The organism is Lachnoclostridium sp. An118 (assembly GCF_002160985.1).
GTDB classification, from domain to species: Bacteria; Bacillota; Clostridia; order Lachnospirales; family Lachnospiraceae; genus Claveliimonas; species Claveliimonas stercoravium.
The window spans coordinates 115,343-229,826 of record NZ_NFLQ01000003.1 but is presented as its reverse complement, the minus strand read 5'-3'; the positions used below and the strand labels follow the sequence as shown (position 1 = coordinate 229,826).

Sequence of the window (114,484 nt, the reverse complement as noted above, 5' to 3'; positions counted from 1 at the left end):
GGAAGCAGGCGTAAAAGTCATCCCTGTTGTCGCATCCGTTGCACTTGCAAAACGTATGGAGCGCTGCGGCGCTGACGCGGTTGTCGCAGAAGGGACAGAAGCCGGCGGACACATCGGAGAAAATACGACCATGGTCCTGGTACCCCAGGTGGTGGATGCGGTAAATATTCCGGTCATCGCCGCAGGCGGTATCGCTGACGGAAGAGGCATTGCCGCAGCGTTCATGCTGGGCGCAAAGGGCGTGCAGATGGGCACACACTTTGTTGTCACAGATGAGTCCCAGGTACATGAAAATTACAAAGAACGCATCATCAAGGCAAAAGATATCGACTCCCGTGTCACAGGCCGCACCACAGGACATCCGGTACGCGCGCTGAGAAACGACATGACAAAGAAATATCTGGAGCTGGAAAATAAAGGCGCAGGCTTTGAGGAGCTGGAGCTTCTGACACTGGGCGGTCTTCGCAAGGCAGTTGTGGAGGGCGACGTGAAGAACGGAAGCGTCATGGCAGGACAGATCGCCGGCATGGTGAAAGAGAGAATGTCCTGCAAGGAGCTGATCGATAAACTGGTAAGCGAGACAGATGCACTGATCAAAGGAGCGGGCTTTTATGAGTAAGATTGCATTTATTTATCCCGGCCAGGGCGCGCAGAAATGCGGCATGGGCCAGGATTTCTACGAGAACAGCGCTTCCGCGCAGGCTGTGTACGACATGGCTTCAGAGGTGCTGAAAGATAACATGGACATTGACATGAAAGACCTGTGCTTTCATGAGAACGATAAATTGGACCTTACAGAGTACACACAGGCAGCCCTTGTGACCACCTGCCTGGCCATGACAAAGCCGCTTGTGGAGGCGGGGATCCGCCCGGATGTGACAGCGGGCTTAAGTCTTGGCGAGTACTGTGCCATTGCGGCGGCAGGCGGCATGAAGGACGAGGATGCCATCCGCCTTGTGAGAAAAAGAGGCCTTCTCATGCAGAACACGGTTCCTGCAGGGGAGGGTGCCATGTGCGCCATCATGGGCATGACCGGCGAAGAGATCGAGGCAGTCACTGACGGCATGGAAGGCGTGTCTGTTGCCAACTACAACTGCCCGGGGCAGATCGTCATTACCGGGGAGACAAAGGCAGTGGAGGCTGCGGCAGAAAAGCTGAAAGAAGCCGGAGCAAAAAGAGCGGTCATGCTGAATGTCAGCGGACCTTTCCACTCCCCCATGCTGAAGAAGGCCGGGGAGGAGCTGGCGCAGGTGCTGGAAAGCGTGGAGCTGTCCCCTCTTGACGTGCCCTATGTGACAAACGTGACAGCGCAGCAGGTGACAGACATCAGCCAGACAAAAGAGCTTCTGGCAGAGCAGGTAAGCTCCTCCGTGCGCTGGCAGCAGAGCATGGAAAATCTCATCGCGGACGGCGTGGACACCTTCATTGAGATCGGGCCGGGCAGGACCCTTGCCGGTTTCATGAGAAAGATCAGCCGCGATGTGACGGTCTATAACGTAGGCACATGGGCCGACGTGGAGAAAGTGGCGGAAAGTCTGAAATAAAGTCGAAAAGCAAAAAGGAGGCAGGGGCGGTCAACCGTCCTGTACGAGAAAATGTTAGATGGAAAGATTGCAGTAGTAACAGGAGCTTCCCGCGGGATCGGAAGGGCCATCGCCCTGGAACTGGCTTCCCAGGGAGCCTTCGTGGTAGTCAACTACAACGGTTCAAAGGACCGGGCGGAGGAAGTGAAAAAAGAGATCGAGGCAGCCGGAGGAAAAGCGGAAGTCTATCAGTGCAATGTATCTGATTTTGAGAAATGCCAGGCTTTTATCCAGGATGTTATCAAAACATACGGAAGACTGGATATTCTTGTCAACAATGCAGGCATCACAAGAGACGGACTTCTGATGAAGATGTCCGAGGCGGATTTTGACAGCGTCATCGAGACCAACCTTAAGGGTACCTTCAACACTATCCGCTTCGCGTCCAGACAGATGCTGAAGCAGAGAAGCGGCCGTATCATCAATATGTCCTCTGTTGTGGGCATTGCAGGCAATGCGGGACAGGCCAATTACGCCTCCTCCAAGGCGGGCGTCATCGGCCTTACAAAGGCTGTGGCAAGAGAGCTGGCTTCCAGGGGCATCACGGTGAACGCCATCGCTCCCGGATTTATCGAGACAGAGATGACGGAGGTCCTCTCTGACGCAGTGAAAGAGGCGTCTGTGGCCCAGATCCCTCTTGGAAGATTTGGAAAGCCGGAGGATATCGCAAAGACAGCGGCCTTCCTGGCTTCTGACGATGCAGGCTATATTACAGGACAGGTGATCCAGGTAGACGGAGGAATGGCGATATGATGAAGAGAAGAGTAGTTGTGACAGGGCTTGGGGCCATCACCCCCCTGGGAAATACAGTTCCCGAGTTCTGGGCGGGAGTAAAGGAAGGAAAGGTGGGCATCGCGCCTATCACGAAGTTTGATACCACTGAATATAAAGTAAAACTGGCGGCAGAAGTCAAAGATTTTGTGGCAAAGGACCGGATGGATTTCAAGGCTGCAAGAAGGATGGAGGCTTTCTCACAGTACGCTGTGGCGGCTGCAAAGGAAGCTTTCGACGACGCAGGTATTGACATGGAGAAAGAGGACTCCTTCCGGGCCGGCGTCATCATCGGCTCCGGTATCGGAAGCCTGCAGCAGGTGGAGTCCAGCTACGAGAAGATCAAGACAAAAGGCCCTAACAAGGTAAACCCGCTGATGGTGCCCCTTATGATCTGCAACATGGCGGCAGGAAATGTTTCCATCCAGCTTGGCCTGCGGGGAAAATGCTCCAATGTGGTGACAGCCTGTGCCACAGGAACCCACTGTATCGGAGACGCCTTCCGGGCTATCCAGTATGGTGACGCGGACATTATGCTTGCAGGGGGAACAGAGAGCGCTATCTGCCCCACAGGAGTGGCAGGATTTACCGCCCTCACCGCCCTTTCCACCAACCCGGATCCGGCCACGGCATCCCGCCCCTTTGACAAAGACAGAGACGGCTTCGTCATGGGTGAAGGAGCAGGCGTGGTTGTTCTGGAGGAACTGGAACACGCAAAGGCAAGAGGAGCGAAGATCTATGCGGAGGTCGTGGGATACGGCGCCACAGGAGACGCTTACCACATCACTTCACCGGCAGAGGACGGCGCAGGTGCTGCCAAGGCCATGGAGCTTGCCATGGAGGAGGCGGAAGTTTCACCTTCCCAGGTAGAGTACATCAATGCCCACGGCACAAGTACACACCACAATGACCTCTTCGAGACAAGAGCCATCAAGAAGGCTTTCGGCGACGCGGCAAAAGACGTAGTCATCAACTCCACAAAATCCATGATCGGCCATCTCTTAGGTGCAGCCGGCGGCGTGGAGTTCATCACTCTTGTGAAATCCGTGGAGGAAGGGTTTATCCACCAGACCATGGGAACCGTGGAGACAGACGAGGACTGTGACCTTAACTATGCGGTAGGCGCTCCGGTGGAGAAGGAGATCCACTACGCCATGACCAACTCTCTTGGCTTTGGCGGACACAACGCAACCGTGCTGATCAAGAAATACGAAGAATAAAAAGAGGTGCGAGATCATGGAATTTGAGAACCTGTTAAAACTCATCCAGGCAGTCTCCGACTCAGAGCTGACCGGACTGAAATACGAAGAAAAGGGCGTAAAGCTCCATCTGACAAAAGAAAAAGAGACCATCGTCACAGCTCTGCAGGCGGCTGAGAGTACTGTGGCGGTTCCGACCGTGCAGGCAGCAGCTCCCGCAGCGGCTGCACAGGCTGACAAGGCAGCAGAAGAGAAGACATCTGCAGAGCCCTCCGGCAAGATCGTGAAGAGCCCCCTGGTGGGAACATTCTACGCAGCTCCGGCAGAGGATGCGGATCCCTATGTGTCTGTCGGAACGACAGTAAAGAAAGGACAGGTCATGGCCATCGTGGAAGCCATGAAGCTGATGAACGAGATTGAGAGCGACTTTGACGGGACAGTGGAGGAGATCTACGTGGAAAACGGTCAGGCCGTGGAGTACGGACAGCCTCTGTTCCGCCTTTCATAGGAAATACAGGAAGGAGACAAAGAGCATGAACCATTTGGATATCAACCAGATCAAGGAGATCATTCCCCACCGCCATCCCTTCCTCCTTGTGGACTACATCGAGGACTATGAGCCGGGACAGTTTGCGGTAGGTTATAAATGCGTCACATACAGAGAAGATTTCTTCAAGGGACATTTTCCCCAGGAGCCGGTAATGCCCGGTGTGCTGACGGTGGAGGCGCTGGCCCAGGTAGGGGCTGTGGCCATCCTGAGCAAAGAGGAGAACAAAGGAAAGATCGCCTACTTCGGCGGCATCAATAAATGCAAGTTCAAAGGCAAGATCGTGCCGGGAGATAAAGTAAAGCTGGAGACAAGGATCATCAAGGCCAAAGGGCCTATGGGGATCGGAGAGGCCACTGCCAGCGTGGACGGCAAGGTGGTAGTCAGCGCGGAACTGACCTTTATGGTAGGATAGACTGACGGGAGGATGAAAGAGAAATGAGCCAGATGATCAAAAAAGTACTGATCGCCAACCGGGGCGAGATCGCGGTCCGCATTATCCGGGCCTGCCGGGAGATGGGGATTGAGACCGTGGCCGTCTACTCGGAGGCAGACAGGGAGGCCCTCCACACACAGCTTGCGGACGAGGCCATCTGCATTGGCCCGGCGCCCTCCACGGAGAGCTATCTGAGCATGGACCGGATCATCAGCGCCACCATCATTTCCGGCGCCGATGCCATCCATCCGGGATTTGGCTTTCTCTCTGAGAACAGCCGGTTTGCGGAGCTGTGCGAGCAGTGCAACATCACCTTTATCGGCCCCGGATCGGACGTCATTGCCCGGCTGGGAAACAAGCAGGAGGCCAGGAACACCATGGTGGCTGCCGGAGTACCGGTGATCCCGGGCAGCAAAGAGCCTGTGTACGACGCAAAAGAGGGAGCGAAGATCGCGGAGGAGATCGGCTACCCGGTGATCGTGAAGGCAGCTCTTGGAGGCGGCGGAAAGGGCATGCGCGTGGCGCAGACGCCGGAGGAGTTTGAGAGCAGCTTCCAGACAGCCCAGAAAGAGACGCAGATGGCGTTCGGCGACAATACCATGTACATCGAGCACTTTGTACAGCATCCCCGCCATATTGAGTTCCAGATCCTGGCGGACAGCCATGGCCATGTGATCCATTTAGGAGAGAGGGACTGTTCCATCCAGAGAAACCACCAGAAGATGATCGAGGAGTCCCCTTCCGTGGCTATTTCAGAGGAGCTCCGCCGGAAAATGGGGGAGGCTGCCGTGAAGGCGGCAAAAGCAGCCGGGTATGTGAATGCGGGAACCATTGAGTTCCTCCTGGAGAAGAACGGGAACTTCTACTTTATGGAGATGAACACCCGTATCCAGGTGGAGCACCCGGTGACCGAGTGGGTGACAGGCATCGACCTTATCAAGGAGCAGATCCGCATCGCCTCCGGCAGGGAGCTCTCCTACCGGCAGGAGGATGTACATCTTACCGGTCATGCCATCGAGTGCAGGATCAATGCGGAGAACCCGGAAAAAGGCTTCCGGCCTTCACCGGGAACCATCACCGACATGTATCTGCCGGGAGGCAAGGGCATCCGGATCGACTCCGCCATCTACAGCGGTTACACTATACCGCCCTACTATGACTCCATGATCGCCAAGCTGATCGTCTGGGCGAAGAACAGGGACGAGGCCATCCGCAAGATGAGAAGCGCCCTGGGAGAAGTCATCATTGAGGGCATTGACACCAACGTGGACTACCAGTACGGGATACTGGAAAACCCGGACTACATTGCCGGAAACATAGACATCGAATTCATCGAAGAGCTTGAAAGAGCCCGGAAAGAAGCGTAAAAATGAAGTTAGAAAATATGTTTAAAAAGACAAGAGCTGTCTCGGGGAGAAAGGGATACATCTCCCTGCGGGAGAGGCGGCCGGAGGTGCCGGAGGGCCTGCTGCGCAAGTGCAACAAATGCGGCAGCGCCATCATTGCCGAGGACGTAAAGAGAGGCTACTATATCTGCCCGAAGTGCGGCGGCTATTTCCGTGTCCACGCCTACAGACGCATTGAGATGATCACCGACGACGGTACATTTGAGGAGTGGGACAAGGAGCTTGTGGGCGGAAATCCCATGGACTATAAAGGCTATCCGGAGAAGCTGGCAGCCGTGCAGGAGAAGACAAAGCTTACCGAGGCGGTTGTGACAGGAAAGGCGGAGATCAACGGTCTGGAGACAGTGATAGGCGTCTGTGACGGCCGGTTCCTCATGTCCAGCATGGGGGAGGCCGTGGGAGAGAAGATAGCCCGGGCTGTGGAGCGGGCCACAAAGGAAAGGCTTCCGGTCATCCTCTTTGCCTGCTCCGGGGGCGCCAGGATGCAGGAGGGCATTATCTCCCTCATGCAGATGGCCAAGACAGCTGCGGCCCTGAAGCGCCATAGTGATGCGGGGCTTCTCTATATCTCCGTCCTGACGGACCCTACTACCGGAGGGGTTACGGCCAGCTTTGCCATGCTGGGAGATGTCATTTTGGCAGAGCCCAAGGCCCTCATCGGCTTTGCAGGTCCCAGGGTCATTGAGCAGACCATCGGACAGAAACTGCCCAAGGGCTTCCAGAGGTCCGAGTTCCTGCTGGAGCACGGCTTCATCGACCGCATCGTGGCGAGGGAGGAGCAGAAGACGGTCCTCTCCGAGATCCTGCAGATGCACCAGAAGGCAGACAGGCCCCGCAGGGAGCAGACCGCTCCCTGTCCGGAGAAGAGGATGGAGACACCTGCTCCCGACAAAGAGGGCGGGCTATCCGCCTGGGAGAGAGTCCAGATTTCCCGCATGAAGGACCGGCCGGTAGGATCTGACTACATCCAGTCGCTCTTTACAGATTTTATGGAGTTCCACGGCGACCGGTATTTTGCGGACGACAAAGCCATCATCGGCGGCATCGCCAGATTTCACGGCCAGCCGGTGACTGTCATTGCCCAGGCCAAGGGGACCACTACGAAGGAAAATATCGAGCGCAACTTCGGAATGCCGTCTCCGGACGGGTATCGCAAGGCCCTCCGCCTCATGAAGCAGGCGGAGAAGTTCGGCCGCCCGGTCATCTGCTTTGTGGACACACCGGGAGCCTTCTGCGGCCTGGAAGCCGAGGAGAGAGGGCAGGGAGAGGCCATTGCCAAAAATATTTATGAGATGTCCGGCCTGAAGGTGCCGGTGCTCTCCATCATCATCGGAGAGGGAGGCAGCGGCGGTGCCCTTGCCATGGCTACGGCGGATGAGGTGTGGATGCTGGAGAATTCCATTTACTCCATCCTGTCCCCGGAGGGCTTTGCCAGCATCCTCTGGAAGGACAGCACAAAGGCGAAGGAGGCGGCGGGTGTCATGAAGCTGACGGCCCGCGACCTGTACAAGGCAGGTGTCGTGGAGAAGGTATTCTCCGAGCCCTCCCACTATACGGTCCTGAACCTGGAGGAGGTGACAGGCAGGATTTCAGAGGGCATAGAGGAATTCCTGGAGAAATATGAAAATGTGCCGGTGGAGGAGCTGACCCAGAGGCGGTATGAGCGCTTCCGACGGATGTAGGAGATTTATATGGAAATAAAACCTTTGAAACTGGGAACCAGGGAGGCCAGGCTTCCTCTGATCCAGGGCGGCATGGGTGTGGGCATCAGTCTGGGCCGCCTGGCAGGAGCCGTGGCCGGCGAGGGAGGCGTGGGCATTATCTCCACCGCCCAGATAGGATTCCGGGAGCCGGACTTTGACCGCGACTCCCTGGGAGCAAACCTGCGCGCTGTGAAGAAGGAATTTGACAAGGCAAGGTCCCTCTCTCCGGAGGGGGTCATCGGCTTTAACATCATGGTGGCCAGCAGGTGCTATGAGGAGTACGTGAGGGCTGCCGTGAAGGCGGGAGCGGACATCATCATTTCCGGTGCCGGACTTCCCATGGATCTGCCCAGGGATGTGTCGGAGGCGGCCCGGGAAGCTGGAAGGGAGACAGAGCCTGCGCTGGCGCCCATTGTCTCCACAGAGAAAGCGGCCCGTGTGGTCCTCCGGTACTGGGATAGAAAGTACAGGAGGCTGCCGGACCTTCTCGTTGTGGAAGGCCCCCTTGCAGGGGGACACCTGGGCTTCACCGGGGAACAGTTGGAACAGTTTGCGGCGCCTGGGCAGGCGGATATTTCTCACGCTTACGAGGAGGAGATAAGGGCCATCCTTCAGACGGTCCGCTCCTTTGAGGAGAAATACGGGCGGAAGATCCCGGTGGCTCTTGCAGGGGGCATCGACAACCGGGAGAAGGCACAGAAAGCTTTCCAGCTGGGGGCGGACGCCATCCAGGTGGCCAGCCGTTTTGTCACCACAGAGGAATGCGACGCAGACATCCGGTACAAGGAGGCATACATCCGTGCCGGCAAAGAGGACATCGTGATCGTGAAGAGCCCGGTGGGCATGCCGGGGCGGGCCATCCGGAACCGTTTTATGGAGCGGGTCATGGGAGGGGAGCAGATCCCTCACAGCCCCTGTCACAAATGTCTTCACACCTGCAATCCGGCAAAAATCCCCTACTGCATCACAGACGCCCTTATCTGTGCTGCCAAAGGAGAGGTGGAGGACGCCCTTCTCTTCTGCGGCGCAAACGCCTGGAAGACAGACAGGATAGAGACAGTGAGGGAAGTCATAGAGTCACTTCTGTAAGATCATAGAAAGGAAAATGTTCATGGAGGATGCATACAGGGCCATCAACGATATTCTTGTCAATCTGTTCCACGAGATATGGGAACTGGAGGAGAAGGCCATCATCACAGAGGAATTTAAAGATCTGACAAACAATGATATGCACGTCATTGAGGCCATCGGCCTGGGCGAGGGGAACAATATGTCCTCCATCGCCAGAAAACTGAATATCACCGTGGGCTCTCTTACGACAGCCATGAACAGCCTTGTGAACAAAGCCTACGTGGAGCGCCGCCGCAGCGAGAAGGACCGGCGGGTGGTCTACGTCAGACTGACAGAGAAGGGGATCAAAGCCTTCCATCACCACGAGGACTATCACCGGCAGATGACCCAGGCGATCCTGGACAAACTGACGGAGGATGAGATCCCTGTTCTTGTAAAGACACTGGAAGGACTGTCCGAATTTTTTAAAGGGTACAGTCAGAAAGTAAGATAGAGGAACACAGCGGGAGAAAGAGTATCGAGGGGTACTCTTTCTCCTTTTTGCATGATACAATGGATGTAGTGAAAGTGAAAGGAGGGCTCACTGTGGAATACAGGAGATTTGACAATACGATTGTTGCAAGAATTGACAAGGGAGAGGAAATCCTGGACCAGGTAAAAGAGATTGCTCTGAAAGAGGAGATAAAGCTGGCCTCCATCCAGGCGCTCGGGGCTATCAGCCAGTTTACAGCAGGTGTTTTTAAGACGGAGGAAAAGAAATACCTGGCCAATGAATTTGAGGGCAGCTTTGAGATCGTGTCACTGACAGGCACCATCAGCACCATGGACGGGGAATTTTACGCGCATCTGCATATAAGCGCCGGAAATGAAAAAGGGGAAGTCTTTGGGGGACATCTGAATCGGGCGGTGGTCAGCGCCACCTGCGAGATGGTCATCACGGTGATACCGGGCGTGGTGGACCGGCGCTACAGCGAGGAGATCGGATTAAATTTATTTCAGTTTTAAGAAGGTGACAGTATGTACCAGGAGGAAGTAAGAAAACTGCAGGAGATCATAGACGACAGCCGGCGGATCGTCTTTTTCGGAGGGGCCGGCGTCTCCACGGAGAGCGGGATACCGGACTTCCGGAGCGCGGACGGCATTTACCATCAGCACTACAAATACGCGCCGGAGCAGGTGGTGAGCCACAGCTTCTTTAAAGCCCACCCGGATGTTTTCTATGAATTCTATAAAGAAAAGATGATGTGTCTGGAGGCGGAGCCAAATGCGGCTCACAGGAAGCTGGCCCAGCTGGAGGAGGCAGGGCGCCTCACAGCGGTCATCACCCAGAATATCGACGGACTGCATCAGAAGGCGGGAAGTAAGAAGGTGTATGAGCTTCACGGCAGCATCCACAGGAACTACTGCCAGAAGTGCGGCCGGTTCTACGATGCGGCCTATGTAAAGGCGTCCCCGGGCATTCCCAGGTGCGAGTGCGGCGGCATCATCAAGCCGGACGTGGTCCTCTATGAGGAGAGCCTGGACTCCATGACAATAGAAAAGAGCATCCGTGCCATTGCGGAGGCAGATACGCTCATCATCGGGGGCACCTCCCTTGTGGTGTATCCGGCGGCCGGGTTTATTGATTATTTCCGCGGGAAGCATCTGGTGGTCATCAATAAAAGCGCCACAGCCAGGGAAGTGGGAGCGCAGCTTTCCATATCGGCGCCCATCGGGGAGATCCTGGGACAGATCAAAGCGAAGTGATCCCCGGTCCCATGTTGGGGGAGAGGAAGGAGCGCACCAGGTCTGCGGCAAAGAGAGCGCACAGGATCACACACAGCAGCCTTTTTCGGTAGACGGACAGGCGGCTGAACTGCCCATCCAGCGCAGGGGCAGCGATGTAGATGATAAAGAGGCCGCCTGTGCCGAAAAGCAGCAGTCCTTCCAGGCAGACTCTGCCCTGGATCTGGAAGAGCATGTCGCTGTAGTTCCACCAGCGGACACCGAACATGGTCTCCAGGAAGAGCCCGGCGAAATACTCCACCGTGCCGCACAGAAGCACAATGAGGCCAAAAGACAGGAGCGGGCGGCTGCGCCATTTTTTCAGAAGCACCAGGATCAGCACGCCCCCTGTCCCGTAGATGGGAAGCCAGGGGCCGGCCATGAAGCCCCGGTTGAAGAACATGCCGTCCACCACCAGGTGAAGGCCCACCTCCCAGAGCCAGCCAATGCCGGAAAAGGTAAAGAACATAAGGACAAGGGAGGACACAGAGTAGTCCTGCCGGCAGGACAGCGCGGGCCTGTGTGTGACCAGTATATTTTCTACGTAAGTAACGGCAGCTCTCATAAAAATCCCCTCCTGTAAAGTATATATAGAGTAAGTTTTCTTTTGTTGTATCCAGTATAATGAAAAGATATAAAGATAAATGGCAGGAAATTATGAAGAATTTCAAAAGATTATGACAGAAAAAATGAAGGGAAGATACATCTATGGAAAGACATCTGGATTATTTTGAGATTGAAGGCGCCTACGGCGGAAGCCAGGACTGGTTTACCAATATCGTCATGCACGTGGGCGGCTGCGGGGCGGCCACAGCCTGTGACACCTGCATCTATCTGGCTCTGCGAAAGGGAATGAAGGGGCTGTATCCCGGTGACGCGGGTTGTCTCACAAAACAGGCTTACAAGGAGTTCAGCATGAAGATGAAGCCCTATCTGAAGCCCAGGGCAGGAGGCATCGACAGGCTGGAAACTTATATAGAAGGGTATGCCCGCTATCTTGCGGATCTGGGAAATGAGGACGGCAGAAGCCTTCACATGGAGCCCCTTCACGGGGAGACGGATGTGGAGGAGGCCAAAGCGGCGGTCAGAAGGCAGATTGACAAGGGGCTCCCCGTGCCGTATCTTCTGCTCTACCACAAGGATAAAAAGCAGTTCGGAGATTTTACCTGGCACTGGTTTCTTCTCACCGGCTACCAGGAGAGGGAGGGCCGGTTCTATGTGACGGCGGCCACCTACGGAGCTGCCACCAGGCTGGATTTTGAGGAAATGTGGGATACCGGGTATGAGAAAAAGGGCGGGATGGTTCTCTACGTCCTGGAAGATGGGAAATAAAAAAGGACCGGACGGTCCTTTTTTATTTTGCCCTGTATCTGATCGACAGCTTAGTCTACAAATTCAAATCCAACCTTTTCCAGGGTCTCATCTACCCATGGACGGGGCCACTCGCCGCGGGTGTGGATGCCTTCCAGCTGTTTTTCCTCACCTGCGTGGTAGGCTCTTGCCTTCTCGGCCAGCTCTTTGGCGAACTCGGGTCTGATGGCGATCAGTCCGTCAGAGTCTCCCACGATGATATCCCCTGGATTGATGATGATGCCTGCAAAGGATACGGGGAAGTTCATTTCCCCCGGTCCGTTCTTGTAGGGTCCGTTGGGAGTCACGCCTTTTGCGTATACCGGGAAATCCATCTGGCTGAGAGCGTAGCTGTCACGCACGCATCCGTCGATGATAATGCCTGCCAGACCTCTGGATTTTGCGTAGCTGCTCATGATCTCCCCGCATAAGGAGCGGCTCATGCTGCCCTTGTTTGCCAGGACGATGACATCCCCCGGCTGAGCCATATCCAGCGCCTTGTGGAACAGAAGATTGTCTCCTGCCGGTGCATTTACAGTAAAGGCGGTTCCCAGAAGGCGGGCCTTGGGATTTAAGGGATAAATGCTGGCGTCTACCGCAGCGATCCTGCCGCACTGGTCATCAATGTTGGCTACCGGAATTCCGCGGAAAGCTTCCACCAGTTCCTTGTCCGGTCTCTCAAAGTTTCTTTTAATTCTGCATCCTACTGCCATTTCTCTAACCTCTTTCTTTTTGTAGCTTTATTTTTTCAGTTTCTCTACCGCGTCCTTTATCCTGCGGATAGCTTCCTGGAGATCCTCGTAGCTGCAGGCGTAGGACAGTCTCAGATATCCTTCGCCTTCGGATCCGAAAGCGGAGCCGGGAACCATGGCTACCTTTGCCTCCTCAAGGAAGTACTCGGCCACCTCCATGGAGGACATGCCCAGACTCTTGACATTTACAAAGATGTAGAACGCGCCCTGGGGATCATTGCAGCTGATGCCGTTGATCTCATTGAGGGCTTTCACCGCGTAATCCTTCCGTCTCTGATACTCCTGGCGCATAGCTTCCACATCGTCCGAGCAGTCACGAAGAGCGGTCACAGCGGCCTCCTGTACAAAGGAGGAAGCGCAGGTGATGGTATACTGGTGTACTCTGACGCAGGCGGCGATAATGCCCCTGGGAGCGCACATGTATCCAAGACGCCAGCCGGTCATGGAATAAGCCTTGGAAAAGCCGCCCAGTGTGATGGTCCTCTCCTTCATGCCGGGAAGGGAGGCAATGCTGACATGTTTTGTATCGTCATAGACAAGCTGGCTGTAGATCTCGTCTGCCACCACCAGAAGGTCATTCTTGATGGCAAGCTGGCTGAGCTTTTCCAGGGTCTCTCTGGAGAGAACGCCTCCTGTGGGGTTGCTGGGGTTGACGATGACGATCATCTTTGTCTTATCTGTGATCTTGGATGCCAGCTCTTCCATGTCAATCTGGTAGTTGTTCTCCTCTTTCAGATTGTATGTCACAGGGACAGCTCCCAGAGAGGACGGAACGTGAATGTAGTTCAGCCATACCGGATTGGGCACGAGAACTTCGTCTCCGTCTTCCAGGAAGGCTGCCATGGAAGCGTAGGTGGCTTCGCCGACACCTACTGTCACAAGAACCTCATCGGCATCATACTGTACACCGTGATGCTCTGTTTCCCATTTGGCGATCTCTTTTCTCAGAGCCGGTATTCCGTAGTTGGAGGTGTAAAATACATGCCCCGCCTTCAGACTCTCATAAGCGGCTTCCTTGATCTTTTCCGGCGTGTCAAAATCCGGACGTCCGATTTCCAGATGAATGACGTTTTCTCCCGCCTGCTGCATCTTTGTGGCCTTTTCCATCACTGCACGGATCTCGGAAAAAGGCAGGCTTTCCATTCGTTTTGCTGTCTTGTACTCCATAGCATCTCCTCCAAAGTAAATTGCAAAGTGTATTGTGAATTTATTACTATGGAAAAATCGTAGCATCAGAAGAATACAAAGTCAATTTAATAATTTGTATCTATAATATTAATAAAATTTATATTTAATGGACATAAATGAAAGCGAAGAGCAGAGAGGATCTGCCCGGATTGCAGTATTTTTTCCTCTGTGCTACAATACCCAGGAAAGACAATTTCTGAAAAAACAGAAGAAATGAGGTAGACAAAAAATGGCAAATCCAGTCGTTACATTTGAAATGGAAAACGGAGATATCATGAAGGCGGAGCTCTATCCCGAGATCGCTCCCAACACAGTGGACAACTTTATCTCGCTGGTGAACAAAGGCTTCTACGACGGCCTTATTTTCCACCGGGTCATCAGCGGTTTTATGATCCAGGGCGGATGCCCCGACGGAACAGGCATGGGCGGCCCGGGCTACACCATCAAAGGCGAGTTCAGCCAGAACGGCTTTGCAAATGATCTGAAGCACACAGAGGGCGTGCTGTCCATGGCAAGAGCCATGCATCCGGACTCGGCAGGAAGCCAGTTCTTTATCATGCACAAGAACTCTCCCCATCTGGACGGCGCTTACGCGGCTTTCGGAAAGATCACAGAGGGCATGGATATTGTAAATAAGATTGCCCAGACTCCTACAGACTACAGCGACAGACCGCTGGAAGTGCAGAGGATGAAAAAGGTGACTGTGGATACCATGGGAGTGGAGTACCAGGAGCCGCAGAAGGCGTAGAGGTGACGTGGGCAGAATTTAAAAGAAATGTGATGACCGGCAGGTAGAGGAGGAAATGAAAAGGAAAGTCCCAGACCTTGCAAAATAGAGCATAATCACTTAAAATAAGACACAGCATGTAAGCGCTGTGTCTTATTTTAACGGGAAGATCATTAGGATTTTCCCCATGGAGATGGAAAAACTGATATGAAACATAATATGATCCAGACAGAAAAGCTCATATTTGAATATGAAAAAAGAGATGAAGAAGGAAATGTCATCGGCACCTCCCGGGCCATCGATGAGGTGGATCTTGGCATAGAGGAAGGCCAGTTTATTGCCATTCTGGGCCACAACGGCTCCGGCAAGTCTACCCTGGCCAAACACATGAACGCTATTCTCGTTCCCACAGGAGGCACCATGTGGGTGGACGGCCGGAATACGAAAGATCCCCAGGAATTGTGGAATGTGCGCCAGAGTGCGGGCATGGTGTTCCAGAACCCGGACAACCAGATTATCGGCACCGTAGTGGAGGAGGACGTGGGCTTTGGCCCGGAGAACTTAGGCGTCCCCACAGACGAGATCTGGAAGCGGGTGGAGGACAGCCTTAAGTCCGTGGGCATGATCGAGTACCGGCACCACTCGCCAAACAAGCTGTCCGGCGGGCAGAAGCAGAGGGTGGCCATTGCCGGCGTCATTGCCATGGAGCCAAAGTGCATTGTGCTGGACGAGCCCACCGCCATGCTGGACCCGGACGGACGGAAGGAAGTCCTGCGGACGGTGCGTGAGCTGCGCCACAGGAAGCATGTGACGGTCATTCTCATCACCCACTATATGGAGGAAGTGATCTACGCGGACCGGATCTTTGTCATGGACCACGGCCATATTGTCATGCAGGGAACGCCCCGGGAGATCTTCTCCCAGGTGGATACGTTAAAATCCTACCGGCTGGACGTCCCCCAGGTGACCATGCTGGCAGATGAACTGAGAAAGCGGGGACTTGCTATCCCTGCCGGAATATTGAAAAAGGAAGAGCTGGTGGAAGCGCTATGTCGATTAAATTAGAACACGTCAATTATATATACAGCCCGGGCACAGCCTACGAGAAGAAGGCGCTCTCTGACATCTGCCTTGAGATCCCTCACGGGGAGTTTGTGGGCATCATCGGCCACACCGGGTCCGGGAAATCCACACTGACCCAGCATCTGAACGGTCTCATACGGGCCACCAGCGGCACGGTCTTTTACAACGGAGAAAACATTTACGCGGAAGGGTACGATATGCGGAAGCTCCGCAGCCAGGTGGGGCTTGTCTTCCAGTACCCGGAGCATCAGCTTTTCGAGGTGGATGTGCTGACGGATGTGTGCTTTGGCCCGAAGAACCAGGGGCTTACTCCGGAGGAATGTGAAAAGAGAGCCACAGAGGCGCTGCGCCTTGTGGGGCTGAAGGAAAAATACTGGAAATCCTCCCCCTTTGAGCTGTCCGGCGGACAGAAGAGGCGGGCGGCCATTGCAGGCGTCCTGGCCATGCGCCCCGGCGTCCTTGTGCTGGACGAGCCCACTGCCGGCCTGGATCCCAAGGGCCGGGACGAGATACTGGACCAGATCGCATACCTGCACAGGCAGAGCGATATGACGGTGATCCTTGTGTCCCACAGTATGGAGGACATTGCAAAATACGCGGACCGGATCATTGTCATGAACAAAGGCAGGATCCTGTACAACGACACACCGAAACAGGTATTTTCCCATTACCAGGAGCTGGAGAAGATCGGTCTTGCAGCCCCCCAGGTCACTTACATCATGCACGATATAAGAGAGGCCGGGTTCGACGTGGGGGTGACGGCCACCACAGTGGAGGAGGCTGCGGACGAGATCATGGAGGCTGTGAAGAAAAGGCGGGGGAGTGTATAGATGATAAGAGACATTACAATAGGACAATATTATCCGGCCCAGAGCATCCTGCACCGCCTGGACCCGAGGGTGAAGCTGGTGGGGACGCTGCTCTATCTGATTTCCCTGTTTCTCTTCAACAGTATTCCCGGATATCTGGTGGCCACCATTTTTCTTGTGTCCATCATACGCATGTCAAAGGTACCTTTTTCCTATATCATGAAGGGCATGAAGCCCATTATCATGCTGCTGATGATCACGGTTCTCTTCAACCTCTTTCTCACAAGAGGCGGAGAGACGCTGTTCCACGCCTGGATCTTTACCATTACGGAGGAGGGCCTGCGGACCGCGGTATTTATGGCGATCCGTCTGATCTATCTGATCGCCGGCTCATCGCTGATGACCTTTACCACGACGCCCAACGCGCTGACAGACGGCATCGAGAGCCTTCTGCATCCCCTTAATAAGATCCATGTTCCGGTGCATGAGGTGGCCATGATGATGTCCATCGCCCTCCGTTTTATCCCTATCCTTCTGGAGGAGACGGATAAGATCATGAAAGCCCAGATCGCAAGAGGAGCAGATCTGGAAAGCGGCAATATCATCCAGCGGGTGAAAAGCATGATCCCCATTCTGGTGCCTCTCTTTGTATCTGCTTTCCGCCGGGCCAACGACCTTGCCATGGCCATGGAGGCCAGGTGCTACCGGGGAGGGGAAGGGCGCACAAAAATGAAGCCTCTGCGGTACAAGAGCAGGGACCGGATGGCTTACATTGTCATGGCCGTGTATGTGGTGGCAGTGGTGGTCATCGGACGGTATGTTCCCTTCCACATATGGATCTTTTAGGATGGATTTTCCGGGGCATGTATGAATGTCCCGGTATGTTTTAGAGAGGAAAAGAAACTTGAGACGGATAAAGCTGACAGTGGCCTACGACGGTACAAACTACTGTGGCTGGCAGGTCCAGCCAAACGGGATCACGATAGAGGAGGTCCTCAATAAAAAACTCAGTACACTCACAAAGGAGGACATCCGGGTCATTGGCGCCAGCCGCACCGACTCCGGTGTCCATGCCCTGGGAAATGTGGCGGTCTTTGACACGGAGAGCACCATTCCGCCGGAGCGGATGGCACTGGCTCTGAACCAGAAGCTGCCGGAGGACATTGTGATCGTAAAGTCCCAGGAGGTGCCCCTCTCCTGGCATCCCAGATACCAGGACAACATCACCAAAACATACGAGTACCACATTTACAATGCCAGGACGGCCAATCCCATGAAAAAGCACACCAGCACCTTTGTGTACGTGCCTCTGGATGTGGAGAAGATGAGGAAGGGCGCAGCTTATCTCGTGGGAGAGCACGATTTTGCCAGTTTCTGCTGTATCCGCACCAACACAGAGGACACGGTGCGGCGCATCGACAGCCTGGAGGTGGAGGAGCGCCCCTGCACGGAAGGAAATTTCTCCTACAGGGAGGCGGAGGCAAAGGAGATCGTCATCCGCGTCAGCGGCAACGGCTTTCTCTACAACATGGTCCGCATCATCGCCGGCACCCTGATCCGGGTGGGGCGGGGCTTTTACGAGCCGGAAAAAGTAAAAGAGATACTGGAAGCGCGGGTCCGCACCGAGGCCGGTGTGACGGCGCCGCCCCAGGGACTGGTTCTTATGGAGATCCGGTACGGGGAGGAGAGCTAATTTCGGGAGCATTTCTCCGCATCGATAGCAAGCGTCAGCATGAGGGCACACAGGGCGTCCCCGGGATCATCCACATCGATCACATAGGTGTCTGTCAGGTTGAGGAGCTGTTTGGAAATCCGGGCAATGCAGGCATCTGTCCCGTCCAGGATACTGTAATCCCACTCCAGAAAATCTCCTTCTACATGCCAGCCGTTGCAGTCGATGTTGTATCTTGGCTTCAGGAAGGAGAGCTCCTTGCTGATGCAGCCGATACAGGTGTCTCCCCTGTACAGCTCGAACCTGGGCAGCAGGGAGAACACCTGCTCCTTTACTGTACCTATCTCACAGCCCGAGGCGTCGAAAATCTTCAGACAGTGGCCCCAGGAAAGCTGTCCCTGTACCTCATAGACTGTATTCCCTGCCTCGTCATAGATGTCATAGCTGTCAAACCACGAAAAGAACCTCTGTTTAAAAAGCAGCTTCATAGATTTACCCTCCTGTCATCTGTCATGTCTGATTTTCTCCCATTATATTTATATGTCCTGTATATGACAAGAAAAAAATCCCACAAAGATGTCGCTCATATTTTGTGCACTATCCTGGCTTGCCAGTTATCATGATCCTGTGTATAATGTAAACCACTCACAGAGAAGGTCATTTCTCTGAGGCTGCCCGGCAGCCATTCTTATTTACTATCATCCGGCGTTTGTCCGGGGCGTTTTCTGCCGCCGGGTGGCTGTTTGGCAGTGGGAGCGGCTTTGTGACATCGGTTTTTACATTCATCGGCTTTGCCCTGCTGTTTGCAGCGACGGCAAAGGGCTGGTTCGGCAGGGAGGTGCGCCTCCTGCTGATGCGCCTGGGAACAGCCGTGGCAGCCGCCCTCCTGCTGGTCTGCGCAGCCAGCTGGGCCAGCGGTGCACCGGGGGAGAGGGACGGCTACCGAGCGGACCGGACAGCGGCCTATATGCCCTTCTACACGCTGGGAGGCTCCAATCTCTGCGTGACCTGCCTGTACGCCGGCATCCTTCTCAGTGTGTACAGGAACAGCAGCGTGGTCAGGTGTTGACAGACAGAGCAGGCTGTGGTATTTTGGACGGGAAAGAAAAGACAAAGGGGTGAAAGGATGAAGAATTTCTGCAGATAATATATGAAATCCATATAGGCGTAAAATGTCCCGGCTGCAAAATGCCTGCGGCGGGAGAGATTTTGTGCGCATGCAGAAATGAAAATCCTTGTATCCATGTAAAATATGATCCGAAAAATACTGCTGGGACACGGGAATTTTCCCGTGTCCCTTTTGTATGCCGGGAAGGAGCTGTCTGCGTGCGCCCTGAGAGGAGGAATGACGCTATGTCAATGATACAGGTGGAACATCTGAGCTTCTGCTACGACAGAGGGATCGAGCCGGTCTTTGAGGACGTGTCCTTCGTGGTAGACACAGACTGGAAGCTGGGGCTCACAGGGAGGAACGGCCGGGGGAAGACCACCCTTCTCAAGCTTCTCGCGGGAGAGTATGAGTATGGGGGCAGTATCCGGGCCAGTGTGGAGATGGAGTATTTCCCATTCTCCGTGCAGCATATGCAGGCCAATGTGATAGAGGTGATAGGGGAGGCGGCCCCGTCTTATGAGCTGTGGAAGGTGTGCAGGGAGCTGACCTGCCTGGACATGGACCCGGAAATCCTGTACCGGCCCTTTGACACCTTAAGCGGAGGCGAGCAGACGAGAGTCATGCTGGCGGCTCTGTTTGCCAGGGAAAATGCGTTCCTTCTCATCGACGAGCCCACCAACCATCTGGACATGGAGGCCAGGGAGAGCCTGATGAGATATCTGCGGGGAAAGAAGGGATTTATCCTCGTGTCCCATGACCGGTATTTCCTGGACGGGTGTGTGGACCACATCCTGGCCATCAACCGGAGGGATATGGAAGTGGTCCGGGGAGATTTCACCACCTGGGAGGCGGAGAAGGCGAAGAAGGATGCCTTTGAGCAGGGGGAAAATGAGAGGCTGAAAAAGGATATCCGTCGCCTGGAGGCGGCGGCCGCCCGCACGGAGCGCTGGTCGGCGGCTGTGGAAAAGACAAAGAAGGGCGCAGGGGCCGGGGGACTGAAGCCGGACAGGGGGTTTGTGGGCCACAGGGCGGCCAAGATGATGAAGCGCTCCAAAAATATAGAGAGCCGGATGCAGTCAGCAGCGGAGGAAAAGAGAAGGCTTTTGAAAAATGTGGAGACGGCGGAGGAGCTGAAGATATGCCCTCTTATCCACCACAAAAGGCGGCTGGTGCAGATGGAGGATGTGGCGCTCTCCTACGGAGAGCGGACTGTGCTTGAAAAATGGAGCATGCACATAGACCAGGGGGAGCGTGTGCTCCTTGCCGGGGGGAACGGCTCCGGGAAATCCACGGTGCTCCGGGCCATACTGGGAGCTGTCTCGGGGGAGGATACCTGCCTTGCCGGAGGGCGTATCGACCTGGCGCCGGGCCTTGTCCTGTCCTACGTGCCCCAGGATCCGGGAGGACTGTCGGGAAATCTGCGTGACCTTGCCAGGGAGCGGGGGATGGACCTGACGCTCTTTATGGCCCTGCTGCGGAAGATGGACTTTTCCAGAACGCAGTTTGAAAAGCCGATGGAGGACTACAGCCTGGGGCAGAAGAAAAAAGTGCTACTGGCGGCCAGCCTGAGCCAGCAGGCACATCTGTACATCTGGGATGAGCCCATGAATTATATTGATATTTTTTCCAGAGGACAGATTGCCGGGCTGATACAAAAATATAGCCCCACCATGCTCCTGGTGGAGCATGACAGGGCTTTTGCCGAGAGTGTGTCTACAAGGAGGATATATCTGTCTTCCCGAGCATCAGATTGAGGATTTCGATGTCGGTCTGACGCATGCCCTCCCGGCCCATGTAGCCGATGGCCTTCACGGTATCTTCGGCGGTGTCCATGGCAAGGCCCTCGCCGGCCTCGAAGCGAAAGCCACGCATGGCCAGGCTGTGGCCGAGGAAGGCGGCCTGGAGGGAGGAGAATATCTTGGCGGCGCAGCTTGGCTTGGCGCCGTCACAGGTAATGCCCCCGGCGTTGACAATGGTGTTCACCACTGTGTTCTCGATCTGCCCGGCTGTGCCGCCGCACAGGAAGGTGATGCCGGCGCCGGCCCCGGCGGCAGCGCAGACAGCCCCGCAGTAAGCGGAGAGAGGGCCGATGTAGCGCTTCTGGTCCTGGGCGGTGAGGTTGGAGACACACAGGGCCCGCAGGAGCTCCTCCTGGGATTTCCCTGTGGAGCGGGCGTACTCGATGACCGGCAGGGAGCAGGTCATGCCCTGATTGCCGGAGCCGGAGATGATGATGACCGGCAGGGAGCAGCCGCTCATGCGGGCGTCTGACCCTGCGGCAGCTCTGGCGATGGCCTTCCAGCGCGTGTCGTGCCCGAATTCCTCCAGCACCATCTGCCCTACGCCGGCGCCCCACTCATGCTGCAGTCCCTCCTCGGAGATGGCCATGTTGTACTGGATCTGGCGTTCCAGGTACTCTCTTACATCGGCCAGGTCCACCTCCCTTGCGAAGGTGACGATGTCCTGCAGACTGAGGAGGGATTTGTCCGCCTGGTGCTCCTGGCGGGAAGTCTCCTTCTCAAACAGAGTGCGGCCGTTGCGTGCCATATAGGTGATGCTGGTGTGCTTCTGCTCAATCCTCACTACGGAGCTGTCCGCTCCCCTGTAGGCGCGGATCTCAATGAAGAGGTTGGGCACTCCCTCTTTGAGGAGGCAGGTGCAGAAGTGCTCCTTCAGCAGCGCATTTGTGCGTGCCCGGTCCTCCTCCCGCACGCTCTCCAGAACCTCCAGCTCCCGGGAGGCGTCTCCCCCGACAGCCCCCAGGATGACGGCAGCCTCCACGCCCTTGAGACCGCCGGAGCAGGGGACTTTGACGCCCTTCACATTTTTGATGATATTCCCGCTGCACAGGGCCTCCATGCGCTCCGGGAAAGCTTCCAGCAGCTCCACGGATTTTGCTGAGGCATAGGCCAGCGCAATGGGCTCTGTGCAGCCCAGAGCCGGCACAAGCTCTCTCTTTAGTATTTCCACATAACTGTCATAGATTTTCTGATCCATACTTTTCCCCTTTGTACAAAATAGATATTCCTACACGTAACTATAGCAAAAAAGCGGGGAGGGGACAACGAGTCTGCCGGCATTTTTTTGGAAAAAGATTGAGAAGGCAGGGCGGCTGTGATACATTCTAGGTAAGACAGATGCAAGGTCATGGAGAGGGAGGTTTTTATGGACGGAAAGGCTAAAATACTTGTGGCGGACGATGAAAAGGAGATACGACAGATCCTGGGGATGGTGCTGGGTGAAGAGGGCTATGAGGCAGTGATGGCCAGGGACGGGCAGGAGGCGGTACAGCTTGCCTCCGAGGATATCGACCTGTATATCCTGGATGTGAACATGCCGGGAATGTCCGGGTTTGCAGCTGGGATGGAGATCCGGAAGACCTGCTACGCCCCCATCATGTTTCTCACTGCCTACTCCGGAGAGGCGGATAAGAAAATGGGATTTGAGGCAGGGGCGGACGATTATCTTGTGAAGCCCTTCTCCAACGGAGAGCTCCTTCTGCGGGTGAAAGCTCTCCTGCGGAGGAGCAGGGAATATGCCAGGATGCAGTGCCGGACTTCCGGCAGAGAGGAGGGGGACGAGCTGGCCTACAAGGACCTGAGGCTGGACACGGACCGGCAGTCTGTGTGGAAGGGGGGAGAGCTCATTGTCCTGACCTACACGGAGTACAGGATACTGGAGCTGCTCATCCGGCACAGAAAGAAAATTTACTCGCTGGACAATATTTACCAGAGCATATGGGAGGACGAGGCTGTGGGAGACACCACCATCATGGTGCATATCAAAAACATACGGAAAAAGCTGGGGGATGACTCCAGAAATCCCAGGTATATCAAGACTGCATGGGGAAAGGGGTACTATGTGGAATAGAAGAAAGCAAAAATCTGAGAGGGCGAGAAGGCTGTCCGGGGAAATTTTTGAGTATCTGGTGCTGGCAGCGATCGTCTCGGCCTTTGCGTTTCTCTTTTTATACACTACCTCGGAGTCTCTTGCGCACATTTATCTGGACCGGAGGCAGATCCATCTGGAGGAGGCCATGTACGGCGCTCTGGAGGTATGGCTCAGAGGCCTTTGTATCGGAGCGGCGGGGACGGTCTTTGTGGTCCTGTTCCTCCTCCTTCTGGGGCAGAGGCTGTCTTACCTGATACAGATCATGAAGGGCGTGGAGAAAATGCAGAGACAGGAGGAGGGACAGATACCCCTGGAGGGGGAGGACGAGCTGACCCGGCTGGCGGAGAGCATCAACTACCTGGCGGCTGCCCAGAGGGAGCTGAGGAGAAGGGAGCAGGAGATGAAGGAGGCAAGGGAGGCCTTTATCCGCTCCCTGTCCCATGATATCCGGACCCCTCTCACATCCATGCTGTCCTACACAGAGCTGCTGGAGAAAAGAGGGACTGTCACGGAGGAGGAGATGCAGGGCTATATGGAGCTGGTCCGGACCAGAACGATCCAGGTGAAAGAGCTGATGGACCAGCTCCTGGAAGGGAAGACCGGGACCTGGGAGAAGGTGGAGGACATCCGTTTCCTCGTGGAACAGTTCGCGGGACAGTGGGAGGAGCTGCTTGAGGAGCGCTTTTCCTGCAGAACGGACATTTCCGGGTGCGCCTCCTTCTCCGGGCAGGCAGATATAACGGCCCTTCAGCGGATGATGGACAACCTGGTATCCAACGTGGAGAAATATGCGGACCCGTCAGGGGCGGTGGAGCTGACTGTGGAGAGCAGCGGGAACACGCTGGTCATTTTCCAGAAAAACCGTGTGCGCAGGGAGCCTGAGCCCGGGACACAGAGCAGCCTGATCGGGCTGAAAAATATACAGGTGACGGCAGAGGCATATGGGGGCGGAGCGGAAATCCGCTGCGGCGGGGGTGTCTATGAGATTCGGATCACTCTTCACATTCCACCCTGTCTTTAGGATTCTTCAGAAACACATGCCGGGTTTCTTTAGAATGTCCTGGTATTCTATGTGACAGAAAGGGAGATGACCTCCCGTTCTGAGAGAAAAAATAAAGTAGTATCAGGAGGAATAAAAAATGGCATTAGGATTTTTAGTGAGTTTTTATCTGGTGATCTGTGTGATCAGTATTGCAGGCTTTCTTGCTCTCTATCTGGTAAAGAGTGAAAAGGCAAAAAAGGTGATCTTTTACAGTATGTCTGTATGGGGGATTGCCCTTGCGGCTCTCCAGGCCGTGTCCATGCCGATGAACTGGACCGGGCAGCGGGTGGTGACGATGGGACTCGGAGCTCTGTGCATTGCATCGCTTGTCCTGTATCTGAAAGCAAAAAGCAAAGGACAGAGGATGGCAGCCTGCCTGCTCCTCACCGCTGCTACAGCAGTGATGATCCTGAAATTCGTATTCTGAAAGACCAGTGTTTCAAATGTGGAGCGGAGACCGAAATTTTCGGTCTCCGTGTTGTTCTTGAGGGAAGAGTATACTATAATGTTTTTAGCAAAGGCTGCCCAGGCAGGCGGCGGAAGGAGAATAGGATATGCATATCAGAAATGTAAGAATATACAAAGAAGACAAGCGCTTTGAAGAGGGGGAGATCTGGATCGAAAACGGGCTTTTTGCAGACAGCGGGGCAGCCGGGGAGCCGGAGGAGACCCTGGACGGCGAGGGATGCTATGCCATTCCCGGGCTCATTGATATCCATTTCCACGGATGCATGGGCTATGATTTCTGCGATGGCACAGAGGAGGCTATCGCGGGGATCGCGGAGTATGAGGCATCTGTGGGTGTCACAGGGATCAACCCGGCTACCATGACCCTGCCGGTGGAGGAGCTGGAGGATATCCTTGCCACAGGAGCGTCCTACGGCAGGAAGCAGAAGGACCGGCCAGACCAGGGGAGAGCGGATTTCCTGGGAGTGAACATGGAAGGACCCTTTATCAGTGAAGCCAAGAAGGGGGCCCAGGATGCCAGAAATATCCTCCTCTGTGACGTGGATGTCTTCCGCCGTTTCCAAAAGGCGGCAGAGGGAACAGTGAACTATATAGGCGTGGCCCCGGAGAGGGAGGGGGCGCTGGAATTTGTGGAGGCGGTGAAGGATGAGGTCCATGTATCGCTGGCCCACACCAATGCGGACTATGATTCGGCAAAGGCTGCCTATGACAGGGGTGCCTGCCATGCGGTGCATCTGTACAACGCCATGCCCGCCTTTACCCACCGGGCTCCCGGCGTGGTGGGGGCGGTGGCGGACAGCCCCCATGTGATGGCGGAGCTGATCTGTGACGGCGTCCACATCCATCCGGCTGCTGTGCGGACAACCTTTAAGATGCTGGGAGAGGACAGGATCATTTTCATCAGTGACAGCATGCGGGCCACGGGTATGCCGGATGGCAGGTATACGCTGGGCGGACTGGACGTAGATGTAGTGGGCAATCACGCCACCCTTGTGTCTGACGGGGCTCTGGCAGGCTCTGTCACGAATCTGATGGACTGTGTGCGCACGGCGGTGAAGGAGATGGGCATTCCCCTTGAGACGGCTGTGGCCTGTGCCACCATGAACCCGGCAAAGAGTCTTGGCGTGTATGAGAGCCGGGGGTCCATCACTTCGGGGAAGAAGGCGGATCTGGTGCTCCTGGATCAGGAACTCAACCTGAAGGCGGTCATCAAGGATGGAAAAATGCTGACCGGGAAAGGCAGATAGGGACCGTGGAGAAAGAGAACAGAAAAACAGGAAGAGGAGGCTGCCTGCTCTGCGGGCAGGAGCTGGTGTATCATAAAGAGGCAGTGGAGATGACCTGTGCCCTTTGCGGAAGGAAGGAGAAGAGCCACGCCGCCTGCCAGGCGGGCCACTATGTCTGTGACACCTGCCATGAGAAGAAAGGGCTGGAGACGATCCGCCGGATCTGCATGGAGACCTCCCTTAGGGACCCTATCGCCATCATGCAGGCTGTTATGGAGGACCCGTTTATCTATATGCACGGCCCGGAGCACCATGTGATGGCGGGAGCGGCCCTCCTTGCAGCTTACCACAACTGCGGGGGACAGATCTGTCTGGAGGAGGCCCTTGGACAGATGGAGGAGAGAGGCAGCCAGATCCCGGGCGGTGTCTGCGGCTTTTGGGGCTGCTGCGGCGCCGGGGTGAGCACGGGCATCTTCATGAGCATTGTCACAGGGGCCACACCCCTTGCGGGGAAATCCTGGGGACTTTCCAACCGGATGACAGCCAGGGCGCTGGAGGCCATCGGAGAGATCGGAGGGCCCAGGTGCTGCAAGAGAGATACCTTCACAGCCGTGCGGGAGGCGGTCCGCATGGCGGGGGAGGAGCTGGGAGTGGGGATGGAGCTGCCGGAGAGGATCGTCTGTACCTTCTCCGGGGAAAACCGGCAGTGCCTGAGGGGGAAATGCCCCTACTATCAGGGATAAATATTTGCAGAGAAGAGGAGGAGCTCCGGCATGAGTCCGCAGCTCCTCCTCTTTCATATCAGAGCCCGGCGGCTCTTCGCATCAGCTCGTGACAGCCATCTCTCTGGATGAGGAGATAGTCCCGGAGCACCTGCCCCTCCAGTCCCGGAAGCTTTGTCAGGTCCAGCCCCCAGAAGGCGGAGCTGGATAGGGCGGCATGTATGTATGCTGCCGGAGCGTCATCCCTGTGTGCTTCATAAAACTGCAGGATAGTCCGGTCGTCATGGATCAGGTAGGTATCCCCGGTTTCCCTGGAGGAGGAGAGGCCCTGATCGGTCAGCTCCCGGCCGTGATAAAAGGAGAGCAGGAGGGACAGGGAGGCGCAAAGACAGGGAGGGATGCGGCCCTCAAATTTTTCCATGTACCTGGTCAGAGAGGGAAGGATCCGTGCTTTCCACTTCGAGGTGGAGTTCAGGGAGATGGAGAGCAGGGAGTGGTCTATATAAGGATTGCTAAACCGATCTGTGACAGAGACGGCGAAATTTTTCAGCTCCTCCTCGGGCAGTGTCAGGGTGGGAATGATCTCCCGGAAGACGACAGCATTCATGAAGGTGCGGATCACCGGGTCTTCCATACAGTCCCGCACAATATCCCGGCCTGACAGATAAGCCCCCAGAGCCATGGCAGTGTGCGCACCGTTCAGTATGCGCACCTTCCTCTCCCGGTAGGGTCTGCAGTCGTCTGTGATAAGAATGGGGAGACCAGCCTCCTCGCAGGGGAATTCTTCCTTTAGAGAATCAGGGGCCTCGATGACCCATGATCCAAAGAGCTCTCCCGCATCCATTGCCTGATCCTCAAAGCTGTTTTCTGAGTTCAGACGTTCTGCTTCTGACCGGGGATAACCGGTTACGATCCGGTCTACCAGAGTGGAGCAGAACAGATTCTCTTCCAGGATCCACCTTGTAAAAGCTTCTCCCAGATTCCAGTCCCGGGCGTGTCTGAGGACACAGCTTTCCAGTTCCCTGCCGTTGTCCTCTATGAGTTCGCAGGGGAGGATGATCAGCCCTTTGCCGGGTATATTTTTGAAAATCTGAAAACGGTGGTAGAGAAGCTGCGTCAGCTTTGCGGGAAAGCTTGCTGCGGGGCTGTCCTCAAAACGGCAGTCGGGGTCATAGACAATTCCTGCTTCTGTGGTGTTGCTGATGACAAAGAGAAGCTCGGGATTCCCGGCACATTCCAGAACTTTTTCGTATTCACTGTAGGCGTTGAGACAGCGGCTCACACAGGAGATGACTCTTTTTTCCTCCACTGCCTGCCCGTTTTCTGTCCCTCTCAGATATAAGGTGTAAAGTCCTTCCTGCTCATTGATGAAATCCTGAAGGTTGGGGGAGGAGTGGTGGGGGATGGGCTGCACCAGTACCACCTTGGAGTGGAAATCAGCCTTCTCGTTCATCCGGTCAATAAAGTCCTCTGCAAATGCTCTCAGAAAGCCTCCTGTTCCGAACTGGATCACTCTTTCCGGTGCTGTTCTGAGGAGATACCCCTTGTATCCGTTGTCCTTCAATGTCTGATAGCTTATTTTTTTCATGTGTTTAACCTCCCTTGCGGTCTGTTGTCAGAGGGTTACTCCCTGCTTGAAGATGGCCATGTCATGAAAACCGGCCTCCTCTGACCTTACATACCGGCCGGATGCCACCTCCAGGACATGATCAAACAGGGCGGCGCCTGTCTCTTCCACAGTTCCTCCCTCGGCCAGAGTACCGCAGTTGAAGTCGATCCAGCCGGGCTTGGACTCAAAGAGGGCCGAGTTGCTGGAAATCTTTACCGTAGGTACGGGGGAAGCAAAAGGGGTCCCCCGGCCGGTAGTAAAGAGAATGATTTGGGCTCCGGCCGCAGCCAGGGCAGTGGAGGCCACAAGGTCATTTCCCGGAGCACTCAGAAGGTTGAGACCGCGCTTTTTTATGGCCTGACCATATCGCAGAACATCCTCAACAGGGGCGGAGCCGGACTTCTGAGTACAGCCAAGAGACTTGTCCTCCAGAGTGGATATACCGCCTTTTTTGTTGCCGGGAGATGGGTTCTCGTAGATTGTCTGGCCATGGCTTTGGAAATAATTTTTAAAGGAATTGATGAGGTCCACTGTTTTTCGAAAGACGGCTTCGTCTCTGCAGCGGTTCAACAGGAGGGCTTCTGCGCCGAACATTTCCGGCACCTCAGTCAGGATGGTTGTCCCCCCTCTTGCGATCAGAAGATTAGAGAAAACCCCCACCGTCGGGTTGGCGGTGATGCCGGAGAGACCGTCAGAACCGCCGCATTTCAGGCCCACGATCAGCTCCCGGCAGGAGATGGGCTCCCGTTGAAAAGAGGAGGCATAGTCGCACAGCTCCCTCTCGATTTTCAGCCCTTCCGCTATTTCGTCAACGCACTCCTGTGTGACCAGAAAACGCACCCTCTGCGGATCATATTCTCCGATATATGATTTCAACACTTCGATGCTGCTGTTTTCACAGCCAAGTCCCAGCACCAGGACACCACCGGCCTTTCCGCCGCTGCGCCTGTATCCGGAAAAAAAGCGTTCCTCTCTCGGTGCGGGCTCGATGATATGGCCTTTATAGGAATAGGTAAGCTGGCCGTCCAGATCCGTTTTCAGGTTATGGGTATGCACCCAGGAGCCCTTTTGAATGTAGGAGGAGGCGGTGCCAATAGGGGAGCCGTACTTGACGACAGAGGTGCCTGAAGGAATGTCTCTCAGAGCAAGCTTATGTCCCTGAGGGATATCCTCCTCCAGGATAAAGCTCTCTGCGCCTGTGTTCAGCTCCATCCCCTTTTTGAGAAATGAGAGGGCGACTGCTACATTGTCATTCGGATGGATCTTTAAAATGGTTGATTTCATATTCAAGTGCTTTTTCCCTTTCTGCAGATTGTAAGCGTTTACATTTAAAATACAGCCTGTAGGAAAAAAAGTCAATAAAATTTCTGCGCAGGTTGTACAATAGAATTGTCTAAAGTTAAAAAATAGCCTGTGGAAAGTGATTGAATTTTGGTGTGAAAAACTCACTAAATTTCTGATTATCTTTTCATAAGCTGGTAAATGTCGGTATAGCCTGTATTTTAGGGCTTTATCGGCATTTTCCTTTTGGAAGATACTCTGCATAAGCTGGCATTTACCAGCATGAAAATGCAACCAAAAGTAGTAAATGAGTAGTACAATCACCGATTTAAGAAGCAAGAGCCAGTCTTTCAATTTCTGCTTTTGCTGAATTGAAAGTACCGTGTGCGTAGTACCCTAATGTCATGGTGATGTTTGAATGTCCCATGATGTATTGCAGGGTGTTCGGGTTCATTCCTTTGTTTGCCATGTTCGTGCAGTAGGTATGTCTGAATGAGTGCGGTGTGATGTTTGGTAGCTGGTCTTTATGTGTCTTGTTGTATTTCTTCACAAGCCCACGCAACATACTTTCGTAGTTGCCAGCCACTTTAGGGAAGCCCTTTTGGTTTAGGAACAGGAAATTGCTGTAACCATTGATAACGATAGGCTCTGCCTTTCCTCTGTTCTGTAACACTCGCTTAAAGGCTTGATAGGCTCTTTCTGTCATTGGAAGCTGGCGTTCTCCTTTTTTGGTCTTAGGTGTTTCAATGTAGTAGCCGATTTCGCTGTCTTTCAATAGCTGATGGTCTACATTGATGATACGGTTCGCCATATCAATATGGACTGTCAGACCGCAAAATTCAGAGATACGAAGCCCCGTTTCCAGAAGAATAACCACTTCATCATAATACTTGCTGTACGTCTTGTCCTGTTCCATAAAGGCAAGCAATTTTTCTTCCTGCTCTGGCGTGAGAATGACTTTGGGTTCTGAATTATCTTCCAGAACGTCGCTCAATTTGAAGTTAAAAGGATTTTTTCTGATACAGTCGTCCTCAATCGCCATATAGAATGACGCTTTCAGAGAACGCTTGTAGTTGCTAATCGTCTTGTAGGAAAAGCCATTCTCATACATTCGCATAGCCCATTCCTTACCGTCCGATAGCTTCACCGTATCAATGCTCCTTGCACCCAGAGGGTCGTTTTCCAGAATTTTCATAAGATACTGGCGACCTTTTTCTGTGTTGCGTTTCACATTTTTTCTCTGGCTGTTCTTCTTTGCGTAGAGCTGGCAGACTGTCATTTTCCCACCTATGGTATTGATACCGTCGTCGAGGTCTTTCTTAATCTTTTTCTGCTTTTCCCTCAATGACAAATCTTCACGTTTCCCAGCGGGTGTCTTGTCTGTCGGAACAAGTTTCCAAGCATAGACAAACTGTGGTTGCCCGTACATATCGGTATATTTGTAAACGTATCTTCCGTCTTTTCTCTGGCTCTCTCCAAGTCGTAAATTGCGTCCCTTGCTGTCTTTTCTCTTTACATTAGACATAGTGCGAAGCTCCTTTCCGTCAAGGAATGAGCCGTTGATACGCTATACTTTATTATACCATACCTACGGCTCGCTGACATTAGATTTCGTCTAATGTATCAATGATTTTTTCAAACTGTTTTCGCTTAATCTGCACACGGTTTCCATTCACAATCACCCAGCCAGCGTCGAGGTTTTCCTCTGCCAGCTTACGCAATTTCTTTTCCCCGATACGGAAGTATTTTGACGCTTCCTCAATCGTCAGCGTGTACTTCTCCCAGATAGGCACATCAGTATTGTTCATAAGTATGCACCCCCTTTACTGTGTGTCTTATGGAAGCAGACAGACGGCTTTGGCAAGCTCCACTGGCATTTCAGCCATTCCCATTCCTGTGGGCAGAACCGCACCATGCGGATGTATCATTATTCTGTGAATACAGGTCGTGGCAAAGCGACTTTTCCAACGGTCACTCTCGGATCACTGCATGGGTCGCTCGCTTCCCCTTATGGAAAAGGTCGTGGCGTACAGTCCCCGTGGCTCGCTGTATCACAAACGTATCTGTCTGCTTTATTCACTTGTCAAAGAACAGTGGCGAAAGCCATAGGCTCTCATGTGTAAAAGCAGAGGGCAGGACAGGAAAGAGGGGATTTCAACAAATCATGCCCTGCCATAATTGCTTTATTCTTCTGTTGGAACAGTACCGATATCGAAGTCTAAAATCATTTTGATAATAGCTTCTCTGATACGCCCTTTAAGCTCCATATCTACTACGATATAAACATTACCGTATTCATCATATAGAGGACGCAAACAGCATTTTGATATGTACGGGTCATAAAATGCCAGTATTCTTTCAATAGACTGTTCATTTCCGTCCACAGCAGATGAAATAAGTCGATAGGGTGGAAGTTTGTACCCTTTTTTCATGTTTTATTCACGCTCCTTTGTCAGTGTTTTCTTCAAATTTTGTAAAGCTCTGTAACGGTTTTTAAAAACTCCTGCTCTGGAAATTTTCTGTGCTTTTGCAATTTCTGTATCGCTCATTTCCAGAAAGTAGTACATCAGAAGATTTTCACGGTTGCGTTCCGATAATTGCTTTAACGCTTCTGAAAGTTCTTCATCAAGCACTCGGATTTCAACGCCGCATACTTCAAACACGGTATAGTCACTCATGTACTCGTCCCATACAGCCAGCTTTTCAACAACGATTTCTGGAAGTTCACAGAAAGGAATTTCTTTATCTTTACGACGTTTTAATTCCTTTTTATAATTCCAGATAACGCCCTTAACAGTACGTTTGAGCTTACAGTCAAACTGACACTGGATTGTCTTTTGGAAGTCAGACGGTTTCATCATCTCACCCCCTCTCTGTCCAGACGTAAAAGGTATCTATCCCTCTTTCCGCCCCACATCGGTACAGGAGTGGGTGATTTGCTAACCTGTATAAGAAAGAAATTCAAAAAAATATTGAACTTCTCATAAATAACAAAAACAGTCAATCAGCACATGAATGTACCAACAGACTGTTTTTGCTATGTTTGCGATATGAATTTTTAACTCATGTTTAGGGTGTGCTGACTGGATAACCATTGTAAGGCGGTTATTCAGTTGTGAATACTGGCGTGTTCGCTGATACGCAATCATAGCACACCCCCCCCTTATCCAGAGCTGTGCCGTGAGTGCAGAAGAAAAGGACAGCTCTGGTTATCCAAAACCGTCCTAATCAGATTGAAAGACATGGAAAAAGATATTACCTTAGAACGGTTTTTTTTATTTACCGTCAAGGTAATATTGATACGAATTACTAACGCATAATATATGCGCTTTTAACACATTCTAATCATGTGCCATGAAGTATAAACTCATGACAGGTGATTTGAAATGAGGAAAAAGAAAGACACGCACAGCTTTGATTTCCGTCCGTTAGGACTGGCAATCAGAGAAGCGAGAGAAAAAGCTGGGCTTTCCCGTAATGATTTAGGCGATAAGGTCTTTTACGGAGAACGTCATATCGCAGATATTGAGAATATAGGGAAACACCCCAGCTTCCAGTTATTTCATGATTTAGTGACAATGTTCCATATCTCTGTTGATGAATACTTCTATCCGCAGGAGAAAGCGGAAAAATCTACAATCCGCAGGCAGATAGACGTATCGCTTGATGAACTGACAGATGAAGAACTCAAAATCATTCAAGGAACAATCGACGGTATCATGAAATACAAGGGGACGGGAAGCAAATAGGCTTCTCGTTTTCTTTTTCCTCGCATAAGCTATCCTGCTGATCTGCTTTGCAGGAAGCAGGATAAGCACCTAAATCTTAGTTTTCTTTGTAATTGTGTAAATGTATTCTTCTGGTGTAGGTATCTTATTACCAAAATACTTTTTAAATCGTTTCTGTACCACTGGGTCTTGACTATTCATAGAGTTGTCAATATTCTCCTGTATTTCAGCCCTAAACTCTGGTAGCGACAATCCTCTGGCTTTTGCCCCAGCTTTTAAAATAGTTCTCATATCTCGTTTTTTAAGACCAATCATTTTGTCACCTCATTACCGATTAGATTAGAAAAGAATTTATAATCGCTATAACAGATTTATCAAATACGCTAACTTTATGCCTTGTTACTAAATTGATAGTATCGTTAATTGAAGTCAAGTTACCATTTTCCAAAAAAGCTAGGCAATTACATTCTAATGCAATGATAACTTTGTCTAATGTCCAGCAAGAGGATAAAGCTATCCTATGAAAGATTGCACATTCTTGTAGTTCACTTAAAATAATATCTTTATCAGCGTCCATATCTAAAATTGCAATATTCTCTAAAGAGCCGTTATTTATCGGGAGTAAATAATTCTGTATCTGTTGAAAAATCGCTAACCCTTGATAATCTGTAATATATTCAACGTTTAAATTTGTAAGAGAGAATACCTTAATCATTATTAGCCTTTCATTCTGCGTTTAAAGATAATAACAGACGGAATGATAAGTACCAGAGCGTATCCTAAAACCCATACAAGCTGTAATGGTATATCTGAAAAATTACCGTTTATTGCATAATTTACCGCATTTACTGCATGACTGAATGGTAGTAAATCGCAGACCGTTTTGAATGTACCACCAATCATATCCAATGATAAGACAGCACCACTTAAAAACACTGTTGCATTCACTAAGATTGTTCCAAATCCATTGACCGCATTATTTGTTGAAAGTACACTACCAATAAATAAGCCAAAACTGATAAATAATATCGCCACTGGAATTAAGGTCAAAATAGCTATAAAAATATTTATATTTAATTCTAATCCGAAGAACAGAGCTACACCAAAACAGCAAACAGCCTGTAAAATTGCAAGCGGAATTATAGGTATAGAATATCCTAAGATGTAATCAATTCCCTTCATAGGTGACGCAAATAATCGGGTTAGGAAAGAACTATTCCTATCGGTGGACATCAACGTACCTACAAAGGTACTTAGAAACGCCATTCCTAAAATCGTCATACTCGGTGCAAAATTTTGGACTTCAAATACATCAGCCATTCCACCGATACTTTCTTTCATCAAAGCTAACGCAATAATCAGCAAAACAGGAAATCCGAGACACATGAGAATACTCATGGGATCTCGCACAATTTCTTTAAAATTACGTCCTGTAAAAATAGTAAATCTCATAATTCAGTACCCCTTTCTGTATACATCAAAAATGCTTCTTCAAAATTTCTAGCACCAGATACCTTGATAATTTCATCAGCCGTACCAAGAACCTGCACAACACCCTTATCCATAATACAGATACGGTCAGCTAATTCCTCTGCTTCTTCAAGATAATGTGTTGTTAAAATCAAAGTTAATTTTCCTTTCAATTTTTCCATTGTTCCCCATAATTCTCGTCTTGCTCTTACGTCAAGCCCGATTGTCGGTTCATCAAGGAAAAGAATTTTAGGATTACTTATCAAAGCCATTGCGATACTTAATTTTCTCTGCCAGCCACCCGATAACTGTTTTGCTCTGTCATTTTTTCGGTCAGTTAGTTCAAAAGTTTCCATGATTTTGTCGGCTTTTTCCCTTGCTTCCTGTTTAGAACTACCATGTAAGCGGGCAATCATCATCAGATTTTCTTTAACTGTCAGCTTTGGTGCAACGGCTGTTTCCTGTGGAGAAAGGTTGATAATATCTTTTACTTTATCTGCCTGTTTTCTCAAACTGTTTCCTAACATAAGGGCATCACCACTTGTTGGCTCTGTCAGACAGCTCAACATTTTAATAGTTGTTGTTTTTCCTGCACCATTTGAACCAAGCATTGCGAAAAATTCTCCTTGTTTGATATTAAGCGAAAGAGAATTAACTGCTGTTAAATTTCCATATCGCTTTGTTAAATCTCTAATTTCTATTGCATTCATTCTTTGTCCTCCTTTTGAAATGCCATTTGAAACGCTTCGTTACAACCGTCCATTTTCTGTAAGGCAATTCCTTTGTCTTTATCAGCAAGTAACACTAATAGCTCGCCGATATGAATACCAAAGAAATCCCTTACCTCTTTTGGAATAAGAATTTGTCCTTTTGTTCCCACTTTTAAGGTGCCTAAATATCGTCCATTGTGGGAATAGTGTTCTGTAACATCTCTATTCACTATATCTCCTCCTTTTGGTATAACAAGTATTACTTGTTATACCAATATTAACACCAGCAGAGTAAAACGTCAATAGAAAAGTATTACTTTTCCTACTTTTTGCTAAAAGTTATAAAAAAGACGGTGCCATAAAAGCACCGTCTTAATAATTTAATTTATTCTGACTTCGTAGGTGATTGCCCAGAGTTAAACACTTGTTCAAAAAAATCTTTGTAAACCTCATATTTTTGAACAGCGATACCTTGTTTTGCGTCTGCTAATAAGACCAAAGTATCACCTGTACTGATATTTAGCATTTCTCTTGCTTCTTTGGGTATAACAATCTGTCCCTTTGGACCTACTTTCACAGAGCCGACAAATTTATCATTCTTTGTTTTTTTGTTTTCATCAGACATGAACTCGCTCCTCTCTAAAATCGTATAACATTTCCTACTTATTATACAACTCGAACAATAAAAAAACAAGTACTGGTTTTACTCTATTATCTTCCAGTTACTATCCTTATGAAGCGTCAACTCATACTGTGATACCTGTGTTGCCTTTGTCTGGTTATCAATGAACTTCACAGATACCTTGACATTCACATTATCTCCGTCCTTTGTAAATACTGGGTTTACTAGCTCGGAAAAGAGATAGTCCCCGTTTATCGGTTCAAGAGCGTTTCCCTCTACATAGTAGGCAAGCTCCTTATCCGTTGCGGTCGGGTACAGCTTAAAGAATGTTTCCAGAAACGCCGTAGCGTCATTTACCGTATCAGCGTCCACGCTGTTGTCTGCTTCCTGTGCCTTTGGTTCATAGCTGGATTTTTCCATAGCGGGGGCAAGGGTAGGGTTCTGTATGATAACCATATCCCCGTCAGCGTCCACATGAACGGTCACGGTATAGGTTTCTGATACGTTCCTTGTCTGGTCGCCCTCTTTTATCTGCTGATCTACTTCGTAGGTAACAGAAAAAGCGTTCTCCCCAAACTGTTCCACGTCCCAGATAAGTACATCCGTGACCGTGGAGCTGGTCGGTATATCCGTCCTTACCGTATCAACATTCAAATCCTGCAATTCCTGTGTCAGATAGGCACTGATAGCCTGTGTCCTTGCTTCGATTGCTTCCTTGCTGTTGCTCCATGTGTAGTAGGATTTACAGAAATTCTTCACGAAATTTTCTATCCCGTTGGTGTCATTCAAGCGGAGCTGTATGGTTTCTATCTCATGCGTGGTGTGCTGGTCGATAGCAGTAAAATTCTTATACACACCAAAGCTCACGCTTGCGATAAGCACCACCCAAAGGGCAATGACGGACTTCTTATGCGTCCCCACTTTCATAGTACGGACTTTCTTTTCCTTTATCGGTTTTTCTTTCTTCTTGAACATGATTTCCATTCCTTTCTATTGCTTAATTCTGCCAGCTCCAATAAGGTGCTGTTGCCAGTAACTATTGTTCAAATCAGTGTAGCCTATCGGGTCGCCAGCGTGGTACATCTGGTTATTTCCCACATAGATACCGACGTGGGTTACATACGTCCCCGCATTGTAGGTACTGTGAAAGAACACCAAATCCCCAGCCTGTGCCTGTGAAAGGGGGATATGCTGGGTAGCGTCATACTGTGCCTGTGCCGTTCTCGGCAGACTGATACCAGCCTTGCCATAGCACCATTGAACCAGCCCCGAACAGTCAAAAGAAGTGTTAGGATTGCTCCCGCCGTACACATAGTCCCAGCCTTGATATTTCAGTGCTTCGTCCATGATTTTTTGAACGGTCGCATTATCGAATTTTGTAATCGTTAAATATTGGTTGACTATCTCTACATAGAACATATTCCCGTAAGCATATCGCCAGCCACCGTTGCGGGCGACAGCAATAGGGTTCGTGTAGGTGACTTTCTTCCCGCCAGACTTGTCACGGGCGAAATTCTCTGCCAGCGTGAAGCTGTGCTTTTTTCCATTGGAAGCTACATAGCCGATATAGCCACCGCCATAGTTATAGGACTGTATCACCACGTTTATATCCTCTATGCCTTGATTTTCTGCTGAAGAAAGCAGGGACGCAAAATATTTGCACCCCTGCTTGATTGAACTTTCCGTATCAAGGGAATTAGGCGGTAAGCCCATGCTCTCGGAACTCTGCATAACGTCCTCGGCTGTCCCGCCACTTTCCACCTGTATGATTGCCAGCAGATAGGGGACGTACTCGGATATGCCGTACTCTTTAGCGTATTTCTCTACCATAGGCTGATGTTTCAAGACCTCTGCGGACAGGTTCATGCCCGTTACCCATGAGGAAGAACCACCGCCCCCGTCGTCGTCCTCGGCACTGATAAGCACACCAAAGAAAAGCACTATCGCAAGAAGAAAGGGAAACAGACTGCCGATAAGGGCGATATGTCTTAGCTTCATTTCTTATGTCCTTTCTTTCCTGTCATGTTTAGGGTCGCTTTCTTGATGGTTCGCTCTTTTCTGGTGGTCTGCTGGTTCAGCTCTACACCATTGAGCCTTGTTCCGTGTTTCTGCAATACAGGTTCAGCAGATTTTGAAGCAAGCGGACGCTCCTTGACAGGTTGTGCTTTCGTCGGCTCGGTATGTACCCTGTCCGTAGTGACAGGACGCTTGATTTCCTGTGCTTTTCCTGTATCTGTCTTTGACGCAGGAGAAGCAGTCACAGGTCTGTCATGGGGACGGGTAGCTCCTGTTGTCGCTGATCCGTCCGTCGCTTTGCCAGACTGCTTTGCTTCCTGTGCCTTTTGAAGTTCTATACGCTTGTCAGCGATATTCTGTCTGTGTTGCTCACGCTTATCGGCACGCTGGCTCTGTCTAGTTTCCTGTCCCTGCACAATGCCACGCTTGAAGTCGGACACATTTTCCTTTGCCTTTTCCTTAGCGGAGTGCAGGGCATAGGCGGTCTGTGTCGGCATATCCTTGATATTCTCCTTGACAGCCGTTGCCTTGTCCTTGACCTTGTTTTTTGTATCAAGCACCGCACCTATGGCTGAACCCGCTCGGCTTCCAAAAGAAGTATTTTCTCGGCGTTCTTTTCTGCCCGTACCAGCTCTAGTAGATTTCCCAGAACCGTCATTCATGGTTGTTCCTGCTACTGTACCAGCCACCGCACCAGCAACGCTTCCAGCACCGACAGCCCTTGCGATACGGTGTTCCATACGCCTAGCCCTGTGTCGCATGAACATGTACGGGCGACGGAATATCCTGCGTCCCATGCTCTGGCTGTCCCCAGCGTTTAAGCTGAACATACTCATAAGGTCGCCCAGCTTCATGTAGATACCTGCAAAGCACACTATCTGTAAGAACGCAATCATAAAGAACGGGTAATCGGTAGAGATGTTGTAGAACATACTGGAAATGGAAAAAGCCACCGTGACAATAAGGGTAATGCCTGCCCTTGTCATAATCGTATTGAACACTCGCACGATTGCCTGTTTCGCCATGTTCTCATAGCTGGGTATCATAGAAAGTAAAAAACTGATAGGCAGGAACATAGCGAAGATGATAAATAATATCTGGGAGAATATCATCATGCCTGTAAGCAGGAAAACGAATATCGTTATCCCCAGATTGAAGATGAGCAGGAAGAACACCATTCCCAGACGGTTGATGACCTGCGGTATCGTCAGATTGTCATTGTCGTTATCCTCGATTTCCGTTTTCACCACGTCCTCACGGGTCGCCCCGTCGTCGGCAGAGGGACTAACCGATACCAGAGCTTCCACACGGTCAGCCCCGATTTCCTCTATATCGCTGTTCCCAAACTGCAAAAGTAGCCACGGCTGTTGTACCTGTATGGAAAACAGGCTGTCCCTTATCAAGTCCACGCTGTCTTTTCCCGCACTGTCGCTGTCGGGAAGCATGATTTTTGTCCCCAAATCCAGCGAAGCCGTGGAAATGTCCGAAGAAAAGTCATTGATTTTCTTGATATAGTCGGGAGCGTAGGCAATAAAGGAAGCGGACAGCACGAACACCACAATGAAATTGATAACGGCGTGTAATGCCTTGCTGGTTTCTCGCTTTATCAGTCCCGTGTAGGCTACATAGATACCCACGATAAGGATAATGAGAAGCAGGAAGCCCACATAGAAGCCCGTACTTCCAAAGCCGTTTTCCGTCACGCCCGCTAGGGTCTGTATGCTCTTGCCGATACTGTCTGCCATGTCGTTGATGAAGTCCAGCTTATACGCCTGCTGGACGACGTACCCTGTGGCGTTACTTAGATACAGGCTGATAGTCCAGATAAAATTGGTGATACAGTAAAGCCCGTATTGTACAGATTTCCCGATACCGTCCAGCCAGTTCCACGGAAGCCAGCCCCAGCTATTGTCCACATAGAAATCAAGCTGGTAGTTTTCCAAAGGGTACTGCGAATACAGGTTGTCCGCATTGACGGTATCATCTACCAGCCCAGAAGCGTGTGCCACTGTCCCCAATAGGGAGAGCAGAGCAATGGTTGTCAGTACCACAATCACAGCTATCTTGAAAAAACGAAAGAGCTTCTTTTTTGTCAGAAGCCCCTTTATCCTATCTTTCATCACTCCACCTCGCTTTTCACGGGCGGTCTGGTATCAAAGGCGTGCAGTAATTCTTCAAAGACAGGGTGTATCTGCACCACGCCCACACGCCCGTACAAATCTTGAAGTAGGCATTGTCCGTTCTCCAAGTCACGAAGTCGTTTCTGGTTGTTCTCGTCGTCCTTGTCGATACCGAAAAATTCAAGGGTCTGCTTTATCTCATTGATGTCGGTACTTCTAAAGGCAAACTTCAAGCCGATATTGTTCTTTAGGCTCTCTTTGGACACGTCCCCAGAGGATTGCGTGACGAAGTACACGCCTGCCTGCATAGCACGTCCCGCACGCACCAGCTTGTTTGAGAGGGTTTCTCCCTGCGCCACATTGAGGAACGCCCACGCTTCATCTAAATCCACTATTTTAAAGATACTGCGGTCTGAATGAATGAAGTCTAAGGCAAAGGTACTAATGACAATCAGCATAGCCACGGACAGCAGTTCAATGGTGGTGTATTCCTCAAAGGTCGTGTCCTTGTCGGGCAGTACCAAATCTGCCACCTGTATGATATTGAGCTGGTTGTCCAAGCTGATAGCGTTAGATACCGAACCGTCAGAGAACAGCAGATGTGCAAAGTCATAGTCCGTAAAGCTGTCGATATGGTCGGCAATATTGCGGGCTATCGCCGTGTCCTCTCTGCGTAGCTCGTCTATCACATGGAGTAGTCCTCGCTGATCGCTCTGGGTCACGGCTCGCACCGCTTTTCTAAGGACAGGGAACTTCTCACCGTCCCTAGAGGAAATCCCCGTAAGGAATGTGAGAATATCTATCGCCAGACTTTCAGCGTCCTTTACATTCTTCATAATCACGAACGGGTCAAGAAGCCCAGCGTTTTCCTTATCGCTGGTAAGGTTGACGATATTGATTTCATGGGCTATCTCTGGGAGCGTTTCTTTCCAGTTGCCACGCTCTGATTTAGGGTCAAGGATAACCGCCTGTCCCCCAAAGAGAACAGAATAGTAAACGATAAGGTTATTGCAGAACGATTTTCCACCGCCCAGCGAACCGACAAAAGCAGAAGCCAGAGCGTTGGTGACTGTCCCTTTCACGCCTTGACTGGCAAGAGAGGGCTGTAAATAGACGTTTCTTCCTGTATCTACGGAATAGCCGATATAGATACCTGTATTCTCTCCAAGCTGTTGTGTCGCCCCGAAGCCAAGACCAGCCAAGAAGTCGGATTTCACATACTGAACATAGTCATTGATGTAACGCTTGCTGGCGGGAAGAAATTCAGAGTGAAGCCCCAGCATATCCCCAGCAGGTCGGACTAATTTTACATTGAGGTCGTCGTAAAAGTCCTTGACCTCATCACAGCGTCGTTTCAGCTCGTCAAGGTCTGGAGCTGATACACGGATAACGTAAGAAAGTTTATACATACTTTCCTTGCTCTGGTCGAGGTCGGTTTCCAGCTCGTCCACGCTGTCTAATGCGTCCACCACGTTTGAGCTTGTTTCGCTTCCAGACTGATAGGCGTGGTTGTCCAAGTCTTTCAGCTCTTTCTTTTTATTTCTCACCGTGGAAAGTGCCTTGCGGTTGCCGACGATTTCCACATTCATGCTCGTATCAACAGGAAACGTGAACTGCTGTTGCTGGAAATAGAAGATTTCCGACGACGGAAAATCCAGCTCGCCCACAATGGCGTTGACGGTAAAGTAGGACACGAAGCTCTCGCTGTCCTCATGTTCCAAACGCAAGTATCGCTGGCTTTCCTCTATTAGACAGCGGGTCGGACGGATAAGGTCGTACTGCTTGATAAGCGTTGCCTTTTTCAGCTTCTTCTTTGGAAGCGAATACTCGTAGTCCTCATACGCCACGCCGTCCCTGCCGTAGATATGCTCGATAAGATACCCGAAGTCGTTCTTGTCCAAGCGTCGGAACTTGAAACGGCGGGAGATTTTATTTTCCAGCAGTTTTTCCATTTTCATGTAGCGGTTGATTTCATCATCTGGCATGGAGATAAAGTCATTTATCAGTGTATGGTTGACCTCGTTCAAAAACTCTTTGAATGTCATAAACGCCGATTTCTTCATGCTGTCAAGGCTGACCTTTTCCTCTGTCACAATGAGCTTGAAGCCAATAAAAAAGCGGTAGTCCACTTGATTGTCCCCAATCATGCTTACTAACGCTTCTGTCTGTTCGTCTATCTTCTGTATCGCCACATCACGAAGTCGTCCCGTCACCAGCTTTTTTGACTGCTCCTGTATGCTTCTTATGGAGCTTTCCGTCGCTATCTGCAAGGCGTGTATCTTTCCCTCACGGGACTGTGCGATAAGCTGACGGAAGCTGTCATGGACGATAAACTTCTGCTCCGCTGACAGAAAAGAATAGTTATACGGTATCAGCTCATAGTAGGCGAATACCTCATTGTCCTTGTTCCAGACAAGGTTGTTGTCGATATATTTAATCGGGAACATACATCACACTCCTAACTGCCGTGACGGGTTCGCTGAACACTTCCTTTTCCAGCTTCACGGCTTTTCCTGCATAGGTCACTTTTGGTCGCAGGACAAACGTAATCTGCGATTTCAAGAAGCTGTAAGGCTTCTTGCCGTCAAAGGTCTTTTGGCTCATAAACCATGTGAGGGCAACAGGAATACCGAAGTATTTCAGAAATGCCCCCTCGATAAACGATAACGGCGGTAAGTCCCCTAAGATAATGACGGCAAACTCCGTGATGACAAACCACGTTATCTGGGTAAAGGTAACAGGAAACGGGAGAGTAAAGTCATTGATTGCATACAAGACCTTCTCCACGTTCCAGATACCTGTGTAGCTCTTAATCTTCTTCAATTCGTTTCAGCTCCTTTCATTGTTTTTGCCGTGTTCCTCACGGCATAGAGGTATCCCCTTGCGGGATTTCGTTGTAATGGAAAAGGACAGCCATTTTCAGACTGTCCTTGATAGAAAAAGCTGACAGTAGCGACCTTGCCTGTCGCTGATCTGCCAGCTCTAATATGGTATCTCGCATATCCCACGGCTTGTTTCAATGAATGTCCCCTCTATGGACAAGTCCCTGCCGTATGCTTCATAGTCGATATAGTTCTGTAACGGTAGCGGTATCTGTCCCAATACCTGTAACTCATCAATGAAGTAATAGGCAACGTCGGTCATATCCTCGCAATTAGGATAATAATAAATCTCGTCCTTATGCTCGTAGACTTCTTCCAGACTTCCATAGTAGGAAACAAACTCGTCCAGAGCGTCCGTGATATAGTCGGGAAGCTCACAAATCATGTCGTACATCTCGTTGAGTTCTTGAATGGAGATATACTCCCCGATTTCAATGGGAAAGTTGTCGGTATCATGGACAGCGTATTCCTCATAATAGCTGTTCAGCCCGATACGCTCCGCAACATCTTCCTCGTCGATAGGGAAAGAGAACCAGTCCCCGACAAGTTCACCCTCATTGTACTTGCCAAGATTAGCGATATACACCCTCATGTCGTCAACCACAGGCACACACCTCTTTTCTACGGAAGTTCATAGATACCGTGGTCGGTTTCCACAAAGCGTCCGTTGTCGTCAAGATACTGCCCGTAGGCTTCAAAATCGAAATAGCGAGTGACACTCTCACTAAGGGAAGTAAAGTCTGGGTCGTTGTATAGTATATGGCGGGCAACGTCCGTCATGTTCCTGCACCATGAATAATGAATGATGTTGTTTCTGTATCGGTGCAGTTCGTCTAGGTCAGTGAAATAGCACATCAGCTCCCCGTAGTCCTCTTTCAAGTCAGAGGGCAGGCTTTCATAGGTATGGTACAGGTCGTCGAGTTTTTCAATGGTGGTATCTTCCTGCACTTCATCAGCAAAGGGAAACTCCTTGCCCGTGATGTAATAATAGTCTGTATCTACATCAATCCCCAGCAGTTCTTCCACCTGTTCCGTGTCGATAGGCAGGGTGAACCAAAAGGCTCGTATCTCGCCGTCTGTCGGCTCTCTGGCTTCAATCTGCACACGCATTTCTTCCATGTTTCATCACGTCCTTTCTTTGTAACGCTTCCTGTATGACGGTGTAAGGCACACCGAATACATAGCGTGAAAAATCTTCCAACTGTTTCTTAGGGTAGTCGGACAGGCAAAGGCGTTTCATCTCAAACCAGACCGCACGCTTGTAGTAGGGCAGGTCGGAGAGATACGGACACCCGATTTTTGCCTGCATATCCGTAAAAATATCTTTCAATCAACCACTCCAATCTGAAATTTGAGTATAGAAAAAGCGGTTGATCTCCAAAGGAGTAACCGCTTTTAACGATAGGCTACGCTCCAATGATACGGTTGAACAGCTCTAACAGCACGTCCTTGACACCGCCTGCATTGAATACCAGCCCGACGGCGATTAAGGCAATCACAAGGAAGCCGATTAACTTAGAAAACTCTCTCTTAAATCCTAAGTAGATACCGATTACCACGATTGCCATAAGCACCAAGCTCTGGGCGTTGCTTAAAAACCAGTTGTATAAGTTCTGTCCGAAATTCATTCTTTATCAATCCTTTCTTTCTTGATTTCTTCCATTTGTTCGTCAGCCATTTTGCTGACCTGTGCGATACTCATAAGTACGACACCGATACCCATTCCCAGCGATACCAGCACCAAATCCTTGACAAGTTCTGCCATAATCTCAATTCTCCTTTACTCTGTGATAAGCTCCTCTGTGTCCACTGTCTGCTGTCTGATTATCTGCAAGTGCTTTTCCGTCAGCTTTGCGTTGTCCTCAATCTCTTTCAGATAGGTTGTACTGTTGCCAGCGTCTATCTTTTTCAGCATTTTAAGCGTAGGTGCGACCTGTCGGCTTATCCAGCCAAGCGTCCTTTCCAGCGTGTAAGGTTCTGGGTCTGTCGTCAGCTTGACAGGCGGGCGGTCTTTCCCGATAAACCACGCCCAGCGGTCATTGAGCTTCCAGTCTGTCTTTCGCTTCTCTGGCTCTCTGTCCACGAAGCGGATATAGTGATTGATGATAGAAAATGCCGTCTGTTCTGCGTCATAATGGGTCAGCAGTTCACGGACGGCATAATAGGCTCTTTCATCTTTCAATCGTATCTCAAAGCGGTTCTTTATGGGTGCTTCCTCAATCGGTATTCCCAGCTTTGCGTACTGCTCGTAGTTCTTCTCGTAACAGCAGAAGTAGACTTCCGATTTCAGAGAGCCGATATACAGCGTGTGTCCCATGCCTGCCTTGTCCTGCTCGTTGTGCTTCACCAGCTCACCCGAAGCATAGGACTTGAAAGAACGGAACAGGGAAACACATTCCTCACGGTTGCATTTGGCGGTCAGATCTGGAATATCCAGTATGCCCGCCCTGTCGTTAATCGCAAGGTCAAGGCGTTTCATCACACCGCCCTCAATGAGTGCGTCCATGAGGAAGTCATACCAGCTACGCTCCTGTGCCAGCAGATAGCTTTCAAACTGGCGACAGCCTTTTCCTTTCAGTTCCAGAAGCGTGCCTTTTTCCTCATCTTGTGAAGTATAGACGAACACATCACCCAGATAGTAATGTTCTGTGTACTTGTAGTGTCCGTAGTCCTCATGGAGCATATAGTCAATGTTGAGCTTCAATATATCTTTGATAACGTGCTGTATATTCAGCGTGGGGAAACGGATACGCACATAGTCGAACAGCAGGAACATGGGAGCGTCGGGATTGAATTTCTCGACCGCTTCCATGAGCTTTTCCTGCATATCGTCCGTGAGCTTGACCTTTCCCGCTTCGATACGGTTCAAGTGTTCACGGCTAACATTAGCCATGATTGCAAGCCTTGTCTGGGACACGCCGTAAGATAGGCGTTTCTCTTTCAAGGCGGTGATAAAGGTGCTTTCATTCAGCCTGCATACCCCCAATCGTGAAAGTGTGATATTTTCCGCCGATTGTCACAGTCGGTCAGTAGTTTCAGAAAACCCTTATGCCAAGCGGGATTTCCAGACTTTTTGACCGTAGTTTCCAGCGGAATTGTGCCCCTCTGTTAGATACCGAGGGGCTTCTTCGTGGAGCAGGGCAAGCCCTGCTCCACAGGACGGCTTACACGGTCTGGGTCGCTCCGCTGACCGTTCCAGCCGTCAGTGGTTCAGTCAACACTTGTTACGCCCGTATAAACTACGATAACGTCGGTATCGGCAGAAAGGCATTTTCTGACAATCTCTTTGTCAATCTTATATTCATGGTATATCTGTCTGAAAAAATCCTTATCCACCACAAGGAACGTAAAGCGGTAGTTGAACCCATGAATGGAAAGCCATTCGTCCAGCACGACGGAAAAAAGCAACGGAAGTTTCAATCTCCCAAGTCCCGCTTCTGTCAGAATATCTTCCATGCGTGCATGATAGGCTTCTGTCGGAAATTCCTCACATTTATCGTCAGTCGTGCCAGCGACACTTTCCAAATCCGCAAGAAAGCGGTCAAAGTCTACGCAGACACCCTCGACGTGCAAATCTGCGGTAGGGTCGCTGTAACCCATTTCTAAAAGTCCCATATATTTTTCAATTCTCCTTTCGTTCATCTGATACGGCTTGCCTTGCCAGTGCAAGAGAGCCGATAGTCTGTAAAAAATCATGCCCCTTTGGAACAAGGGGAGTGTAAAACTCTGATATAACGCTCGTACCCACGTCACAATAGCCACGTCCTTTGATACGCTTCTGGAAGAACTGTTTCTTTACGTCGCTTCCAAAGAGCATACCGTAGCCAAGCTCGCTGATACGTCCCAAGCCCACACGGAAGTTGAAGTTATCTCTGATACCGTCGCTGAAATACTTTGCGTCGGGTCGCTGGCAGGCAACAATGAGAAAATAGCCCGCCTGTCTGCCAAGCATGACGATTTTCTTTAGCTGGCTCAAAAGGCTCATGCTTTCCTTTGTCCCCAGCATTTCCAAGAACGCCACATACTCGTCAAAGATAAGGAAGCAGGGCGGTAACCCCAGATAGGCATAGTTCTCGCCCGTCTTGTAGTCTGGGTGGTGCTTCATTTCCTCGCTTCGCTGTACCATGCCCTCATAGAACGCATTGACACATTCAATCATATCTTCTTTGGTGTGGTACACGTTATCCATGACTGTACCCAAGTCCGCAAGGTCAGCGTTCTTAGGGTCTAAGATGTAAAGATGGGCGTTGGTCTGCAAGAGGGCTTCAATGATTGTCAACAGGAAATAGGTCTTTCCACCGCCAGTCCCGCCACAGATAAGGGCGTGAGGGAGTGCGTCGTATTCCCATGTGAGGTTCTTCATCAGACGCAAGCCCCCGTTTTCAGCCTTTACCTCGTCAATCGTGATACGGTTCGCTATCATGTCATAGAGCAGGGTGTATTCGATATAGCCGTCATGGAGTGTCTTGTCGGTCAGCTCACAGTAAAGCCCGCTTTCCAGCTTGTCTTCCAGTCTAAGGAGCTGGTCTTGATACTTTCCCAAAGAGATTTCACAGCGGATATGGAGCAAGCCCGTGTCCATTTGATAATAGATTTTAGGAAACCAGACGATTTTTTCCCTTGATCTGCTCTGCAGGTCAGTGAAAAAACCGCTATCCTGTACGGTCTGGGCTTCATACCACTTATTATCCAGTATCATGCGGGAGAGCTTTTGGCGGTGTAATAGCTTCTTGAAGCTGTCATGGAAGAAGCGGTAATAAAGAAAAGCGACCAATGCACAAACACCAGTCGCTATCCCTATGGTTATGAAGTTGTATGTGGAAAGCGTCACACCATTATCAAGCAGGCTGAAATGCTCCCAATCGGTACGCATGAGCTGTCCTATGTTCAGTAGCAAAAGAACCGCTACGAACAGGAGCAGGAGCGTACCCGCGCAGAAGCGGTACACAAGGTTCTTGTCGCTGGCTCTGATACGCTTTCCCTTATATTTCAAAATGTTCATAAACACCCCTTTCTGGATATGAAAAAGCGGTCAATCGTAAAAATTAACCGCCGTACACCTTATAAACACTGTTATAAGTATTCACTTAATAAGTCCATGTTTTCATCTACTAAATGCTGAGTATATACTTTTGGACGTGCAGAATTTCTAACTTTTTTCCATAGGATTGAAGCTACTTTTAGCTTGTTTTGAAACATACTATTTTTTTCATCAGCACAAAAATCTTTCAAGAATTTATTCCACTCACAAGTTGAATTATCATATTTTGCATAATCCGAGTTTTGATTATACACATCAAGCATATCTTGAATGGTGAAAGTTATATCATGGTCTTTTTTTACTTTTCTCCATGCTGTTGCCATATCTGCTGTAAACTTAAAATTATCAATGCCTGTCAATTTTGAAAAATAACTTCTGAATTTGGAATTAAAGGAAAATCCACAATCAAGCAATGGACAGTCTAAGGATATTTCTTTACATACCTTTTTAGAATGATATACATGTTTTTTCTTAATTAGATTTCCCTTAAAATATTCCTCAATATTGTGGTTTAATTCTTGCTTTGTTCCTGTATAATCTATTCCAAGATTTTTGCATATTTCAGATAATTCTTCACGATACCAATAATACCTTAAAAAATCATCATAGGATTTGATTTCACGAAATTCTGGACGTTTACCCAATTCAAAACACCTCACATTGTTTTATTGTACAACAATTATATATCTATCTATTACAACCTACAATGAAAACATGGTTCAACGATTATTTTTTCTGCTGTCCCTGCGGAGCGTGGTTCTGTGGATTGCCTGCGGGCTGACCGCCTTTATTCTTCAATACAATGTCGTCTGCCTTGATGTACCATTCCACGTCTGCCCCTCGATAGTTGGCGTTTGCCACGGTATCGGCAACAGGATTGATAAGCTCCACCTCGGCATTGTACGGATAGTCTTTGACAGGGATTTCCGCTGGGATAGATACCTGTATTGTGCGTTCCTGCTGACTGCACTTCAAATCATAGGTTCTACGCTTGATTTCCTCGGTGGTCGTCCCGTCCTCATTCTCCACACGCACCTCATGTCTAAGGGCAGAGAATTTCAAAACACCGAAAGTCTTTTCCTTATCTAATACAATTCCATTCGCTAATCTCATAGTCTGATACCCCCTTTACTTGCTTTCCTCGGCTGGAAGCATATCATCAGCCGTTAAGATATAGTTTGTGTAGCCACGACCTCGCACGTTCTTTCCCTCGGCGGTAATCTTTGGATTGACGAGCTTTACTTTTTGCTCATACTTGAAACGCTTTTCACCAGCCTTTGCGGGAAGCACCACGATAATGTCGTCGGCTCTCTGAATGTCGGAATACAGGTTATAGCTTCTTGTCACGGGAACAAAGCGACCATTGACACGCTGTTGCTCTACCTCGTTTTCTCCTGCAAACTCTAAGTTACCAAAAGTCTGTGCCATGTTAGGCACGATATATTTCAATTTCATGTATTCATACCTCATTTCTATAAAATCTGTTGATTGTTCATGCTTTTATTCTGGCTGGCGGTGTGATACCCGTAAGCCCCCAGACCGTCAAGGGCAGGTAAATGCTTAAAAGCACCCTTGACTGTCCGTGTGCTTACAGGTGGGTGGCGGACAAGCCAGAATAAAGGGAAGCTCCGCCGTTTCCATGTATCGGCGGGGAACGTGATTTCTTCATCATCATAAGCAGATTATCCTATGAGCGTTTACGACGCTTGATGAAGTATGTTCCTGCCACGCCTGCACCAGAGAGAACAAGAAGCCCTAAGAATAAGGCAATGTTTGTATTATCACCTGTCTTTGGAGCGTCGCTTGTTTTTGTCGGTGTATCTGGTGTGGTCGGCTGTTCTGGTGTAGGTTCTTCTGGTGTTTCTGGTACTTCTGTGATTGTCACAGTCTGCCCGTCGTCCTCAATGTCCTTATGCTCTGTAACCTTAGTCGGTTCGTCTGGATTGCTCAAATCGTATAATTCCTCAAAGGTCACAAGCTCTTTTCCGCCCAGCTCGGAAGCGTCGAATGTAAAAGCAATCTGTACTTCCATGCTTTCACTGTCAGCAGTAAAGGTATAGTCATTTTCAACACGTTCACCATTGATAATAAGCTCAGCGTTTTCGTCCTTAATCATCTGCCAGCCTTTGAGCTGATACTTAGTGCCGATTTCCAAGCCGTCAAGAGTAACGGTATCAATGATTGTCACGTCTTTTCCTGCTTCAATCTCTTTCTTTCCGTCCTCGCTGGTCGCTGTGGTATGGATAGAGATGATACGCTCCGTGATAAGCACCGTCTGTCCCTCGTCGCTAATGTCCTTATGTTCAGCCACCTTTACAGGCTCGTCCTCGTTGGAAAGGTCGTAAAGTTCCTCAAAGGTTACAAGGTTCTTTCCACCTAAATCAGACGCATTGAATGTATAGGAAATTTCCACTTTCATTTCTTCATCATCAGCGGTAAAGGTATAGCTGTTCTCTACACGCTGTCCGTCAATAAGAAGCTCGGCATTTTCCTCTTTCAACATCTGCCAGCCTTTCAACTGATACTTTGTGCCTTTTTCCAGCCCGTCAAGTGTAACCGTGTCAACGATTGTTACCTCTTTGCCAGCGACGATAGACTTCTCGCCGTCCTTGCCTGTGGCTGTGGTATGGATAGAGATTTCTTTCTCGTATTCATCAGTGAGTGTCCCTAAGTCAACGGTCACGTTGTTTCTGGACACCACGATTTCAAACGGTGGGATAAGCTCAAAGCCTTTGTTGCCCTCACAGCGTAATTCCTCAATGATATAGGTATCGTAAAGCAATGCACCCTTGCTGTCGTCTGGCTCACTTGTTCCAAACCAGATACCGTCCTCGCTGGTCTTTCCTGCGTTGGTGTTGTGCTTGTGGGAAGCCCAGTCAGAAGAAGTGGAGAACTGCCCGTTATCATCAGTTACGATAACATGGCTCTCACCTGTGGTCTTGCTGGTGATCCTAAACGGAACTCCCGCAAGACGCTGGTGTGTGCCAGCACCAATCTTGACACCCTCTAAATCGCCACGCTTCACTTGATTGTAGATTGACGTGTCCGTACCTGTAAGGTCAACGATTTTTCCGTCCTCTGTGATTTCAAATTCAATCGGTTCTGCACCGTCCGTCAAATAGCCCTCTGGTGCTTTGCTTTCCTCGATACGGTATTTTCCATAAGGTAAAAGGTCAGCAGAAGTAGAAGCCACGCCCTCAATATCGGTAAGGATTGTCTTTACCACTTCATTCTTGTTGTAAAGTTTCCCATCGACAAGTACGACATTGTCATTTAAGGAAATGATTTCAAATTCAGCGTCTTTCAAGGTCGCACTTCCTTGACCTTTGGTATCGCTGGTTTCCAAATCTCGTTTCTGGATTTTCACACCGCCACGGATAACCTTATCTGATACATGGTACTGATTGCTTCCAGACAGTACGGCAATGTCGCCGTCCTCGGTAATCTGTGTAAGGTACATTCCCTTAATCTGTTCCTCGCTACCGTTTGCCTGCATATATGCACCGTCAAGAAGATAGCCATTAGGAGCTTTTGTTTCCTCAACGGTCAGCGTTCCTAAAGGAAGCACGTTCTTTCCGTCCTGTGTATAGAAGCTGTCCCCAGATACCTTATATTCATCAGAAAGGCGGGAAACGTAATGGATAGTGCCGTCGCTATCCTTTTCAGCGATTGTCTTTGTCACCCATGTCTTTGTCGGCTCGCTAGGAAGATTGTCGGCGGTATAGTGTCCCGCATAGAATTTCCATGTGAACTCCGCACCATCTAGGGAAGCGTCGCCCTGTGGAGCGTCTTTCTGTGTTTCCATGTCAATCTTGAAAAGCTCAATCAAGGTGTCTGTGACCTTTGGCGTATCTGATACATTGAGTGTCGCTGTCTTGCCAGCTTCCACATTTAAAGAATAGACAGTGCTGTCCACCTTATAGCCAGCAGGAGCAGAAAGCTCTTTGATGTAGACTGTGCCAGCCTTTACTTCCACAACATCAGTATTTCCGCTGTTATCAGTCGTAAGGGTGGCAAGCTGTTTCGTACAGTCCTTATCAGAATAGACACCATATGTCGCACCAGCGATAGAGTAAAGCCCGTTTCCGTCGGTAATGCTGGCATTACTGGAAGTCTTTTTAAGGGTGGCATTTCCTACGGCAAGTTTCGCCCAGAACTGTCCAATGTCCTGTCCCTCGCCAGAGTAGATATAACCGCCACATTCATAGCGCCCCTTGTTCTCGCTGGCAAAGGCTTTCGCCCCAGCGTAAACCTCGTCCTGTACGGCTTTTGAGATTTCATCATAGGAAGCTCTGACGTTATCGCATTGCCAGCCAAGATGAACGCTCAATCTCTGCCATACGACGCACTGTTCAAGAAGATAAACCTGTTTATAGTTCAGCTCGCTGTGGCTCTGTGCGTACTGCTTGACATATTCCAGAGAGAGGGCAACGTCGGAAATCTGGTCGGCACTCATGCGTGTGCTTGCGTCGGCTCTGGTCTTGTAGCCGTTCTTGAAGTTGGTGTTGATGTCCACGCAGTAGGCAGTTTCACCCTCAACTTTCATAATGCCCTCATTAAAGGTCGAACCGATAGAACCGTCATTCATAACCTTTTCGATATAGCCTGCTCGCTCCGCTCTTTCTGTCCAGTATTGCGTTTCAGAAGCGTGGACTGCCGTTGTCGGCAAAGCGGTAACGATAGTCGCAAAGGCAAGGAAGCCTGTGGCTAATCGCTTCAATATCTTTTTCATAGCTTTTAAAATTCTCCTTTCGTTTGGATATAGAAAAAGCCGTCCATTTCTGAACGGCTGAAAATAGAAAAGGAACGTCAATATCGGCGTTCCATAATCTACTTGCGATATTCAATTTTTAGTTTATCAATACTGATGTGCTGTACCATATCTTTGCAAATCTGGGATTTCTAACGTATCAAGGCTCATTCAATGGTAGTAAAATCGTAGTAATTTGAAGTATTTAAACCCTTGAAAATGCTGATAGATACAGTGTTTTAGCGGACAATCAGATTTTTAGTTGTTTTTTATCGTCAAAAAAATTATAATAGGTGTAAGCGCTTACAAAAAAGACAAAAGGTATAGGGAGGAAGGAATATGAAACCATTTATGGACAGGGATTTTTTGTTGACGACCCCAACGGCGCAGCATTTATTTCACGATATTGCTGAAAAAATGCCGATACTGGATTATCACTGTCATATCAGCCCGGAGGAGATCGCAAAGGACCGGAGGTTTGAAAATATGACACAGGTCTGGCTGGGAGGAGATCACTACAAATGGAGGCAGATGCGATCAAACGGCATAGATGAGTACTATATAACAGGAGATGCCCCGGACTATGAAAAGTTTCTGAAGTGGGCAGAAACACTGGAAAAGGCAGTGGGAAATCCCCTGTTCCACTGGAGCCATCTGGAGCTGCAGCGGTATTTTGGGTATTACGGTGTGCTGGATACAGATACGGCTCCTGAGGTCTGGAAGATCTGCAGCCGGAAGCTTCAGGAGCCATCTATGAGCGCCAGAAATCTGATCCGGCACAGCGGGGTCACTCTGCTGTGCACGACAGATGATCCGGCTGACGATCTGCGGTGGCACAGGATCCTGAAAGAAGATCCGGAGTTCACGGTGCAGGTACTGCCTGCCTGGAGGCCGGACAAAGCTATGAATATAGAAAAGCCGGACTATGTAGATTATCTGAAAAGGCTGGAAGAAGCGGCGGACATGAAGATAGAGAGCTTCAGAGATCTGAAGGAGGCGCTGTGCCGCCGGATGGATTTCTTTGACAGTATGGGGTGCCGGGTGAGTGACCACGCACTGGAATACATTATGTATGTTCCGGAGACGGAGGAAAACCTGGAGAAAATTTTTTCATCCCGGCTGGCGGAAGGTACTGTGTCAAAGGAGGAGGAGATGAAATTCAAGACAGCCTTTATGAGCTTTGTGGCCGGGGAATATGTGGAACGGGGATGGGCTATGCAGCTTCACTGCGGATGCAGACGTGATAACAACAGGAGGATGTTTAACAGACTGGGACCGGATACTGGTTATGACTGTATTTCCAACTATAGCCCTGCCGGGCAGATGGCGGATTTCCTGAACGGACTTCAGGAGGAGGGAAGGCTGCCCAGAACGATCATCTATAGCCTGGATCCGGGAGACGATGAGCTGATTGGCTCTCTTATAGGATGCTTTCAGGATGGGAGCGCAGTGGGAAAGCTGCAGCAGGGTGCAGCCTGGTGGTTTAATGACCACAAACAGGGAATGGTGAAACAGATGACATCTCTGGCAAATCTGGGCCTGCTGGGCAATTTTATCGGTATGCTGACAGACTCCCGGAGCTTTCTGTCCTACCCCCGCCATGAATATTTCCGGCGGATCCTGTGTGAACTCATCGGCGGATGGGTGGAAAACGGGGAATACCCCTGTGATGAGAAGAGGCTGGAGAGGCTGATCAAAGGGATTTCCTATAACAATGCCGTGCGGTATTTTGGATTTGACCTAGAAGAAAGATAGAGGGATCATTTCCCGGGACGGCTGGTCCCGCCCTCCACAATGAAGCCGGAGTACATGGTCATGGATGGGAGCTCCTTTCCTTCAAACACCTGCATCAGTAGAGAAACGGCGGCTGTACACATGTACTCGATCCGGTTGTCCACGGTGGTGAGCTCCGGTGTGCTGCAGAGGGAGAGCACGGAATGGTTGTAGCCCGTGATCTGAAGCTGCTCCGGTATGGACAGGTTTTTCTTCTGTGCGTACTTGACAGCGCCCACGGCCAGCTCATCGTCTGCCGCGACAACTGCATCGAAGATGATCCCGGTATCCCGCAGGTTTTCCAGTGCGAGACAAGTTCCGGGGATGTCTCCCGGAGCAGGGATGAGATGCCGCTCGTCTACGAAGATCCCATGCTCTTGGCAGGCATCCTGAAATCCACAGAGCTTTCTTCTGCCGCTGTAGCTGAGGGCCCGATACAGGAAGACCGGGGACCGGGCTCCTCGGCTGAGGACAAGCTCTGTTATGGAGAAGGAGGCTTTGCGGTCATCGCAAAGAACGGAATATACATTGGGAGCCTCTAGCGATCCGTTCAGTATAAAGACAGGTACCTTCTTCGCAGCTTCCCGTATGTAGCTGTTTTGGGCATCGGACTGCTCTATAAAATGGGAGCCGATGAAGACAAGGGCGTCTACGCTCCGGGACAGGAGGAGGTGCAGATAATTCTGCTTTTCTTCAAGGCGGCCGCCTGTACAGCACAGCATGGAGGTGTAAGAATGATTTCGCAGCTCCCGCTCCAGATAGCAGACGGCCTGGGCCTGGTAGACATCAGAAGGATCGGAACAGAGAAGGCCTACCGTGTACATGGAATTCAGGCCCAGGCTTCGGGCAAAGGCGTTTGGCATATAGTTTGTCTCCTTTATTACGTCCAGAACCCTCTGCCGTGTGGCTGCGCTCACCTTGGCGCTGTCGTTCAGCACCCGGGATACGGTGGCAATAGAGACCCCTGCCTTTTTGGAAATGTCATAAATGTTCATAGCATTCTCTGTCCTTTCGCTCATAGGTGATGATTTAAAAATTATACAATGGAACATGGGAAAAAGCAATCTGCCCGGAAGGGCTTGACAAATGATGCCGGATAGGATAGGATTGCAGTCAGACAGAGCAATATGCAAAAAGGCTTGGAAAAGAAGAAGTAGCATCCGGGACACCCCCACAGAAAGCAGCCGGTTGATGAGAGGCGCGCGAAGGAACCGCATGCGAATACATCTTGGAGCTGCACACCGAAGGCCGCAAGGCGGAGATAGGCTGTGACGGGTTGGCGCGCGTTAAAGTGCCAGGCTGTGATCCGAAAGGCCATGTATGGGATTTCGCAGGGGAGCAGCCGGATGAGGCCTGCGCCGCAAGGCGCCGGTAAAGCAAGGTGGTACCGCGGAGAGATTAGTTTGTTCGCCCTTACTGTGAAAGCAGTAAGGGCTTTTTTGTATTCCGGGGTATTTGTCCGCTCCACAGAGTGAGAAGCTGTGGTACAGAAAGCAGATACAAATAAAAGGATAGGAGAAGAAAAATGGGAATTTACGAAGAACTGCAGGCAAGAGGGCTGATCGCCCAGGTGACAGATGAGGAGGAGATAAGAGAGCTCATCAACAATGGAAAGGCAACCTTTTACATCGGGTTTGATCCCACGGCGGACAGCCTTCATGTGGGACATTTTATGGCCCTCTGTCTCATGAAGAGACTTCAGGAGGCGGGTAACCGCCCCATCGCCCTCATTGGCGGAGGGACCGGGTACATCGGAGACCCCTCCGGCAGGACGGACATGCGCTCTATGATGACGCCGGAGCAGATCCAGCATAACTGCGACTGCTTCAAAAAGCAGATGAGCCGCTTCATCGATTTTTCCGAGGGCAAGGCCCTGATGGTGAACAATGCGGACTGGCTGCTGGACCTCAATTACATTGATCTGCTCCGGGAAGTCGGCCCCCACTTCAGCGTCAACCGCATGCTGACAGCAGAGTGCTACAAGCAGAGGATGGAGAAGGGACTGAGCTTCCTGGAATTCAACTACATGATCATGCAGAGCTACGACTTCTACGTGCTGTACCAGAAGTACGGCTGTAACATGCAGTTCGGCGGGGATGACCAGTGGAGCAACATGCTGGGCGGCACAGAGCTGATCCGCCGCAAGCTGGGCAAGAACGCCTGCGCCATGACCATCACTCTGCTCCTCAACTCCGAGGGCAAGAAGATGGGCAAGACCCAGAGCGGCGCTGTGTGGCTTGACCCGGACAAGACCTCACCCTTTGAGTTCTACCAGTACTGGAGAAACGTGGCTGACGCGGACGTCCTCAAGTGTATCCGCATGCTCACCTTCCTTCCCCTGGAGGAGATTGACAAGATGGATTCCTGGGAGGGCGCGCAGCTCAACACGGCCAAGGAGATCCTGGCATACGAGCTGACCAAGCTGGTACACGGCGAGGATGAGGCGAAGAAGGCCCAGGAGTCTGCCAGAGCTCTCTTCAGCCAGGGAGACGCAGCCAACATGCCTACCACAACACTCACAGAGGAGGACCTGGAGGACGGCTGTATGGATATCCTGACCATGCTTGTGAAGGCGGAGCTTGTTCCCTCCAAGTCCGAGGCGAGACGCGCCGTGCAGCAGGGCGGTGTCTCTGTGGACGGCGAGAAGATCACGAACATCCACGAGGTGTTTACCGAGGATGCCTTTAAGGCAGGCGTTGTGCTGAAGAAGGGAAAGAAGAATTTCCGGAAGATCGTGATGGAGTAAAAAGAAGAGAGGACAAGGAATAGACGACCTCAGGAGCTGTTCGGGAGAAAAAGCAGGATGTTGGCCGGCTGTATAAAAATTTCAGAAGATGTCCATGCAAGGTGCTTTGGGTGTATAATAGAGATCAGAGTGTGCCGATAAGTCAGGGCATACGGATAGGAGGAAGAGAAGATGGCATTTAAAGAGTTGGATATCCACGAGCTGCAGTTCAATCCATTTGATAAGATCAGCAAGCAGTGGATGCTTGTGACAGCGGGGGACCGGATGAGATCAAATACCATGACAGCAAGCTGGGGCGGCGTGGGCATTATGTGGGGCAAGCCCGTTGTGACGGCCTATATCAGGCCTCAGAGATACACGAAAGAGTTTGTGGACGGCATCGACCGGTTTACCATTTCATTCCTTCCCGGGGACAAGAGGGAGGCGCTGAACATCTGCGGCTCCGTGTCCGGCAGGGATGTGGAGGACAAGTGGGAGAAGGCGGGACTTCACCCATACTATGTACACGAGAAGACGCTGGAGGAGACCACGGCAGTGGAGGAGGCGGAGATGATCTTCGTGTGCCGCAAGCTGTACGCCCAGGAGATGTATCCGGAGTGCTTCGTGGACACGGAGTGCGATACAAAATGGTATCCTCAGAATGATTACCACACCATGTACATCGGAGAGATCGAGAAGGTGCTGGTGAGAGCATAGGAAAAAATAATAGGAAAAGAAGGAGCAGACCTGTTTCAGAGGCCTGCTCTTTTTATGATCTTCTGTAAATCCTTTCCGGCTCCGGCGGCGCCTGTCTTCTCGATGCAGAGGGAGGCGCCTGCGTTGGCAAAGCGGGCGCAGTCTGGGAGGGAAAAGCCCTGTCCCAGGGCATAAAGAAAACATCCGGTAAAGGTATCCCCGGCACCGGTGGTGTCAAGGCACCAGGCATGGCCGCAGGCGGGGGACCAGAAGCGTTTTCCCTCCGTGCACACGTAGCAGCCCTTTGCCCCGGACTTGATGACCACGTGCTTCACGCCGCAGGAGAGAAAGGCGTCCCCGATCCGTTCCGGGTCCTTCTCCCCGGTCAGGAGTGCCGCCTCCTCGTAGTTGGGAAATACATAGTCAAGGAAGGAGAGGCTTTCCCTCATATCCCGGATGGTCTCCCCCTTCTTTCTCTTTGTCATGTCCGCGCAGACCGTGAGCCCCGCGGCCCTGACCCGGGAGAAAAGGCCGGCCAGCTCCCGGTTTCCGAAGTGGGGGGAGACGAAGATGCTGGCAAAGCAGAGGATGTCACCGCCCTCCAGTGCGTCTTCCGGCACATCTTCCGGGTAGAATTTCCGCAGCGTGCTGTCCGGGCAGGTGATGAAGCTGCGCTCCCCCTGGTGGTCTACCAGGACAATGTTGACGCCTGTGGGGATTTCCGGATCCCTGCGGATATAGCGGGTGTCGATGTGAAGGTCCCTGCAGGCTGAGAGCACCAGATTTCCCGCCGGGTCCATTCCCACCTTGCTCACAAGGCGCACGTCCGCACCCAGGTCCGCCAGCACCCTGGCCTCGTTCATGGCGTCCCCGCCGGTGTGCATGGCGATGGCCCCGGCCGGGAGAGAGCCGCTTGTAAAGACCGAGGCATCCACCGGCCGGGCCAGGATATCCATGATGGCTGCGCCGATAATGATAAATTTTCGCTGGTTCATATGTACCTCCTTGCAGGTCCGGACGTAATACTTTTTAAAAGTATTACGTCCGGACCTGCATTAACTGGTGTCCCTAAGTAAAAAATGACCTGTGTAAAAGTGCTTAAAACACAAGATATTGTATGCTGTACGCCGGCATTTCGAGCTTCCTCGCAAGGCTCATTTCTGTGTTGGACAGCAGCTCTGTGACGGTGCCGTTCAGTTCGCCGCAGGAGGCGGTGAAGGGACTGTCAGACGCATTAATGGCCACCATGACGCGCTCCTTTTCTGTGGCCCGCTCAAAGACGAGCTGGTGGTTGGTGAGGACCACGTTGCGGTAGGAGCCGTTACACAGGGCATCGCTCTTCTGGCGGAGGCGGATGAGCTTCTTTATCAGCTCCGTCAGCTCGTTTGGCTTTGGCTCCTCGAAGCAGGGCCGCAGGGCATAATCGTTGTGGGGGGATTTCTCTCCCGGCTCCCCCCACTCGCTTCCGTAGTAGATGCAGGGGATGCCGGGCATGCCCATGAGAAGCCCGTAGGTCAGGGGGAGATGATCTTTGTTCGTGAGGATGCTGGCGATCCGGGTCACATCATGGTTGTCCACAAAGGTCATGAGATGCTTGCCCCGGTACAGGCACCACTGCTCGGAGCCGTACTGCCGCTGCAGGGAGTGGGCGATCTCAAACATGTTCATGGAGTTGAAGCTGGAGTAAATGCCCTTGTAGCACTCATAGTTGGTGCAGCTGTGGAGCATCTCGTCGTTCACGATCCGGTTGTAGTCCCCGAAGAGCACCTCGCCTATGAGGGCGAAATCCTCCTTCAGTCCGCCCGTGAAGGACCGCAGACGCCGCATAAAATCCGGCTCCAGGCTGTAGGCCACGTCCAGCCGCAGCCCGTCAATGTCAAAGGTATCCACCCAGAATTTCACACACTCCAGGAGATAGTCCACAACAGCCGGGTTTTTCAGGTTCAGCTTGACCAGCTCAAAATGCCCCTCCCAGCCCTCGTACCAGAAGCCGTCGTTGTAGCCGCTGTTTCCGTCAAAATTGATGATAAACCAGTCCTTGTAGGGGGAGTCCCACTTTTTCTCCTGCACATCCTGAAAGGCCCAGAAGCCTCGTCCCACATGGTTAAATACGCCGTCCAGGACAATCTTCACATTGTGCTCGTGGAGATTCCTGCAGACATCGGCGAAATCCTCGTTTGTCCCGAGACGGCAGTCAAGCTTCCGGAAATCTCTTGTGTCGTAGCCGTGGTTGTCAGACTCGAAGACAGGATTTAAGAGGATGGAGTCCACGCCCAGGTCCTCCAGATATCCGCTCCAGTCCATAAGCTTCCGGATACGGGGCACACATTCCCCGTCATTGTGCACCGGAGCGCCGCAAAATCCGATCGGATAGATCTGATAGAAAATACTGTTATAAGCCCACATATTATCTGCCTCACTTTCTTGTTTGTTTGCGCTTCGTCTATTTTACTATAAAACCGGTGAAAAGTATAGATGATTTTATGTATTATTCATATAAATATGCAGGACAGCAGAGAGAAATGCATGGATCTTGTCTGCACCCGGCATATTTTGTCAGGTCAGGATGCACTTTGTCTTTGGGGGCTGATGGAAAAACCCGCCATTTTTCCCAGCTCCTTCCCCAGAAAGGAGCGGAACCACAGAAACAGGACAATGCCTTTGAAAATGCTGGATATGGTGATGCTCCACCAGATACCGTTGAGACCCAGAGGAGTCCGTATAAGGAGCCAGGCAAGGGGGATCCTGGCACCGGTCAGTACGATGCTGCACACAGAGGGCGGCATAGTCCTTCCAAGACCGGCAAAGGCACCGGCGGTGGTGATCTCCACACTCATGAGCAGCTGGGAGACTCCAAGGATCACCAGGTAGTCCACGCCCATGGGGATAACATCCTGCTCGGTGATAAAGAGGCGGAACACAGGCTCCGGAAAAACGATCAGAAGGACGGTGCAGAAAACGCCCCATATGAGTACGACACCCATGGCGCTCCGATACCCTTTTCTGATGCGCTCCGGTTTCCCGGCCCCATAGTTCTGTGCCAGGAAGGAGTTGACAGCAGCGGCAAATCCGTCCGCTGTCATCCAGGAGATGGACTCGATCTGAGAGCCTACCTTCTGGACCGCCACGGCTGCGTCCCCGTAGCCTGCCACCAGCCTGGCGATGATCATGGAGATGCCGGTAAATATCATATTCTGTACACAGGTAGGGAAGCCAATGCGCAGGATAGAGAGAAAGCGGTCCTTTCCTGGATTTTGAAGAAGCCGGATATGTCGGAACAGAAAATCATCCCGCAGGGCGAAGACCACAAATACAAGGGTGACGACGAACTGTGCCAATATGGTGGCAATGGCGGCGCCTGTGACACCCATCACGGGAAACGGACCGATCCCGAAGATGAGTACCGGGTCCAGCACCATGTTGATGACTAGTCCTGTCAGGGTCGCGGCAAAGGAGCAGCGGCTGTTGCCCGCTGCTGTGAAGAGGCCGGTAAATGTCTGGTTTAAAAAAGAAAATACAACACATCCACAGGTGATCTGCAGATAAATCTTTGCATCGGAGATGACCTGAGGGCTGTTCAGATTAAAAAACCCGATCAGTGGGTCTGCAAACAGAACAGAGCAGGCCCCGAACAGAAGCCCCAGAGCGGCGCCAAGCCACAGGGCGGCCGCCGAAAAGGAAGCCGCTTCCACATGTCTTCCGGCGCCCAGGGCGTGTCCTGTATTTACCTGGCCGCCCATTTTCGGTAGGGCGGCCAGCCCGTTGGAGAGCCACATATACATACCCGCTGCGCCCACGGAAGCCACGGCGCTGCTCCCCATCCGCCCGATCCACAGCATGTCCGTCAGATTGTAGGCCATCTGGATGAGGGAGGTCGCCATGATAGGCAGAGCCAGCTTTGTGAGGGAAGGCAGCACCGGGCCGCTTACAAGATCTACATTTTTAGCCATGATCGGTTCCTCCGCAGTAGTAATGATAAAGAAGTCCCGGCGCGGTCCCTGGCGCCGGCAGAAAATATTATAAAGTATCCGGCCCGGGGATACAAGGATTTAAAAATCCGCTTTCCTGTGATAAAATGAATATATGCTAAAGTAGCAGCATAGAAAAATGTCAGGATGAGGAGGCGGGCGTATGGCCAGATATGTAAAGGATATCGTGTTAAATAAACCGGAAGATTTCGTGAATTTCATCATGCAGGATTATCTCCGGAAAAATCAGTTTGTCATGTCCGAGTGGAAGGGAGAACCGGCCTGGCGGGCAGGCGACGGCGTGGTGGAAGGATTTAAATATCTGAAATGGTCCTACTTCAACGGTATGTTCCATCTGGAGGCATGGCTGAAGGGAACGACAGGCGGAGAGATGGGGTTGGACGGTGTTGTGGGCGTGCTCATGAAAAAGCCTTACAGAGAAAGTCTGGAGCAGCTTTTTACGGTCCTCCAGCAGGAGCTGCAGGTGCCGCCCCAGGGACAGCACAGACAGGAAGAGCAGCAGCCCCGGCCGACAGGGGTGCAGGATCAGGGGCAGCAGTCCCAGCCGATTTACGTGCAGACAACGGACAACACAAAGGCGGCCACGGGCTCTCTCATATTTGGTGTGCTCAGCGTGGTCCTGTGCATCATTCCGATCGCTGCTATCATACTGGGCGTTCTGGCTGTGTCACGGGCCCGCATGGGCATGGGGTCCAGCCAGCCCGGCAAGGCCAAAGCAGGGCGTATCCTGGGGATTGTAGGGATCTGCCTTGGCATTATCCTGTGGGTACTCAATCTGCTCCTGATCTTCTAAAGCTTTCATATTATAAATGCGATGTGGAAACAGGGAGAGGCTGCCTGTATATTCAATGATTCCTTCCTGCGTGGGGCCGGGGCGGCAGTCCCGGACAAAATAAAAAAGTCCTCAAAAAACGGTTGACACACGTGGATGCGTATAATATAATAATGCAGTATGACAAAAGGAGAAACAGCAGGCACCAAAGCCCCGGAACCTGGCTGCTTTCAATATAACATTTCATATTGTTTCTATAGTAAGTGAACCAATTCACAGGAGGTAAACCAATGAAAACTTATATGGCTAGTCCAGACAAGATTGAGAGAAAATGGTATGTAGTTGACGCTGCAGATTATACATTAGGACGTTTAGCATCAGAAGTAGCTAAGGTTTTAAGAGGAAAGAACAAACCGGAATTCACACCGCATATCGATACTGGTGATTACGTGATCGTGATCAACGCAAAGGATGTAAAAGTAACAGGCAAGAAGTTAAATCAGAAGATTTACTACAATCATTCCGAGTATGTAGGCGGGATGAAAGAGACTACTCTGGCAGAGATGATGAACAAGAAGCCGGAGAAGGTGATCGAGCTGGCTGTTAAGGGAATGCTTCCGAAGGGACCTTTAGGAAGAAGCATGATCAAGAAGCTTCACGTATACGCTGGGGCAGAGCATGCGCATCAGGCTCAGAAGCCGGAAGAGCTGAAGTTTTGATCAGAGGTCGAAAGGAGGATATTAAGAAATGGCTACATCAAAATATTATGGAACAGGAAGAAGAAAAAAATCTATCGCAAGAGTATATTTAGTACCTGGAACAGGTAAGATCACAATAAATAAGAGAGATATCGACGAGTATCTCGGACTGGAGACACTGAAGGTCATCGTTCGCCAGCCCCTCGTTGCAACAGAGACAGACGGCAAGTTTGACGTGCTGGTCAACGTAAAGGGAGGCGGATACACAGGACAGGCAGGCGCTATCCGTCATGGTATCGCAAGAGCTCTCCTTCAGGTAGACGCTGACTACAGACCGGTCCTGAAGAAATCCGGATATCTGACACGTGACCCGAGAATGAAAGAGCGTAAGAAGTACGGCCTCAAGGCTGCCCGTCGCGCTCCGCAGTTCAGCAAGCGCTAAACTTTATCAAAAGTGGTCAAAAACCCCGGAACTACGCGGTTTCCGGGGTTTTTCCTTTTCAAATGGTTTGACGCAATTTGACAGAACGAAGCCTCTTTTAACCCGTTTTCTATGGGTTAAATGGTGGACAACCACCCCAAAAAGAGGGCTTATGGGTTAAAAAATAGGACAACCGAGACGCGATTTTGGGATGCCAAGGGGATGTTTATTTATACATCTCCAAGAGACCTTTTTCGTGAAAACGGTTTGTCTGAATTTGACCTAATTTGAACAAAAGAGAATAAATCTAATCGCCAAGCGCTCAGTATTTTCTACTGGGCGCTTTTTGCGTTTCCGGGGAATTTCATTCCGGGATAAGAAAAGGCCGTCACTTTCAATTTTTGAAGTGGCGGCTTTTTCTATTTCCAGAAGCCATAGAACAATTCAGAAATGAGGTGAAGTCATTGAACACGCAAATCATCGCCATCGCCAACCAGAAAGGCGGCGTTGGCAAGACAACCACCTGCGCGAACCTGGGGATTGGGCTGGCGCAGGCCGGAAAGAAAGTGCTGCTGATCGACGGGGACCCGCAAGGCAGCCTGACCATCAGCCTGGGCCACCCCCAGCCGGACAAGCTGCCCTTTACCCTGTCCGACGCGATGGGCCGTATCCTGATGGACGAGCCGCTGCGCCCCGGCGAGGGTATCCTGCACCACCCGGAGGGCGTTGACCTGATGCCCGCAGACATCCAGCTCTCCGGCATGGAGGTCTCCCTGGTGAACGCCATGAGCCGAGAGACCATCCTGCGGCAGTATCTGGACACGCTCAAGGGACAGTATTCCCATATCCTGATTGACTGCCAGCCATCCCTGGGTATGCTCACGGTCAACGCCCTGGCCGCCGCCAACAGGGTCATAATCCCCGTTCAGGCGGAGTACCTGCCCGCCAAGGGCCTGGAACAGCTGCTCCAGACCGTAAACAAGGTGAAGCGGCAGATCAACCCCAAGCTCCAGATTGACGGCATATTGCTGACGATGGTGGACAACCGCACCAACTTCGCCAAGGAGATTGCCGCCCTGCTGCGGGAGACCTATGGCAGCAAAATCAAGGTGTTCGGCACCGAGATTCCCCATTCTGTCCGGGCAAAGGAGATCAGCGCCGAGGGCAAAAGCATTTTTGCCCATGACCCTAATGGCAAGGTGGCCGAGGGCTATAAGAATCTGACCAAGGAGGTGATAAAACTTGAAAAGCAGCGCGAAAAAAGTAGAGCTGGCTCCATACGATGATTTGTTTTCCACCGAGGAAAGCCGCCAGGATGCCAAGCTGGAGAAGATACAGGAAATTCCGCTGTCTGAGCTGCACCCATTTAAGGGGCATCCCTTCAAAGTCAAGGATGACGAGGCCATGATGGAGACCGCCGACAGCGTTCGGCAGTATGGTGTTCTGGTTCCGGCGATCGCCCGCCCGGACCCGGAGGGCGGCTATGAGCTGGTTGCCGGTCACAGGCGGCACCGGGCCAGTGAGCTGGCCGAGAAAGAAACCATGCCTGTCATTGTCCGAGACCTGGACGATGATGCTGCCACTATCATCATGGTGGACAGCAACTTACAACGTGAAAGCCTGCTCCCCAGCGAAAGGGCCTTTGCTTACAAGATGAAGCTGGAGGCTATGAAACACCAAGGCGCACGGGGGGACTTAACTTCGTCCCAACTTGGGACGAAGTTGCGTGCAGATGAATTGTTGGCGCAGCAGGCTGGTTCGAGTAGGAACCAGGTGCAGCGCTATATCCGCCTGACGGAGCTGATTCCCGAACTGCTGGATATGGTCGATGAAAAGAAAATCGCCCTCAATCCGGCTTATGAGCTGTCCTTTCTCAAAAAAGAAGAACAGCGGGATTTGCTGGACGCGATGGACAGCGAACAGGCTACCCCCTCTCTCTCCCAGGCTCAGCGACTCAAGAAATACAGCCAGGAGGGACATCTGACCCTCGATATGATGCGCGTCATCATGGGTGAGGAAAAGAAAAGTGATCTCGACAAAGTGACTTTCACCTCCGACACCCTGCGGAAGTATTTCCCCAAAAGCTATACGCCCCAGCGGATGCAGGAAACCATTATCAAACTGCTGGAGGCGTGGCAGAAGAAGCGCCAGAGAGACCAGGAACGATGAAAGGAGCCGCCTATGAGGGATATTTCAGCCCGTGAGCTGAAAGGACACAATATCTTGGCCGTAGAGCGTTTTCAGGACAGCACCCGCTGGATGATCGAGTTTTCCGTTCAGCGCCCTTGTTCCTACGGCTGCCCCGGCGATGATATGCGGCTGTTTCTTACGGAGGACGGGTATCAGGCCGCCCTCGTAAGCCAGAAGCGTCGGGAAATCAAAATCAAGCGGTATGCCCGTGTGATCGAGGGCCATGTGCTCGACTTCAAACCGGACAAGCGCCGCCGCCACCCGTAAACTCATTATCACTACGAAAGGAAAGGAATGAATATGTGTACTGTCCAGAGCATCAAAGATGCCATCCGGGAAAGTTGCCAGTCCCAGTATGATATGGAATCCACCGACATTGACCGGGTTTTGCAGACCCTCCCGTTTTCGGAGCATGAGCCGATGTTCAGTCATCCGCCGAAGTACAAGCGTCCTTACCGGCCCTGGCAGAACAACAAAAACAGCTGAAAGCCACAGTCTTTTTCACGAAGGATTGTGGCTTTTTTCATGCCCTAAAATTAGAAAGGAGTGAAGTCAATGGCCGTTTTTCGCATTGAACGGACCAAAGATTATACCGTGATGAGCAATCATCACCTGCGGAACCACGAACTATCCCTCAAGGCAAAGGGGCTTCTTTCCATGATGTTATCCCTGCCTGATGACTGGAACTATACTACCCGTGGACTTGCGAAAATCTGCAAGGAGGGCGTTGATGCCATCGGCAGTGCGCTGCGGGAGTTGGAAACCGCCGGTTACATCGTGCGGAACCAGCTGCGGGACCAACAAGGCCGGATCAGCGACACCGAGTATGTGATTTATGAGAAACCCCAGCCCAGGCAGCCAGAAACGCCAAGGCCGGATACGGCTGTACCAGATACGGCTTCACCAGATACGGAAAACCCGTATCTGGATAAACCGGATACGGAAAAGCCCGCAGAATTAAATATAGAGAAACCAAATACTCAAAAACAAAATACTCATGGAGCAAGTACCGATTCCATTCCCTTCCGGGAAACAGCGGCAGCACAGCTGCCGGAACGGAAAGGAAGGGATGCGATGTCTGTCTCAGAGATAGAAAATTATCGGGAATTGATTCTGGAGAACATCGAGTATGACTATCTGTGCAGAGAGTTTTCGACCTACCGTGAGGACCTGGACGAGATTGTGGAGCTGATGGTGGAGACCGTTTGTGCCAAACGTAAAACCACTCGGATCGCTGGCAGCGACTTTCCCCATGAAGTCGTGCGCTCCCGGTTCTTGAAGCTGGATAGCGAGCATATCCGATTTGTCATGGACGGTATGCAGAAAAACACCACGGAGGTCCGCAATATGAAACAGTATTTGCTTGCAGTGCTGTTCAACGCGCCCACCACGATCAGCAATCACTACACCGTACAAGTCAATCACGATATGAACACAGGCGGCTGGTAAACAGCCGCTTTTCTGTTGCCCGGCAATACCGGGAGAAAGGATTTTGCCATGAAACGACCTCTTGCCTACATTACGGCTCCCTGGAGCAACAACCAGTATGAGAACGCCGAGAACGCTGCCACCTACTGCCGCCAGGTGTACGACGCCGGGTATTCGCCCATCTGCCCGGTTCTGTTCTTGTCCACCTTCCTCAAGGACGAGATTCCCCAGGAACACAAGGACGGGCTGGATATGGCGCGAGACTATCTGCGCCGGTCCCATGTGCTGGTGGTCTGCGGCCACGGCATCGACGAGACCGTGAAGAATGACATCGCCACCGCTGAGCGCCTGCGGATCACCGCTACCACCCTGGACGGTATCCTGACTGTGAAAGGCCAGGGACGCGGGAAAGGAGGTGCGCGCCATGCCTGAGCGTAAGACCGTGGGCCAGCTGATGGAGGAAATGCGGCTCAAGGCCGGGGCGCAGAACTACCACGGCCATGAGTACATGGATTTGGAGCGGTTTGCCGAGGACACCCGGCACATGATTATCTTCGATGTGCTGACCCACGATTCGCCGGTGGGCTGGAAAGGCGAACGGACCCGCCTGTTTCTGACGGAGGCCGGATACCAGAAAAGCCTGGAGAACCAGGAAAAGGGCCACATCAAGATTCTCAGCCATGCCAAGGTGCGCCAGGGACATCTGTACTATGACCGCTCCGATCAGCTGCGTTGAAAGGAGCCTGCCATGATGAAATACCTGCTGCGGCGGCTGGTGGTCCCGCCTTAGTATCAAGCGCCACCCCTGCAAAATCCGTGGAAAGGAGGCGATGACCTATGCAGGAGGAAGTGGAAAACAGGACTTTGACGCTGGTAGTCAGCGGAACAAAGTTTACCGGGCGGCTGTTTAAGGCCGCCATCACCAAGTACCTTGCCCACCGCAAGGAAAAGAAGCTGCAAAAGCAGAAAAGCCGGGATACCCCCGTGATTCCCCACGGCAAACAGACGGTGAAGCAGCTGATCGGCCAGAATCAGGGCGTTTCCAACATCGAGATCACCGACCCCTCCATCAAGGAGTTTGAAAAGATCGCCCGGAAATACGGCGTTGACTATGCGGTGAAGAAGGACCGCAGCAGCTCCCCGCCCAAGTACCTGATCTTTTTCAAAGGCCGCGATGCGGATGCCCTGACCGCTGCCTTTACCGAGTACACCGGCAAGAAGGTCAGAAAGGCGCAGAAAACAGAGCGTCCGTCCGTGCTGGCAAAGCTGAGCCAGTTCAAAGAGCTGGTGAAACACGCCGTTGTGGACCGGAACAAGCGGAAGGAGCTGGAACGATGAAGATGAAAAAGCAACTTGACATCAAAAAGCTCCTTTTGCTGAATATGCCCTATATCCTGATGGGGCTGTTCGCAACCAACTTCGGTGAAGGATGGCGGATGGCCGTGGGTGCGGACGCTTCGGCAAAAATGCTTTCGTTCTTCTCCACGCTGCCGGTGGCGCTGGCCAGCTGGTGGCCCAGCCTGCACCCTTTGGACCTGCTGGTGGGGCTGTGCTGCGGCGCTGGCCTGCGATTGGCCGTGTATCTCAAAAGCAAGAACGCCAAGAAGTACCGGCACGGTATGGAGTATGGCAGCGCCCGCTGGGGCACCCATGAGGACATCGCACCCTACATCGACCCGGTGTTCCAGAACAATGTGATTCTGACTAAAACCGAGAGCCTGACCATGAACAGCCGCCCCAAGGACCCCAAGACCGCCAGAAACAAAAATGTGCTGGTGATCGGTGGCTCCGGTTCCGGCAAGACCCGCTTCTGGCTGAAACCGAACCTGATGCAGATGCACAGCTCCTATGTGGTGACAGACCCAAAAGGCACCATCCTGGTGGAGTGCGGCAAAATGCTTCAGCGCGGCACACCCAAGCTGGGCAAGGACGGCAAGCCCATGAAGGATAAGCACGGCAAGGACATCTATGAGCCTTATCGGATCAAAGTCCTCAATACCATCAACTTCAAGAAGTCCATGCACTATAATCCCTTTGCCTACATCCACTCCGAAAAGGACATCTTGAAACTGGTCACGACGCTGATCGCCAACACCAAGGGCGAGGGCAAGGCCGGGGACGATTTTTGGGTTAAGGCCGAGACGCTTTTGTACTGCGCCCTCATTGGGTATATCCACTACGAGGCCCCGGTGGAGGAACAGAATTTCTCCACCCTCATCGAGTTCATCAACGCGATGGAGGTCCGGGAGGATGACGAGGAGTTCAAGAACCCCGTGGACCTGATGTTTGACGCGCTGGAGGCAGAGAAGCCCAACCACTTCGCCGTCCGTCAGTACAAAAAGTACAAGCTGGCTGCGGGAGATGTATGCTCTAAGTGACTTCTTAATCATGGTTTTTGTCATGGTTAGTGAAGCAGTCACTTAGAGCATTTTCATTTCAGGAGGTACAGCCATGAGAAACGAGAAAATCACCCCTCTGTATGAGCGTTTGAGCCGCGATGATGAGTTACAGGGCGAGAGTAACTCCATATCGAACCAGAAAAAGATGTTGGAGGACTTTGCCCGCCGGAACGGGCTGCCGAACCCCACCCACTTCACCGATGATGGCGTATCAGGAACCCGCTTTGACCGTCCCGGCTTTCTGGCGATGATGGAGGAAGTCGAGGCCGGACGGGTGGAGGCCATCGTCATAAAGGACATGAGCCGCCTGGGGCGCGACTATCTGAAAGTCGGCCAGGTCATGGAGATTTTGCGGCAGCGCGGCGTCCGGCTGATCGCCATCAATGACGGTGTGGACAGTCTGAAAGGCGATGATGATTTTACCCCGTTCCGCAACATTATGAATGAGTTTTACGCCCGTGACACCAGCCGAAAAATCCGCTCCGTGTTCAAGTCCAAAGGCATGAGCGGCAAGCACTTGACCGGCACCGTTATCTACGGCTACCTGTGGGACGAAAAGCGGGAACACTGGCTTGTGGACGAAGAAGCCGCCGAAGTGGTACGCCGTATCTTTTCCCTGACGATGGAGGGCTACGGCCCCTATCAAATCTCAAAGCTGCTGTCCGAGGCAAAGGTTGAAATCCCCGCTGTCCATCTGGCACGCTTTCAAGAGGGAGTAAACAGGACGAAGCCGGTCAAAGACCCCTACGGCTGGGGATCGTCCACCATTGTGAACATCCTGAAAAAGCGGGAATACCTGGGCCACACCATCAATTTCAAGACCCGCAAGCACTTCAAGGACAAGAAAAGCCACTATGTTGACGAAAGCGAGTGGACGATTTTCGAGAATACCCATGAGGCCATCATCGACCAGGAAACCTTTGACAATGTGCAGCGTATCCGGGCAAATGTCAGGCGTTACCCGGACGGCTGGGGCGATGCCCACCCTCTGACCGGCCTGATGTACTGCGCCGACTGCGGCGGCAAGATGTATGTCCATCGCGTCAATAACGGCAAGCGTGACCCACAGTTTACTTGCAGCCAGTACAGCAAAATCCCATGCGGGACGCTCTGCGGTACACAGCACCGTATCCGGGCCGAAGCTGTCCTGACCTTGATAACCGATATGCTCCGGGCCATCGCGGAGTATTCCAAGAATGACCGGGCCGAGTTTATCCGCACCGTCCAGGAAACGCAGGCCGCCCAGCAGGCCGCCGACATATCCAAGAAGCGGAAACGGCTGGCCGCCGCCCAAAAGCGGGCCGGGGAACTGGAAAAGCTGATTTGCAAAATCTATGAGGACAACGCCCTGGGCAAGCTGCCGGACGCCCGGTATGAGGCCCTGGACGCACAGTATGCCAAAGAGCAGGACGCTCTCAATGCGGAAATCACGGAACTGGAAAAGGCCGTTATCGGCTATGAGCAGAGCCGGAAATCTGCGGAGAAGTTTATTGCCTTGATTGACAAGTATGAGAATTTCGACACGCTGACAAATACCATGCTCAACGAGTTTGTAGAGAAAATTCTTGTCCATGAACGCGCCCGCAAAGGCAGCCAGGACACCACTCAGGAGGTTGAAATCTACTTCAATTTTGTGGGCCGGTATATCCCACCCGCCTTGCAGCCGGTTCCCCTGACCCCGGAGGAACAGGAAGAACTGCGGAAGAAGGAGGAACGCAAGGACAGGCTTCACCAGAACTACTTGCGCCGCAAGGCAAATGGCAAGCAGAAGGAATGGGAAGAACGCTACAACGCCAGGCGCAAGGCAAAAATGGATGCGGCAAAGGCCGCGATCCGGGCCGAGGACATGGAGAAGGGCATTTTTACCACCGTTAGCCAGTTACCCAGGCAGGAGCCGCGCAAGGCCACCGTATCGGCTAGCGCCGCAATTTAACCATCACAGTGCAAAGGAGAATGAACATGAGCGAATTGACTTACACCCGCTGCGGGGATTACTACATCCCCGACCTGAAACTTTCCGAGCAGCCGGAGGCTCCCATCGGCAAGTATGGCCGTATGCGGCAACGCTACCTGAAGGAACACCGGCCCAGCCTTTACAGCAGCTTGATTTTGAGCGAAAAGCTGTACCCGCACCTGTTAGAGGTTGACCGGGCAGCGCGTGAACGGATGGACGCCATGCTGCCCCGCATGATGGAGGCGGCGGGCGTGACCGAGGAACTGAAAGCCCGTGACCCCATGCGCTGGGTGGGGCTGATGAACACACTGAAAGCACAGGCGGAGGAAACAGTCATTACAGAAATTATCATGGAGTGATTAAGGGTGCGGGGAATACTCTCCGCACCCTTAATTAAATCGTATTGCTTGTTGCAATCTCTGATATGAGATAAAATAATTTTAAGGAACTTGCTTTCCTGTGAGGTTTCTGTGACATTTGGTTGATACTCTATAAAGAAAAGGATGTGAGCAAATGAGAATTTTAGTGGTTGAGGATGACCGCCTTTTGAATAATACCCTTTGCTATAACCTGTCTGCCGCAGGCTATGAAGTAGACGCTGCCTTGACGAAAAGCGTTGCCGAACGGTTTTGCAGAAAGCAGGAATACGATTTGATTGTCCTTGACATCAACCTGCCGGACGGCAATGGGTTTGATTTTTGCCGGGACATTAAGGAAAGCCGCCCGGCCACCGCTGTAATCTTCCTGACGGCTAACGATATGGAAAGCGATATGCTCAAAGGCTACGAGCTGGGGGCCGATGATTATGTGACAAAGCCTTTCCCCATGAGCGTATTTCAGAAAAAAGTGTCTGCATTGCTGGCCCGGATCAGGAAGCAATCTGGCGGCGACTTTTACAACGACGGCAACCTGTTTATCAACTTTACGGAAATGACCGCAACGCGGGGCGGGGAAAGCATTTCTTTTACCCCGATGGAATACCGGCTTTTGAAAGTGCTGACGAAAAATCCGCAGATCGTTTTGACCCGGCAGGTGCTATTGGAAAAGCTATGGGATATTGACGGGAATTTTGTGGATGAACACGCGCTGACTTCCACAATCAGCCGGGTACGAAACAAAATTGAAAATCCAGATCATGCCTATATCAAAACTGTCTACGGCATGGGCTATATGTGGATTGGGGGCGGTAACAAATGAGGACGGAAAAACTCTCGGTCAATAAAGTGTGTATAGTCCTGTATGCAGCCCTTTTCCTGCTTTCGATCGCCATGTCATGTATCATATACTTTTTGACGCGGAACATATTGGCGCTATGCTGCGGATTGCTCTATGCAGTTTTCGTCGCCGGGGGCATGGCTGCTTTTCTTGTCTTTGTGCGCCGGAAATTGACGCTGTTTTCGGACGCTCTGTGCAAGCTGCTGGACGATATGATGTCAGCAGATCAGACCCCGCCGCAGTACACAGAGGAAGAAAACCTGTTCTATAAAATCCAGCACCGGCTTTCCCGGCTCTATGAAGTGCTGCGGGAAAGCAAGAGCAGTATTGCAAAGGAACGGGCCGACTTGCAGGAATTGATTTCGGACATCTCCCATCAAGTCAAAACACCGATTGCAAATCTGAAAATGCTGGATGCCACTTTGTTGGAGCAAAATGTATCGCCGGAAAAGCAGAGAGAATTTCTTTTGGCGATGGACAGCCAGTTAGACAAGCTGGATTTTCTCATGCAGGCGATGATTAAAACGTCGCGGCTGGAAGCCGGGGTAATTGCTTTGGAACCGAAGCCGCAGGCCATCTATGATACTCTCGCTGCGGCGCTGGGCGGTATTCTGCTGAACGCAGAACAGAAAAAGATTGCGGTCACGGTAGATTGCCCGGAAACGGTAATTGCGGCCCATGACCGAAAATGGACAACCGAAGCCCTGTTCAACATTCTGGATAATGCGGTGAAGTACACACCAGAGGGCGGGAAAGTCCATGTGGCTGTTGTGTGTTGGGAAATGTATGTGAAGATTGATATTTCTGATACCGGCATTGGTATTCCAGAACAACATCAAGGAACGATTTTCAAGCGTTTTTATCGTGAAAGCAGCGTACATGACGCCCCCGGTATTGGGATTGGTTTGTATCTGGCCCGTGAAATTATCACCCGGCAAGGCGGCTTTATCCGCGTATCTTCGGAACTCGGCACCGGCTCCACTTTCTCTGTGTTCCTGCCTCACTCTTGAAATGTCACAGGATTGTGACATTTCAAGGCGTTTTAAGGGGAAATTCAAGAACCGCCGTGACATTTCTGTGAGGATTGCGTTTTACAATGGAACCATCAAAAAGAAAGGTGGTAGAACTTATGCCTATTTTACAGACAACAGATTTAAAAAAATACTATGGTGAAAAACCGAACATTACAAAGGCGCTGGACGGCGTTTCCCTTTCAGTGGAACATGGGGAATTTGTCGCCATTGTCGGCACATCCGGCAGCGGTAAATCCACGCTGCTGAACATGATCGGCGGTTTGGATGTCCCTACTTCCGGCAAGGTCATTGTGGATGGAAAAGACCTGTCCACCCTGAAAGACGAGCAGCTTACTATTTTCCGCAGACGGAAAATCGGCTTTATCTTTCAGAACTACAATCTTGTCCCTGTCCTCAATGTCTATGAAAACATTGTTCTGCCGGTGGAATTGGACGGCGATCAGGTGGACAAAAACTATATGCAGGAAGTTGTTCGGATGTTGGGCCTGGAAGATAGGCTGAACAATATGCCGAATAATCTCTCCGGCGGCCAGCAGCAGCGCGTGGCGATTGCACGCGCTCTGGTATCGAAACCGGCGATTGTGCTGGCGGACGAGCCGACGGGCAACCTTGACAGCCGGACAAGCAGTGATGTTCTTGGCCTGCTGAAAGTAAGCAGCCAGAAATTTCACCAGACCCTTGTAATGATTACCCATAACAACGAGATCGCCCAGCTCGCGGATCGGATCGTCCGTATTGAGGATGGGAAAATTTCTGAATGAGGGGGTGTTGAAAATGAACGATATTTTATTTGGCAATAATAACAGACCCATTATTAAGAAATTGTCCAGGCGGTACTTTAAGGCCAGCAAAAGCAGGAATATCATTGCTATTGTTGCCATTATTCTTACAACCGTCTTGTTCACAACGATCTTCACACTGGGTTCCGGTTTAATTGATACGGTACAAGACCAAAATATCCGAAAGATGGGCGGGGACGGTCAAGCTGTTCTCAACTACATTAGTGACGAAGTTTTTGATGATGTAAAGGGCAACGAATTGATTGACCGAATTGCCTATACAAAGGCGGTTTCTTACCATCTTAACAATCCGGGGCTTGCGAAATGGCGTTCTGATATGTGGTATATGGATGATACCGCGTTGGAATTTGCCAGATACGAGCCGACAACAGGACACCGCCCCGAAGCTGAAAATGAGATCATAGCCGACACAAAGACATTAGAGGCATTGGGGGTTCCGGCTGAAATCGGCGCGACAGTCACCCTTGATTATGAAATCAAGGGCAAGGAGTACACAACTGATTTTACACTGTGCGGCTTTTGGGAAACAGACAGCCTAAGTAATATCGGGCGTATTATCGTATCGAAAGCCTTTATAGATAGCCATGCCGACTTACTCACCTATACCTATCCTGTGGACAATGATTATTCTGGCATTGTGACGGCGTATATCATGTTCCGTGGCAGCGGCTCCGTAGAAGAAAAATTGCAGCAGCTCCTTACAGAAACCGGCTACACCTGTGACACGCTTGGAGGACAGCCCACAGACGAAAACTATATTGTCGCCCGTGTCAGTCCCGCTTATCAAAGCAGCCCTATCAGTGAAAATTCCGCCCTGTTTATTGCCGGTATTGTGGGAATACTCGCGATTATGGCAACAGGCTATTTGATTATCTACAATATTTTTCAAATCTCTGTTATTCAAGATATTCAGTCCTACGGGCAGCTTAAAACATTGGGAACCACAAGGCGGCAGATCAAAAAGATTATCAACAAACAGGCCCTGCTTCTGTCTGCGGTAGGTATCCCCATTGGCCTGATTATCGGCTTTTTTATTGGCCGCGCTTTAGTTCCGGCTCTGATGAACGGCACAACTTATACTTCCGACGCTGGCGTTGTGGTGACAGTAAATCCGCTGATATTCATTGGCTCGGCTATCTTTGCTTTTGTTACTGTTTCTATCAGTGTGCGAAAACCGGCTAAGATCGCAGGTGCAATCTCACCGATTGAAGCTATCCGCTACACAGAAAATGACGCAGGCGCATTTCAAACAAAGAACCGTCTGGCTGTAAAAAAATCAACCAGCGGCGCAAAAATTCATCGGATGGCCTTGGCAAATTTGGGGAGAAATCGAAAACGAACGATCCTTGTAATCGTGTCTATGACATTGAGCCTGGTACTGTTTAACACCGTATTTACTCTATCCAGTGGTTTTGATATTGATAAGTATGTTGAGAAGTTCTTAAACAAGGATTTTATCATTTCTTCCGCAGACTATTTCAACTATAACTTCGCCCGCAGCGAAACATACTTGTCCGAAACCTTTATCAATGCTGTCCAACAACAGGACGCCTACGAGGATGGCGGCAGACTATATTCCAGCAAGGTGACAGAAGAAAGATTTTCCGCTGAAACAGACGCCGTAACAAATTACAACAAGGACGAATATGGAAATCCTCTTATTGCTCTGTATGGGGCAGACGATTTTCTTCTAAGCTCGATGGATGTAGTCGAGGGCGAAATTGATTGGGATGCTCTTAAAACGGGAAAATACACGCTGTACGCGCTTACAATGGATGACAATGGGAATATAATTGACAATCCATCTATCCATGTCGGAGATACGATCACCTTTCATCACTGGAAGATGAACGGGTTAGCCGGTACACTGGATAACAGCTTTGACCTTACCGTTATGGCAAAAGTTCTTATCAATGAAAATACCGATACAGAACGAAACACGGGCGCGGCACGTTTTTATTTGCCCACAGAACAGTTCAAGCCGCTCTGCCTCAATCTCCTTTTGGTAAGTTTTCCGTTCAATGTTAAGGACGGAATGGACAGCGACATGAGCAGCTTTCTAAGCAACTATGTGGAAAACATTGAGCCGAGCATGGACTATGAATCGAAAGAAACTTACGTTCAGTCCTTTCATAGCATGACATCCCTTATTATTACAATCGGCGGTGCTTTAAGCGTTATTATCGGTCTGATCGGCATAGTAAATTTCATCAATTCGGTATTGACAAGCATTATTACGCGGCAAAAAGAATTTGCTATGCTCCAAAGTATTGGCATGACAGGCAGACAGCTCAAACGGATGTTGTCCTATGAGGGCTTGTATTATGCTGTGGGAACAATTATAGCCTCGTTGATCGTTGGGGTGCTGTTCTCTCTAATCATTGTGCAGGCGATAGCAAGTAGTTTCTGGTTCTTCACTTATCACTTTGTAATTTGGCCGATGTTGATTGTTTATCCGTTTCTTATCTGCTTGACAGTAATTATTCCCACAATTCTTTACCGACAATTTGCCAAAAGCAGCATTATTGAAAGGCTTCATCAAAATTGAGTTTGTCCGGCATAGGTAGCTGAATAAGGACATCTAAATAAGCGACTGAATCCATTAGAAAACCGGGGGCATTCTGCCTTCGGTTTTCTAATTGTCACAAACTTGCGAGATTTCAGCGTGTTATTATGTCGAAACGCTGTTATGCTGTGAGGATTTTGTGAGGATTATAGGCTAAGATATAAGAAATTGAGGAAAGAATGTACTGCCCGGCGGCAGAAAAGAAAAAACCGCCGAAGGGCAGGCTGCTTAACACGCCCATAATGTCTGGAACGGCGGTATCATGGAGGTATCGCCGTGTTTCTTTGCATCGTTCATCCGCCTAATTTGTTAAAAAAAGCCCAGCCACCGAACCTGCCCCGTCTGGCAGCCAGTGCGAAAATTGTCACAATGTAACTGAATACCGTGTTTTTTGCGCTCGAATAGCTTCATGCTGTCCGGGCGCTTTTTCATACCTGTGGGGCCGGAACATCGGGCCAACATGGCCCGAACCTTGCCCCCGGTGTCGTTCCCCGCCGCCCCGTTCAGATTTTCCCGCAAAAATCTGAACGGAGGAAAGGCAGATGGAAGTCACCATCAATTACAACGGACAAGCTGTGGCCGTGGAGGTTACGCTGGAAGTCTATGAATTTCTTGACCGGGCCGACCACAAAGCCGAGAACCTGTCCCATGAGCAGCGGCGGCATTGGGATGGCCGGGAGTTTGACGAATACATAGTTGCCACCGAGGGCGTGGGTATCTACGGCGAAACGCCAGAGGAATATCTTTGCCGCATGGAAACGCTGGGTGAGCTGATGGCCGTCCTGGACACCTGCACCGAGGCCCAGCGCCGCCGGTTCCTGCTCTATGCCCTGGACGGGCTGACCCTTGCAGAGATCGGGACAGTGTGCGGCTGCTCCAAAGTGGCCGTGTATCAGAGTGTGGAGGCAGTCAGAAAAAAATTTATAAATTTCTTTGAAAACAGGCTTAACGAATGACCTGTTTTCGGGCTACCAAGTGAAAGGGATTGTTTCCCTTATCCCAGCGGGAGGCGGACAGCGGACAAGCTGCCCGCCTCTCCCATTTTCAGGAGGTAAGCCTATGAAAACAATCAATCTGCGGTGGATTTATCCCCACTACCGGCATGACGAGTTTGTGGAGGTCAGCGATGAGGTTTGGGAGGTCATGCGGCAGGCCCAGCGCGAGATGAACAACTATGAGCGCCGGAAGGTCTACCACCGCGCCTACTACTCCCTGGACGCATATAGCTGGACGGAGAACTACGCGCTGGAACACGGCAGATCGCCGGAGGAAATTCTTTTGGAGCGCGAGGAACGGGCCGCCCATCTGCGGCTGTTGGCTGCTTTGCCGGAGGCCCTGGCCCATGCCACCCCCACACAGGCCCGCCGCGTCCGGGCCTACTACATCGCCGGTATCAGCCAGCCGGAAATCTCCCGGAGGGAGGGCGTACACAGCAGCAAGGTCAGCGTTGCCATCCGGCGGGGCCTGCGGAATATGCGCCGCTGCTATGACTGCCTTTTTCCGGCAGAGTGAGGGCGGGCCTATGCAGACGATCAACCTCAAGCAATATTACCCGTTCTGCACCGAGGACACCTTTGTGGAGGTGTCGGATGAAATCGTTGAAGCGTTCCTGCTGGACAAGCGGGCCGAGGCCGCCAGGGAGCGCAAGATGTACCGCTACAAGGCGTTTTACTCCCTTGACTGCAATGATGGGATTGAGAACGCCGCCATCGGCTGGGCGCAGCCATCGCCGGAGGATTGCCTGATGGAAAAGGAGGCGCAGGCCGAATATGCCGAACTGCTCCGGCGGCTCTATGAGGCGATTTCCTCTCTGACCCCAGCGCAGGCCCGGCGCGTCCATGCCCGGTATATGCTGGGGATGAAAGTGAAGGACATTGCCGCGATGGAGGGTATCACCCCATCCCAGGCGGGGAAGTCCATCCATGCGGCGCTCCGGCGGCTGCGTCGGTACTTTGAGCGCCGGAAATGGACAAGCGGCCTATGAAAACCATCAACCTGAAAAAGTATTATTACCCCCTCTACGAAACAGACACCTTCATCGAACTGCCGGACGAGATTGCCGACGCCATCGTGGAGGAATGGCGCACCGACCATAACTCCGAGCAGCGGCTATGGAGCCATACTTACTCGATGGACTATTCCCCCGGCCTGGAATATCACCTGCTCTATCACGCCCTCTCCGCTGAGGACACTCTGCTGGAAGAAGAAACACGCCGGGAACAAGAAGAAGCCCATGAATTGATGTTGCAGCGGCTCCGGGAGGCCCTTGCCACCTTAACGCCCACGCAGGCCCGCCGCCTGCACGCCCGTTTTGTGGAGGGCAAGAAGTACCGGGAGATTGCAGAGGACGAGGGGATTGCCAGTGTGAGCCTTGTTACCAATACCGTCCGGGACGCCATTTTGAAACTGCGGAAATATTTTATCAAGCGCGGCTGAATGGAGCCGCTGAAGGAGGACGCGATATGCACAAAGAAATCACCACCCAAGCGAAACAGAAAAAAGACGAGCGCGAAGAAGTCCTGAAGGAAATCCGGCAGCTTGAGAACCGCCAGAAGATTTTGGAGAACAAGCAGCGCAACGAGGAACGCAAGGCCCGCACCTGCCGCCTGATTGAACGCGGGGCCATTTTGGAGGGCATTTTTCCTCTGGCCCCCGACCTTCCCGGCGTAGAGGTCAAGGCGTTCCTGATTGCCCTGTCCCATCTTCCGGGGGCGGCGGAACTGGCCGCAAAACTGGCGAAATCCGGGGACAAGCCGTAAGTCCCTTGTTTACAAGGGCGCACTTATACACCGTTGCCGGTGCCGTGCGCCCTGCCGGGGGCTGTTGCGCTCTCTGAGCGCGATGGGGAGCTACACTCCCCAAACCCCTTGTGCGCCCCGCGCAGCCAAACACCCGCTTCGCGTCTGTTCGGCTCCACGGAGCCTGAAGTATCCCCGCCGGAAGGAGGTGCCACCCATAGATTTTTGTCATATCCCCGTCAGTATCATCAAGCGCAGCGAGGGCCGTTCCGCTGTTGCCGCAGCCGCCTACCGAAGCGGAACCAAACTGACGAATGAATGGGACGGCCTGACCCATGATTACACCCGGAAGGGCGGCGTTGTCCATGCGGAAATCATGCTGCCCGCCCACGCCCCGCCAGAGTTTGCAGACCGCTCTACCCTCTGGAACAGTGTGGAGCAGATCGAGAAAGCCAGGGACAGCCAGCTTGCCCGCGAGATCGAGGCGGCCCTGCCCCGCGAACTGTCCAGGGAACAGCAGCTTGCCCTTGTCCGGGCCTATGTGAAGGATAACTTTGTGGACAAGGGGATGTGCGCTGATTTTGCCATCCATGACAAGGGAACCGGCAACCCCCATGTTCATATCATGCTGACCGTCCGGCCCCTGAAAGAAAATGGCGCATGGGGCGCGAAGTGCCGCAAGGCATACGACCTGGACGAAAACGGCCAGCGTATCCCGGATGGGAAAGGCGGCTGGAAGAACCACCGGGAGGACACCACCGACTGGAACGACAAAGGGAATGTGGAGATTTGGCGGGCGGCATGGGCGGCTTATACCAACCGGGCGTTGGAGGCCGCCGGTCAGCCTGCCCTGGTAGACCACCGCAGCTACAAGCGACAAGGCATTGATAAAATCCCCTCTGTCCACCTGGGGCCAGCGGCCAGCCAGATGGAGAAGCGCGGTATCCGCACCGACAAGGGAGAAGTCAACCGGCAGATCGCCGCCGACAACAGGTTGCTCAAGGAAATCAAGGCCCGCATTACCCGCCTCTACAACTGGTCTAAGGCCGAGGCGGAAAAGCCGGAGGGCCAGCAGCCCAGCATGATTGAGTTGTGGGAGGCCCAGCAGCAGCTCAAGCGGCCTGACACCCGCACCGGCAAAATCCGGGCGTTGCAGGAGAGCGCCGCCCTGTTCAGCTTTATGCAGGCAAACGGCATCCAGTCCATGCAGCAGCTCCATGAAAAAATTGCCGGTATGAACACCCGTTACTATGACCTGCGGCGAGGGATTGTCAAGGCCGAACGCCGGATCGCTGTCCTCACTGAGCGCGGGGAGATGTGGGCGCAGTACAACAAGTACAAGGCTGTCCATAAGCAGCTTGCCAAGGTAAAGCCGGAGAAGCGGGAACTGTTTGAGCAGCGCCACAGCCGGGAACTGATCCTCTATGACGCGGCGGCCCGGTATCTGAAGGAACTGAAGGACAGCGGCGAGGAAATCACCCCCAAGGCATGGCAGCGCGAGATTGACCTGCTGACCGCCCAGAAGCAGGTGGACACCATCGACATGAAGGCCATGCGGGAGGAACTGAAAGCCGTTGAACGGCTCCGCAAGGCCGCCGACCAACTGGCCCGCCAGGGACAGGACAAGTCCCATGACCGGGGGCCGGAACGGTAAAGGGTACGGCGTTTTGCCGCCCCCCTTAGGTGCGTCGCGTTTCACGACACCCCTTTGCACAGAACTGTCAACATTCACTCACGGAAGGAGATTGCCCTATGAAGCAGATTATTTTACCCGTCACTGTCCACCTGAATATCCGCCTGCCCCTTGCCCTCTTGCAGCCGGAACCGGCAGACGCGCCTACCGGCCCGGAGCCGGAGGCCCATGCCTGCCAGGGCTGCGGCAACTGCGGCGGGTGTGGGAAGTGCCAGCATGAAGAAAAGCAAGCCTGAACCCATCCTCGTCATGGACTACCGCCAGTACCGCAGAGCGCGGCGGCTGGTACATGAGTGCTGCAACTATGACGGCGGCAACTGTATCGCGCTGGACGATGGGGAGGAATGTGTCTGCGTCCAGTCCATTTCCTACTCCCTGTTGTGCCGGTGGTTCCGGGCGGCGGTGCTGCCGCTGGACAGGGAACTGGAAACGGCCCTGTTCCACCGCCTGGACGCCAAACGGTGCGCCGTCTGCGGGGCGCTGTTCACCCCCGGCTCCAACCGGGCCAAATACTGCCCGGAATGTGCCGGACGCATGAAGCGTATCAAAGCCGCCCAGCGCAAGCGCAAACAAAGGGCTAAATGTCACGCTTTAGGGGCCGAAAACCCCTTGTAAATCAAGGACTTTTTCGAGGGTGTCGGCGGGGGCCTGATAGATTTATCCTCTGGCCCCCAAAACGGCCCTCTAAATGCGCACAGAAGCCCAAAACGAACCCAAGGAGGAACCCATGTCAGACAATCGAAAATATTACTATCTCAAGCTGAAAGAAAACTTCTACAACAGCGAAACGATGGTTATTTTGGAGAGTATGCAGGATGGCCTGCTGTACTCCAATCTGCTGCTGAAAATGTACCTCATGTCACTCAAAAGCGGCGGCATTCTCATGCTCAACGACCATCTGCCCCACACGCCCCAGACCATCGCCACCTTTACCCGCCATCAGGTGGGGACGGTGGAACGGGCCTTGAAGGTGTTCCTTGAATTTGGCCTTGTGGAGATTTTGACCGATGGGGCCTACTACATGGCCGACATCCAACTGCTGATCGGCCAGTCCTCTACCGAGGGGGAACGGAAAAAGAAAGAGCGTATGCGATTGAAGCGTCAAAAGCTGCTCCCATCCGGCGGGGCGGACATTTGTCCACCATATAGCCGGGGGGACATTTGTCCACCAGAGATTAGAGATAAGAGATTAGATATTAGAGATAAGAGTATAGAGAATAGAGAGAGTGAGAACGCCCGCGCCTATGGCCGTTACCAGAATGTTTTCCTGACGGACGAGGAACTGGCAGACTTGCAGGCCAGCTTTCCCACCGTATGGGGCCAGTACATCGAAAAGCTGTCCGAGTACATGGCTTCTACCGGCAAGCGGTATCAGAGCCATGCCGCCACCATCCGGCGCTGGGCCAGCGAGGACGCCAGGAAAGCGGCCCCGTCCACCCGCAACCGGGATTACAGCGTAAAGGAGGATGAAACCGTATGATTGAGATTACCGCAGAAATCCGGGCGCTGATCGACAAGGCAGCCGCCGGTATGGAACTGGCCGGGGACGAGTACATAGACCCGGCAGACGGACTCATTCACTGTAAGAAGTGCGGCGGCCAGAGGCAGACCGTTGTGCCATGCTTTGGGAAACCGGGCTACTTCATGCCCCGCTGTATCTGCCAGTGCCAGCGGGAGGCCGAGGAACAGCGCAAGGCCGCCGAGGAACGGCAGCGCCGCATGGAGCGTATCAAGCGCCGGAAGGCCCAGGGCCTGCAAGACCGCTATCTGTACGACTACACCTTTGCCAACGATAACGGCCAAAATCCCCTGATGGACAAGGCCCGCGCCTATGTGGAGAACTGGAAGGAGGCATACCGAAACAACACCGGCCTGCTGCTGTTTGGGGATGTGGGAACCGGCAAGTCCTTTTTCGCCGGTTGTATCGCCAATGCCCTGCTTGACCGGGATGTGCCGGTGCTGATGACGAACTTTCCCACCATCCTGAACCGCCTGACGGGGATGTTCTCTGAGGACAGGGCCGACTTTATCGCCAGCTTTGGCGAGTACGACCTGCTCATCATTGACGATTTGGGTGTGGAACGCAGTACCGAGTATGCGATGGAGCAGATGTTTTTCGTCATTGACAGCCGCTATCGCAGCCGCAGGCCCATGATTATCACCACCAACCTGAAGCTGGCCGAACTCAAGAACCCGCCTGACCTGGCCCACGCCCGCATCTATGACCGTATCCTGGAACGGTGCGCCCCGATCCTCTTTGCCGGGAAGAACTTCCGGGAGGAAAACGCCGGGGCCACCAAGCAGGCGGCAAAAGACATTGTAAACCGTAAGCATGAGTAATTTTTTGCCGGACGGCGCAGCCCCGCCCGGAGAAAGGAGCGCCATGAGCGAAGAAACCCGTACCATGCAGACCGCAGACACCGCTCCGGCCAGAGCGCCGGAGGACGCCCCTGCGCTGGTAAAGAAAATCGGCAAGACCACCTACAAGGTGCGCGTCCATTTCAGCGATACCAGCACTGAAACCATGAGCGACAAAATCAAGCGTATGCTCAAAAACGAGATACAGCAGATGTGACCGGCTGATAAAGCCAGCCGCCTTGTGTTAAACTGATGATGGTACACACCAAAACTTTTAGCCAAGGAGGACATGAAAATGCTGTACACAGAAAAAGAGAAAACTGAGATTGAACGGGTACGAAAGGTGTTCGCCGAGCATCTTCAACAAAGCACTAATTTTGAACTGCTATGGTCTGATAAAGTGGGCTTTGTCTGGCTGGCGATTGGCCTAAACCCGCTTTATGTTGATACCGGAAGGAGGATAGAGTCTGCCGCCGATCTCTGTCACGAGTGCCTGGATGATGTTGCGATGGATGTTCTGTATATGACAGGCAACGACCACGCGATAGAAGAAGCCGACCCGCTGGAACTGGCCGAGATTAAGCGGCGCTGGAAACCCTATATCGACCAGTTGCCGGAATATGCGTATCTTTGCGATGAACTGTTAAGCAGACGCAAGTAACCTCACCCACCTGAGTGTCAGGAGCATGGAAGTGCTTCTGGCACTTTTTTTGTGGCTTTTTTGTGAATTTGATTAAAAAGTCCTTGACAACTCGTTTCGGGCAAAACCGCAAAATCCATCCTGATTTCCTGCGGTGCGCGCCTTGCCGTGTTCGACATCGCGGAGCTGCGGGAGGTCACGGCCTACGACGAGCTGGAGCTGGATACCCTGGGAGACCGGAAAACCGCCTTGTTCTTGATTATGAGCGACACGGACGATAGCTTTAACTTCCTGATCTCCATGTGCTACACCCAGCTGTTCAATCTGCTCTGCGAAAAAGCGGACGATGTGTACGGCGGGCGGCTGCCGGTCCATGTGCGGTGCCTCATTGACGAGGCCGCCAATATTGGACAGATCCCTCGGCTGGAAAAGCTGGTTGCCACCATCCGAAGCCGTGAGATTTCCGCCTGCCTGGTGCTGCAAGCACAGTCCCAGCTCAAAGCTATCTACAAGGACAACGCCGATACCATCATCGGCAACATGGATACCTCCATCTTCCTGGGCGGCAAAGAGCCGACAACCCTCAAGGAGCTGGCCGCCGTGCTGGGCAAGGAGACCATCGACACCTACAACACCGGCGAGAGCCGGGGCCGCGAGACATCCCATTCTCTTAACTACCAAAAGCTCGGCAAAGAGCTTATGAGCCAGGATGAACTGGCCGTCATGGACGGCGGCAAGTGTATCCTCCAGCTGCGCGGTGTGCGGCCTTTCCTCTCGGACAAGTACGACATCACCAAGCACCCCAATTACCCGTACACCGCCGACGCGGACCCCAAGAACGCCTTTGACATCGAGGCGTTCCTGTCCACCCGGCTCAAGCTCAAGCCCAACGAGGTCTACGATGTGTATGAAGTAGACGCAGAGGGCGTGTAAATCTGTTCCGCTGTGAAAGGAGTGATCTTATCTACCCGCCTCAACCGCCCCGGATGGGGCCATCGGCGTACAAAGCGGACAATCACCAAAAAATAATGAAAAAAGGAGGACAGCCGGAATCAGGCCCCGGAAACCGGGTGCCGATTGTTCCGGCTTTTGTATGCCTATGAATGACTAAATCAAACTTTTCAAATGATTCCGGCTAACTATAATTTATGGCATTTTTCAATCAGGCTATCACCGTTCTTCAGACCCTCGTTATCGCTCTGGGCGCTGGTCTCGGCATCTGGGGTGTCATCAACCTGCTGGAAGGTTACGGCAACGACAACCCCGGTGCGAATGCTCATGTGTCATAAAGAAACACACAAGAGATTGATAGACAGCAGCCTACTATTCCGTAAATTTTGTTTCAGGACTTTCTTTTTCAATGCCGATATGCTATAATATTTCTATTCCAAGTAAGGAGTTAAAAATATGCGGCAAGGTATTCTTAATTAACTATAATCAAATAGTGGGAACAAAGAATTGTAACCGTCCCTTGCAAGGGGCTTAGTTTTTTGTACCCTTTTTAAGAATACTTTTGCCTTATATATTTGACATATCAAAAGAGCGACCGCTGCTTGCAGTGCGTTGTATGTATGTGTATGTCTATTCGCTATATCCCCAGCGGTAAAAGTATTTTGCTGCTGGGGATTTTTATGCCCTTTGGGGGCTGAATGGAGGACAAACACATGAAAATAATCAATATCGGCATTCTTGCTCATGTAGACGCAGGAAAAACGACTTTGACAGAAAGCCTGCTCTATACCAGCGGAGCCGTTCCGGAATTAGGGAGTGTAGATAAGGGAACAACGCGGACAGACACCATGCTGTTGGAACGCCAGCGTGGGATTACCATTCAAACGGCCGTCACTTCTTTCGGCTGGAAGAATTATAAGATCAATATTGTCGATACCCCCGGCCATATGGACTTTTTGGCGGAAGTATATCGCTCACTTGCTGTTCTTGACGGAGCAATTTTAGTAGTTTCCGCAAAGGACGGCGTGCAGGCACAAACACGGGTACTGTTCCATGCGCTCCAGAAAATGAAAATCCCAACGATTATTTTTGTAAATAAGATAGACCAGGAGGGCATTGACTTACAGAGCGTTTATCAAAATATCAGAGAAAAACTTTCTGATGATGTCATGGTTATGCAAGATGTTTCGCTCACTCCGGAAGTGTCTCTGACAGACATTGAGGATATAGAAAAATGGGATTCTATTATTGCTGGAAATGATGAACTTTTGGAAAAATATATTGCGGGGGAACCTTTGAAAATACAAGATTTACAGAGGGAGAAATGCAGAAGAATGCAAAACGGTTCCCTGTTTCCTATTTATCATGGGAGTGCAAAGAACAATATCGGAACTGAAAAGCTGATTGAAGTGATTGCAGAAACATTTACTTCTGGTGCGGACAACGATCAATCCGAGCTATGCGGAAGCGTTTTTAAAATCGAGTACACAGACCAGAAAAAGCGGCTCGTTTATTTGCGGTTATACAGCGGGACACTTCATTTACGGGATACGATTCTCCTGCCCCAAAATCAAAAACTAAAAATCACAGAAATGAGGATTCCGTCAAACGGAGAGATTATACCGGCGGACACAGCCTGTTGCGGAGAAATTGTTATTTTGACCAATGACACTCTGAAGCTGAATGATACTCTCGGAAATGTAGAACTTTTGCCGCGCAAGGCATGGGAAAAAAATCCGATTCCTTTGCTTCGGACGACGGTGGAGCCGCAAAATCAGGAACAAAGAGACCTCCTGCTGAATGCCCTGACGGAAATTGCAGATACAGATCCGCTGTTGCATTACTATGTGGATACGATAACGCATGAAATCATCATTTCTTTTTTAGGAAAAGTCCAGTTAGAGGTTGTATGCTCTCTGTTAGTAGAGCGATACCATGTGAACATAAATGTGAAAGAACCTACGGTCATTTATCTGGAAAGGCCATTAAAAACAGCCAGTTACACGATTCATATTGAAGTGCCGCCGAATCCGTTTTGGGCATCCATTGGCTTAACTGTAACGCCACTTCCTGCCGGAAGTGGAACCCGGTTTAAAAGCAAAGTATCTCTCGGCTATTTAAACCAAAGTTTTCAAAATGCCGTTATGGAAGGGGTGCGTTATGGAATGGAGCAAGGCTTATACGGTTGGGAAGTGACAGATTGTGAAATTTGTTTTGACTATGGAGTTTATTACAGTCCAGTTAGTACCCCCGCAGATTTTCGTTCCCTTGCTCCTATCGTGTTAGAACAGGCATTGAAAAGAGCAGGAACACAATTATTGGAACCATACCTTTCCTTTACCCTTTTTGCACCGCAGGAATATATTTCACGGGCTTATAATGACGCACCGAAGTATTGTGCAGTGATTGAATCAACCTTGCTTAAAAATGATGAAGTTATTTTTACGGGAGAAATCCCCGCCCGCTGCATCGGCGAATATAGGAATGATTTAAATTTTTATACAAATGGGAGAAGCGTCTGCCTTACCGAATTAAAAGGGTACCAAGAAATTTCCGGGGAGCCTGTATTGCAGCCACGCCGTCCTAACAGCCGTTTAGATAAGGTTCGGCATATGTTTCAGAAAATAACGTAATATTTTGTGCGTTATCACGGATAAAAATCTTTGAATATAAGGAGAGTCTATGTTAGTTTTGTTTTCAAGTCGGTTTTGTGTAAACTTATATTGAGCAAACGGCCTTTATTTATAACCCGACTAATTTTGTATGCTAATGTCGAGCATATCTTTCTAAATTGTGATATTCTTATTCGGAAGGAGGGGCAATGTGTTAAAGAAATTGAATGACGCGATGGACTATATTGAAGCGCACCTGGAGGACGAGTTTTTACTTGAGAAGATTTCTGAGCATATAAATGTTTCAGATTATCATTTTAGAAAAATATTTTTTGCGCTTACCAATATGACGCTGAATGAGTATGTAAAAAACAGACGACTTTCAGAAGCTAACAAAGAATTGTTGCAGGGGGCGCAGGTAACAGATGTCGCTTATCAATATGGGTATCAATCCGTAGACGGATTTACACGTGCCTTTAAAAAATGGAGCGGTATCTTACCGTCACAAGTCGCAAAGTTGAAACAATGTAAATCATGCCAAAAGTTACAATTTGTTGTAACTATGAAGGGAGGAACTTTAATGGAATATAAAATTGTTGAAAAACCTGCTTTTACGTTTGCAGGTGTAAGTAAACGAGTGCCGTTACAATATGAGGGAGTAAACAACGCTATTTTGGAACTGGCACAAAGCATAACACAGGAACAGAAAGAAGAAATGCACCGGTTGCAAAACATTGAGCCATATGAAACTGTAAATGTTTCCTATGAATCAGATACGAACTTTCTTGAAGAAGCTGGTGAATTAACGCATTTAATTGGAGTTTTAACAACTAAAAATGACATTAGCAGTAATCTGGACACATTTCCTGTTAAAGCTCATACGTGGGCAGTTTTTCCAAATGAAGGAATCTTCCCGTTTACTTTGCAGGATACAATGGCAAGAATCTACTCCGAATGGTTTATGACGGCAGATTATGAACTGGCAGAGCCGTTTTCTTTCTCTTTTACAAAAATGGACGACAAAAAGCCCAACTACGCATACAGTGAAATTTGGATTCCAGTAACAAAAAAAGAATAAGCAATTACACTCAAATAGGAAAGCCAGCCGAGCCAGCGGGCAGTCAAGATAAACGGCGCATATGCGCCGCTGTTGACAGCCCCGCCCGCCTTTGCTGGTAGGCAATCAAGGGGCGACAGCAAGGGGTGCTGCCGCCCTCTGATATTATAAATGAAACCCGTCAACCATACAACGCCCTATGTGGGAGAAAGGGGGAATCATCTATGCCTTGCACAGAAGCATACAAAGAACACATCATGTACACGTTCAATGGCTTTGCAAGACCGTCATACACTATGCGGCTATCAACGCATGGCGTGACAGGAGCAGACGGCGGCAAAAAGAAATATCCCTTGAATACCTCACAGAAGAAAAGTTTTACCCTTTAGGCACAACAGACGAATATTTTGAAGCACCCCATGAAGAACACCCTATAACGATATGCGGTCAGGCAGTTATCCTCACCAATGGAAAACTTGCCGCCGTCCTGTTATCCCTGCCACAGAAAAACCGGGAAATCATTTTCCCTTATTTTTTCAAAAATGGGCTTACAATGGGTGAAAAATTCGAAAACCAAAGTATGATGAGGCAGGTATTGAAATGAAAGTTGTTTCTATATTAAATAAAAATAATGATTACCAGAGATTTGAAGTATTGAAGCATAATCGAAATAAAAGATATAAATATAATCAATTTATTGTTGAAGGCGTAAGAAGTTTAAATGAAGCGGTTAAAAATAACTGGAAGATTATTTCTTTTATTTATGACAAGAATAATCTGTCAGGCTGGGCAAAACATATGATAGAAACAGTAAAAACAGAAGTCAATTATACTCTTACGGCACAGTTGCTAAAGGAATTAAGTGGAAAAGAAGAAACTTCTGAATTATTGGCTATTATTGAAATGAGGGAAGACAGGTTAGAAAATGTTGCGTTATCTTCCAATCCATTTATTGTGTTATTTGACAGGCCCTCTAATAAAGGAAATTTAGGTACGATGATACGTTCATGTGATGCGTTGGGAGTAGATATGTTGATAATTACTGGACATGCGGTTGATTTGTATGAGCCTGATGTAATTGTTTCGGCGATGGGTTCTTTTTTCAATCTTCCGGTGATTCGAATCATTCACAATGAGGATTTATATAAATTCGTTGAAAGCCTTAGAATAAAATACCCTGGCTTTAAGATCATAGGCACAACAGCCCACCACGAAAAGCCTATCTATCATGAGGACTTGAAAACCCCGGTTATGTTAATGATGGGAAATGAAACCATGGGATTAAATAAGGCATTTAAGGAATATTGTGATGTTTTATGTACGATTCCTATGGCTGAAGATTCCTATGCCAGTTCTTTCAATGTCAGTTGTGCTGCATCTATAATGATGTATGAAATAGTAAGACAACGAATGAATTAGACAGCATAACCCTTTTGAGAGTGAGCCAGAGAAAAGGGAGGAGCAGGCGTTCTACCTCAAAAGTCTGCAAATAAAAAAAGAATAAGCAATTACACTCAAATGGCAAAGCCAGCCGAGCCAGTCAACAGTCAAGATGAACGGCGCATATGCGCCGCCGTTGACAGCCCCGCCCGCCTTTGCAGATAGGCAATCAAGGGGCGACAGCAAGGAGTGCTGCCGCCCCGCACTATTATTCAGAGAGGGGGAATTTCCATGACCGAAGATGAAGCCTACAAAGTGCATATCCAGTACACATTCAATGCCTTTTGCAAGATTGTCATTCGTCACGCAGCCATAGATATAATCTTAAAGCTGCGCCGGAGGTGGGAACGGGAAGTTTCTCTTGACTATCTGATGAATGAGAAGTTTGTCCAGCTTGCCGAACCGGAGCAGCTTGAAGAATATCTTTTTACCGCCTGCGGCCAGACCGCCGTTCTGTACCATGCGGAACTTGCCGCCGCCCTTGCCCTCTTGCCGGAGCAGACACAGGAAGAGATTTTCCGTTACTATTTCCTGCGCCAGCCGCAGCGAGTGATCGGCGTACATATTGGCCGGACACGCAGCACAGCGGGGCGGCATATCCAGCTTGCCTTGCAGCGGCTACGGCGGCTCATGGAGGGAAAAGACCATGAGTAAACTTCTCCCCTATGAAACAATCGTCAAAGCCCATGAGGGCGACCCGGACGCAATCGACACCGTCCTTTCCCACTATGCCGGATATATCCGCTACTTTTCCAAAGTACACGGTCAGGTTAACGCCGAGGTTGAGGAATATGTGAAGCAGCAGCTAATCTCCGCACTATTCAAGTTTCGCTTTGACCGATAAGCCCCAAAACTGAATACCAGCCGCCCACCAGCGGCCAGTGAAAGCAGTAAGTCTGAAAAAGATTTGCTGCTTTTTTTGTTGTCCATTTGGCAAAATCGCAAAGTCACCCGTAGTAGGTAGGTGAAGCCAGAAAAAGCTGCCTGCTCCGTTTGGCAAATTTCAAAACGCAGTGTTGTAGGGAGTGAAAGGAAAAATTCTCTGCCCCGTAGGTTGCCAAAATCCTGTTTCCCGGATTACTAAGGCAAAAGAAAATTTGAAAAATCCCCGGACAGCGGGTAGCTGGCGGCCTTTTGAATGTATCTTTGGCGAAAGAAAAAAAAGACCGCGCACAGCGGGCTGAAAGCCCCGCCCCGTTCGCTCTATGTACGGAAAAGCCCGGACAGGGGCAGTCTGCGGCTTACTAAGAGCAAGTTTCTACCACGGTGCCAAAATCCGCAATTCTGCGGTTTTGCCCCTCGCGGGAAACTTGTTGGGGAGTGCCTTCCCCAAACCCTGCTATACGCCCTTACGGGCGAAAAAGCTGAAAACAGTTTTTGTTATTTTCCAAAAAGTTGCCCAATGGGAGGTATAGAGGGATTTTTCTGCCGAAATGCAAAAAAAAGTTTTTGTAATTTCCCGAAAAGTTAAGCAATGGGAGGAGTGAGAGGAAATTTTCTCCGCCCAAAATCCGAAAAAAGTCAGCAATAAGAATAGTGAGAGGAGGTTTTCAGCCTATGCGAAAGAAATACAACACGCCCCACCGCAGCCGCGTTGTGAAAACCCGGCTGTCCGAAGATGAATACGCCGACTTCACAGCGCGGCTTGCGCCCTATGGTATCAGCCAGTCGGAATTTCTCCGGCAGGCGATACGGCGCACGACCATACGCCCCGTTGTCCATGTATCGGCGGTCAATGATGAACTGCTCTCCGCTGTCGGGAAGCTGGCCGCCGAGTACGGCAGGATCGGCGGCAACCTCAATCAGATTGCCCGGTATCTGAACGAGTACGGCTCACCCTACAATGCGCTGTCCGGCGAGGTACGCGCCGCCATAGCCGACCTTGCCGCCCTCAAGTATGAAGTCCTCAAGAAAGTAGGTGACGCAGTTGGCAACACTCAAGCATATCAACTCTAAAAACGCCGACTACGGAGCCGCCGAACAATATCTTCTCTTTGAGCATGACGAGTTTACCATGAAGCCCGTCCTTGATGAAACCGGCAGGCTTATCCCCCGCGAGGACTACCGGCTGTCAACGCTGAACTGCGGCGGGGAGGATTTTGCCGTTGCCTGTATGCGGGCAAATCTCCGCTATGGGAAGAACCAGCGGCGGGAAGATGTGAAAAGCCACCACTATATCATCAGCTTTGACCCACGGGACGGGCCGGACAACGGCTTGACCGTAGACCGGGCGCAGGCATTGGGCGAGAAGTTTTGCGCCGAGCATTTCCCCGGCCACCAAGCCCTTGTATGCACCCACCCGGACGGCCACAACCACAGCGGCAATATCCATGTGCATATCGTCATTAACAGCCTGCGGATAGAGGAAGTACCGTTCCTGCCCTACATGGACAGGCCAGCCGACACGAAAGCCGGCTGCAAGCACCGCTGTACCGACGCTGCCTTGCGCTACTTCAAATCCGAAGTCATGGAGATGTGCCACCGGGAGGGGCTTTACCAAATCGACCTCTTGAACGGCAGCAAGAACCGCGTGACCGACCGGGAGTATTGGGCGCAGAAAAAGGGACAGGCTGCGCTGGACAAGCAGAACGCCCCCATGATTGCAGGCGGTATCACGCCCCGGCAGACCAAGTTTGAAACGAACAAGGAGAAGCTGCGGCAGACCATACGGAAAGCCCTTGCCACCGCCGCCAGCTTTGACGAATTTTCCTCTCTGCTGCTGCGGGAGGGCGTGACCGTCAAGGAGAGCCGGGGGCGGCTGTCCTATCTCACGCCGGACAGGACAAAGCCCATTACCGCCCGGAAGCTGGGCGACGACTTTGACCGCACCGCTGTCCTTTCCGTTTTGGAGCAGAACGCCGCCAGAGCCACAGAAAAGGCCGCAGCCATACTCGAATACCCCCGGCATGGGAACACAAAAGCCCCACAAACCGCCCCGAAGCAGGACGGTGTGCAGCGGCTTGTGGACATTGAGCAGAAAATGGCCGAGGGCAAAGGCCGGGGCTATGAACGCTGGGCGACCATGCACAACCTCAAACAAATGGCCGCGACGCTGAATGTGTATCAGGAATACGGCTTTACTTCCCCGGAGCAGTTAGAAGCCGCCGTTGATACCGCCTATCAGGAAATGCGCCAGACCAGCGGCGAACTGAAAGCACTGGAAACGAAGCTACAAGGGAAAAAGGAGTTGCAGCAACAGGTACTTGCCTATGCCAAGACCAAGCCCACCCGCGACGGGCTGAAAGCGCAGAAATCCGAGAAAGCCCGCGCCGCCTACCGGCAGGCAAACGAGAGCGATTTTATCATAGCCGAAGCCGCCGCCCGGTATTTCAAGGCGCATGGCATCACCAAGCTGCCCGCCCGGAAAGCGTTGCAGGCCGAGATCGAGCAGCTTATCTCCGAGAAAGACGGCCTGTATAACACCTACCACGAACAGAAACAGCGGTTCAAGGAGTTGCAGACCGTCAAGCGGAACATCGACCAGATTTTGCGCCGGGAGGAACCCCACCGCAGAAAGGAGCAGAGCCATGAGCGATAACCTGCCCCGCATGGACTACCGCCAGCACCGGCGGGCGCGGCGGCTGGTACATGAGTGCTGTAACTACGACGAGGGAAACTGCCTGCTGTTAGACGACGGGGAGCCTTGCGTGTGCGTCCAAAGCATTTCCCTTTCCCTCATGTGCCGCTGGTTCCGTGTGGCTGTCCTGCCCCTTGACGGGGAACTGGCCGCAGCCCTCTTGTACCGGGGGAGCCGGAAACGGTGTGAGGTCTGCGGGGCGGCATTTGTCCCCAAATCCAACCGGGGAAAATACTGCCCCGACTGCGCCGGACGCATGAAGAAACTCAAAGCCGCCGAGAGAAAGCGGAAACAAAGGCAGAAATGTCACGCTTTAGAGCCTTTCAAACCCGCATGAATCAAGGTTTTTTTCGTGAGTGTCAAAGGGTACGCGATACATTTATCCTTTTCCCCCGGAAACGCCGTTCTAAGGCGTGACAAAACACCACAATCAACCCGAACACAGGGAGGTGATACTATCGCTGATTATATCATGGCAGACACGCCGCTGCCTATCTATCTGCCCTACCCCCGTTTCCTGCTGAAAATGGAGATTTCCCAGACCGCCAAGCTGCTGTATTCGCTGCTGTTAGACCGTTCCACACTCTCCCAGAAGAACAAGTGGCAGGACGACGAGGGCAGGATATATATTATCTATCCAATCGCGGAGATAGCCGAAATACTGGATAAGGGCAGCACCACCATAAAGGGGGCGCTTAATGAACTGGACATGGCGGGGCTGCTGGAACGGGAACGGGGCGGCTTCTCCGCACCGAACCGGCTTTATGTCAAAGTGCCGCGAGTGCCACAGGTACAGTTTTCCGACCAACTGATGGCCGGAAATCCGACCCTCATAGAGCCGGAAAACCGTCCTACTGATGGTCAGAAAACCGACCTTATGATGGTCGGAAAACCGTCCCCTAACCAAACTACTATAAACAACCTTACAGAGAGCCAAACAAAGGGAGTGAGTGGGGAGCCGCCCGCGCCCTATGGCCGATACCAGAATATTTTTCTGTCGCAGACCGAATACGACGAGTTGCAGGCAGAGTACCCCGACAGGCTGGAACGGTTCATCGAGGAAATGAGCCGCTACCTTGCCGCCAACGGGAAAAGCTACCAGAACTATGCCGCCGCCCTGCGGATATGGGCGGGGAACGACAAAAAGAAAGCCCCGAAAAAGGGCATACCAGACTACTCATGCAAGGAGGGCGAGAGTTTATGAAGAACGAAATCAACGCTGTTTTGGAGAATATGACGACCACCGCCCCGGAGCCGGAGGACTACACCGGCGAGGACGGTTTACTGTACTGCGGCAAGTGCCGCAAGCCGAAAGAAGCCTATTTTGCGCCGGATAAGGCCGCTATCTTTGGCCGTGACCGTCACCCGGCAGAGTGCGACTGCCAGAGAACCGCCCGCGAGGAACGGGAGGCCGCCGAGAAGCGGCGCAGGCACCTTGACACCGTGGAAGAACTGAAACGCCGGGGCTTTACCGACCCCACCATGCGGGACTGGACTTTTGAGAACGACAACGGCAGGAACCCGCAGGCCGGGATTGCCCGCCGGTATGTGGAGCATTGGGCGGATATGCGAGCCGACAATATCGGCTGCCTGTTCTGGGGCGGCGTGGGAACCGGGAAAAGCTATCTTGCGGGCTGTATCGCAAACGCCCTCATGGAGAAAGAAATCCCCGTCCACATGACGAACTTTGCCCTTATCCTCAACGACCTTGCCGCCAGCTTTGAGAACCGCAACGAGTACATTTCCCGCCTTTGCCGCTATCCGCTGCTTATCATTGACGACTTCGGCATGGAGCGCGGGACGGAATACGGGCTGGAACAGGTTTTCAATGTGATTGACAGCCGTTACCGCAGCAGCAAGCCGCTGATCGTCACGACCAACCTCACGCTGGACGACCTGCGGAACCCGGAGGACACCGCCCATTCCCGGATTTATGACCGCCTGCTTTCCATGTGCGTCCCGGTACGCTTTACCGGCGACAACTTCCGGCAGGAAGCCGCGCAGCGGAAAATGGAGAGCATGAAGAAACTGATTACCGACTGAAAGGAGTATTGCCTATGGCAGATAACAAGCAGCCCGACACCCGCACCACCCGCCGCCCCGACTGCGTGACGGAAATCCGCATGGGCAATTCCGTCCTTGTCGTGTCCGGCTATTTCAAGAAAGACACTACCACCACCGCCGCCGACAAAATGGCGCGGGTACTGGAAGCGGAAGCCGCTGCTACACAAAAACCGGCAATTTGACAAATCATAAAGAAGCAGATTTTACACTTTTGCCGCTATACAGCCCGCCCTATTCCGTGGTACAATGAAACCACGGAATAGTGGGGCTGGCTGTCGGAAACGGAGGATTTTATGTTAAGACAAGCCACCCAAAACCTCATTACCGCCCTTTATCCGAGATTGTCCCATGAGGACGAGTTGCAAGGCGAGAGTAATTCCATATCGAACCAGAAAAGGATTTTGGAAACCTACGCCAAGCAGAACGGCTTTACTAATCTGCGCTGGTACACCGACGACGGCTTCTCCGGCGCGAACTTTCAAAGACCCGGTTTTCAAGCCATGCTTGCAGACATTGAAGCCGGGAAAGTCGGAACCGTCATAGTCAAGGACATGAGCCGGTTAGGGCGAAACTACTTGCAGGTAGGGTTTTACACGGAAATGCTGTTCCCTCAAAAGGGAGTGCGTTTTATCGCTGTCAACGACAATGTGGACAGCGCAAACGGCAGCATGGACAACGATTTTACCCCTCTGCGAAATCTGTTCAACGAATGGCTGGTGAGAGATACGAGCAAGAAAATCAAGGCAGTAAAACGAGCAAAAGGCATGAGCGGCAAGCCTGTTACCAGCAAGCCGGTCTATGGCTACCTCATGGACGAGGACGAGAACTATATCGTTGACGAGGAAACCGCGCCGGTTGTCCAGCAGATATACCAGCTTTGCCTTGCCGGGAATGGCCCGACCAAGATTGCCCGTATGCTTACGGAGCAGCAAATCCCCACGCCGGGGACGCTGGAATACCGCAGGACAGGCAGCACACGCCGCTACCACCCCGGCTATGAGTGTAAATGGGCGACAAACACCGTCGTTCATATCCTCGAAAACCGGGAGTACACCGGCTGTCTGGTAAACTTCAAGACGGAAAAGCCCTCTTACAAGGTCAAACACAGTGTAGAGAACCCCGTGGAGAAGCAGGCCATTTTTGAGAACCACCATGAGCCTATCATAGACCGGGAAACATGGGAGCGCGTGCAGGAGTTACGCAAGCAGCGCAAACGCCCGAACCGCTATGATGAAGTGGGGCTGTTCTCCGGTATGCTGTTCTGCGCCGACTGCGGCCATGTGATGTACCAGCAGCGGTATCAGAACAAGAACCGCAAGCAGGACTGTTACATCTGCGGCAGCTACAAGAAGCGCACCCGCGACTGTACGGCGCACTTTATCCGCACCGACCTGTTGACCGCCGGTGTCCTCTCCAATCTCCGGCAAGTGACGGAGTATGCCGCCAAGCATGAGAGCCGCTTTGTGAAGCTGCTTATCCAGCAGAACGAGATCGGCGGCAAGAGAAAGACCGCCGCAACCACCAGGCAGCTTGAACAGGCGCAGGAGCGCATTGCCGAAGTGAGCCGCATTATTAAGCGGCTGTATGAGGACAATGTGAACGGCAAAATCAGTGACGAGCGTTTCATGGAACTGTCAGCAGACTATGAGCAGGAACAGCGGGAACTGAAAGACCGCGCCGCCGCTTTGCAGGCCGAACTGGACAAGTCGCAGGCCGCCACCGTCAACGCGGAAAAGTTTATGGGTATCGTCCGAAAGCACCTTGCCTTTGAGGAATTGACCCCCACCCTCTTGCGGGAAATGATTGAAAAAATCGTCGTGCATGAGTGTAGCTATGACGAGAACGGCACCCGCAGGCAGGACATTGAGATTTATTACAGCTTTGTCGGCAAGATTGACTTGCCCGAAGCCTAACGCCCGACCTATCCGACACAATGGCCAAGTGCCGGATAGGAACGGCAAAATTTTTTACATTTCTATTACTTCTTTATCGCACATCAGTAAAAAGCCAGGGCATGAAACAGCTGATGGCCGGCGCGGGCGTCGCCATCGTTGGCATGGTCCTCGTACCGCTGCTGTCCGGCCTGTTCACCGTCTGATCGTACCCCGCTGAAATCCTCGTCCCCTCCCGCGCACAGCGGGAGGGGCTGAAAGGAGGTTTGACACCGTATGGATTTCTTATTGGATGCCCTGACCAACTGGCTGAAAGAGATGCTGGTGGGCGGCATCATGGGAAACTTAACGGGGATGTTCGACAGTGTGAACCAGCAGGTCGCGGACATCGCCACGCAGGTGGGCCAGACCCCGCAGGGGTGGAACGGCAGCATTTTCAGTATGATCCAGAACCTTTCCAACTCCATCATGGTGCCGATTGCTGGCGTGATCCTGGCCATCGTGATGACGCTGGAGCTGATCCAGATGATTACCGACCGCAACAACCTGCATGATGTGGACACCTGGATGATCTTCAAATGGGTGTTCAAGTCCGCCGCCGCGATTTTGCTCGTCACCAACACCTGGAACCTCGTCATGGCCGTGTTCGATATGGCCCAAAGCGTGGTGGCCCAGGCGTCCGGCATCATCGGCTCGGACGCTTCCATCGACATCTCCGCTGTTATGACCGATATGGAGTCCCGGCTGATGGATATGGACCTGGGGCCGCTGTTCGGCCTGTGGTTCCAGTCGCTCTTTATCGGCATTACCATGTGGGCGCTGTATATCTGCATTTTCATCGTGATTTATGGCCGTACGATCGAAATTTACCTTGTCACGTCGGTGGCCCCCATCCCGATGGCGACCATGATGGGCAAGGAATGGGGCGGCATGGGCCAGAACTACCTGCGCAGCCTGCTGGCCCTGGGCTTCCAGGCGTTTTTGATTATCGTCTGCGTGGCGATCTACGCCGTGCTGGTGCAGAACATCGCCACCGAGGAGGACATCATCATGGCAATCTGGAGCTGCGTGGGCTACACCGTGCTGCTTTGCTTTACGCTGTTCAAGACCGGCAGCCTGTCCAAAGCCGTATTCAACGCACATTGACCCGGAGGGAGGGAATTTACCAATGGCTTATGTACCCGTACCCAAAGACCTGACGAAAGTCAAAACCAAGGTCGCGTTCAACTTAACCAAGAGGCAGCTTGTCTGCTTCGGCTGCGGGGCGCTCATCGGCGTGCCGCTTTTCTTTTTGCTCCGGGGGCCTGCTGGCAACAGCGTGGCGGCCATGTGCATGATGCTCGTCATGCTGCCCTTTTTCATGCTGGCGATGTATGAAAAACACGGCCAGCCCCTGGAAAAGATCATCGGCAACATCCTCAAGGTGGCCGTCATCCGGCCCAAGCAGCGCCCCTACCGCACCAACAACTTCTATGCCGTGTTGGAGCGGCAGGCAAATCTCGACAAGGAGGTGTATGACATTGTTCGCGGCAAAGACAAAGCGGCAGGCCGAACCGGCAGAGCCGCAGACCAAACCCCGGCGTAAGCTGACCCGCGCCGAACGCAAACAAATCGAGGCAGCGATTGCCCGCGCCAACCGCACGGGCAAAAAGGAGCGGTCCGCCCAGGACAGCATCCCCTATGAGCGGATGTGGCCGGACGGCATCTGCAAGGTGGCGGATGGCCGCTACACCAAGACCATTCAGTTCCAGGACATCAACTACCAGCTCAGCCAGAACGAGGACAAGACCGCCATCTTTGAAGGCTGGTGCGATTTCCTCAACTACTTCGACAGCTCCATCCGTTTCCAGTTGTCCTTTTTGAACCTGGCGGCGTCCCAGGAGACCTTCGCCAACAGCATTACCATCCCGGCCCAGGGGGATGACTTTGACCCCATCCGGGTGGAGTACACGCAGATGCTGCAAAACCAGCTGGCGCGGGGCAACAACGGCCTTATCAAGACCAAGTACCTGACCTTTTCCATCGAGGCCGACAGCATCCGCTCCGCCAAGCCCCGTCTGGAGCGCATCGAGACCGATGTGCTGAACAACTTTAAGCGGTTGGGCGTGGCCGCCGAGGTTCTGGACGGCAAAGCCCGGCTGGCCCAGCTTCACGCCATCTTCCACATGGACGAGCAGGCGCCCTTCCAGTTCGAGTGGGACTGGCTGGCTCCCAGCGGCCTTTCCACCAAGGACTTTATCGCGCCGTCCGGCTTCGAGTTCCGTACCGGCAAGCAGTTCCGCATGGGAAAGAAGTACGGGGCCGTCAGCTTCGTGCAGATTCTGGCCCCGGAGCTGAATGACCGTATGCTGGCGGACTTTCTCGATATGGAAAGTTCCCTCATTGTGAATCTGCACATCCAGTCGGTGGATCAGGTGAAGGCCATCAAGACGGTAAAGCGGAAAATCACCGACCTGGACCGCAGCAAGATCGAGGAACAGAAAAAGGCCGTCCGCGCCGGGTATGACATGGACATCATCCCGTCCGACCTTGCCACCTACGGGGCCGAGGCCAAGAAGCTGTTGCAGGACCTGCAAAGCCGCAACGAGCGGATGTTCCTGGTGACGTTCCTGGTGCTGAACACCGCCGACAATCCCCGCCAGCTGGGCAACAACATCTTCCAGGCCAGTTCCATCGCACAGAAGTACAACTGCCAGCTGACCCGGCTGGACTTCCAGCAGGAGGAAGGCTTGATGTCCTCTCTGCCGCTGGGGCTGAACCAGGTGGAAATTCAGCGGGGGCTGACTACCAGCTCTACCGCCATCTTCGTGCCGTTCACCACCCAAGAGCTTTTTCAGAACGGAAAAGAGGCGCTGTACTACGGCATCAACGCCCTGTCCAATAACCTCATCATGGTGGACCGCAAGCTGCTGAAAAACCCCAACGGCCTGATTCTGGGTACGCCCGGTTCCGGCAAGAGCTTTTCGGCCAAGCGCGAGATCGCCAACTGCTTCCTGCTGACTTCGGATGATGTCATTATCTGCGACCCGGAGGCCGAGTACGCGCCGCTGGTGGAGCGCCTGCACGGGCAGGTCATCAAAATCTCGCCCACCTCCACCAACTACATCAACCCGATGGACCTGAACCTGGACTATTCGGACGATGAAAGCCCGCTGTCGCTGAAGAGCGACTTCATCTTGTCGCTGTGCGAGCTGATCGTGGGCGGAAAGGACGGATTACAGCCGGTACAGAAAACCATCATTGACCGCTGTGTGCGGCTGGTCTATCAGGACTACCTCAACGATCCGCGCCCGGAGAATATGCCCATTCTGGAGGATTTATACGACCTGCTGCGGGCGCAGGATGAGAAAGAGGCGCAGTACATCGCCACGGCGCTGGAAATCTACGTCACCGGCTCCCTCAACGTGTTCAACCACCGCAGCAACGTGGACATCAACAACCGCATTGTTTGCTATGACATCAAGGAGCTGGGCAAGCAGCTGAAAAAGATCGGGATGCTGGTGGTGCAGGACCAGGTGTGGAACCGCGTCACCATCAACCGGGCGGCCCGTAAGTCCACCCGCTACTACATCGACGAGATGCACCTGCTGCTCAAAGAGGAACAGACCGCCGCCTATACGGTGGAGATTTGGAAGCGGTTCAGAAAGTGGGGCGGCATCCCGACCGGGATCACCCAGAACGTGAAGGACCTGCTTTCTTCCCGCGAGGTGGAGAACATCTTTGAAAACTCCGACTTCGTGTATATGCTCAACCAGGCGGGCGGCGACCGGCAGATTTTGGCCCGGCAGCTGGGCATTTCCCCGCACCAGCTGTCCTATGTGACCCACTCCGGCGAGGGCGAGGGGCTGCTGTTCTACGGCTCCACGATTCTGCCCTTTGTGGATCACTTCCCGAAAAACACCGAACTGTATCGCATTATGACGACCAAACCCCAGGAAATGAAGGAGGCTGATGGACGATGAAACCCGAAATTCTGCATAACGACCACATGATGTTTCTGGACCGGGCGCTGGAAACCCAGCGCACCGCGCTCCTGACGGCGATGGCGGACGCCGTTTCCGAGTGCCGCACGGCGGCGGATCAGGCCGCTGAACTGACCGAGACCGGCGAGACCGGCCTGCTGCGGCTGGTGGAGATTCTGTGCGCCGCCAAGGTCCAGCGCGGGCAGGCCGGTGAGACTGTGCTGGAGGGCACCGAGGTCCAGATTTTGGCCGACGTAGTGGCCCAGCTCTACGCCTGCCTGACCGAGTGCCGCTTCGTGGGTCCGCTGGGGCTGGCGGCCTATGCGGAGCTTTCCAGCATGGCGGCCTCCCTCATGCTGGGGGAATGGTTTGATTAAGGAACCGCGCCTGCGCTTCACGGAGGAAGAACGGGCGGACCCGGCGCTGGAAAAGCCCATCCGCAAGGCGGAGAAGGCCGCCGTCAAAGCGGACAAGGCGCAGGCAAAAATCCCGAAAAAGCAGGTCAAACGGGCCGAGGTGGACCCCAAGACCGGCAAGGTCACGACCAAGCTGGTGCTGGAGGATAAGCCCCGGCCGCCCTCCAAACTGTCCCATACAGTGCGGGACGCGCCGGGCAACGCAGTGGCGGGCAAGCTCCACCAGGAGATCCGCAAGACCGAGGACGGTAACGTGGGCGTGGAAAGCGCCCACAAGTCTGAGGAAGCCGTAGAGACCGGCGTGCATCTGGCGAGGGAGGGCTACCGCAGCCACAAACTGAAACCTTACCGCAAGGCCGCCCAGGCCGAGCGGAAGCTGGAAAAGGCCAACATCGAGGCGCTGTTCCAGAAGTCTGTCTATGAAAACCCTGCGGCAGCCAGCAACCCGCTGTCCCGCTGGCAGCAGAAACAGCAGATCAAGAAGCAGTACGCCGCCGCCAAACGGGCCGCACAGTCCGGCGGGAGCGCCGCCGGTGCCGCCCAAAAGACCGGCAAAGCGGCCAAGACGGTCAAGGAGAAAGCCCAGCAGGCCGGGGCCTATGTGATGCGCCATAAAAAGGGCTTTGGCATCGCCCTGGGCCTATTTTTAATCGTCTGCTTGCTGCTCAACACCATGTCCTCCTGCTCCATGATGGCGCAGAGCATCGGTTCGATGATCTCCGGCACCACCTACCCATCGGATGACCCGGAGCTGGTGGCGGTGGAGGCCAACTACGCCGCCAAGGAGGCCGCGCTGCAAGCCGAGATCGACAACATCGAGAGCAGCCACCCCGGCTATGACGAGTACCGCTATGACCTGGATATGATCGGCCACGACCCCCACGAGCTGGCGGCCTACCTGTCCGCTGTGCTGCAAGGCTACACGCGGGCAAGCGCCCAGGCGGAGCTGGAACGCATTTTCGCGGCCCAATACCAGCTGACGCTGACCGAGGAAGTGGAGGTGCGCTACCGCACCGAGACCCGGACAGACAGCGAGGGCAACGAGTATGACGTGGAAGTGCCCTACAACTACTACATCTTAAATGTGACCCTCACCAGCAAGCCCATCTCCTCCGTGGCGTTGGAGCTGCTGACGCCGGATCAGCTGGAAATGTACCAGGTGTACCGGCAGACGCTGGGCAACAAGCCCCTGATCTTCGGCGGCGGGTCCGCCGACACCAGCGATTCCGAGAGTTTGGCCGGTGTGGAGTTTGTCAACGGCACCCGGCCCGGCAATCAGGCGGTGGTGGACATCGCCAAAAGCCAGGTGGGCAACGTGGGCGGCCAGCCCTATTGGAGCTGGTACGGCTTTAATTCCCGCGTGGAGTGGTGCGCTTGCTTCGTGTCCTGGTGTTACGGCCAGATGGGCCTTTCCGAGCCGCGCTTTGCCGCCTGCCAGTCCCAGGGCATCCCCTGGTTCCAGTCGCACGGACAATGGGGCGGGCGGGATTACGCCAACATCGCCCCAGGCGACGCTATCTTCTTCGATTGGGACTTGGATGGCAGCGCCGACCATGTGGGCATCGTAGTGGGCACCGACGGCAGCCGGGTTTACACCGTAGAGGGTAATTCCGGCGACGCCTGCAAAATCAAGAGTTATTCCCTGACCTACGAGTGCATCAAGGGCTACGGCTTGATGAACTGGTGACAAATTTTTATGAAGAATAGGAGTGATTTGACTATGGCTAAAAACAAAATCGAGCGCATCGACCAGGAGATCGCCAAAACCCGCGAGAAGATCGCGGAACAGCAGGAAAAGCTGAAAGACCTGGAAGCGCAGAAAACCGAGGCGGAGAACCTGGAGATCGTCCAGATGGTCCGCGCCCTGCGTATGACCCCGGCCCAGCTGTCCGCCATGCTGTCTGGCGGCATGGTGCCCGGCCGGGCGGTGGGTTCTGCCAATCCCGAACAGGAGGAAATGACCCATGAAGAATAAAAAGATTTTCAGAACCTTTGCCGCCCTTTGCACCTGCCTGATGCTGATGGGCGGCTTCTCTGTGACCGCCTTTGCCCAGGGCACTGACCCTGCGCCCACGGCCACACCGGCGGCGGACGCCACCAACGACAGCAACGTGGTGGTGGAGGAAACCGAGGACAGCCCCGCCCTGACCCCGGAGGGCAACGCCGCCCTGGTGGATGACTTTGGCGGCAACAAGCAGCTCATCACCGTCACCACCAAGGCGGGTAACTATTTTTACATCCTCATTGACCGCGCCAACGAGGACAAGGAGACCGCCGTCCACTTCTTGAACCAGGTGGACGAGGCCGACCTGGAGGCGCTGATGGAGGACGGCGAGACGGCGGAGGAAACGCCCGCCGTCTGCAACTGCACGGAAAAGTGCGCCGCCGGTGCGGTGAATACGGCCTGCCCGGTGTGCGCCGTGAATATGGCAGAGTGTACGGGCCAGGAGCCGGAACCCACCCCTGACCCGGAAACAGAGCCGGAGCCGGAACAGGAACCGGCAGGGCTGAACCCGGCGATGCTGCTGGTGGTGCTGGCTGTGCTGGGCGGCATCGGTGCGCTGGTCTACTTCAAATTCATCAAGCAGAAGCCCAAGACCAAGGGCAGCGACAACCTGGATGATTACGACTACGGCGAGGACGATACCGAACAGGAGGACGAGGACCCTTGGGAGACCGAGGAATCTGACGAGCCGGAGGACGCCGGCGGGGGCGGCGATGAGGAAAGCGAGAACCCGGCCAAATGACCCGGTTCACCGACAGCCCTTATGAACCCATGATGACGCGCAGGCCGGAGGGCGGGAAGGCAGCTTCCCGTCCTCCCTCTTTATCTCCCGGCCCCCCCTGCTATGGCTGCGGAACCTACCGCCCCGGCCAGCCCTGCGTGGGCTTCTGCCACAAAGAACTGACTGCGTGGCTGCGCGAAAGGAGAAAAGCAAAATGAATTATTTTATCCAATTTCTCATTGTGTTCGACCTGATCTGCTTCGGCGTCTACTTTGGCGGCGACATCGTTTGCACGGCGCTCGCCAAGGTGCGCAAAAAGACAGACGAAGAAGAATTTGAAATCTACAAAGTGGAGGACGATACAGACACCTCCAAACCGGCGCTGTCCATCGACGCCATCCGCCACTTGTTCCGCGGCGAGGTCCACGATTTTGTCTGCAACAAACTTCTGCCCAGCGGGCAGGAAACCCTTTCCGCTCTGACCGAGCCGGAGCAGACAGCGGCCCGGTTCCTGTTCTGCGCCTTGATCGGCTATCTCAAAGAGGAAGCCCCGAAGGATGAGCAGAGCTTCCCGATGGTGATGGAGATGCTGAACTATGCCGAGGGCGCGAAAGAGGACGGCGACAAGGACGTGATCGACATTCTGATGGAGGAAACCGCCGCCCGGACACATCTGCGCGAGGAATATTTCAGCGATTACCGCCGTTACCAGCTCATGCAGGTGGATAAGACGCGGGTGCTGCTGGCCTGCCGTGTCATCATCAACGACCTGCTGGGAAAGCTGTACCGCTATGATTACAACGTCGGTTATGACTGCCTTCTGGACGATGGCAACAGCGTTTCCAGAAAACTGAAAAAATCCAACGAAGAAATGGAGGTAGAGGAAGATGCGATTGGTGATCGCTGAGAAGCCCTCTGTGGCAAAATCCCTGGCCGCCGTGCTGGGCGCTGCTACCCGCAAAGACGGCTACCTGGAGGGCGGCGGCTGGCTGGTGAGCTGGTGCCTGGGGCACCTGGCCGGGCTGGCGGACGCCGCCACCTACAACCCCGACTACGCCAAGTGGCGCTATGATGACCTGCCCATTTTGCCGGAGTCCTGGCGCTTCACCATCGCCAAAGACAAGCGGGATCAGTTCGATGTGCTGCGCACCCTGCTGCGGCGGGAGGACGTGACCGAGGTAGTCAACGCCTGCGACGCCGGGCGCGAGGGCGAGCTGATTTTCCGCACGGTCTACTGCCTGGCGGGCTGCCAGAAGCCCATGAAACGGCTGTGGATTTCCAGCATGGAGGATTCCGCCATCCGGGAGGGCTTTGCCAACCTGCGCCCCGGCGCGGACTATGACGGGCTGCACCAGGCGGCCCTCTGCCGGGCCAAGGCCGACTGGCTGGTGGGTATCAACGCCACCCGACTGTTCTCGGTGCTGTACCACCGCACCCTCAATATCGGGCGGGTCATGTCCCCGACGCTGGCCCTCATCGTCCAGCGGGAGGCAGAGATCGACGCCTTCAAGCCGGTGCCGTTCTATTCTGTGGCTCTGGACCTGCCCGGTTTTACCGCTGCCAGCGCCCGCATGGACAAAAAAGCCGATGCCGAACAGCTGAAAACTGCCTGCCAGGGCGGTACGGTGACGGTCAAGCAGGTGGAGCGCAGGGACAAATCCGAGAAGCCGCCCGCCCTCTATGACCTCACCACTCTCCAGCGGGACGCCAACCGCCTGCTGGGGTTCACGGCGCAGCAGACACTGGACTACCTGCAAAACCTCTATGAAAAGAAGCTCTGCACCTATCCCCGGACGGACAGCCGCTACCTGACCTCCGACATGGCCGAGGGCCTGCCGGTGCTGGTGAATTTGGTCGCCAACGCCATGCCGTTTCGCAAAGGCATCGCCATTTCCTGCGATGCGGCGGCGGTCATCCACGACAAGAAAGTGACCGACCACCATGCGGTGATCCCCACCCGGAACATCCGCGAGGCGGATCTGTCCGCTCTGCCGGTGGGTGAACGGGCCATTCTGGAGCTGGTGGCGCTGCGGCTGCTGTGCGCGGTGGCCCCGCCCTATAACTTTGCAGAAACCGCCGTTGTTGTGGACTGCGCTGGTGCGGAGTTTACCGCCAAAGGCCGCACGGTGAAGCAGCCCGGCTGGCGGGCGCTGGACGCCGCCTACCGGGCCAGCATGAAAAATGTGGAACCGGACGGCAATTCCGAGGACAAGGCCCTGCCGGAACTAACCGAGGGCCAGGCGCTGCCGGTTGCCGGTGCCGCCGTCAAGGAGGGCAAGACCACCCCGCCCAAGCACTTCACTGAGGATACCTTACTCTCTGCGATGGAGACTGCCGGAAAAGACGATATGCCGGAGGACGCCGAGCGCAAGGGGCTGGGCACCCCCGCCACCCGCGCCGGAATTTTAGAGAAATTGGTGTCCACCGGCTTCCTGGAACGCAAAAAGAGCAAGAAAACCGTGCAGCTTTTGCCGTCCCACGATGCCATTTCCCTGATTACCGTCCTGCCGGAGCAACTGCAATCCCCGCTGCTGACCGCTGAGTGGGAGTACCGGCTGGGCGAGATCGAGCGCGGCGAGCTGGCCCCGGAGGACTTCATGGCTGAGATCACCGCCATGCTGAAGGAGCTGGTGGGAACTTATCAGGTCATCAAGGGCAGCGAGTACCTGTTTGCCCCGCCCCGCGAGGTGGTGGGCAAATGCCCCCGCTGCGGCGGTGAAATTGCAGAAATGCAAAAAGGCTTCTTCTGTCAGGACCAATCTTGCAAATTTGCGATCTGGAAGAACAACAACTGGTGGGCAGCGAAGCGCAAACAACCCACCAAGGCCATTGTGGCGGCGCTGCTGAAAGATGGCCGCGCCCATGTGACCGGGCTGTACTCCGAGAAAAGCGGCAAGACCTACGACGCCACCGTGGTGCTGGAAGATACCGGCCAGTACGTCAACTTCAAGCTGGAATTTGACCGGCAGAAAGGCGGCGGCAAATGAAACTGAGTTTGTATGAACAGGAAACGATTATCCTCTACAACCAGGCCGAGGCCACCGCCGAGGTCTATTCCCACGACCCGCGCCTGCTGGAAAAGCTGCGGCGGCTGGCGGAAAAATACCCGGACCAGATCGTGAAAAAGGACCGTCAGACCTTTACGGTGCCCAAACGCTGCGTATCGGTGCGGGAGCCGTACAGCGCCGAGCGCCGCAAGGCCGCCAGCGAACGGGCCAAGGCCGCCGGGTACAAACCACCCGTCACGAAAGCGGGCGGCAAGTAAGCATGGGCGAGAGCGTCTTTGAAGTCGTAAAACAGTCCGTCACCGCCAGAGAGGCGGCGGAGCTTTACGGCATCGCAGTGGGGCGCGGCGGTATGGCCTGCTGCCCCTTCCACGATGACCGCCACCCCAGCATGAAGGTGGACACCCGTTTCCACTGTTTTGGCTGCGGCGCAGACGGCGATGTGATCGACTTCACCGCCCGGCTCTATGACCTGTCCCCCAAGGGGGCCGCTGAAAAGCTGGCCCAGGATTTTGGCCTTTCTTATGACAGCAAGGCCCCGATCCGGCGAAGTTATGTCCGGCAGAAAACCGAGGCGCAGGTGCGGAAAGAAAAACGAGAACACGGCTGGCGCGTCCTGACGGACTACTATCACTTGCTCCGAAAATGGGAGGCCGACTATTCCCCCAAGACGGCGGACGAGGACCCGCACCCGCGCTTTTTGGAGGCCGTCCAAAAAAAAGACTACATGGGCTATCTGCTGGACACCTTTCTCGACAGCAGCACCGAGGAACAGGACCAGTGGATCGCAGAACACACCGCTGAAATTTCGGCCATAGAAGGGAGAGTGAACATCATGGCTGACAAACCCACCAACCGGGAACGGTTGCAGCAAATCACGGCGGGCATTGAACAGGGCATCAAGGAGCTGTTCGAGAGCGAAAAGTATATGCGCTACCTGTCTGTGATGTCCCGGTTCCACCGCTATTCCGTCAACAACACCATGCTCATCTATATGCAGAAGCCGGACGCCACGCTGGTAGCCGGATATAACAAGTGGAAAAATCAGTTTGAGCGCCATGTGAAAAAGGGTGAGCATGGTATTACCATCATCGCGCCAACGCCGTTCAAGAAAAAGATCGAGGAACAGAAGTTGGACCCGGACACCAAAGCCCCCATCCTGGATGCAGAGGGCAAGGCGGTCATGGAGGAACGGGAAGTTGAGATCCCCATGTTCCGCCCGGTGAAGGTGTTTGATGTGAGCCAGACGGACGGCAAGCCCCTGCCGGAGCTGGCGTCCTCCCTGTCCGGGAATGTCCAGAACTACGAGGCTTTCATGGAGGCCCTGCGCCGGTCCGCGCCGGTGCCGCTCTCCGTGGAGCCGATGGCCGCCAACATGGACGGGTATTTCTCGCCGGACCAGCAGCGCATCGCCATCCGGGCAGGCATGAGCGAGGTGCAGACCGTTTCCGCCGCCGTCCATGAGATCGCCCACAGCAAGCTGCACAACTACGCCAAGGCCCAGGAGGAAGCGGCCAGGGCCGGTGATAAGGAGCCGCCCAAGAAGAAAGACCGCAACACCGAGGAGGTGGAGGCCGAGAGCATTTCCTATGCCGTCTGCCAGTATTACGGTATCCAGACCGGCGAGAACAGCTTCGGCTACATCGCCAACTGGAGCCAGGGTAAGGAGCTACCGGAGCTGCGGGCCAGTCTGGAGACCATCAACAAGGCGGCCGGGGAACTGATCGCGGACATTGACCGGCACTATAAGGTTATCTGCAAGGAGCGCGGTATTGACCTGGCCGCCCAGTCGGAACAGACAGTGCCGCAGCAGGAAGCCGCATCGGAGGCGGAGGTCCCCATGCAGGCTCCCGCCCGCCATGCTTACAAGCTCCACAGCAATTTTGAGCGTACCTCACCGGCAGACAGTACCTATATCCAGGAATATACCGTTGCGGATGATTTATCCCTTATCCCCGGAGAGGTACTTTATGCGGGAACCTATGACGAGTGTGTAAAACTGCACAACGCCCTTCAAGATGGCAGTATGACGGCTGAGCAGGTCAAGGCCCAGGCGCAGGCGGAAAAGCTCTATGAGTTGGACGGACGGCTGTACCTCCACGTCCAGCCCTGTGACGGCGGTTATGACTACACTATCTACGACAAGGGCACAATGCGGGCATTGGACGGCGGCCAGCTGGACGCCCCGGAGCTGCCCCTGTCCACCGCCGCGCTGAAAATCTGCGAGATGCACGACATGGGCGGCCAATCCATTCAGTATGCGCCGCTGTCCATGATCGAAACTTTGCAGGAGGCGGCTGTCCAGCAGATGCAGGCAGCGGCCCAGGCCGCCGCCCCGGAAACTACCATGCTGCCGGACGCCCCGGAGCAGCACCTGGACGAGTACCCCATGCCGGACCCCACGCTGACCCAGGACGATTTGGAAAAGAGCGGCTATCTGGACGGGGACCTTCTGCCCCTCTCCAAAGAGCGGGCCTATGAGCTGATGGAGCGCGACCTGACCGTTTATATCGTCCAGCAGGGTGAGAATCCGGCGATGGCTTTTGATACCACCGACCTGGACGCCTACGACGGGATCTTCGCCGTCACCCGCGAGGAATGGGAGGAAAGCCCGGCTTTCGATGCTCAGGTCAAGGAGCGCATGGACCACCAGCAGGAACGGGAGCAGGCGTTCCTCGATCACAAGGGCGACTGCTTCGCTATTTATCAGGTGAAGCACACCGACGAGTTGCGGGACATCCGCTATGAGGGGCTGGAATGGCTCAAGTCCATCGGGCAGACGGCGCAGCGGGACAACTACGATCTAGTCTACACCGCGCCGCTGCTGCCCTCCGATTTGAAGGGCGATACTGCCGAACAGCTTTTTTACCGCTTCAACAATGAACACCCCGCCGACTACCGTCACCCGTCCATGAGCGTCAGCGACATCGTTGCCATCAAGCGGGACGGCAAGGTATCCTGTCACTACTGCGACAGCTTCGGCTTTGCCGAGGTTCCCGGCTTCCTGCCGGACAACCCGCTGAAAAATGCGGAAATGGCCGTGGAGGATGACTACGGCATGATCGACGGCATTCTCAACAACGGCCAGCGGCAGCCGCCCCAACGGGAGTTGCCGGAAAAACGGAAGTCCGTTGTGGAGCAGCTGAAAAGCCAGCCCAAACCCGAACATAAAAAGACAGCGCCCAAAAAGAGCGCGGAAAGGGAGATCTGATATGAACGCTTTGACTTTTGAGGAAACCAACCTGCTGTGCATCTACAACCCCGGCACCCGCCAGGGGGCCATCGAGGCCCTGACCGAGATGCGCGGCCACTTGCAGGCGGACGAGGACGAGCTGCTGGCCCTGACCGACAGTACCCTCGCCAAGCTGCGCGCCATGACCGACGCCGAGTTTGACGAGCTGGAGCTGTACCCGGATTTTGATGAATAACACACTGTTTTGACCCGCAGGGCGGCCACCGTGCCGCCCTGCTTTTATATAAGACCAGGAAGGAGGACAGAATCCCATGCCAACCAAAGCAGAACAATACGCGCAGATGGCCGACCAGGTGGCGCGGCAGCTCACCGGCAGCTGGCAGGAGTGGGCGGGCTTTCTCACCACCGCCGCCCGCCTCTACAAATATCCGTTCCATGAACAGCTGATGATCTACGCCCAGCGCCCGGACGCTACCGCCTGCGCCGAGTACGACCTGTGGAACAACCGCATGGGCCGGTATGTGCGGCGCGGGTCCAAGGGCATCGCCCTGGTGGATGATTCCGGGGACCGGCCCCGACTGCGGTATGTATTCGACATTTCCGACACCGGCACCCGTGAACACTCCCGCACCCCCTGGCTGTGGACGATGAACGAGGAACACACCGCGCCGGTCATGGCGATGCTGGAACGCAACTATGATGTGAGCGGCGGCGACCTGGCCCAGCAGCTGGCCGATGTGGCCGCCAAGCTGGCGGAGGAATACTGGGCCGACCACCGGCGGGATATTCTCCCTATCGTTGACGGTTCCTTTTTGGAAGAGTACGATGAGTACAACATCGAAGTCCAGTTCAAATCCACCGCCGCTGTCAGCATCACCTATGCCCTGATGTCCCGCTGTGGGCTGGAGCCGGAGCAGTATTTCAGCCATGAGGATTTCATGGCGATCTTCGACTTCAACACCCCCGCCACCGTGGGGGCGCTGGGCACGGCGGTCAGCCAGATAAACCAGCAGGTACTGCGGCAGATCGGCGTCACCATCCAGAACTATGAGCGCGCCAAGGGCGCGGAAAGGAGTGCCACACATGGAAAACAACCTGACTTACACGAGGAACGGCGATTACCTGATCCCCGACCTGAAGCTGTCCGAACAGCCGGAGAAGCCCCTGGGCAAGTACGGCAGGATGCGCAAAGCGTACCTGAAGGAACACCGGCCCATCCTCTACAACCAGCTGCTGATGAGCGAGAAGCTGTACCCGCACCTTCGGGAGATCGACGAGACCGCGAACAGCCGTCTGGAGCAGATGATGCCCCGGCTGGCGGAGGCAGCGGGCGCGACGGAGCAGCTGAAAGCCAGCGACCCCATGCAGTGGGTGGGCCTGATGAACACCTGCAAGGCCCAGGCGGAGGAGATCCTGCTGGCGGAACTTATCAACAGCTGACCTTAAACCTGTTCCTCTCCGAAGCGGAACAAATCCATAAAATCGACGAAGCAGAGAGTGTGAAAACGCCCTCTGCTTTTTCTATGCCCAAACCCGCTGCGCAGGCGGAACCTGTGCGCCGGGCGCTGACCCAGGCGGAGATCGACGCCGCCATCCAGGAATGGAACGGCAATATTGAAAGTAAGCACGCGGTTGTCCGCTACATGAAGGACCATGCCCGTGAAAAGGATACCGCCGCCTGGCTGCGGCAGGAGTACGGCGATGATCTCCCGGCCCTGCCTGTGACGGTGGACGGCGCGGCGGGCGACGTGCCCTGGCCCAAGGTGCAGCGCCGGATCGTCCAGCTCATCAAGGAAGATCGGTTCTACACCGAGGCGGAGCAGGACCGATTTGACAACATCGACTCCATCGCCATCCGGGAGGCCCTGGCCGAGCGCGGCATCGTGAACGGCCAGGTGGTGGACCCGGAAAAGCTGGACAGTGATCCATTCATCCGGCAGGTCATGCGGGATGTGGAGGCCGTCGCAACCGAGGAACAGGCCGAGGCAGCGGCAAAGCCGCCTGTGCCGGACTTATCCGGCCAGCCCGTCACCCGCGAGGGCGACACCCTCACCATTGGCAGCGGCGAACCCACCCATGAGATCGACATCACGGTGTCGGACGAGGAATATGCCGCCATCCGGGGCACCATCCCGGAGCGCACCGCCTACGATCCGTCCGCCCCGGTTTACAATGTGGGCAATACCGTCTATCTGGATGACCGCGCCCATCAAATTACCGAACTGCGGGAGGATACGGTGCAGCTGCTGCCCACCGGCATGAGCTATCCCATCTACCGGGTCGAGAGCCGGGAGCGGTTCGAGCAGCTTTTGCGGGCAGACAACCGCAACGACTTCTACACCGAGTTCCTGCCCGTCAACCCTGACACGGCGGACCAGGACCTGCGGGACGTGCTGGCCCACGGCCTGATCGGCGCGCCGAACAAGGCGGAGCTTTCCGAACTGCTGCGCACCGGCAAGAGCAACCGGGAGGTCGCCCTGTGGCTGAGCCGGGCCTATCCTGACATCATCGAGACGATGGAGCTGGAGACCGGCGATACCGCCGACTACCGAACCATACCCGAAGGCATCGAGCTGGAAGTGCTGGACGCGGACGAGAAGCGACTGGCCATGCTGTTCTTCCGCTGGGATGAGGTTGCACCGCTGCTGCGCGGGCTATATGCCCGCCAGCTGGACGGCTTTGTGCAGGAGCAGGATGAACCGTATATGGAAGCCCCTGCCGCCGTGGAAGAACCTGCCGAAACCGCCAAG

Annotated in this window: 123 protein-coding genes and 3 pseudogenes (2 of these 126 cut by a window edge); 88 read left to right on the top strand and 38 right to left on the bottom strand. The window is 52.6% G+C overall.

Translation table 11 applies throughout. The features are described from left to right. From fabK to B5E62_RS04135, 12 genes are all read left to right on the top strand, one after another. On the top strand, positions 1-619 hold the 3' portion of the coding sequence (gene fabK / locus B5E62_RS04190) for an enoyl-[acyl-carrier-protein] reductase FabK (RefSeq protein ID WP_076779205.1). Its footprint begins 368 nt before the window's first position; only the last 619 of its 987 coding nucleotides appear in the window; its start codon lies beyond the left edge, outside the window; it ends in the stop codon at positions 617-619. Further along, entirely contained in the window at positions 612-1,544 is a 933-nt protein-coding gene (fabD, locus tag B5E62_RS04185; RefSeq protein WP_076779203.1) for an ACP S-malonyltransferase, read from the top strand. Before fabK ends, fabD begins: the two co-directional genes overlap by 8 nt. Before the next feature lie 51 nt (positions 1,545-1,595). Then, on the top strand, positions 1,596-2,336 hold the full coding sequence (gene fabG, locus B5E62_RS04180) for a 3-oxoacyl-[acyl-carrier-protein] reductase (RefSeq protein ID WP_033127002.1): 741 nt from the start codon (positions 1,596-1,598) through the stop codon (positions 2,334-2,336). Beyond that, the gene (fabF, locus tag B5E62_RS04175; RefSeq protein ID WP_033127020.1) at positions 2,336-3,574 is read left to right on the top strand and encodes a beta-ketoacyl-ACP synthase II; all 1,239 of its coding nucleotides are present in this window, start codon (positions 2,336-2,338) and stop codon (positions 3,572-3,574) included. Before fabG ends, fabF begins: the two co-directional genes overlap by 1 nt. A 16-nt stretch (positions 3,575-3,590) precedes the next feature. Continuing rightward, a complete protein-coding gene (gene accB, locus B5E62_RS04170; RefSeq protein WP_087173393.1) occupies positions 3,591-4,061 on the top strand; it encodes an acetyl-CoA carboxylase biotin carboxyl carrier protein in 471 nt (156 codons plus the stop codon). A gap of 25 nt (positions 4,062-4,086) precedes the next feature. Further along, positions 4,087-4,515: a 3-hydroxyacyl-ACP dehydratase FabZ gene (gene fabZ / locus B5E62_RS04165; protein WP_087173392.1), complete on the top strand. Its 429-nt coding sequence runs from the start codon at positions 4,087-4,089 to the stop codon at positions 4,513-4,515. Between the two features lie 32 nt (positions 4,516-4,547). Beyond that, the gene (locus tag B5E62_RS04160) at positions 4,548-5,903 is read left to right on the top strand and encodes an acetyl-CoA carboxylase biotin carboxylase subunit (protein ID WP_087173428.1); all 1,356 of its coding nucleotides are present in this window, start codon (positions 4,548-4,550) and stop codon (positions 5,901-5,903) included. 2 nt (positions 5,904-5,905) lie between these two features. Continuing rightward, positions 5,906-7,624, top strand: a complete 1,719-nt coding sequence (locus tag B5E62_RS04155) for an acetyl-CoA carboxylase carboxyltransferase subunit alpha (protein ID WP_087173391.1) — start codon at positions 5,906-5,908, stop codon at positions 7,622-7,624. Positions 7,625-7,633: 9 nt separating this feature from the next. Beyond that, entirely contained in the window at positions 7,634-8,734 is a 1,101-nt protein-coding gene (locus tag B5E62_RS04150) for an NAD(P)H-dependent flavin oxidoreductase (RefSeq protein WP_087173390.1), read from the top strand. A gap of 22 nt (positions 8,735-8,756) precedes the next feature. Then, positions 8,757-9,209, top strand: a complete 453-nt coding sequence (locus B5E62_RS04145; RefSeq protein ID WP_033127007.1) for a MarR family winged helix-turn-helix transcriptional regulator — start codon at positions 8,757-8,759, stop codon at positions 9,207-9,209. Positions 9,210-9,301: 92 nt separating this feature from the next. Then, positions 9,302-9,721 carry a PPC domain-containing DNA-binding protein gene (locus B5E62_RS04140; RefSeq protein WP_033127008.1) on the top strand — a complete coding sequence of 140 codons (420 nt, stop codon included), beginning with the start codon at positions 9,302-9,304 and terminating at the stop codon, positions 9,719-9,721. A gap of 12 nt (positions 9,722-9,733) precedes the next feature. After that, a complete protein-coding gene (locus B5E62_RS04135; RefSeq protein ID WP_087173389.1) occupies positions 9,734-10,462 on the top strand; it encodes an NAD-dependent protein deacylase in 729 nt (242 codons plus the stop codon). Here the strand turns inward: B5E62_RS04135 and B5E62_RS04130 are convergent. Continuing rightward, entirely contained in the window at positions 10,449-11,045 is a 597-nt protein-coding gene (locus tag B5E62_RS04130) for a putative ABC transporter permease (RefSeq protein ID WP_087173388.1), read from the bottom strand. The two genes, B5E62_RS04135 and B5E62_RS04130, sit on opposite strands and share 14 nt — an antisense overlap. Before the next feature lie 143 nt (positions 11,046-11,188). On the opposite strand from B5E62_RS04130, the gene B5E62_RS04125 reads away from it, so the two are divergent. After that, complete coding sequence (locus B5E62_RS04125; protein ID WP_087173387.1) at positions 11,189-11,812, top strand: hypothetical protein; 624 nt, start codon at positions 11,189-11,191, stop codon at positions 11,810-11,812. A gap of 50 nt (positions 11,813-11,862) precedes the next feature. Here the strand turns inward: B5E62_RS04125 and B5E62_RS04120 are convergent, their stop codons facing one another. Beyond that, entirely contained in the window at positions 11,863-12,543 is a 681-nt protein-coding gene (locus B5E62_RS04120; RefSeq protein WP_076779187.1) for an RraA family protein, read from the bottom strand. A gap of 27 nt (positions 12,544-12,570) precedes the next feature. Then, a complete protein-coding gene (locus tag B5E62_RS04115; RefSeq protein WP_087173386.1) occupies positions 12,571-13,749 on the bottom strand; it encodes a pyridoxal phosphate-dependent aminotransferase in 1,179 nt (392 codons plus the stop codon). Between the two features lie 250 nt (positions 13,750-13,999). On the opposite strand from B5E62_RS04115, the gene B5E62_RS04110 reads away from it, so the two are divergent. The 5 genes from B5E62_RS04110 (at position 14,000) to truA (ending at position 18,082) form a co-directional block, all read left to right on the top strand. Next, positions 14,000-14,518, top strand: coding sequence for a peptidylprolyl isomerase (locus B5E62_RS04110; protein ID WP_087173385.1), 519 nt, complete (start codon positions 14,000-14,002; stop codon positions 14,516-14,518). A gap of 198 nt (positions 14,519-14,716) precedes the next feature. Further along, positions 14,717-15,562: an energy-coupling factor transporter ATPase gene (locus B5E62_RS04105; RefSeq protein WP_033127022.1), complete on the top strand. Its 846-nt coding sequence runs from the start codon at positions 14,717-14,719 to the stop codon at positions 15,560-15,562. Continuing rightward, complete coding sequence (locus B5E62_RS04100; protein WP_087173384.1) at positions 15,547-16,410, top strand: energy-coupling factor transporter ATPase; 864 nt, start codon at positions 15,547-15,549, stop codon at positions 16,408-16,410. Before B5E62_RS04105 ends, B5E62_RS04100 begins: the two co-directional genes overlap by 16 nt. Next, positions 16,411-17,235 (top strand): energy-coupling factor transporter transmembrane component T family protein, encoded by an 825-nt coding sequence (locus B5E62_RS04095; RefSeq protein ID WP_087173383.1) that lies wholly within the window; start codon positions 16,411-16,413, stop codon positions 17,233-17,235. A gap of 58 nt (positions 17,236-17,293) precedes the next feature. Next, entirely contained in the window at positions 17,294-18,082 is a 789-nt protein-coding gene (truA, locus tag B5E62_RS04090; RefSeq protein ID WP_087173382.1) for a tRNA pseudouridine(38-40) synthase TruA, read from the top strand. On the opposite strand, the gene B5E62_RS04085 is transcribed toward truA, so the two are convergent. Beyond that, on the bottom strand, positions 18,079-18,549 hold the full coding sequence (locus B5E62_RS04085) for an LURP-one-related/scramblase family protein (protein WP_087173381.1): 471 nt from the start codon (positions 18,547-18,549) through the stop codon (positions 18,079-18,081). The genes truA and B5E62_RS04085 overlap by 4 nt on opposite strands. A 221-nt stretch (positions 18,550-18,770) precedes the next feature. Between B5E62_RS04085 and B5E62_RS04080 the strand changes: the two genes are divergently transcribed. Together B5E62_RS04080 and abc-f are read left to right on the top strand one after the other, a co-directional pair. Next, on the top strand, positions 18,771-19,130 hold the full coding sequence (locus B5E62_RS04080; RefSeq protein WP_162610250.1) for a hypothetical protein: 360 nt from the start codon (positions 18,771-18,773) through the stop codon (positions 19,128-19,130). Positions 19,131-19,414: 284 nt separating this feature from the next. Further along, positions 19,415-20,926: a ribosomal protection-like ABC-F family protein gene (abc-f, locus tag B5E62_RS04075; RefSeq protein WP_087173379.1), complete on the top strand. Its 1,512-nt coding sequence runs from the start codon at positions 19,415-19,417 to the stop codon at positions 20,924-20,926. On the opposite strand, the gene B5E62_RS04070 is transcribed toward abc-f, so the two are convergent. Further along, entirely contained in the window at positions 20,886-22,169 is a 1,284-nt protein-coding gene (locus B5E62_RS04070) for an L-cysteine desulfidase family protein (protein WP_087173378.1), read from the bottom strand. The genes abc-f and B5E62_RS04070 overlap by 41 nt on opposite strands. Before the next feature lie 168 nt (positions 22,170-22,337). Between B5E62_RS04070 and B5E62_RS04065 the strand changes: the two genes are divergently transcribed. The 5 genes from B5E62_RS04065 to B5E62_RS04045 all read left to right on the top strand — a co-directional run bounded on the left by B5E62_RS04065 (position 22,338) and on the right by B5E62_RS04045 (position 26,542). Next, positions 22,338-23,042: a response regulator transcription factor gene (locus B5E62_RS04065; protein ID WP_087173377.1), complete on the top strand. Its 705-nt coding sequence runs from the start codon at positions 22,338-22,340 to the stop codon at positions 23,040-23,042. Beyond that, positions 23,032-24,084 carry an ATP-binding protein gene (locus B5E62_RS04060; RefSeq protein ID WP_162610249.1) on the top strand — a complete coding sequence of 351 codons (1,053 nt, stop codon included), beginning with the start codon at positions 23,032-23,034 and terminating at the stop codon, positions 24,082-24,084. Before B5E62_RS04065 ends, B5E62_RS04060 begins: the two co-directional genes overlap by 11 nt. 118 nt (positions 24,085-24,202) lie before the next feature. After that, the gene (locus tag B5E62_RS04055) at positions 24,203-24,532 is read left to right on the top strand and encodes a hypothetical protein (RefSeq protein ID WP_087173375.1); all 330 of its coding nucleotides are present in this window, start codon (positions 24,203-24,205) and stop codon (positions 24,530-24,532) included. 127 nt (positions 24,533-24,659) lie between these two features. Then, positions 24,660-25,820, top strand: a complete 1,161-nt coding sequence (nagA, locus tag B5E62_RS04050; protein WP_087173374.1) for an N-acetylglucosamine-6-phosphate deacetylase — start codon at positions 24,660-24,662, stop codon at positions 25,818-25,820. An 89-nt stretch (positions 25,821-25,909) separates the two neighbouring features. Next, the gene (locus tag B5E62_RS04045; protein WP_242957707.1) at positions 25,910-26,542 is read left to right on the top strand and encodes a DUF5714 domain-containing protein; all 633 of its coding nucleotides are present in this window, start codon (positions 25,910-25,912) and stop codon (positions 26,540-26,542) included. 58 nt (positions 26,543-26,600) lie between these two features. On the opposite strand, the gene B5E62_RS04040 is transcribed toward B5E62_RS04045, so the two are convergent. From B5E62_RS04040 to B5E62_RS04005, 6 genes are all read right to left on the bottom strand, one after another. Beyond that, positions 26,601-28,109, bottom strand: coding sequence for a tagaturonate reductase (locus tag B5E62_RS04040; protein WP_087173372.1), 1,509 nt, complete (start codon positions 28,107-28,109; stop codon positions 26,601-26,603). 27 nt (positions 28,110-28,136) lie between these two features. Further along, complete coding sequence (locus tag B5E62_RS04035; protein ID WP_087173371.1) at positions 28,137-29,414, bottom strand: UxaA family hydrolase; 1,278 nt, start codon at positions 29,412-29,414, stop codon at positions 28,137-28,139. Between the two features lie 325 nt (positions 29,415-29,739). Continuing rightward, positions 29,740-30,936: a tyrosine-type recombinase/integrase gene (locus B5E62_RS04030; protein ID WP_087173370.1), complete on the bottom strand. Its 1,197-nt coding sequence runs from the start codon at positions 30,934-30,936 to the stop codon at positions 29,740-29,742. Between the two features lie 79 nt (positions 30,937-31,015). Next, positions 31,016-31,219, bottom strand: a complete 204-nt coding sequence (locus B5E62_RS04025) for an excisionase (protein ID WP_021421702.1) — start codon at positions 31,217-31,219, stop codon at positions 31,016-31,018. Between the two features lie 375 nt (positions 31,220-31,594). After that, complete coding sequence (locus B5E62_RS04010) at positions 31,595-31,843, bottom strand: helix-turn-helix domain-containing protein (protein ID WP_021421703.1); 249 nt, start codon at positions 31,841-31,843, stop codon at positions 31,595-31,597. Positions 31,844-31,846: 3 nt separating this feature from the next. Continuing rightward, entirely contained in the window at positions 31,847-32,269 is a 423-nt protein-coding gene (locus B5E62_RS04005) for an RNA polymerase sigma factor (protein ID WP_021421704.1), read from the bottom strand. Positions 32,270-32,797: 528 nt separating this feature from the next. Here B5E62_RS04005 and B5E62_RS04000 point away from each other — a divergent pair. Beyond that, a complete protein-coding gene (locus tag B5E62_RS04000; protein ID WP_032509185.1) occupies positions 32,798-33,160 on the top strand; it encodes a helix-turn-helix transcriptional regulator in 363 nt (120 codons plus the stop codon). Between the two features lie 69 nt (positions 33,161-33,229). On the opposite strand, the gene B5E62_RS03995 is transcribed toward B5E62_RS04000, so the two are convergent. From B5E62_RS03995 to B5E62_RS03880, 23 genes are all read right to left on the bottom strand, one after another. Further along, entirely contained in the window at positions 33,230-33,454 is a 225-nt protein-coding gene (locus tag B5E62_RS03995) for a hypothetical protein (RefSeq protein ID WP_074141164.1), read from the bottom strand. Between the two features lie 19 nt (positions 33,455-33,473). Continuing rightward, positions 33,474-33,854, bottom strand: a complete 381-nt coding sequence (locus B5E62_RS03990) for a hypothetical protein (RefSeq protein ID WP_074141165.1) — start codon at positions 33,852-33,854, stop codon at positions 33,474-33,476. A 2-nt stretch (positions 33,855-33,856) separates the two neighbouring features. Beyond that, a complete protein-coding gene (locus B5E62_RS03985; protein WP_074141166.1) occupies positions 33,857-34,591 on the bottom strand; it encodes an ABC transporter permease in 735 nt (244 codons plus the stop codon). Next, the gene (locus tag B5E62_RS03980; RefSeq protein ID WP_074141167.1) at positions 34,588-35,319 is read right to left on the bottom strand and encodes an ABC transporter ATP-binding protein; all 732 of its coding nucleotides are present in this window, start codon (positions 35,317-35,319) and stop codon (positions 34,588-34,590) included. The genes B5E62_RS03985 and B5E62_RS03980 overlap by 4 nt, the downstream gene beginning before the upstream one ends. Further along, the gene (locus B5E62_RS03975) at positions 35,316-35,549 is read right to left on the bottom strand and encodes an AbrB/MazE/SpoVT family DNA-binding domain-containing protein (protein WP_074141168.1); all 234 of its coding nucleotides are present in this window, start codon (positions 35,547-35,549) and stop codon (positions 35,316-35,318) included. The genes B5E62_RS03980 and B5E62_RS03975 overlap by 4 nt, the downstream gene beginning before the upstream one ends. 155 nt (positions 35,550-35,704) lie before the next feature. Then, a complete protein-coding gene (locus tag B5E62_RS03970) occupies positions 35,705-35,944 on the bottom strand; it encodes an AbrB/MazE/SpoVT family DNA-binding domain-containing protein (protein ID WP_074141169.1) in 240 nt (79 codons plus the stop codon). Positions 35,945-36,022: 78 nt separating this feature from the next. Then, positions 36,023-36,916, bottom strand: a complete 894-nt coding sequence (locus tag B5E62_RS03965) for a conjugal transfer protein (protein ID WP_075877378.1) — start codon at positions 36,914-36,916, stop codon at positions 36,023-36,025. Positions 36,917-36,931: 15 nt separating this feature from the next. Continuing rightward, positions 36,932-37,939 (bottom strand): bifunctional lytic transglycosylase/C40 family peptidase, encoded by a 1,008-nt coding sequence (locus B5E62_RS03960; RefSeq protein WP_087173368.1) that lies wholly within the window; start codon positions 37,937-37,939, stop codon positions 36,932-36,934. Further along, positions 37,936-40,077 (bottom strand): CD3337/EF1877 family mobilome membrane protein, encoded by a 2,142-nt coding sequence (locus B5E62_RS03955; protein ID WP_087173367.1) that lies wholly within the window; start codon positions 40,075-40,077, stop codon positions 37,936-37,938. Before B5E62_RS03955 ends, B5E62_RS03960 begins: the two co-directional genes overlap by 4 nt. Beyond that, complete coding sequence (locus B5E62_RS03950; RefSeq protein ID WP_075877381.1) at positions 40,077-42,524, bottom strand: ATP-binding protein; 2,448 nt, start codon at positions 42,522-42,524, stop codon at positions 40,077-40,079. The genes B5E62_RS03955 and B5E62_RS03950 overlap by 1 nt, the downstream gene beginning before the upstream one ends. Beyond that, positions 42,511-42,900 (bottom strand): conjugal transfer protein, encoded by a 390-nt coding sequence (locus B5E62_RS03945; RefSeq protein ID WP_075877382.1) that lies wholly within the window; start codon positions 42,898-42,900, stop codon positions 42,511-42,513. The genes B5E62_RS03950 and B5E62_RS03945 overlap by 14 nt, the downstream gene beginning before the upstream one ends. Before the next feature lie 159 nt (positions 42,901-43,059). Beyond that, entirely contained in the window at positions 43,060-43,563 is a 504-nt protein-coding gene (locus tag B5E62_RS03935) for an antirestriction protein ArdA (RefSeq protein WP_074137156.1), read from the bottom strand. A gap of 17 nt (positions 43,564-43,580) precedes the next feature. Next, the gene (locus B5E62_RS03930; RefSeq protein ID WP_087173365.1) at positions 43,581-44,078 is read right to left on the bottom strand and encodes an antirestriction protein ArdA; all 498 of its coding nucleotides are present in this window, start codon (positions 44,076-44,078) and stop codon (positions 43,581-43,583) included. Next, positions 44,053-44,289: a hypothetical protein gene (locus tag B5E62_RS03925; RefSeq protein WP_060815474.1), complete on the bottom strand. Its 237-nt coding sequence runs from the start codon at positions 44,287-44,289 to the stop codon at positions 44,053-44,055. Before B5E62_RS03925 ends, B5E62_RS03930 begins: the two co-directional genes overlap by 26 nt. Before the next feature lie 76 nt (positions 44,290-44,365). Further along, positions 44,366-44,587, bottom strand: coding sequence for a hypothetical protein (locus tag B5E62_RS03920; protein ID WP_010817890.1), 222 nt, complete (start codon positions 44,585-44,587; stop codon positions 44,366-44,368). Continuing rightward, positions 44,584-44,724 carry a DUF3789 domain-containing protein gene (locus B5E62_RS03915; RefSeq protein WP_075877385.1) on the bottom strand — a complete coding sequence of 47 codons (141 nt, stop codon included), beginning with the start codon at positions 44,722-44,724 and terminating at the stop codon, positions 44,584-44,586. Before B5E62_RS03915 ends, B5E62_RS03920 begins: the two co-directional genes overlap by 4 nt. Before the next feature lie 15 nt (positions 44,725-44,739). Further along, positions 44,740-45,930, bottom strand: a complete 1,191-nt coding sequence (mobT, locus tag B5E62_RS03910; protein WP_162610251.1) for a MobT family relaxase — start codon at positions 45,928-45,930, stop codon at positions 44,740-44,742. A 239-nt stretch (positions 45,931-46,169) separates the two neighbouring features. Then, positions 46,170-46,601, bottom strand: coding sequence for a hypothetical protein (locus B5E62_RS03905; RefSeq protein WP_162610248.1), 432 nt, complete (start codon positions 46,599-46,601; stop codon positions 46,170-46,172). Continuing rightward, positions 46,582-47,961, bottom strand: a complete 1,380-nt coding sequence (locus B5E62_RS03900; protein WP_087173363.1) for an FtsK/SpoIIIE domain-containing protein — start codon at positions 47,959-47,961, stop codon at positions 46,582-46,584. Before B5E62_RS03900 ends, B5E62_RS03905 begins: the two co-directional genes overlap by 20 nt. A gap of 71 nt (positions 47,962-48,032) precedes the next feature. After that, positions 48,033-48,644, bottom strand: coding sequence for an SAP domain-containing protein (locus tag B5E62_RS03895; protein WP_087173362.1), 612 nt, complete (start codon positions 48,642-48,644; stop codon positions 48,033-48,035). Between the two features lie 82 nt (positions 48,645-48,726). Then, a complete protein-coding gene (locus tag B5E62_RS03890) occupies positions 48,727-49,113 on the bottom strand; it encodes a YdcP family protein (protein ID WP_021401038.1) in 387 nt (128 codons plus the stop codon). A gap of 15 nt (positions 49,114-49,128) precedes the next feature. Further along, a complete protein-coding gene (locus B5E62_RS03885) occupies positions 49,129-49,455 on the bottom strand; it encodes a YdcP family protein (RefSeq protein ID WP_087173361.1) in 327 nt (108 codons plus the stop codon). Positions 49,456-49,687: 232 nt separating this feature from the next. Beyond that, positions 49,688-52,732 (bottom strand): SrtB-anchored collagen-binding adhesin, encoded by a 3,045-nt coding sequence (locus B5E62_RS03880; RefSeq protein WP_087173360.1) that lies wholly within the window; start codon positions 52,730-52,732, stop codon positions 49,688-49,690. A 357-nt stretch (positions 52,733-53,089) separates the two neighbouring features. On the opposite strand from B5E62_RS03880, the gene uxaC reads away from it, so the two are divergent. Then, positions 53,090-54,505 carry a glucuronate isomerase gene (uxaC, locus tag B5E62_RS03875; RefSeq protein ID WP_087173359.1) on the top strand — a complete coding sequence of 472 codons (1,416 nt, stop codon included), beginning with the start codon at positions 53,090-53,092 and terminating at the stop codon, positions 54,503-54,505. A gap of 5 nt (positions 54,506-54,510) precedes the next feature. Here uxaC and B5E62_RS03870 read toward each other — a convergent pair whose 3' ends face one another. After that, a complete protein-coding gene (locus B5E62_RS03870) occupies positions 54,511-55,518 on the bottom strand; it encodes a LacI family DNA-binding transcriptional regulator (protein WP_087173358.1) in 1,008 nt (335 codons plus the stop codon). A gap of 530 nt (positions 55,519-56,048) precedes the next feature. On the opposite strand from B5E62_RS03870, the gene tyrS reads away from it, so the two are divergent. Further along, entirely contained in the window at positions 56,049-57,269 is a 1,221-nt protein-coding gene (gene tyrS, locus B5E62_RS03865) for a tyrosine--tRNA ligase (protein WP_087173357.1), read from the top strand. A gap of 171 nt (positions 57,270-57,440) precedes the next feature. After that, positions 57,441-57,965, top strand: a complete 525-nt coding sequence (locus B5E62_RS03860; protein ID WP_087173356.1) for a flavin reductase — start codon at positions 57,441-57,443, stop codon at positions 57,963-57,965. Between the two features lie 35 nt (positions 57,966-58,000). Here the strand turns inward: B5E62_RS03860 and B5E62_RS03855 are convergent, their stop codons facing one another. The 3 genes from B5E62_RS03855 to B5E62_RS03845 form a co-directional block, all read right to left on the bottom strand. After that, complete coding sequence (locus B5E62_RS03855; protein ID WP_087173355.1) at positions 58,001-58,939, bottom strand: carbohydrate kinase family protein; 939 nt, start codon at positions 58,937-58,939, stop codon at positions 58,001-58,003. A gap of 103 nt (positions 58,940-59,042) precedes the next feature. After that, on the bottom strand, positions 59,043-60,350 hold the full coding sequence (locus B5E62_RS03850; protein WP_087173354.1) for an alpha-amylase family glycosyl hydrolase: 1,308 nt from the start codon (positions 60,348-60,350) through the stop codon (positions 59,043-59,045). A gap of 155 nt (positions 60,351-60,505) precedes the next feature. Next, positions 60,506-61,894: an MATE family efflux transporter gene (locus tag B5E62_RS03845; RefSeq protein WP_087173353.1), complete on the bottom strand. Its 1,389-nt coding sequence runs from the start codon at positions 61,892-61,894 to the stop codon at positions 60,506-60,508. A 181-nt stretch (positions 61,895-62,075) separates the two neighbouring features. On the opposite strand from B5E62_RS03845, the gene B5E62_RS03840 reads away from it, so the two are divergent. The 59 genes and pseudogenes from B5E62_RS03840 to B5E62_RS03540 all read left to right on the top strand — a co-directional run. Beyond that, positions 62,076-62,726 (top strand): DUF4190 domain-containing protein, encoded by a 651-nt coding sequence (locus B5E62_RS03840; protein WP_087173352.1) that lies wholly within the window; start codon positions 62,076-62,078, stop codon positions 62,724-62,726. Positions 62,727-62,995: 269 nt separating this feature from the next. Further along, on the top strand, positions 62,996-63,424 hold the full coding sequence (gene rplM / locus B5E62_RS03835; RefSeq protein ID WP_033127025.1) for a 50S ribosomal protein L13: 429 nt from the start codon (positions 62,996-62,998) through the stop codon (positions 63,422-63,424). Between the two features lie 28 nt (positions 63,425-63,452). After that, positions 63,453-63,845, top strand: coding sequence for a 30S ribosomal protein S9 (rpsI, locus tag B5E62_RS03830; protein WP_087173351.1), 393 nt, complete (start codon positions 63,453-63,455; stop codon positions 63,843-63,845). 443 nt (positions 63,846-64,288) lie between these two features. Next, positions 64,289-65,110, top strand: a complete 822-nt coding sequence (locus B5E62_RS03825) for a ParA family protein (RefSeq protein WP_002576359.1) — start codon at positions 64,289-64,291, stop codon at positions 65,108-65,110. Further along, positions 65,067-65,993 (top strand): ParB/RepB/Spo0J family partition protein, encoded by a 927-nt coding sequence (locus B5E62_RS03820; protein WP_002576358.1) that lies wholly within the window; start codon positions 65,067-65,069, stop codon positions 65,991-65,993. Before B5E62_RS03825 ends, B5E62_RS03820 begins: the two co-directional genes overlap by 44 nt. Before the next feature lie 12 nt (positions 65,994-66,005). Then, complete coding sequence (locus B5E62_RS03815) at positions 66,006-66,281, top strand: DUF5720 family protein (RefSeq protein WP_002576357.1); 276 nt, start codon at positions 66,006-66,008, stop codon at positions 66,279-66,281. Between the two features lie 27 nt (positions 66,282-66,308). After that, positions 66,309-66,500 (top strand): hypothetical protein, encoded by a 192-nt coding sequence (locus B5E62_RS03810; RefSeq protein ID WP_002576356.1) that lies wholly within the window; start codon positions 66,309-66,311, stop codon positions 66,498-66,500. Positions 66,501-66,569: 69 nt separating this feature from the next. Then, complete coding sequence (locus B5E62_RS03805; protein ID WP_002576355.1) at positions 66,570-67,463, top strand: DUF6017 domain-containing protein; 894 nt, start codon at positions 66,570-66,572, stop codon at positions 67,461-67,463. 48 nt (positions 67,464-67,511) lie between these two features. After that, positions 67,512-67,874, top strand: a complete 363-nt coding sequence (locus B5E62_RS03800; protein WP_002576354.1) for a DUF7768 domain-containing protein — start codon at positions 67,512-67,514, stop codon at positions 67,872-67,874. Continuing rightward, positions 67,867-68,178, top strand: coding sequence for a DUF5720 family protein (locus B5E62_RS03795; RefSeq protein WP_002576353.1), 312 nt, complete (start codon positions 67,867-67,869; stop codon positions 68,176-68,178). Before B5E62_RS03800 ends, B5E62_RS03795 begins: the two co-directional genes overlap by 8 nt. Positions 68,179-68,279: 101 nt before the next feature. Further along, complete coding sequence (locus B5E62_RS03790; protein WP_002576352.1) at positions 68,280-68,780, top strand: PcfB family protein; 501 nt, start codon at positions 68,280-68,282, stop codon at positions 68,778-68,780. A 2-nt stretch (positions 68,781-68,782) separates the two neighbouring features. Then, positions 68,783-69,802 (top strand): annotated as a pseudogene (locus B5E62_RS03785) (type IV secretory system conjugative DNA transfer family protein); the annotation flags it as partial. 91 nt (positions 69,803-69,893) lie between these two features. After that, positions 69,894-71,774, top strand: coding sequence for a recombinase family protein (locus B5E62_RS03780; RefSeq protein ID WP_087173350.1), 1,881 nt, complete (start codon positions 69,894-69,896; stop codon positions 71,772-71,774). A gap of 26 nt (positions 71,775-71,800) precedes the next feature. Then, on the top strand, positions 71,801-72,154 hold the full coding sequence (locus B5E62_RS03775) for a TnpV protein (protein ID WP_087173349.1): 354 nt from the start codon (positions 71,801-71,803) through the stop codon (positions 72,152-72,154). A 154-nt stretch (positions 72,155-72,308) separates the two neighbouring features. After that, entirely contained in the window at positions 72,309-72,992 is a 684-nt protein-coding gene (locus B5E62_RS03770; protein WP_087173348.1) for a response regulator transcription factor, read from the top strand. Continuing rightward, on the top strand, positions 72,989-74,020 hold the full coding sequence (locus B5E62_RS03765; RefSeq protein WP_087173347.1) for a sensor histidine kinase: 1,032 nt from the start codon (positions 72,989-72,991) through the stop codon (positions 74,018-74,020). The genes B5E62_RS03770 and B5E62_RS03765 overlap by 4 nt, the downstream gene beginning before the upstream one ends. Positions 74,021-74,139: 119 nt before the next feature. Beyond that, positions 74,140-74,805 carry an ABC transporter ATP-binding protein gene (locus B5E62_RS03760; RefSeq protein WP_076778896.1) on the top strand — a complete coding sequence of 222 codons (666 nt, stop codon included), beginning with the start codon at positions 74,140-74,142 and terminating at the stop codon, positions 74,803-74,805. A gap of 13 nt (positions 74,806-74,818) precedes the next feature. Further along, positions 74,819-77,392, top strand: coding sequence for an FtsX-like permease family protein (locus B5E62_RS03755; protein WP_087173346.1), 2,574 nt, complete (start codon positions 74,819-74,821; stop codon positions 77,390-77,392). A gap of 560 nt (positions 77,393-77,952) precedes the next feature. Beyond that, on the top strand, positions 77,953-78,366 hold the full coding sequence (locus B5E62_RS03750) for an RNA polymerase sigma factor (RefSeq protein WP_087173345.1): 414 nt from the start codon (positions 77,953-77,955) through the stop codon (positions 78,364-78,366). Between the two features lie 103 nt (positions 78,367-78,469). After that, a complete protein-coding gene (locus B5E62_RS03745; RefSeq protein WP_087173344.1) occupies positions 78,470-78,922 on the top strand; it encodes an RNA polymerase subunit sigma-24 in 453 nt (150 codons plus the stop codon). 10 nt (positions 78,923-78,932) lie between these two features. Continuing rightward, a complete protein-coding gene (locus tag B5E62_RS03740) occupies positions 78,933-79,394 on the top strand; it encodes an RNA polymerase sigma factor (RefSeq protein ID WP_087173343.1) in 462 nt (153 codons plus the stop codon). Continuing rightward, positions 79,376-79,846, top strand: coding sequence for an RNA polymerase sigma factor (locus tag B5E62_RS03735; protein WP_242957703.1), 471 nt, complete (start codon positions 79,376-79,378; stop codon positions 79,844-79,846). The genes B5E62_RS03740 and B5E62_RS03735 overlap by 19 nt, the downstream gene beginning before the upstream one ends. A gap of 26 nt (positions 79,847-79,872) precedes the next feature. Continuing rightward, positions 79,873-80,169, top strand: coding sequence for a DUF3847 domain-containing protein (locus tag B5E62_RS03730; protein WP_087173342.1), 297 nt, complete (start codon positions 79,873-79,875; stop codon positions 80,167-80,169). Positions 80,170-80,356: 187 nt separating this feature from the next. After that, on the top strand, positions 80,357-81,802 hold the full coding sequence (gene mobQ, locus B5E62_RS03725; RefSeq protein ID WP_087173341.1) for a MobQ family relaxase: 1,446 nt from the start codon (positions 80,357-80,359) through the stop codon (positions 81,800-81,802). A 98-nt stretch (positions 81,803-81,900) separates the two neighbouring features. Beyond that, positions 81,901-82,077, top strand: a complete 177-nt coding sequence (locus B5E62_RS17030) for a hypothetical protein (protein ID WP_002596503.1) — start codon at positions 81,901-81,903, stop codon at positions 82,075-82,077. After that, positions 82,058-82,456 (top strand): cysteine-rich VLP domain-containing protein, encoded by a 399-nt coding sequence (locus B5E62_RS03720; protein WP_087173340.1) that lies wholly within the window; start codon positions 82,058-82,060, stop codon positions 82,454-82,456. The genes B5E62_RS17030 and B5E62_RS03720 overlap by 20 nt, the downstream gene beginning before the upstream one ends. Positions 82,457-82,568: 112 nt before the next feature. Next, positions 82,569-83,321 carry a phage replisome organizer N-terminal domain-containing protein gene (locus B5E62_RS03715; RefSeq protein WP_087173339.1) on the top strand — a complete coding sequence of 251 codons (753 nt, stop codon included), beginning with the start codon at positions 82,569-82,571 and terminating at the stop codon, positions 83,319-83,321. Continuing rightward, on the top strand, positions 83,318-84,181 hold the full coding sequence (locus B5E62_RS03710; RefSeq protein WP_087173338.1) for an ATP-binding protein: 864 nt from the start codon (positions 83,318-83,320) through the stop codon (positions 84,179-84,181). The genes B5E62_RS03715 and B5E62_RS03710 overlap by 4 nt, the downstream gene beginning before the upstream one ends. Further along, positions 84,174-84,416, top strand: coding sequence for a transposon-encoded TnpW family protein (locus B5E62_RS03705; protein ID WP_442911347.1), 243 nt, complete (start codon positions 84,174-84,176; stop codon positions 84,414-84,416). Before B5E62_RS03710 ends, B5E62_RS03705 begins: the two co-directional genes overlap by 8 nt. A 78-nt stretch (positions 84,417-84,494) precedes the next feature. Continuing rightward, positions 84,495-84,860: a hypothetical protein gene (locus tag B5E62_RS03700; protein ID WP_002596498.1), complete on the top strand. Its 366-nt coding sequence runs from the start codon at positions 84,495-84,497 to the stop codon at positions 84,858-84,860. Between the two features lie 87 nt (positions 84,861-84,947). Then, positions 84,948-85,772 (top strand): annotated as a pseudogene (locus B5E62_RS03695) (VirD4-like conjugal transfer protein, CD1115 family); the annotation flags it as partial. A gap of 215 nt (positions 85,773-85,987) precedes the next feature. Next, a complete protein-coding gene (locus tag B5E62_RS03690; RefSeq protein WP_087173337.1) occupies positions 85,988-86,128 on the top strand; it encodes a Maff2 family mobile element protein in 141 nt (46 codons plus the stop codon). 375 nt (positions 86,129-86,503) lie between these two features. After that, the gene (tet, locus tag B5E62_RS03685) at positions 86,504-88,423 is read left to right on the top strand and encodes a TetM/TetW/TetO/TetS family tetracycline resistance ribosomal protection protein (protein ID WP_070087585.1); all 1,920 of its coding nucleotides are present in this window, start codon (positions 86,504-86,506) and stop codon (positions 88,421-88,423) included. A 190-nt stretch (positions 88,424-88,613) separates the two neighbouring features. After that, positions 88,614-89,480 (top strand): AraC family transcriptional regulator, encoded by an 867-nt coding sequence (locus B5E62_RS03680; RefSeq protein WP_070087584.1) that lies wholly within the window; start codon positions 88,614-88,616, stop codon positions 89,478-89,480. Positions 89,481-89,683: 203 nt separating this feature from the next. Then, positions 89,684-89,997: pseudogene (locus tag B5E62_RS03670) on the top strand (sigma-70 family RNA polymerase sigma factor); the annotation flags it as partial. Between the two features lie 62 nt (positions 89,998-90,059). Next, positions 90,060-90,878: a TrmH family RNA methyltransferase gene (locus B5E62_RS03665; protein ID WP_070087583.1), complete on the top strand. Its 819-nt coding sequence runs from the start codon at positions 90,060-90,062 to the stop codon at positions 90,876-90,878. A 252-nt stretch (positions 90,879-91,130) separates the two neighbouring features. Next, positions 91,131-91,553, top strand: coding sequence for a sigma-70 family RNA polymerase sigma factor (locus tag B5E62_RS03655; protein ID WP_070087582.1), 423 nt, complete (start codon positions 91,131-91,133; stop codon positions 91,551-91,553). After that, positions 91,546-91,743: a helix-turn-helix domain-containing protein gene (locus B5E62_RS03650; protein ID WP_070087581.1), complete on the top strand. Its 198-nt coding sequence runs from the start codon at positions 91,546-91,548 to the stop codon at positions 91,741-91,743. Before B5E62_RS03655 ends, B5E62_RS03650 begins: the two co-directional genes overlap by 8 nt. A 713-nt stretch (positions 91,744-92,456) precedes the next feature. Continuing rightward, the gene (locus B5E62_RS03645; RefSeq protein WP_070087580.1) at positions 92,457-92,855 is read left to right on the top strand and encodes a plasmid mobilization protein; all 399 of its coding nucleotides are present in this window, start codon (positions 92,457-92,459) and stop codon (positions 92,853-92,855) included. Continuing rightward, complete coding sequence (locus tag B5E62_RS03640; RefSeq protein ID WP_070087579.1) at positions 92,827-94,437, top strand: relaxase/mobilization nuclease domain-containing protein; 1,611 nt, start codon at positions 92,827-92,829, stop codon at positions 94,435-94,437. Before B5E62_RS03645 ends, B5E62_RS03640 begins: the two co-directional genes overlap by 29 nt. Then, a complete protein-coding gene (locus tag B5E62_RS03635) occupies positions 94,427-94,813 on the top strand; it encodes a cysteine-rich VLP domain-containing protein (RefSeq protein ID WP_070087578.1) in 387 nt (128 codons plus the stop codon). Before B5E62_RS03640 ends, B5E62_RS03635 begins: the two co-directional genes overlap by 11 nt. 132 nt (positions 94,814-94,945) lie before the next feature. Continuing rightward, positions 94,946-95,680 carry a replication initiator protein A gene (locus B5E62_RS03630; protein ID WP_070087590.1) on the top strand — a complete coding sequence of 245 codons (735 nt, stop codon included), beginning with the start codon at positions 94,946-94,948 and terminating at the stop codon, positions 95,678-95,680. Continuing rightward, positions 95,677-96,519 carry an ATP-binding protein gene (locus tag B5E62_RS03625; RefSeq protein ID WP_070087577.1) on the top strand — a complete coding sequence of 281 codons (843 nt, stop codon included), beginning with the start codon at positions 95,677-95,679 and terminating at the stop codon, positions 96,517-96,519. Before B5E62_RS03630 ends, B5E62_RS03625 begins: the two co-directional genes overlap by 4 nt. Positions 96,520-96,533: 14 nt before the next feature. Beyond that, the gene (locus B5E62_RS03620; RefSeq protein WP_070087576.1) at positions 96,534-96,722 is read left to right on the top strand and encodes a transposon-encoded TnpW family protein; all 189 of its coding nucleotides are present in this window, start codon (positions 96,534-96,536) and stop codon (positions 96,720-96,722) included. Positions 96,723-96,833: 111 nt separating this feature from the next. After that, entirely contained in the window at positions 96,834-98,453 is a 1,620-nt protein-coding gene (locus B5E62_RS03615; RefSeq protein ID WP_070087575.1) for a recombinase family protein, read from the top strand. A gap of 20 nt (positions 98,454-98,473) precedes the next feature. Beyond that, positions 98,474-98,638, top strand: a complete 165-nt coding sequence (locus B5E62_RS17615) for a Maff2 family mobile element protein (RefSeq protein ID WP_072849849.1) — start codon at positions 98,474-98,476, stop codon at positions 98,636-98,638. Positions 98,639-98,708: 70 nt separating this feature from the next. Beyond that, positions 98,709-99,578 carry a VirB6/TrbL-like conjugal transfer protein, CD1112 family gene (locus B5E62_RS03605; protein ID WP_002576349.1) on the top strand — a complete coding sequence of 290 codons (870 nt, stop codon included), beginning with the start codon at positions 98,709-98,711 and terminating at the stop codon, positions 99,576-99,578. A gap of 22 nt (positions 99,579-99,600) precedes the next feature. Continuing rightward, positions 99,601-100,017, top strand: coding sequence for a PrgI family protein (locus tag B5E62_RS03600; protein ID WP_007045884.1), 417 nt, complete (start codon positions 99,601-99,603; stop codon positions 100,015-100,017). A 1-nt stretch (position 100,018) separates the two neighbouring features. Beyond that, positions 100,019-102,394 carry a VirB4-like conjugal transfer ATPase, CD1110 family gene (locus tag B5E62_RS03595; RefSeq protein ID WP_026649247.1) on the top strand — a complete coding sequence of 792 codons (2,376 nt, stop codon included), beginning with the start codon at positions 100,019-100,021 and terminating at the stop codon, positions 102,392-102,394. Next, positions 102,391-102,771, top strand: coding sequence for a DUF3851 domain-containing protein (locus tag B5E62_RS03590; RefSeq protein ID WP_002576347.1), 381 nt, complete (start codon positions 102,391-102,393; stop codon positions 102,769-102,771). Before B5E62_RS03595 ends, B5E62_RS03590 begins: the two co-directional genes overlap by 4 nt. Beyond that, complete coding sequence (locus B5E62_RS03585; RefSeq protein WP_002576346.1) at positions 102,764-104,497, top strand: C40 family peptidase; 1,734 nt, start codon at positions 102,764-102,766, stop codon at positions 104,495-104,497. The genes B5E62_RS03590 and B5E62_RS03585 overlap by 8 nt, the downstream gene beginning before the upstream one ends. A 33-nt stretch (positions 104,498-104,530) precedes the next feature. After that, on the top strand, positions 104,531-104,785 hold the full coding sequence (locus B5E62_RS03580; protein WP_002576345.1) for a DUF4315 family protein: 255 nt from the start codon (positions 104,531-104,533) through the stop codon (positions 104,783-104,785). Beyond that, positions 104,775-105,557, top strand: coding sequence for a DUF4366 domain-containing protein (locus tag B5E62_RS03575; RefSeq protein ID WP_002576344.1), 783 nt, complete (start codon positions 104,775-104,777; stop codon positions 105,555-105,557). The genes B5E62_RS03580 and B5E62_RS03575 overlap by 11 nt, the downstream gene beginning before the upstream one ends. A gap of 193 nt (positions 105,558-105,750) precedes the next feature. Then, positions 105,751-106,443 carry a hypothetical protein gene (locus B5E62_RS03565; protein WP_002576343.1) on the top strand — a complete coding sequence of 231 codons (693 nt, stop codon included), beginning with the start codon at positions 105,751-105,753 and terminating at the stop codon, positions 106,441-106,443. After that, positions 106,424-108,523 carry a type IA DNA topoisomerase gene (locus tag B5E62_RS03560; protein ID WP_002576342.1) on the top strand — a complete coding sequence of 700 codons (2,100 nt, stop codon included), beginning with the start codon at positions 106,424-106,426 and terminating at the stop codon, positions 108,521-108,523. The genes B5E62_RS03565 and B5E62_RS03560 overlap by 20 nt, the downstream gene beginning before the upstream one ends. Further along, positions 108,520-108,801 carry a hypothetical protein gene (locus B5E62_RS03555; RefSeq protein WP_002576341.1) on the top strand — a complete coding sequence of 94 codons (282 nt, stop codon included), beginning with the start codon at positions 108,520-108,522 and terminating at the stop codon, positions 108,799-108,801. Before B5E62_RS03560 ends, B5E62_RS03555 begins: the two co-directional genes overlap by 4 nt. A 2-nt stretch (positions 108,802-108,803) precedes the next feature. Beyond that, positions 108,804-111,752, top strand: coding sequence for an LPD16 domain-containing protein (locus tag B5E62_RS03550; protein WP_002576340.1), 2,949 nt, complete (start codon positions 108,804-108,806; stop codon positions 111,750-111,752). Position 111,753: 1 nt separating this feature from the next. After that, positions 111,754-111,969 (top strand): transposon-transfer assisting family protein, encoded by a 216-nt coding sequence (locus B5E62_RS03545; protein WP_002576339.1) that lies wholly within the window; start codon positions 111,754-111,756, stop codon positions 111,967-111,969. A gap of 76 nt (positions 111,970-112,045) precedes the next feature. Then, positions 112,046-114,484: the beginning of an SNF2-related protein gene (locus B5E62_RS03540; protein ID WP_087173336.1), read on the top strand. Its footprint extends 5,202 nt past the window's final position; 2,439 of the gene's 7,641 nt are visible here — the first part of the coding sequence; it begins with the start codon at positions 112,046-112,048; the stop codon falls past the right edge of the window.

Coding starts and splice junctions, on each gene's coding strand:
- fabD (WP_076779203.1), top strand. CDS start 612: ATGAGTAAGATTGCATTTATTTATCCCGGCCAGGGCGCGCAGAAATGC.
- fabG (WP_033127002.1), top strand. CDS start 1,596: ATGTTAGATGGAAAGATTGCAGTAGTAACAGGAGCTTCCCGCGGGATC.
- fabF (WP_033127020.1), top strand. CDS start 2,336: ATGAAGAGAAGAGTAGTTGTGACAGGGCTTGGGGCCATCACCCCCCTG.
- accB (WP_087173393.1), top strand. CDS start 3,591: ATGGAATTTGAGAACCTGTTAAAACTCATCCAGGCAGTCTCCGACTCA.
- fabZ (WP_087173392.1), top strand. CDS start 4,087: ATGAACCATTTGGATATCAACCAGATCAAGGAGATCATTCCCCACCGC.
- B5E62_RS04160 (WP_087173428.1), top strand. CDS start 4,548: ATGATCAAAAAAGTACTGATCGCCAACCGGGGCGAGATCGCGGTCCGC.
- B5E62_RS04155 (WP_087173391.1), top strand. CDS start 5,906: ATGAAGTTAGAAAATATGTTTAAAAAGACAAGAGCTGTCTCGGGGAGA.
- B5E62_RS04150 (WP_087173390.1), top strand. CDS start 7,634: ATGGAAATAAAACCTTTGAAACTGGGAACCAGGGAGGCCAGGCTTCCT.
- B5E62_RS04145 (WP_033127007.1), top strand. CDS start 8,757: ATGGAGGATGCATACAGGGCCATCAACGATATTCTTGTCAATCTGTTC.
- B5E62_RS04135 (WP_087173389.1), top strand. CDS start 9,734: ATGTACCAGGAGGAAGTAAGAAAACTGCAGGAGATCATAGACGACAGC.
- B5E62_RS04130 (WP_087173388.1), bottom strand. CDS start 11,045: ATGAGAGCTGCCGTTACTTACGTAGAAAATATACTGGTCACACACAGG.
- B5E62_RS04125 (WP_087173387.1), top strand. CDS start 11,189: ATGGAAAGACATCTGGATTATTTTGAGATTGAAGGCGCCTACGGCGGA.
- B5E62_RS04120 (WP_076779187.1), bottom strand. CDS start 12,543: ATGGCAGTAGGATGCAGAATTAAAAGAAACTTTGAGAGACCGGACAAG.
- B5E62_RS04115 (WP_087173386.1), bottom strand. CDS start 13,749: ATGGAGTACAAGACAGCAAAACGAATGGAAAGCCTGCCTTTTTCCGAG.
- B5E62_RS04110 (WP_087173385.1), top strand. CDS start 14,000: ATGGCAAATCCAGTCGTTACATTTGAAATGGAAAACGGAGATATCATG.
- B5E62_RS04105 (WP_033127022.1), top strand. CDS start 14,717: ATGATCCAGACAGAAAAGCTCATATTTGAATATGAAAAAAGAGATGAA.
- B5E62_RS04100 (WP_087173384.1), top strand. CDS start 15,547: ATGTCGATTAAATTAGAACACGTCAATTATATATACAGCCCGGGCACA.
- B5E62_RS04095 (WP_087173383.1), top strand. CDS start 16,411: ATGATAAGAGACATTACAATAGGACAATATTATCCGGCCCAGAGCATC.
- B5E62_RS04085 (WP_087173381.1), bottom strand. CDS start 18,549: ATGAAGCTGCTTTTTAAACAGAGGTTCTTTTCGTGGTTTGACAGCTAT.
- abc-f (WP_087173379.1), top strand. CDS start 19,415: ATGTCAATGATACAGGTGGAACATCTGAGCTTCTGCTACGACAGAGGG.
- B5E62_RS04070 (WP_087173378.1), bottom strand. CDS start 22,169: ATGGATCAGAAAATCTATGACAGTTATGTGGAAATACTAAAGAGAGAG.
- B5E62_RS04065 (WP_087173377.1), top strand. CDS start 22,338: ATGGACGGAAAGGCTAAAATACTTGTGGCGGACGATGAAAAGGAGATA.
- B5E62_RS04060 (WP_162610249.1), top strand. CDS start 23,032: ATGTGGAATAGAAGAAAGCAAAAATCTGAGAGGGCGAGAAGGCTGTCC.
- B5E62_RS04055 (WP_087173375.1), top strand. CDS start 24,203: ATGGCATTAGGATTTTTAGTGAGTTTTTATCTGGTGATCTGTGTGATC.
- nagA (WP_087173374.1), top strand. CDS start 24,660: ATGCATATCAGAAATGTAAGAATATACAAAGAAGACAAGCGCTTTGAA.
- B5E62_RS04045 (WP_242957707.1), top strand. CDS start 25,910: ATGACCTGTGCCCTTTGCGGAAGGAAGGAGAAGAGCCACGCCGCCTGC.
- B5E62_RS04040 (WP_087173372.1), bottom strand. CDS start 28,109: ATGAAAAAAATAAGCTATCAGACATTGAAGGACAACGGATACAAGGGG.
- B5E62_RS04035 (WP_087173371.1), bottom strand. CDS start 29,414: ATGAAATCAACCATTTTAAAGATCCATCCGAATGACAATGTAGCAGTC.
- B5E62_RS04030 (WP_087173370.1), bottom strand. CDS start 30,936: ATGTCTAATGTAAAGAGAAAAGACAGCAAGGGACGCAATTTACGACTT.
- B5E62_RS04025 (WP_021421702.1), bottom strand. CDS start 31,219: ATGAACAATACTGATGTGCCTATCTGGGAGAAGTACACGCTGACGATT.
- B5E62_RS04010 (WP_021421703.1), bottom strand. CDS start 31,843: ATGAAAAAAGGGTACAAACTTCCACCCTATCGACTTATTTCATCTGCT.
- B5E62_RS04005 (WP_021421704.1), bottom strand. CDS start 32,269: ATGAAACCGTCTGACTTCCAAAAGACAATCCAGTGTCAGTTTGACTGT.
- B5E62_RS04000 (WP_032509185.1), top strand. CDS start 32,798: ATGAGGAAAAAGAAAGACACGCACAGCTTTGATTTCCGTCCGTTAGGA.
- B5E62_RS03995 (WP_074141164.1), bottom strand. CDS start 33,454: ATGATTGGTCTTAAAAAACGAGATATGAGAACTATTTTAAAAGCTGGG.
- B5E62_RS03990 (WP_074141165.1), bottom strand. CDS start 33,854: ATGATTAAGGTATTCTCTCTTACAAATTTAAACGTTGAATATATTACA.
- B5E62_RS03985 (WP_074141166.1), bottom strand. CDS start 34,591: ATGAGATTTACTATTTTTACAGGACGTAATTTTAAAGAAATTGTGCGA.
- B5E62_RS03980 (WP_074141167.1), bottom strand. CDS start 35,319: ATGAATGCAATAGAAATTAGAGATTTAACAAAGCGATATGGAAATTTA.
- B5E62_RS03970 (WP_074141169.1), bottom strand. CDS start 35,944: ATGTCTGATGAAAACAAAAAAACAAAGAATGATAAATTTGTCGGCTCT.
- B5E62_RS03965 (WP_075877378.1), bottom strand. CDS start 36,916: ATGTTCAAGAAGAAAGAAAAACCGATAAAGGAAAAGAAAGTCCGTACT.
- B5E62_RS03960 (WP_087173368.1), bottom strand. CDS start 37,939: ATGAAGCTAAGACATATCGCCCTTATCGGCAGTCTGTTTCCCTTTCTT.
- B5E62_RS03955 (WP_087173367.1), bottom strand. CDS start 40,077: ATGAAAGATAGGATAAAGGGGCTTCTGACAAAAAAGAAGCTCTTTCGT.
- B5E62_RS03950 (WP_075877381.1), bottom strand. CDS start 42,524: ATGTTCCCGATTAAATATATCGACAACAACCTTGTCTGGAACAAGGAC.
- B5E62_RS03930 (WP_087173365.1), bottom strand. CDS start 44,078: ATGGAAGAAATGCGTGTGCAGATTGAAGCCAGAGAGCCGACAGACGGC.
- B5E62_RS03920 (WP_010817890.1), bottom strand. CDS start 44,587: ATGAATTTCGGACAGAACTTATACAACTGGTTTTTAAGCAACGCCCAG.
- B5E62_RS03915 (WP_075877385.1), bottom strand. CDS start 44,724: ATGGCAGAACTTGTCAAGGATTTGGTGCTGGTATCGCTGGGAATGGGT.
- B5E62_RS03905 (WP_162610248.1), bottom strand. CDS start 46,601: ATGAACGAAAGGAGAATTGAAAAATATATGGGACTTTTAGAAATGGGT.
- B5E62_RS03900 (WP_087173363.1), bottom strand. CDS start 47,961: ATGAACATTTTGAAATATAAGGGAAAGCGTATCAGAGCCAGCGACAAG.
- B5E62_RS03890 (WP_021401038.1), bottom strand. CDS start 49,113: ATGAGATTAGCGAATGGAATTGTATTAGATAAGGAAAAGACTTTCGGT.
- B5E62_RS03885 (WP_087173361.1), bottom strand. CDS start 49,455: ATGAAATTGAAATATATCGTGCCTAACATGGCACAGACTTTTGGTAAC.
- B5E62_RS03880 (WP_087173360.1), bottom strand. CDS start 52,732: ATGAAAAAGATATTGAAGCGATTAGCCACAGGCTTCCTTGCCTTTGCG.
- uxaC (WP_087173359.1), top strand. CDS start 53,090: ATGAAACCATTTATGGACAGGGATTTTTTGTTGACGACCCCAACGGCG.
- B5E62_RS03870 (WP_087173358.1), bottom strand. CDS start 55,518: ATGAACATTTATGACATTTCCAAAAAGGCAGGGGTCTCTATTGCCACC.
- tyrS (WP_087173357.1), top strand. CDS start 56,049: ATGGGAATTTACGAAGAACTGCAGGCAAGAGGGCTGATCGCCCAGGTG.
- B5E62_RS03860 (WP_087173356.1), top strand. CDS start 57,441: ATGGCATTTAAAGAGTTGGATATCCACGAGCTGCAGTTCAATCCATTT.
- B5E62_RS03855 (WP_087173355.1), bottom strand. CDS start 58,939: ATGAACCAGCGAAAATTTATCATTATCGGCGCAGCCATCATGGATATC.
- B5E62_RS03850 (WP_087173354.1), bottom strand. CDS start 60,350: ATGTGGGCTTATAACAGTATTTTCTATCAGATCTATCCGATCGGATTT.
- B5E62_RS03845 (WP_087173353.1), bottom strand. CDS start 61,894: ATGGCTAAAAATGTAGATCTTGTAAGCGGCCCGGTGCTGCCTTCCCTC.
- B5E62_RS03840 (WP_087173352.1), top strand. CDS start 62,076: ATGGCCAGATATGTAAAGGATATCGTGTTAAATAAACCGGAAGATTTC.
- rplM (WP_033127025.1), top strand. CDS start 62,996: ATGAAAACTTATATGGCTAGTCCAGACAAGATTGAGAGAAAATGGTAT.
- rpsI (WP_087173351.1), top strand. CDS start 63,453: ATGGCTACATCAAAATATTATGGAACAGGAAGAAGAAAAAAATCTATC.
- B5E62_RS03815 (WP_002576357.1), top strand. CDS start 66,006: ATGAGGGATATTTCAGCCCGTGAGCTGAAAGGACACAATATCTTGGCC.
- B5E62_RS03810 (WP_002576356.1), top strand. CDS start 66,309: ATGAATATGTGTACTGTCCAGAGCATCAAAGATGCCATCCGGGAAAGT.
- B5E62_RS03805 (WP_002576355.1), top strand. CDS start 66,570: ATGGCCGTTTTTCGCATTGAACGGACCAAAGATTATACCGTGATGAGC.
- B5E62_RS03800 (WP_002576354.1), top strand. CDS start 67,512: ATGAAACGACCTCTTGCCTACATTACGGCTCCCTGGAGCAACAACCAG.
- B5E62_RS03795 (WP_002576353.1), top strand. CDS start 67,867: ATGCCTGAGCGTAAGACCGTGGGCCAGCTGATGGAGGAAATGCGGCTC.
- B5E62_RS03790 (WP_002576352.1), top strand. CDS start 68,280: ATGCAGGAGGAAGTGGAAAACAGGACTTTGACGCTGGTAGTCAGCGGA.
- B5E62_RS03780 (WP_087173350.1), top strand. CDS start 69,894: ATGAGAAACGAGAAAATCACCCCTCTGTATGAGCGTTTGAGCCGCGAT.
- B5E62_RS03775 (WP_087173349.1), top strand. CDS start 71,801: ATGAGCGAATTGACTTACACCCGCTGCGGGGATTACTACATCCCCGAC.
- B5E62_RS03770 (WP_087173348.1), top strand. CDS start 72,309: ATGAGAATTTTAGTGGTTGAGGATGACCGCCTTTTGAATAATACCCTT.
- B5E62_RS03765 (WP_087173347.1), top strand. CDS start 72,989: ATGAGGACGGAAAAACTCTCGGTCAATAAAGTGTGTATAGTCCTGTAT.
- B5E62_RS03760 (WP_076778896.1), top strand. CDS start 74,140: ATGCCTATTTTACAGACAACAGATTTAAAAAAATACTATGGTGAAAAA.
- B5E62_RS03755 (WP_087173346.1), top strand. CDS start 74,819: ATGAACGATATTTTATTTGGCAATAATAACAGACCCATTATTAAGAAA.
- B5E62_RS03750 (WP_087173345.1), top strand. CDS start 77,953: ATGGAAGTCACCATCAATTACAACGGACAAGCTGTGGCCGTGGAGGTT.
- B5E62_RS03745 (WP_087173344.1), top strand. CDS start 78,470: ATGAAAACAATCAATCTGCGGTGGATTTATCCCCACTACCGGCATGAC.
- B5E62_RS03740 (WP_087173343.1), top strand. CDS start 78,933: ATGCAGACGATCAACCTCAAGCAATATTACCCGTTCTGCACCGAGGAC.
- B5E62_RS03735 (WP_242957703.1), top strand. CDS start 79,376: ATGGACAAGCGGCCTATGAAAACCATCAACCTGAAAAAGTATTATTAC.
- B5E62_RS03730 (WP_087173342.1), top strand. CDS start 79,873: ATGCACAAAGAAATCACCACCCAAGCGAAACAGAAAAAAGACGAGCGC.
- B5E62_RS17030 (WP_002596503.1), top strand. CDS start 81,901: ATGAAGCAGATTATTTTACCCGTCACTGTCCACCTGAATATCCGCCTG.
- B5E62_RS03720 (WP_087173340.1), top strand. CDS start 82,058: ATGAAGAAAAGCAAGCCTGAACCCATCCTCGTCATGGACTACCGCCAG.
- B5E62_RS03715 (WP_087173339.1), top strand. CDS start 82,569: ATGTCAGACAATCGAAAATATTACTATCTCAAGCTGAAAGAAAACTTC.
- B5E62_RS03710 (WP_087173338.1), top strand. CDS start 83,318: ATGATTGAGATTACCGCAGAAATCCGGGCGCTGATCGACAAGGCAGCC.
- B5E62_RS03705 (WP_442911347.1), top strand. CDS start 84,174: ATGAGTAATTTTTTGCCGGACGGCGCAGCCCCGCCCGGAGAAAGGAGC.
- B5E62_RS03700 (WP_002596498.1), top strand. CDS start 84,495: ATGCTGTACACAGAAAAAGAGAAAACTGAGATTGAACGGGTACGAAAG.
- B5E62_RS03690 (WP_087173337.1), top strand. CDS start 85,988: ATGGCATTTTTCAATCAGGCTATCACCGTTCTTCAGACCCTCGTTATC.
- tet (WP_070087585.1), top strand. CDS start 86,504: ATGAAAATAATCAATATCGGCATTCTTGCTCATGTAGACGCAGGAAAA.
- B5E62_RS03665 (WP_070087583.1), top strand. CDS start 90,060: ATGAAAGTTGTTTCTATATTAAATAAAAATAATGATTACCAGAGATTT.
- B5E62_RS03655 (WP_070087582.1), top strand. CDS start 91,131: ATGACCGAAGATGAAGCCTACAAAGTGCATATCCAGTACACATTCAAT.
- B5E62_RS03650 (WP_070087581.1), top strand. CDS start 91,546: ATGAGTAAACTTCTCCCCTATGAAACAATCGTCAAAGCCCATGAGGGC.
- B5E62_RS03645 (WP_070087580.1), top strand. CDS start 92,457: ATGCGAAAGAAATACAACACGCCCCACCGCAGCCGCGTTGTGAAAACC.
- B5E62_RS03635 (WP_070087578.1), top strand. CDS start 94,427: ATGAGCGATAACCTGCCCCGCATGGACTACCGCCAGCACCGGCGGGCG.
- B5E62_RS03625 (WP_070087577.1), top strand. CDS start 95,677: ATGAAGAACGAAATCAACGCTGTTTTGGAGAATATGACGACCACCGCC.
- B5E62_RS03620 (WP_070087576.1), top strand. CDS start 96,534: ATGGCAGATAACAAGCAGCCCGACACCCGCACCACCCGCCGCCCCGAC.
- B5E62_RS03615 (WP_070087575.1), top strand. CDS start 96,834: ATGTTAAGACAAGCCACCCAAAACCTCATTACCGCCCTTTATCCGAGA.
- B5E62_RS17615 (WP_072849849.1), top strand. CDS start 98,474: ATGGCCAAGTGCCGGATAGGAACGGCAAAATTTTTTACATTTCTATTA.
- B5E62_RS03605 (WP_002576349.1), top strand. CDS start 98,709: ATGGATTTCTTATTGGATGCCCTGACCAACTGGCTGAAAGAGATGCTG.
- B5E62_RS03600 (WP_007045884.1), top strand. CDS start 99,601: ATGGCTTATGTACCCGTACCCAAAGACCTGACGAAAGTCAAAACCAAG.
- B5E62_RS03590 (WP_002576347.1), top strand. CDS start 102,391: ATGAAACCCGAAATTCTGCATAACGACCACATGATGTTTCTGGACCGG.
- B5E62_RS03580 (WP_002576345.1), top strand. CDS start 104,531: ATGGCTAAAAACAAAATCGAGCGCATCGACCAGGAGATCGCCAAAACC.
- B5E62_RS03575 (WP_002576344.1), top strand. CDS start 104,775: ATGAAGAATAAAAAGATTTTCAGAACCTTTGCCGCCCTTTGCACCTGC.
- B5E62_RS03565 (WP_002576343.1), top strand. CDS start 105,751: ATGAATTATTTTATCCAATTTCTCATTGTGTTCGACCTGATCTGCTTC.
- B5E62_RS03560 (WP_002576342.1), top strand. CDS start 106,424: ATGCGATTGGTGATCGCTGAGAAGCCCTCTGTGGCAAAATCCCTGGCC.
- B5E62_RS03555 (WP_002576341.1), top strand. CDS start 108,520: ATGAAACTGAGTTTGTATGAACAGGAAACGATTATCCTCTACAACCAG.
- B5E62_RS03550 (WP_002576340.1), top strand. CDS start 108,804: ATGGGCGAGAGCGTCTTTGAAGTCGTAAAACAGTCCGTCACCGCCAGA.
- B5E62_RS03545 (WP_002576339.1), top strand. CDS start 111,754: ATGAACGCTTTGACTTTTGAGGAAACCAACCTGCTGTGCATCTACAAC.